The following is a 115,343-nucleotide window of genomic DNA, read 5'->3' on the forward strand; positions in this document are numbered from 1 at the left end:
TAATTGTCGGAGTCAATGCGCAAAAAAAGGTTGCTGTGCTCTCGGACGAGCCCCTGTTCGTCCATTTCGATCCCGCGAGGCATCGCCCGGTGTCGCCTGTAGGCCGCCAGATCGACATTCCACAACCGCAGCACACCCGACGAGATAGGCACTGAACGCAGTCGCTGGATGAAGGGGGAGGCCCTGACCACCTTGTAGGTACCGATCGCTACCTTTACGCCTGCGGTCGCAGCAGACATTACAATCAGGTTCTCGATGGTATCAAAGAGATAATCCGTGGCCCGCTCCTGGTCCCCCGCTGCCCAGCTGGAAATACCTTCGTAAATATTGTCAAGCAACTGGATACCGGCCACGGCAAACATGACTTCACCAACAACAGGCACAAATGAGGCGAAGAACAGTGCCGTATTGAACGCAATGGTTTTGTAGGTATCGAGCCTGGCCAACCGGGTCTTTTCGTCCTCGTCATCCGTCGGGATCACCAGCAATCGTGCATCTGCGCGGATGCGTTCGGCCTGCATCTGGAACATTGCCCGAAACAGATCATTCTTATGCTCTTTACCCAGATCAAGCTCTTCGAGCGGGAGATAGATAGAGTCCTTGGGCAGGATCGGAGGTGTCACCGACAACAAGCGCTTATCCAGAGCAGCGAGAAACTCGGGGCGATCCTTGAGCTTGATGAACCCCATGAAAAAACCGAGAAATTCGGTTGTTCTCAGGCGACGACTTAGATCTACCTCAAATCGGTTAAACGACAGATACTCTTTCAAAGGGTGCAGCGAATCACCCGGCAGGTAAATCACACATCGGTCGTCGTTTTCGCTGACGGGCGCTATGGATATCGGACCATGCAGTTGTACGCCCAGTATTTTCAGAGTCTTGTACGCGAGGACATTCTGGTTCGATGACTCTTCGTTCCCCACGGTATGAAGCATACGGTATACATCGGCACTGATATGTTTTTGCAGGTAGGCAAGATGCCGTTCGACCGCGAATCGATCTTTGGCATAGACCAGACCTTTATCAAGCAGGCTGCCAGTTTTATTCTTGTCACCGAACAAATCAGCCACATGGGCTTGATATTGCTTTCCCAGATCCAGATCTCGACAAAGCTTGGCAAACTCATGAGGCTCAATTGAAAGTGTCCGACTGACATGCCCCGTTATCTTTTCCGGAATATAGAGATGTGATTGTTCATGATAATTCTGGGGCAGTGTCTCGCTGACTTCAAAGTTTTCACATGCAGCGGTCAATAGATCCCGTTCAATCGGCAGCACAAGTTTGCGTCGCAGCCCAAGCAGGCTGGAAGTGGAGCGCACATGTTGAAATACCACCCCCTCCACCTGAAAAGGTTCGGCCAACCTGTCGGACATGGCCTTGGCCAGTAAAGGTTTGCAGAATTGCTCCGGCGACTTGAATGCTCGCAACGCGCTGACCGCAGCGTTCCTCGACACATAACTGGACTTCAGGCTTGCATATAAGTCATTCCGAACTTCGGCTGATGACTCAAGCATCCAGGCAGGGGTATGTTTTTTCAACAGATCAAAATGCACACCCTGTTCAGCCGGTGTCATTTCTAAAGTTATTTTTTCGTCTCGCCTAACTTCCATGTAAAACATCCATCAAACAATTTTGAATAATTAGCCTAGAGCCGGGGCCAATTAAAAAAAAGCATAAATAGTTGATGGATACGAACTATGAAACAGCAGTAACTTTAAACTTTAAACTATATATGTAACGCACATCGTTTCAATAAAAATGCAGAGGGGGCAGTTGGCATTTGCCGCCGACGCCCCCACGGAGCATTACCAGAAACGCTGCTGGGTCAGACGACTCCACCAGCTCAGCAACACGCGATCCACCGAGCCGCTGGCCGCCATGCCGATCCGCTCCTGCAGGCTTTTGCGTTCAGCGTAGTGCAGGTGATAGACCTCGGACTGTTTGGCGCGCTCGGCCAGGTATTCGTCGCTGGTCTTGAGTTCGTCGACCAGTTGCTTGTCCAGTGCCGCGATGCCGAGCCAGACTTCACCGGTGGCGACCTCGTCGATCGCCAGCTGTGGGCGATAACGGGCAACGAAGTTCTTGAACAGCTGGTGAGTAATGTCCAGGTCTTCCTGGAATTTCTCCCGGCCCTTCTCGGTGTTTTCGCCGAACACGGTCAGGGTGCGTTTGTACTCGCCGGCGGTCAGTACTTCGAAATCGATGTCATGCTTTTTCAGCAGGCGGTTGACGTTGGGCAACTGCGCCACCACACCGATGGAGCCAAGAATGGCGAACGGCGCGCTGATGATCTTCTCGCCGATGCACGCCATCATGTAGCCGCCGCTGGCTGCGACCTTGTCGATGCACACAGTCAACGGCACGCCGGCTTCACGGACGCGCGCCAGTTGCGACGAAGCCAGACCGTAGCTGTGCACCATGCCGCCGCCGCTTTCCAGACGCAGGACCACTTCGTCCTTCGGCGTGGCCAGGGTCAGCAGCGCGGTGATTTCGTGGCGCAGGCTTTCGGTGGCCGAGGCCTTGATGTCGCCATCGAAGTCCAGCACGAACACCCGAGGTTTGGCCTCGGGTTTCTTCTTCTGTTTCTTCTCGGACTTGGCCTGGCCCTTGCGCAAGGCCTTGAGCTGATCCTTGTCGAGCAGGGTCTGCTCCAGACGCTCACGCAGGCCTTTATAGAAATCGTTGAGCTTGCTGACCTGCAACTGGCCCGCAGATTTGCGCCGGCCCTTGCTGCGCAACGCAGCAAAACTGGCCAGCACCACCAGAATGGCGATGACCAGCGTTACGGTCTTGGCCAGGAAACTGGCGTATTCAGTGAAAAACTCCACAGTGACTCCTTCAAACGATGCGCGATCTTGAAACACACGCGGGAATTGGCTCCAGCATACCCATGCACCGGCCCGTCGGCCAGCCGTGAAACCTCTGGCAACAAGGCTGGAACGGGCATTTCAAACAAGCGTATGTTTTTTCATTGACAGCTCACCGTCATCCCCATAACCTCGCCTCAACCTTCAACGTACCGGGACGACGCGGACGTGGGCAGCATCTACTTGATTCGACATGGCCAGGCCTCCTTCGGTGCAGACGACTATGACGTCCTGTCGCCGACCGGTGTACGCCAGGCAGAAATTCTCGGCCGCCACCTCGCCGAACTCGGAATCAGCTTCGACCGCTGCCTGTCGGGCGACCTGCGCCGCCAGCAACACACGGCCAACAGCGCGCTGGAACAGTTCGCCGCCGTCGGTTTGCCGGTTCCGGCTCTGGAAATCGATTCGGCCTTCAACGAATTCGATGCCGACGCCGTGATCCGCGCCCTGCTCCCGGCCATGCTGCCGCAAGAGCCCGAAGCACTGGAAATCCTGCGCAACGCCGCGCAAAACCGTGGCGAATTCCAGCGCATCTTCGCCCTGATCATCGAGCGCTGGCTCGCCGGCACCTACGACACACCTGGCCTGGAAAGCTGGCTGGGTTTCGTCGAACGGGTTCAGGCCGGTCTGCACCGAATACTCGAACAAGCCGACAACACCCAGAAAATTGCGGTGTTCACCTCAGGTGGAACAATCACCGCCCTGCTCCACCTCATCACTCAAATGCCTGCCCGGCAGGCCTTTGAACTGAACTGGCAAATCGTCAACACCTCGCTCAACCAGCTGAAGTTCCGCGGTCGCGAGGTGGCTCTGGCTTCCTTCAACAGTCATGCACACCTGCAACTGCTGAAGGCCCCGGAACTCATCACGTTTCGCTGAGTCCGGATTACTGTGACCCTGCTGCAATCAACCAAAAAGGATCGAACCATGACCTCCGTAGCTGATGCCGTAAAAGCAATGCAAGCCAAGTTCAACCCAGCCGCCGCTGCCGGTCTGGATCTGGTCTTCGGTTTCAACATCACTGACGAAGACAAGCAATACGCCCTGATCGTCAAAGACGGCACCTGCGACATCCAGGAAGGCGAAAACCCGGACGCCAACTGCACGCTGGTGCTGGACAGCGAAACCCTCAAAGGTATCGTCAGCGGCGAAACCGACGGCATGCAGGCTTTCATGGGCGGCAAGCTGCGCGTTGAAGGCGACATGATGCTGTCGATGAAACTGTCCGAGCTTTTCCCGGCGTAAACGTCCGGACGCAATTCGCGAATCCCGCCTCTGGCGGGATTCGTGCTTTCAGAGGCCGATGATCTCCAACCATCAACGTGTTGAACCCGGCGCTCTTTCCAGCTCTCGCTGAATATCTCGAAACGCAGTGGCCGCTTCACTTCCTTCAGCCAGATGCTCAGCCATCGACCCAGTCAGCATTTTTTTGTCGGTGACATCCCAGTCAATCGTGATGACAAACGTGTCGCCCCCAAGAGTCACAAACAACCAATAGGAATCCACCGGTCTGTCCGGTTGGGAGAACGCGCTGTAGGCATATCGAATCTGGCGACGAAGATCCGGTGTATCGAGAACCAGCCCCTCTGTATCCACCTTCGGATAACGCTCTTCCATCGCAACCAGCACTTTGGTCAGAAACTCGTCATTCGAAATGCCCCTCAACGGATCAGGACTGTTGCGCAGCATGGTGACAGGACTCTGTGCGGAAGGCGTACCCATAAAACGCGGTCGATACATTCCCGAGCTGAACCATCGTGTCGCGTCAAAGCGCGTTTCTTCAGGGCTCCAGTCGCCGTAATACATCATTACCCTGGCGGACATTTGATCTTCCTTGCTGTAATAAAAAAATACCGTAGTGATGAACACTGCCAGCAAGATGAGCAGAAGGCAGTTCTTTCTCGATAGACGCAGCATGCTCAAGCGGGTCTGTATTCAAGAAGGTGGGCCGGCACCCCGGTGGGGGTATCCCCGGAACGGACATCACGATGTGCACCCAACGCATCCAGCGGGTAACCCACGGTTTTCTCGTGAAAACTGCGGCTGTCCTCATGTGCTACCAACTTGCGCTCCTCATCAGTAACCGTTGAAAGGGGTTTTTGCGGGGCCTTTTCATCTGGAAGCTCAGCCGTCGGGTTCTTCGCTGTCTTACGGTGTTCTGCAAGCTTTCGTTGATACTCGATATTCTTGCGGGTGTAGCTTTCCATCGCCTCCCTGTCGGAGGCCATCCGCTGACGCGTGCCGGGCACCGATTGCCGCTCCGCGTTGGTGCCATAAGTCGTGTCGTAATTGCTGCGACGCGGAAACGCCATGACGGTTGTCCGGGTTGCATTAGCCATGATTTGCGCGAGGCTGAGTTCATAATGAGGGTCTTCGCCCTCGAGCACCCAACGCTCGGCGTTGATGCCCAGCCCGGTGCGACAGGCATAAGAGTGAATCTTTGCACCGTATGCAAACGCTTCCGGCTTGAACATTTTCGCCTGGGCATCACGTAATCGGTAACTTTCACGCTTATCCAGCTCGTATCCCAGCTCGATTGCACCCACTACGCCATGGGAGAAAAAATCGAGCTGTTTGATTTCTCTGCCGCGACGTTGCCGGGTAAAGATGAAATCCACCAGGCCGGATATTGAATCCAGTTCCCGGTATTGCGCGCCATGATCGCGCTCGACTACCAGTTTCAAGGCCGCCAGCAGGTTTTGCGGATAGTCATCCTTGAAAATCAGAAAGACGCGTTGTTTCGAAAAACTTGGCGTGCCTTCGGGGTACTTCGTCAGTTGTCGGATGCCTTGATTGATGAAGCGCATTTTATTGCCCTTCTGCCCGCGCCAGTTTTCTATCGTCGACATGTAGGAAGCCCCCACCACCGTCACATAATCCTGTGCCAGCGTGCCCGTGACCTGAGTCGTCGCATGCTGATCAGTGGTCTTGGCCTGTTTCTTCTTTGGTGCAGCCACGCGTCGCCCTCCTTAATAGTCGATGCCCAGGGCATCCAGATGGAGGGCCGCTTCCTTGCCCCACTGAACAACAATGGATGTCGGATCGGCTGTAAATACCCTCTCAGCATTGCCATGGTTGTCGGTATGGCCGACCATGCGCTGTCCATCGCCGGTTTCGATGCAATAGAGCATGTCGGGAATTGCTTCGCCGGTGGTTTCGTCCACCAGCTGGAAGCGTTCACTGTGTTTTGGCACGGTGACAATCGGGCTGAAAGGCGCGGAACCGACCTGCGTGCCGACAAAAACGTCGCCGGAGCCGGTAATGATCATTCCGCCATGGGCTGTGGCGCTGCCGAGGAAGGCGATTGGCTTGCCGTTGATCAGGATGTTGCCGATGCCCTCGGTGACGGAATCACCGCAGGCGGTGGTATCACCGACTCGCAGCACAGGCATGCCATTGATGTTCACATTGGGTGAACCGCTGGTGCTGGGGTTGGTACCGTGTCCAGTGATCGGGCAGGCATTGAGATCGCTGAGGCGCGCGGCAGGTTTTGCCATCATCTACATCCTTGTATGAGCGGAGGCCGCGAAATTTACCGGATCTGCCCTGTGGGTGAAAGGCTGGCCTCCTGCCTGCCCGTCTCTGCCGTGACCGGTGTCACAAACGATGCAGCCAGCAGTTCCCGCGTATACGGGTGTCGGGCCGAATGAAACAACCCGGCCGTTTCGCCGCGTTCCACCACCTCGCCATCCTTCATCACGATCAGATCGTGGGCCAGCGCCCGCACCACCGCCAGGTCATGACTGATGAACAGATAAGTCAGACCGTGCTCCTCCTGCAATCGGCGCAACAGCGCGACGATCTGTTTCTGCACCGTGCGATCCAGCGCCGACGTCGGCTCATCGAGCAGGATCAGATCCGGCTTGAGCACCAGCGCCCGAGCGATGGCGATACGTTGCCGTTGCCCGCCGGAAAACTCGTGGGGATAGCGATGACGCGTCGCCGGATCGAGCCCGACTTCCTTCAGTACATCGATCACAGCCTGCTCGCGCGCCTGCGCATTCAAGTCGCTGTGCACCTGCAGACCTTCGGCAATGATCTGCTCCACACACAAGCGCGGACTCAGGCTCCCGAACGGGTCCTGAAACACCACTTGCAGGCGTTTGCGCAGCGGACGCAATTGCTTGCCGCTCAGTTGTTCGAGCGCCTCGCCCTTGAAGCGGATGTTGCCGTCGGCGTCGATCAGACGCAGGATCGCCTGACCCAGCGTGGATTTACCCGAGCCCGACTCACCAACAATCCCCAGCGTCTTGCCCCGCTGCAGGTTCAAATCGATGCCGTTGACCGCGTGTAGATACGTCTTGGCCCGCAGCCATCCGCCACCCAGCGGAAAACGCACATTCAGATCACGAACCTCGAGCAGATCTTCCGCTGCATCACGGCAAAGCGCCGCGCCGCCGGGTTCGGCGTTGAGCAATTCGATGCTGTAGGGATGCTGCGGCGCGCGGAACAATTGCTCGCAAGTAGCCTGTTCGACGATTTCGCCCGCGCGCATCACCGCCACCCGCTGGGCGATGGTGCGCACCAGATTCAAGTCATGGCTGATGATCAGCAGCGCCATGCCCAGGCGCTGTTGCAGTTCCTTGAGCAGCAACAGAATCCTGCGCTGGACCGTGACGTCGAGGGCCGTGGTCGGCTCATCGGCGATCAGCAACTGCGGTTCGCACGCCAGCGCCATGGCGATCATCACCCGTTGCCGCTGCCCGCCGGAGAGCTGATGCGGATACGCTTTCAGCCGCTCGCGCGGTCGTTGAATGCCGACCAGTTCCAACAGCTCCAGAATCCGTTTGCGTGCCACCGCGCCCGTCAGGCCCTTGTGCAGCGCCAGGCTTTCGCCGAGCTGGCGCTCGATGCTGTGCAACGGGTTGAGCGAGCTCATTGGCTCCTGAAAAATCATTGCGATGCGGTTGCCGCGCAGTTGCCGCAGATAGCGCTCGTGCACACCCAGCAGCTCTTCGCCGCCATAGCGGATGCTCCCGTCGATCTGCGTGATGTTCGGGTCCAGCAGTTGCAGAATGCTGTGGGCCGTCACCGACTTGCCGGAGCCGGACTCGCCGACCAGGGCCAGGCATTCCCCCGGACAAATGTCGAGGTCGATGCCGTGCACCACTTCCTGCCCTTTGAAGGCCACCCGCAGGTCGCGTATTTCGATCAGATGTTCACGCATATCAAGTCCTGGGGTCGAAGGCATCACGGCAGGCTTCGCCGATGAAAACGAGTAAAGAAAGAATCAGCGCCAGGGCGAAGAACGCCGTCAGGCCCAACCACGGTGCTTGCAGATTGTTCTTGCCCTGACCGATCAGCTCACCCAGCGAAGCACTGCCGGCGGGCATGCCGAAGCCGAGAAAATCCAGCGCCGACAACGTGGCGATCGCCCCGGTCAGAATGAACGGCAGGTACGTCAAGGTCGCACTCATGGCGTTGGGCAGAATGTGCCGCACGATCACTTGCGCATCGCCGACACCCAGCGCCCGCGCCGCTTTCACGTACTCAAGTCCGCGGCTGCGCAGAAACTCGGCGCGCACCACGTCCACCAGACTCAGCCAGGAAAACAGCGCCATGATCCCCAGCAACCACCAGAAATTCGGCTCGACGAAGCCCGATAGAATGATCAGCAGGTAAAGCACCGGCAGCCCCGACCAGACCTCCAGCAAACGCTGACCGAGCAAATCGACCCAACCGCCGTAATAGCCCTGCAAGGCACCGGCGGCGATGCCGACCAAAGCGCTCACCGCTGTCAGCCCCAGAGCAAATAACAGCGACACCCGTGTGCCGAATATCACCCGCGCCAGCACATCCCGCGCCTGATCGTCGGTGCCCAGCCAGTTTTCAGCGGTGGGCGGGCTCGGGGCCGGTTCGCTGAGGTCGTAGTTGACCGTGTCGAAACCGAACGGGATCGGCGCAAACCACATCCGTCCGCCCTGCCCCTCGATCAGTTCACGCACCTGAGCGCTGCGGTAGTCGGGCTGGAACGGCAGCTCGCCGCCGAAATCCTGCTCGGTGTAGCGCTTGAACGCCGGGAAATACCACTCGCCCTGATACGTCACCAGCAACGGTTTGTCATTGGCGACCAGTTCGCCGCCCAGGCTCAGGCCGAACAGCGCGAGAAACAGCCACAACGACCACCAGCCGCGTCGATGGGCCTTGAACCGCGCCCAACGGCGCTGTCCGATGGGAGAAAGCGTCGGCATCAGGCAGTCCTCGCGGTGAAGTCGATGCGCGGATCGACCAGCGTGTAACACAGGTCGCCCAGCAGTTTTATCAAGAGCCCGAACAGGGTGAAGATGAACAGCGAACCGAACACCACCGGGTAATCCCGCGACACTGCGGCTTCGTAGCTCAGGCGGCCGAGACCGTCGAGGGAGAAGATCACTTCGATCAGCAACGAGCCGCCGAAAAACACCGTGACCAGTGCCTGAGGCAATCCGGCCACCACCAGCAGCATCGCGTTGCGAAACACATGCCCGTACAACACCTGTCGCTCGCTCAGGCCCTTGGCCCGAGCCGTGACCACGTACAGCCGTGAGATTTCATTGAGAAAGCTGTTCTTGGTCAGGATCGTCAGCGTCGCGAAACCGCCGATCACCAGCGCACTGACCGGCAACACCAGATGCCAGAAGTAATCGGCAACCTTGCCCCACAGCGACAGCTCGGCAAAGTTGTCCGAGACCAGCCCGCGCACCGGAAACCAGTCCAGCGCCGTCCCGCCGGCGAACACCACGATCAGCAGCAACGCAAACAGAAAACCGGGCATCGCATAGCCGATGATGATCGCCGCGCTGCTCCAGACATCGAACGCCGAGCCATTGTGCACCGCCTTGCGGATACCCAGCGGAATCGACACCAGATAAGTGATCAGCGTCGCCCACAATCCCAACGACAAGGTCACCGGCAGCTTCTGCCAGATCAGTTCGGTCACCGACGCCCCCCGGAAGAAACTCTTGCCGAAGTCCAGTTGCGCGTAGCTCTTGAGCATCAGCCACAAGCGCTCACCGGCACTTTTGTCGAAGCCGTACTGGCGCTCGATATCGGCCACCAGTTTCGGGTCCAGGCCACGGGTCGCGCGGGACTCGCCGCCAATGCTTTCGACATGACTGGCCCCCACCGCCGCACCGACACCAATCCCCTGCAATCGGGCGATGGCCTGCTCGACCGGGCCACCGGGCGCGGCCTGCACAATCACGAAGTTCACCAGCAGAATCGCCAGCAAGGTCGGCACGATCAGCAGCAGACGCCGCAGGCTATAACCCCACATGGGCGTACTCCTTGTGCTGTTGCTGCATCTGCGTCGAGGTCAGCGCGGTCGGGCTGATTTCCCACCAGGTGTCGAGTCCGGCGTCGTACAACGGCGCAATCGCCGGGCGACCGAAACGGTTCCACCACACCGTGGAAATCCCCGGCGGGTAGTAGTTGGGAATCCAGTAGTAGCCCCACTGCAACACCCGATCCAGAGCATGGGCGTGGCGCAGAAGGCTCTCGCGATTGTCGGCCTGCACCACACCTTCTAGCAGCGCATCCACCGCCGGATCGCGCAGCACCATGTAGTTGTTCGAGCCAGGATCGTCGGCACCCTCGGAGCCGAAGTAGTTGAACAGCTCGCGCCCCGGCGCCTGACTCACCGGGTAACCGACGACGATCATGTCGTAGTCGCGGCTGCGCACGCGGTTGGTGTATTGCGCGGTGTCAACCTGACGAATATCGAAGCCGATACCGATCTGCGCCAGATTGCGCTTGAAGGGAAGCAGCAAACGCTCGAAGCCCTTCTGGCCGTTGAGAAAGGTGAATTGCAACGGCTCGCCGGCGGCATTCACCAATTGATCGCCACGGGGTTTCCAGCCAGCGGCCTCCAGCAATTTCAGCGCCTGCAACTGTTGCGCGCGGATGTTGCCGCTGCCGTCGGTGCGCGGCGCCTCGAAAACCTGACTGAAGACTTCATCGGGAATCTTGCCGCGCCACGGTTCGAGGATTTTCAGTTCTTCGGCATCCGGCAGTTCGGTGGCCGACAACGCACTGTGGGAAAAGAAGCTGCGCTGACGCAGGTACATGCTGCGCATCATCTGCCGGTTGCTCCATTCGAAATCCCAGAGCATGGCGATCGCCTGCCGCACCCGACGATCCTGAAACATCGGTTTCTGCAGATTGAACACAAAGCCTTGGGTACCTTGCGCGGCGCCGGGTGCGAGGTGTTCGCGCAGCAACTTGCCCTGCTCCAGCGCCGCGCCGGCGTAACCGATGGTGTAACTGGTGGCGGAGAACTCGCGGTTGTAATCGAAGCCGCCGGCCTTCAGTACTTGTCGCGACACGTCGGTGTCGGCAAAAAACTCCACGCTCAACTGATCGAAGTTATAGAGCCCGCGAGTGATCGGCAGATCCCTGGCCCACCAGTCCTTGATCCGCTGGAATTTCACGCTGCGTCCGGCATCCACCGCGCTGACCTTGTACGGCCCGCTGCCCGGCGGAATCTCGAAGCCTGCGCCATCGGCGAAATTGCGTGTGCGCCACCAATGCTCGGGCAGCACCGGCAACGTCGCCAGATCCAGCGGCAATGTGCGGCTCTCGTTGTTCTTGAACACGAAACGCACCTGGGTCGGCGACTCGACCTGCACCTCGGCGACATCACGAAACTGCTGGCGATACTTAAGGCTGCCCTGGGTAGTGAACAGTTCGAAGGTGTAGCGCACGTCTTCAGCGGAGATCGGCGTGCCGTCCTCGAACCGCGCCTTGGGGTTCAAGTAAAAGCGCAGCCAGCGGCGGTCCACGTCCAACTCCATGCGTTGGGCCACCAGGCCGTAGACGCTGTAGGGCTCGTCCTTGCTGCGATAGGCCAGCGGCGCATAGAGCCAGCCGTCGATGTCGGCAACGCCGGTGCCTTTGTCGATGTAGGGAATCAGGTGATCGAACGGGCCGCTCTCCAGCGAAGAGCGGCGCAAGGTTCCACCCTTGGGCGCAGCGGGATTGGCGTAGGCCAGGTGCTGGAAGTCCGGGGCGTATTTCGGGGCTTCGCCGTAGACCGTGAGGGCGTGTTGGGGCGCTGCGAACAGCGCCGGGCTCAGCAACAGACCGACACTGAACAGAATGACTCTGGAAAACATGGGCAGATCCTTTCACCACGTGCCTGCCTGACTGTGATGTGCAACAGGCCGGGCCTTTTTATAGGGCGGGGTTTAGAACGATGTGTTACTAAAACCTGCCCCGACCGATCTTTCTCAGAACTTGTAATTGACCCGCGTGTACAGCGTGCGGCCAAACGGGTCGCCGTATTTCGGGTCGTAGCCGCTCTGGAACGTGTAGGTCTGGTTGCTGAACGGCGGCTCGCGGTCGAACAGGTTTTTCACCCCGAGCGTCACCGCCAGGGTCTTGCGCCAGGTGTAGGTGCCGGCCACGTCCCAGACGTTGTACGAACCGACGTAATCGTGAGTCTCGCGATCCGAGTCGTGGTAACCACTGGTGTAGCGGTTGGTCAGGCTTGCGCCGAGCGGGCCGTAGTTCCAGCTGCCGGTCAGGCTGTGACGCCAACGGGCCACGGCGCCGGCCGAGGCAAAGTCGCCGCCGCGAAAATCGCCGAGCTTGTCGATGTAGTCACCCTTGAGCTGCTGCTGATAGTCATAACGGGTCACGTAAGTGCCTTGCAGACCGATGCCGAAATCACCGTACGGCGTGCTCGGCAGGCGATAGTCGAAACTCACGTCGACGCCGTTGGTCTTGATCTTGCCGAGGTTGGCCAGCCCGGTGACGATGTGGTCGATGGAACCGTCGGGCTTGCGGATCAGGCGCTCCGGGTACAGCTCCGGATTCTCGAACACCGCCGATTCGGGGAACTCAGCGATCTGGTTGGCGATGTCGATCCACCAGAAATCCAGGCCGGTGGTCAGGCGATCGAACGGCTGGTAAACGAAACCGAGGGTGACGTTGCGCGCGGTCTCCGGGCTCAGGTCGGTGTTGCCGCCGGAGGTGCGATTGAACTGCTGGGCGCAGTCGCGGTTGGCAATGCCGCCGTTGCTCGGGTTGCCTCCAGCGCACAGGCGCGGGTCGTTGTAGTTGGCGTTGGTGAAGGAGGTAAACGTCGGGTTGTACAACTCGTACAGCGATGGCGCACGGAAACCTTCGCTGTAGGCGCCGCGCACCACCAGTTCCTTGAACGGCTGGAAGCGGAACGAGTATTTCGGGTTAGTGGTGCTGCCGAAGTCGCTGTACTTGTCGTGGCGCACGGCGGCGGACAGTTCCAGGCTGTCGAGCACCGGCACGTTGACCTCGGCGTACTGCGCCGAGACGCTGCGATCCCCTTGTACGCTGCCGTTGGGATCAACACCCAGGCTCTGCACGTCGCCGGCAAACGCAGCGAAATCCTGATGAAAATCTTCCTTGCGATACTCGCCGCCCAGCGCCAGTGCCGAAGGCCCTGCACCGAACCAGTCGCCGATCTCGCGGCTGACACGCCCGTCAATCGCCTTGACCCGGCCCACTGCGGTCGCGTAATCGCCTTCTACCTCGTTGGCTGCCAGTAGTACCGAACCGGCGGCGGTCTGCGGGCCGAACGGGTTGATCACACCGTTGGCGATGCCCTGGCTGACGGCGCGGTCGTTCACATAACCGCTGCGAATCGTGTTGACCACCTTGTTCTGGTTGTACGACGCGCCGAGGTTGTAATCCCACCCGACCAGGGTGCCGTCGAAGCTCAACAGCAGGCGCTGACCGGTGTTGTCGTCCTCATGCTGACGGGCACCGACGGCGGTTTCACGCCAGTTCACGTCCACCGGCTGCGTCGGGTCGAGGGCAAAACCGCTCGGTCCGGGCGTAATGCCGTTCCCCGGATAGAACGCCGTGCCAGGGTTGACCTGATTGCCCATCAAAGTGCCGGGCCCGATTTGGGTACGGTTTTCGTTGCGCGCCCAAAAGTATTCGAGGCTGACGTTGTGATCGTCCGACAGCTTGCCGGTGGCCTTGGCGAAGGCCGAGGTCTTCTCGGTTTCCGGCACCAGATCAAGGTAGTTCCACAGGCTCTGGCGGCAGATGCCGTTGCGTGACAACAGCCCCGGCGCATTGCAACCGGAACCGGCCAGCGGGTTGGTGGCATTGCTGCCCTGGCTCCAGTTGGCGGGCGATGCCGTGCCGGAGGTGTAATCCAGACCGCGCCCTGGCTGGTAGTTATAGGTGTAGCCACGATTATCGGCGGCCAGGCGATTCTGCTTGTCGTAACTCACCACGCCGAAAACGTTGAAGCGATCGTCCTGTAAATCGCCAAAACCCCAACTGCCGCTGAAATTGCGACTTTCGCCGCCGCCAGAATGGGTCGGTGTGTCGTAGTTCGTGCTGATCTGACCTTCGGTGAGGCTGGTCTTGGTGATGAAGTTGATCACCCCGCCGATGGCATCGGTGCCGTACAGCGCCGAAGCACCGTCGCGCAGCACTTCCACCCGGTCGATGGCGGCGAACGGGATAGTGTTGAGGTCGACGCCAGAGCCATTGATCGCATTGGTCGCGTTGTTGCTCAGACGCCGACCGTTGAGCAGCACCAGGGTTTTGTTCGGGCCAATGCCCCGCAGGTCGGCATAGGACGCCCCGCCGCTGCTCGACCCCACCGAGCGCCCGGAGCCCACCGAAGACTGGTTGGCCGAGATGCGGTTGACCAGCTCTTCAGTGGTGGTCACGCCCTGCTTCTGCAACTCCTCGACCCGCAGGATGGTGACCGGTACGGCGGTTTCGGCATCGACCCGACGGATCGCGGTGCCTGTGACTTCGACCCGTTGCAGTTGGGTGGTCGGTTCGTTTGCCGTGCTGTCGGCAGCGACGGCCGGCAACGTGTTGATCGCCAGCAGCAAGGCCAGGCTCAAAGGGGATTTAACGGGTGAAAAATGGATCATGAACAGCCATCCCTGCGTTTTGGTTTATGCAGGGATGTGCGATGGCAGACAGGGTTTTATAGGGCGCGATTTAGACCGTTGGGTGCTGAGGTTATGCAAAAAAAGGCGCGTGATTTTTCATACCAGTTCTGCGTCCTTGAGCAATCGCGTATCCAGCCCGAATCGCTCTTGCGAGACCATCCTGAATTGCCCCTCCGCCAAATCGCAGCTCACCAGCAAATTCCACGAGTGCCGGGTGGCTGCCGATGGAATCAGTACAAACGGGTGCTCGGCGAGCAACGCGTCGGCAAAATCCTGCTGGTTGGGCGAGGCCTGTGCGGGACTCATCCAGTAGGGGTTGGGCAGCTCCTCGGGTTGCACGATTTTCACAAGCGCCTCGCTGACCACCTCAAAGCACGTCAGCACATAGGGACTTCTATCAAGTGCGTTGAAACTCCCGTGAGCGGCCACCTCCAGAATGGCTGTAGATGGATCGATCGAAGCATAAACGACACGGCGGCCGGGCCGGTTCCATCGACCGCCCTGCAGTTCTGAACCGATGCCGCTGTCCCATGTGCACCGATAAACCTCAGGGTCCAAACGCCACGCATACCAGCGGTCGTCCCAAGGCAGCGGGTTCATTGATAAACCCCGTATTTAATCCGGTGCAGATAAGCAATGACCGATTGATACCCCAGTGAGCTTTCAATCAATGCAACGGGTCTGTAACCGTTTAACCATTTGGTCGCCTTGCTCATCCACTCCTCGGCGCTCGGCTGATCGTGGAACACCTCGATAGCGGACTCAAGAGCGTGCGCATACTGAAAAGCGATCATGCTCTGCTGTCGGCTCATTCGCGTCGGCTCGCCACTACTCAGCAAGCGCCGCACGGTTCTGACCGACTTTCCGGTGATGAGCTGCACAAGCTCGCTTTCCCGATAGAGCTCGGATGTTGAAATCATGTTCACAACGTCCCGCAGATCAAAACCTTCCCGCGCGTAACCAACAATGTGCATGGTGTCTCTGTCCCATATCCGGCCGTTCAGCAACACCTCAACAGGCTTCCCCTCGACCTTCTTCAGCCCCGTAAACCGGGGTGCTTTCGCTTGGGGCATCGGAACACCCTCCATAGGGCATCTGGCATGATCGTGGCGCCAGGAATCACGAGGGGAATAAGTAGAGTTTTCGTGCTCGAGATGTGGGATTCGCATAATCCATCCAATGTCAGGGGCCCGAGTCTCCAGGCCGGTCAGTGACTTCATGTCACGACCGATGCTATAGGCCCTGCTTCCGACGGCCAACCTTAAAAAGTCGTCGGAAATATCCCCGTTTTCGCCCAAAGTCCGGCAACTTCCGTAGGACGCTACCGGGCATTATTCCGCCTTCAACTCCCGAAGTGATAACTCACATCCAGCCACCACTGGCGCCCGTACGGGTCGTAGTTGCCGGTCGGGTAATACGGCCATCCCGCCGAGTCGTCATGCTTGACCTGATTGAGCACATTGTTCACGGTCAGCCCGACACTCGCCCGGTCGTTGAGCTTGTACCGTGCACTGGCGTTGAACACCGTCCACGGCGACAGACGCCCGTCGCCCGCGCCGTTGGTGACCGAGCCGTAACGAATCCCCATCAGCGTCGCCGTAGCTTTCTGGTAATCCCAGGTCAGGCTGGCGTTGACCTTGCTGCGCCAGTCGTAGTTGGTGCGCGAGGTGCGCCAGTCCTGGGTCGGGGCTTCGTCCGATTCCTTGTAGTAGTGCGAGAGCACCAGGGTGTAACCCAGCGCCGAACTGAACGCGCCGTACTGCCCGGCGCCCCAGCGGATGTTGCTCTTGAAGTCCAGGCCGCTGACCCGCTCGCTGGCGGCGTTGATCGCGTTCACCCGCACCCGCTGCAACTGATTGGGATCGACGGCGGCGTTGCCGGGATTGCGATCGACGCGCGCCAGGGTCGACTGGCAGTTGGCCGAGTTGATGTCCTGGGTGCCATTGCGGCATTCGTTCTCTTGCTGCAGCAGGCGGTTTTCGTCGACGGTGGTCAGCAGGTCATCGATCTCCACCCGCCAGAAATCGGTGGAGAAATCGAAATTGCGCGACGGCGACCAGACGAAACCGTAGGTCCAGGATTTGCCGCGTTCGGATTCCAGATTCGCCGTGCCGCTCTGGGTGTAATCGACCCGCCCGCGATCACAGGCGCCCTCCACGCCCTGGCTGCAACCGTAATAGTCGATCTGCGCCGGGTAGTAACCGTTGCTGTCAGACTGATAGATGTAGTTCAGGTCCGGGGCGCGGAAACTGGTGCCGTAGCTGCCGCGCACCAAAAGGCTGTTCACCGGCCGCCATTCCAGGCCGAGGTTGTAGGTTTTCTGTTGTTCGGTGCGGCCGCTGAATTTGTATTGGTCCCAGCGCCCTGCGGCTGTCGCCAGCACCGTGTCGGTGACCGGAATGCTGAACTCGCCGCCGGCCGCGTAACGCTTGCGCGAGCCGCCGGAGCTTTGCGCCGGGGTCACGCCGTAGAAACTGCCGTCATTAAGGCTGTCATCCGGATCGATGCGATATTCCTGCTTGCCCGCCTCGAGCACGCCGGCAAATCCCACCGGACCGGCGGGCAGGTCAAACAACTCGCCGTTGACCGACGCGTTGTAACTGGTGGAAACCGACTTGCTGCTCTGCGTCAGGTTGCCGCGAAACTGCTCCCACTCCTGGGTTGTCAGTGGCCGGTCGAGGCGCGAGGCATCCGGCGCGAACACCGGGTAACCGTCACGGGTGCCCAGCTGCGGGCCGAGGTAGAAATCCTGGATCGACGACAGCGGCGTGTAACGGGTGGTGCGCACGCTTTTGTACTCGGACCGGTTGGCCGCCAGTTCATAGTTCCACCCGGTGTCGGCGATCTTGTCCGAGAGGCCCAGGGTGCCGGTCCAGGAGGTGTCGCGCCACTTGCTGTTGTTGCTGGTGCGCCCACCGATTTCCTCTTCGCCGAAGCGTCGATACCAACGCTCCAGATTGCCGCTGTTCTGGTTGATGAAATCCGGCGAGGTGAAGCTCGGGCCGCGTGTGTTGTTCTGGATGTGATCGAGGCCGTACATCAGATCGGCGAAAACCTGCCCGCTGTCGCTGAAATGCCAGGTGCCACGGGTGTAGCCGTCGTAGTTTTCCTTCTGGGTTTGCACCGTCCAGTAATCGTTGTAAATCTGGTCGGTGCGGCAGCGCCCGCCGCTGTTGAACAGCTTGTTGTCGAACGTGCCCTGATACGCGCCACAGCCGGGTCCCAGATAGCGGTTGTTGGTCAGGTCGCGACGGTAGCCGACATCCGCCAGCGGCCCGCTCTGCATGAAGCCGCGATCATCGGCCCAGATCGGATCGCGATTGGTCAGTTCGAGCCCGAATAGCCCGTCGAAGTCGCCCCAGCTGCCGCCGCCGCTGATCTGCAAGCGCTGGTTGTCACCGCCGCCGCGCTCGCTGGTGCCGCCCTTGAGATTGACGTCGACGCCATTCATTTTGTCTTTGAGGATGATGTTTACCACCCCGGCAATCGCGTCCGAACCATAGATCGCCGAAGCGCCGCTGCTGAGCACTTCGATGCGCTCGATGATCGCCGACGGAATGTTCGCCAGGTTGGTGAAGTTGACCTTGCCGTCGTACGGCGTCGGGTAATCGGCGACCCGCCGGCCGTTGATCAGCACCAGCGTGTGGTTGGGACCGAGGCCGCGCAGGTTGAGGGCGCTGGCCGCCGGTTGCCAGGTGTTGCCGTAGTCTTCGCCCTGGGTCATGCCGGTGTTTTGCGTCTGCGTGGCGAGGGCGTCGTAGACGTTCTTGTAGCCGCGCGCTTCCATTTCTTCGTGGGTGATGACGTTGACCGGCGTCGCTCCATCGCTCTGCGCGCGGGCGATCCGCGAGCCGGTGACGGTGACTTTTTCCATGCGGTAATCGGCGCTGCTGGCGGGTGCCACGGCAGTGGCCTTGACCGGCGCGGCACTCGGCGTATCGGCCGGGCGAATGCTCAGGCCCTGCGCCCCCTGTTCGACTTGCAGACCACTGCCGAGCAAAGCCTTCTCCACCGCCTGGCGGCCACCCAATGCGCCGCGCACCGCACTGCTGCGCTTGCCCTGAACCAGATTCTGACTGAAGGAAATCGGCACGCCGGTCTGGCGCGAGATGTCCAGCAGCACCTCGTCGAGGGCCCCGGCGGCAATGTCGAAGGTAAAGACTTGAGTGGCGGCGTCTTGCGCCAGAACGGCGGCCGGGACCATACCCGTCGCCAGCACGATGGCCAGTGTCAGGCGGGACAATTGTTGTTGTTTGAATGAAAACATGAGGGGCTTCCCTGTTGAAGGCGTCTGCAGGGAATGAGCAGCGGGCCGGCGCTTTTTATAGGGGGACGGATAGACCGGGAAGTTATGGATTTATAACCGTGCTTCAATGCTCACCCAGTACGGGTTGTGCCAGGTGACACGGATCGGCAGCGAACGCTCCAGCAGTTGCAGGGTGCGGTCGCTGTCGTCCAGCGGATAGAGACCGCTGAGGCGCAAACCGGCGACCTCCGGGCTCAAGTGCAGGATGCCGCGACGGTAGCTGCGCAGGCTGTCGATGACTTCGCTCAAGGGGCGATCGCGCACTTCAAGCCGCCCTTGCACCCAGGCACTTTCCTGCCCTTTGCTGGGTTCCAGGGCGAGGATCTCCTGAGCGTTGAACAGCAGACTTTCACCCGCCTCCACCACCTGCCGCGCGCCGCTGGCGGTGACCGCTTCGACCTGTGAATGCAGCATCACCAGCCGCGTTGAATCCTCACCGCGCTGCACCAGGAATTTGGTCCCGAGCGCGCGCATCCGCCCATGCTCGGTTTCGACCACAAACGGCCGGGACAGATTTTTTGCGACATCGATCAGCAGCTCACCGCTGCGCAAGTCCAGCAGGCGCTCGAGATTGTTGAAGCGCGGCACCACGCGGCTGCGGGCATTCAACGTAAGGGCGCTGCCATCCTCCAGCGTGAATTCCCGACGCTCGCCGGTACCGGTCGACAACTCGCCGGCCTCCGGCAGCCAGTCATAGTGTCGCCCGAGCAGACCCGCCAGCACCGCGATCCCGAGCACACTCAAACTGCCGCTGAGGAATCGACGCCGACTGGACGGCGCATTCAGGCTGTGCAGGACACTTTCACGCGGCAAGCCGCGCAGGTTTGCATGGCGCAGCAGGCTCAACCCGCCACCCATTTGCTCGATGATTTGCTGATGCCGTGGATCCGCCGTGCGCCAGGCGTCGAAGGCCGCGCGCTCCTGCAAGCTGACGTGCCCAGATTGCAGCAGCGCCATCCATTGCGCCGCTTCGTCGATCAGCATGTCGTCCGGCCTCATGCCTGCATCGCCTGATAGCAACGTTTGAACGCCTCGACCATGTATTGCTGCACACGGCTGGTGGACACACCGAGGCGCTCGCCGATTTCGCTGTAGGTCAGGCCATCGACTTGGTGATAGAGAAACGCAGCCTTGGCCTTGGCCGACAGGCCGTTGAGCAAGCGATCCACCGCCAGCAGCGTTTCGATCACCAATTCCCGTTCCTCGGGCGACGGGTGCACCGGTTCCGGCGCCAAGGCAAGGCTTTGCAGATAAGCGCGCTCCAGATCCTGCCGGCGCCAGCCTTCATAGACCAGCCGCCGCGCAATCGTGGTCAACAGCGCGCGGGGTTCGCGAATCGCCAGCGGATCGGGCAGTGCCAAAACCCGAAGAAAAGTTTCCGAAGCGATGTCCTGTGCGCTGTGCGGGCAGCCGAGGGTACGGCTGACCGCTGCGCACAACCATCGGTAGTCCTTTTGGAACATTTGCCCGATGACCTGGTAATGCGGGTTGTGACTCCCCATGCCTTACTCCCTGAAAACGGGCTCCACCCGCTGCGAAAATCCATGGATACGCCGGGATCTTCCGGCGGTGATCAGGGGTGCGACTGTGCAATAGCGCCCGATACATTTGAAGTAATAAAAAATCAGGATCAGCAAACCTTTGAGAATAAGGCACGTCGTCGCCGCAGCAACATTGGCTGACACAACGTTGATCTCGATCAGTGGCGCCCCCCACGCCAGTCTCTAACCTTGCGCCTCCATCGATAGCCACGGACGGCTCACCGGGAGCCTGCGGCTGACCTTTCAAGGACGAGAAATCATGCGATCACTCAACATCATTCTTCTGTCGTCGGCGTTCAACGGCCTGACCCAGCGTGCCTGGCTGGAACTGCGTCAGGCCGGGCACTCACCCAGCGTGGTGCTGTTCACCGACGAAACCGCCGTGTGCGAGCAGATCGAAAACAGCGGCGCCAACCTGGTGATCTGCCCGTTTCTCAAGGATCGCGTTCCCCATGCGCTGTGGAGCAATCCGCAGCGTCCGGTGGTGATCATCCACCCGGGCATCGTCGGCGATCGCGGCGCCAGCGCACTGGATTGGGCGATCATGCGCGAGCTGCCGTCCTGGGGCGTAACCGCCCTGCAAGCGGTGGAAGAAATGGACGCCGGACCGGTCTGGGCCACCTGCGAATTCAACCTGCCGACAGGCTTGCGCAAATCCGAGCTGTACAACGGGCGAGTCAGCGACGCGGCGATCCGTTGCATCCGCGAAGTGGTGGAGAAATTCATCGACGGCTTCGAGCCGGTAGCGCTGGATTACAACGATCCGAAAGTACGCGGGCGTTTGCAGCCGAACATGAAACAGGACGACCGCACCTTCAGCTGGCACGACTGCTCGCGCTTCATCAAGCGCTGCATCGACGCGGCGGACGGCCAGCCCGGCGTACTTGCCAGCCTCGCTGGCGGGCAGTATTACGTGTACGACGCGCACCTCGATCAGCGCACCGGCATGCCCGGCGAGATTCTCGCGGTACACGACGACGCGGTACTGGTGGCGACCGGTGATCACAGCCTGTGGATCGGCTCGTTGCGACGCAAACCGCAACCGGGCGAGGAAACCTTCAAGCGTCCGGCGCGGCATGTGCTGGCCGGTCAGTTGTCTGGCGTGCCGGTGCTGGACTGGTCGATTGCCAACTCGCCGTTCACTGACGAGATGTATCAGCCGATTCGTTATCGCGAGTCCGGTCAGGTCGGCGAGCTGACGCTGGAGTTCTACAACGGCGCCATGAGCACCGAGCAATGCCGGCGTATGGTCGAGGCCCTGCGCTGGGCCAAATCCCGCGCCACTCAGGTGCTGTTGATCAAGGGTGGACGCGGCAGTTTTTCCAATGGCGTGCATCTGAACGTGATCCAGGCCGCCGAGGATCCGGGCGCCGAAGCCTGGGCCAATATCCAGGCCATCGATGATGTGTGCGAAGAATTGCTCAGCGCACGGCAACTGGTGGTCAGCGGGGTCACCGGCAATGCCGGTGCCGGCGGTGTGATGCTCGCCCTGGCGGCTGACATCGTGTTCGCCCGCGCCGATATCGTGCTCAATCCGCACTATAAGAGCATGGGCCTGTATGGCTCGGAATACTGGACCTACAGCCTGCCCCGCGCCGTCGGCCCGGCCATGGCCGAACAACTGACCCAGGCCTGTCTGCCGGTCAGCGCTGCGCAGGCGCTGCAACTGGGCATGGTTCAGGAAATCGGCCCGCGCTGCCCGGACGAGTTCTCGCTGTGGCTGCTGCAACGGGCCAACAGTGTGCTGAGCGATCCGACTTATGCGCCGGTGCGCGAACGCAAGCTGCGGGTCGATCATGTGTTGATTCGTCAGCGCCGCGAGGCGGAGCTGCGGGAGATGCAGGAAGACATGCTGTACAACCGCAATCAGTTTGCCGAGAAGTGCCGCAACTTCGTCTACAAGCGCAAGACTTGCTGCACGCCGGCGCGGTTGGTGGAAGATTGGGCGCGGGTGCGTGAAGTCGAAGTGGCTGACTGAACAATGACGCGGTCCCGGGGCTGCCCGTACAATGCGCGCACCTCAACCACCGGCCCGCCCATGGACATCGACCTCGCCCGCACCTTTCTGGAAATCGTCCGCCACGGCAGCCTCGCCGCGGCGGCGGAGAAACTGTTCGTCACGCAAACGGCAATCACCGCCCGGGTCCAGAAACTGGAAAGCCAGTTGGGCAGCACGCTGTTCGTGCGCAACCGTGCCGGTGCGCGGCTGACCGCCAACGGCGAGGCCTTCGTGGTCTACGCCAATCAGCTGGTGCAGACCTGGGAAGCCGCACGCCGGGACCTGCCTTTGCCCGAGGGCTATCACAACGTGCTGCACATCGGCGGCGAGGTCAGCCTGTGCAACCCGTTAATGCTCAGTTGGGCCGCCGAATTGCGCGAGAAAATCCCCGGTCACGCCCTGCGCATGGAGATCCGCGATGGTGAAAACCTGCTGCGTCAGCTCGAACTGGGGGTGCTCGATGCGGCGCTGGTCTATCAGCCGGAATACTGGCCAGGGCTGCAGGTCGAGCAGGTGCTGGAAGAAAAACTGATTCTGGTGACCACGCCCGGCCGCCCTGCCCCTTACGTGTACATCGACTGGGGTCCGGATTTCCGCCGCCAGCACGACGCCGCCCTGCCGGAAAAAGCCAAGGCTGCCCTGAGCTTCAACCTCGGCCCGCTGGCCCTGCAATACATTCTGGAGAACGGCGGCAGCGGCTATTTCCGGACCCGGGTCGTGCGTACTTATCTGGAAAGCGGCGCGCTGGAGCCGGTGACCAAAGCCCCGGAATTCGGCTACCCGACCTACCTCGTGTACTCCCGCGACCGCGACTCGGCGATCCTGCAACAGGCGTTCGATCTGTTGCGCGAAGTGATCAGGGCCGATGACGACTGGTCGCAGCGCTGGAACCCGTTGAGCTGACGGCCGCTATGCACCGGAGCATGGCACTTGTGACCTGAAGTTTGGCGCTGCACAAACGGCGGGATCGGCTACGCTGCCGGGATAACGACAATATCCGCAGGTGAGCGCAGTGAGGCAGACCACCGAGGCATTTCGCAGCCGCTACCGGGCGGCGATCCATCCCCGCTACAACCCGTGGTTGCACGGCGCGTTCGTGCTGCTGTTCGGCGTGCTGGCCATCGGCGCGTTCTGGAGCAGCGTGCACCAGGTGCGGCCGCTGGAATGGCTGACCGTGCCGCTGACCCTGCTGTTCTTCAATTTCGGCGTGTACATGGTGCACCGCCACCTCGGCCACCACAAAAAGAGCTTCGCGCGGATGTTCTACGCCCGGCATGCCGGCGATCATCACAGTTTCTTCACCCCCGGCCACATGACCTACGACGGCGCCCGCGACTGGCGGGTGATCCTGTTCCCGGCCTGGCTGATCGTGCTGCACACGCTGGCGATCACCCTGCCCCTGTGGTGGCTGTTCGCGCAGGTCAACAGCAACGTCGCCGGGCTGTTCGGCGGCTGCATGGTGTTCGGTTACCTGACCTATGAAGTGTTTCATGCCTGCGAGCATCTGCCGCCGCAGAACCCGCTGACCCGCCTGCCGTGGATCCGCCAGATGCGCCGTCTGCACGAATTGCATCACCGTCGCGAGCACATGCAGGAGCGTAATTTCAATATCGTTTTTCCGCTGATGGACTACCTGTTCGGCACCCTCTACCGGGAGCCGGAAATCGCCCCTTTGACCGATTCGAGAACGCCCATGACCCGCATGCGGCACACAGTCGATATCGCCGGCGATCCGATCGCCGTCCTCGCCTACGCCGCCACCGTCAGTCGCTGGCCGGAGTGGCACCCGTCTTCGCTGAAGATCGACGGCCCGAGCGGTGCGTTGCATGCCGGCGCACGATTCGACGAGGACATCCATGCCGGCGGTCGCGAGGGGCATTTGCGCTGGGAGGTCACCGAGTACCTGCCCGGCCGACGCTGGTGCGCCCGGGCCCAGGGTGATCAGGGGCTGTCGTTGCGGCTGACCTATGAATGCTCGGCGCACAACGCTGCCACGCGGTTCGTGCGCACCCTCGATTACCGGTTCGAAGGGATCGGCCTGCGCATCGCCAACCATCTGCTGCTCAAGCGGCGCATCGAGCGCGAATCGGCAACGTCGATGCTGGCCCTGCGTGACATGGCCACCCGGCATCTCGCACTCGCGGGAGCCCACGTGTGAGATGGCGTTATCTGGTGTTGCTGCTGGTTGTCGGGGTTCTGGGCTTTTTGCTGTTGATGCCGACCAGGGTCGAGCCCGTGGCCTGGACGCCGCAACCGGCGCCCTCGCTGACCGAAGGCCAGTACGCTGGCAATCAGCGGCTCAAGAGCGCGGCGCAGGTCGGTCCAAGTGACATCGAAGGCCCGGAAGCGCTGCTGCTGGAAAACGACTTTCTGATCACCGGACTGCACGACGGACGCCTGCTGCGCACCAGTCTCGATGGCCAGCAGCGCAAGGTGCTGGCCGATACGGGAGGCCGGCCGCTGGGGCTGGCACGGCATCCCAACGGTTTGCTGGTGATCGCCGACGGGGTCAAGGGTTTGCTGTCCCTTGATGCACAGGGGCAACTGGTGGCGCTGACCACCGAAGCCAATGGCCTGCCGTTCGGGTTTACCGATGACGTGGCCATCGACAAGTCCGGGCATTACGCCTACTTCAGCGATGCCTCCAGTCGCTGGGGTTACGGCCACGATGGCGAAGCGATCATCGAGCATGGCGGCGACGGGCGCCTGCTGCGTTACGACTTCCAGACCGGAAAAACCAGCGTATTGCTGGACAAGCTGGAGTTCGCCAACGGCGTGACCCTCGGCCCGGAAGACGCCTATGTGCTGGTCAATGAAACCGGCGCCTACCGCATCAGCCGCTACTGGCTGACCGGGCCGCAGGCCGGCACCCATGACCTGTTCATCGACAATCTGCCGGGGCTGCCGGACAACCTCGCCTTCAATGGCCGGGACCGTTTCTGGGTGGCGTTGTACACGCCTCGAAATCCGTTGCTCGACCGTACCGCCGCCCACCCTTTCGTGCGCAAGATGCTGGTGCGGGCGATGACCGTGCTGCCCAAGCCGGTGGAAAAGCGCGGGTTCGTGCTGGGGCTGGATCTGGACGGCAAGGTTATCGCCAATCTGCAGGATGCCAGCGCCGGCAATTACTCGCCGATCACCACAGTGCGCGAGTATGGCGACTGGCTGTATTTCGGCTCGCTGAAGGCGACGCACATGGCGCGAATGCCATTGGACGCCGCCTTGAAGTGAGGCCCTGGACTTTGTATTGGGTCGACTGGCGATAGCGGATAGTCAGTTACTGGATCTATCGAAGGTTTCCGGGTCTTCGTCCTCCGGCACTTCCTCGCTTTCGCGTTCCTCTTCAGGATTACGGACGGTGTGCGCCGGACTGTTCGGCTCGGGATGGGTGGGAACCGGGTCGAATGCGCCCTGTTCTTCACTGGGGAATTTTGGATCGTTCATAAGGCACCTCGTTGAGAGTCGCAATGTGAAGACTCTGAACATTCGAGGTGCCGGTCGGGGCTGTCGTTCCAGTCAATTCACCACCGCAGGCCGGTGGTGCGACTGACGGTCAGGATCGAGCCTGCAACTGCTCGACGATCTTGTCCTTGACCTGCAGGCGTTTCTCTTTGAGTTTCTTCAATGTGTCGTCACTGGGCGCATCCGAAGTCGCCGTCTCGGCCTTGACGACTTCGGCGTCCGCCTGGGAATACTTGTTGATCAGTGCATCCAGATGTGGATCCGCGGTGCGTCGTTGCTGGATCTCTTCCTTTGTAAGTTTCAAGTCCTGTAACAGATCATGGGTCACCGGCATGGAACACCTCCGTCAGTTGATCGGCAGCCAACGCGACCGATTGCGCTGGCCAGGTATCAGAATGGCCTCGGTTGGCCACTTCTGTCGACCACCTGTCAGACCAGCGGTGTCCGTTCGTCGCCCTTTCGCAAATGCGATAAAACCTTTGGTCGGCGAACTCCCTCCATTGAATAACGCTCACAAAAACCTGCGTGGAGAAACACCAATGGACGGATTCAAACTGCGTCATCTCTTTCTGGCCGTTGCATTGAGCACCGGCATGGGCTCGGCTTTCGCCGCTACCGACAACGATTTTGTCGACAACGCAGCGGCCGGCGGCATCGCCGAAATCGAAACCAGTCGCCTGGCGCTGGAAAAAAGCCAATCCGCCGACATCAAAGCGTTTGCCAACATGATGATCACCGACCACGGCAAGGCCAACGATGAACTGGCGACGATTGCCAAGGCCAACGACATCGAGGTGCCGGACACCACGACCCTGGTCAAACAGGCCAAGGAAAAAATACTCGAAGTCCGTGATGAGTCGTTCGACGCCGCCTATGCCAATAATCAGGTGAAGGCTCACGAAGAAACCATTGAGCTGTTCAAGAAACAAGCCAATACCGTGACCGACGACAAAGTCAAAGGCGCCACCGAACTCAAAGCCTTTGCGCAGAAAATGCTGCCGGCACTGGAGAAACACCTGGCCCACGCTAAAGAGCTGCAGGCCAAACACCCCAGCAAGTAACCGCCAGGTACACAAAGAGGCCGCCTCCATTGGACGCGGCCTCTTTGCGTTGGGGCTTTGTTGCAGGCAAAAGATCAGCATTCCTGGCCGCGCCGACTAGAGTTACCGGTGCATTACTTGCGGCAGATCAAAAATATCCTCGGGGGAACGAACAACTATTTCGAACGGCCAAGGTCATTCACTTCGCGCCGGTCATTTTCCGAAGAACCGGCCCCCAATTCGCAATGGAGCAACAGGCACATGGCAGCACTGCAGAACAGCACACTCGATGCGATGAAAAACAAACAGGTACAACTGCTGGGCGAATGGACTAAAGGACTGGTCGACAGCGGTGCCACCCGCAATCTCAAAGAACACGACTTGCAGCAGCAAACCAGTGAATTCCTGCAACTGGTGGTCAGCGGCCTGGAAAACGACAGCGGCACCAACATCGCCGCGCCGGGCTGGGAAGGCATGCGCCAGTTCCTCGAAAAACTCTCCCATAGCCGCGCCCAGCTCGGTCAGGATTCCCAGCAGACCGCCAGCTTCATTTTCTCGCTCAAGGGCCCGCTGTTCGCCCTGCTGCAAAACCATTATCAGGACCAGCCCGCCCTGCTCGCCGAACAGCTTTGGGAAATTTCCGAATTGTTCGATGCTTTCGGCCTGTACACCATTCGCACGTTCCAGAAGTCCCGTGAAGCGGTGATCAAGCGCCAGCAGGAAGAACTGCTGGAGTTGTCGACCCCGGTGGTCAAATTGTGGGATGGCGTGCTTGCACTGCCGATGATCGGCACCCTCGATTCACAGCGCACCCAAGTGGTAATGGAATCGCTGCTGCAACGCATCGTCGACACCGGTTCGGAAATCGCCATCATCGACATCACCGGTGTGCCGACCGTCGACACGCTGGTCGCCCAACACCTGCTCAAGACTGTGACCGCGATCCGCCTGATGGGCGCCGATTGCATCATCAGCGGCGTGCGACCGCAGATTGCCCAGACCATCGTGCACCTGGGCCTCGACCTGCAAGGCGTGGTCACCAAAGCCAATCTGGCCGACGCACTGAAGCTGGCCCTGACCCGTCTGGGCATCACCCTCACCAAGACGGTCTGAACAATGGAACGTATCCCGATTCTTCAGATGGGTGACTTCCTGCTGGTGACCATCCAGGTCGACATGCACGACCAGCTCGCCCTCACCTTGCAGGACGACCTGTCCGAGCGCATCAGCAAGACCTCCGCGCGCGGGGTGCTGATCGACATCTCGGCGCTGGACATGGTCGATTCGTTCATCGGCCGGATGATCGGCACCATTTCCGGCCTGTCGAAAATCATGGACGCTGAAACCATGCTCGTCGGCATGCAGCCGGCGGTCGCCATTACCCTGGTCGAGCTCGGTCTGTACCTGCCGGGCGTCAGCACCGCGCTGAACGTCGAGCGCGGCATGAAACTGCTGCAGGAACGAGTACGCCAGCAATGACCGTGCGCAGCAGCGGTACCCAACCGATCAACATCGAGCAGGATGTGGTGCTGGCGCGGCAAACGGCGCGCAAGCTGGCCACCGAGTGCGGCATGCGCCTGATCGACCTGACCAAACTGGTGACCGCCGTCAGTGAACTGGCGCGCAACACCATGGTGTATGGCGGTGGCGGAGACATGGACTGGCAGATCCTCGACGACAACCACAAGGTCGGCCTGCGCCTGACCTTTCGCGATGAAGGCCCGGGCATTCCCGACATCAAACTGGCGATGACCGACGGCTGGACCTCCGGCAGCGGTCTGGGCCTGGGCCTGACCGGGGCCAAGCGTCTCGTGGACGAATTTGAACTGGACACCGAGCCCGGCAAAGGCACTCGCATAACGATCACCCGATGGACATGAACATCAGCGGGACATTGACCCAGGTGTTGGTGATCGAGGACAGCAGCCAGATCGGCCATGCCCGGCGTACGGCCCAGCGTCTGGCCGAGCAACACGGTTTTGGCGAAAGCGACGCAGGCCGTGTGGCGCTGGTGGCCACGGAGCTGGCGAGCAATGTGCTCAAGCACGCCGGGCGCGGGGAATTGCACCTGCGCCTGTTGCCCCGTCACGGTGACGACGGTATCGAGATGATTGCGGTCGACCGTGCCCAGGGGTTTGATCTGGATGCGTGCATGACCGATGGCTTTTCCACCGGCGGTACTCAGGGCATCGGTCTGGGCGCCGTGGCACGCCAGGCGGATGTCTTCGACGTATATGCCGACCATCGCGGCGCCGTGCTGCTGGCTCGTTTATACCCGCGCAGCGACCGGCAGTTGGATATGCCGTATGGTGTCAGTCAACACTCGCTGCACAACGATCCCGCCTGCGGCGACGTCTGGCATCTGGCGATTCACGGCAGTGACATCAGTGCCCTGATCGTCGATGGTCTGGGCCATGGCGAAGACGCCGAGCGTGCGGCCCGAGCAGGAGAGAAAGCCTTTGCCATGAGCCCGTTCGGTGCGCCAACGGTCCTGATGGAAGACATGCACCGGGAAATGATCGGGAGCCGGGGTGGCGCAGTGGCATTCGCGCAGTTTCATGCCGGGCGTGCCAGTCTGTCGTTCACCGGTGTCGGTAACATCGGTGCCAGCCTGATCGCCTCCGACAAGTCGCGCGGACTGGCCTCGCATCCAGGGATAGTCGGCGGCCAATACCGAAAAGCCCAGCCCTTTGACTATGCTCACGTGAACGGACATCTATTGATCATGTACAGCGATGGCTTGCAGTCCCGTTGGAACCTTCAAGACTACCCCGGTCTGGTGCATCGCCATCCCGCCGTGATAGCCACCGTCCTGCACCGCGATTTCTGTCGCGGGCGCGACGATGTAACGGTGCTGGTCGTTGCCCTGGAGGCCGCCCATGGCTGAGTCCCCGACACTGAGCAATGCCGAACAGGCTGCGTTGATCGCCCAGTTGCAGAGCGAAACCGCTGCGTTGCGCGAAGAGCTCGACGAAACCAATCAGGGCGTGCTGGCCCTGTACGCCGAACTCGACACCCAGGCCGAACAACTGCGTCAGGCGTCCGATCTGAAAAGCCGCTTTCTGTCGTACATGAGCCACGAGTTCCGCACACCGCTGGGCTCGATCCTGAGCATCAACAGCCTGCTGGCCGACGAACTCGACGGCCCGCTGAGCCCCGAGCAGCACAAACAGGTGGCCTTCGTCAGCAGCGCCGCCCGGGAACTCAGTGACATGGTCGACGACCTGCTCGATCTGGCGAAGATCGAGGCCGGACGCATCAGTATTTCTCCGGCGTGGTTCGACATGTTCGACCTGTTCGCGGCGTTGCGCGGAATGTTCCGGCCGATTGTCGACGCCACTGCCGTAGACCTGATTTTCGAAGAGCCAGTGGGCCTGCCGCGTCTCTATACCGACGACAAGAAGCTCGCGCAGATTCTGCGCAACTTCATTTCCAACTCGCTGAAATTCACCACCCGTGGTGAAGTAAGGATCTCGGCACGCCTTGAGGGTGAGGACAAGGTACGGTTCGCCGTCAGCGACACCGGTATCGGTATCGCTTCGGAGCTGCACGGCACCTTGTTTGAAGACTTTTCTCAGGTCGACTCGCCGCTGCAAAAACGCCTGCGCGGCACCGGGCTCGGCTTGTCCCTGTGCAAACGCTTCGCCGAACTGCTCGGTGGCGAGGTCGGCGTCCAGAGTACCCCGAGCGTGGGTTCGTGCTTTTTCGTGATCATCCCGTTGGCGATCGCCCAGGAGAGCGTCGATGAAACATGACATCCGTCTGTTGATTGTCGACGACAACGTCGCCACCCGTTACGCCTTGCGCCGGCGGCTGGAACGCCACGGCTATGAGGTGTTAGAGGCCGGCACCGGTGGCGATGGCTTGGCATTGATCGCCAGTGAAAAGCTCGACGCGTTGATTCTCGACGTCAACCTGCCGGACATGAGCGGCTTCGATATTGTCCGCGAACTGCGCGCCGACGCCCGCACCGCCCTGCTCCCGGTGATCCACGTGTCGGCCGCGTCGATCCAGACCGGCGACATCATCACCGGCCTTGATGCCGGAGCCGATGCCTATTTGATTCACCCAGTCGATCCCGACGTGCTGCTGGCAACATTGCGCACCCTGCTTCGGGTGCGCGACACGGAGAACGCGTTGCGCGAAAGCGAGGCGCGTTTCCGCGAGATCTTCGTCAACATCTCCGCGCCCATCGCGGTGCTGGATGCCGACCTGAAAGTCCACGAGTGCAACCACGCTTTCTCCCAACTGATCCAGGACAACCGCGACCCGCAGACCCTCAGCGAATGCTTTGCCGAGGATCAGAGCGCGATCCTCGACGAACTGCGCCTGCGACTGGTGGACGGCGAGCGCTGGAAGGGCACGCTGAACATGCGCGTGCAGGGTGAGGTTCGCGAGACCGAATGGCAGATTTCGCCCTACCGGACTCCGAAGCTGAGCCTGGTGTTCGTCGAAGACGTCACCGAACACCGTCACCGCGAACGTTCGCACCTGGCGCGACTGGACGACACCACCACGCAACTGGCCAAGGAAGTCGCCGACCGGGTGCGTGCCGAATCGCAACTGCTGCAAGTACAGAAAATGGATGCGCTGGGCAAACTCACCGGCGGCATTGCCCACGACTTCAACAACCTCCTGACCGGGATCATCACCAGCCTTGAGCTGATCCAGAAACGGGTCGCCGATGCCCGCCCGGACAAGGTGCAGTTTTACGCCGAAGCAGCTCTGAACTCGGCGATGAGTGCGGCCTCGCTCACCCATCGCCTGCTGGCTTTTGCCCGCCAGCAACCGCTCGACACCCGTCCGGTGGACATCAACAAGCACGTCCGCTCGCTGGAAGAATTGCTGGTGCGCACCATCGGCGAACGCATCGCCCTCAAACTGGAAATGACCACCAAACCTGCCATCGCGCTGGTCGATCCGATCCAGCTCGAAAGCGCAGTGCTCAACCTGGTGATCAACGCCCGGGACGCATTGCCACGGGGCGGCAATATCTGGGTCAGCACTTACGCGGCGTATTCCCACGGCGACCCGAACCTCGCCGATGGTTCCTATGTGGCGCTATCGGTGCGCGATGACGGTACCGGCATCGAGCACAGCGTCATCGATAAGGTGTTCGAGCCGTTTTTCACCACCAAACCGCTGGGCCAGGGCACCGGGTTGGGGCTGTCGACGATCTACGGTTTCGCTCGTCAATCCGGTGGCGATGCGCACATCCGCAGCGTCGCGCGACGCGGCACCGAAGTGACGATCATGCTGCCGGCCACCAGTGATCCGACCGCTGTCGATGTGGCCCCGGTGACCATCGATCCGCAAGGCTCGGGCGAGCATGTGTTGATCGTCGAAGACATGCCGGCGGTGCGCCTGTTCGTCACCGAAGTGCTGGAAGACGCCGGCTACCGATGCACCCAGGCGGCCGATATCGAAACCGCGCTGGAGCGCTTGCGGAACGACCCGTCGATCGACCTGCTGCTGACCGACGTGGGCCTGCCACGCATGACCGGCCGTGAACTGGCGGACGTTGCCCGGGGCTGGCGTGAAGCGCTGCCGATCCTGTTCATGACCGGTTACGCGGAAACCGCGATCAACCGCCAGGTGTTCCTCGGGGCCGGCATGGAGATGCTGGTCAAGCCGTTCCAGATCCGCGAGTTGCTGGACAAGGTACGCCGCACCCTCGACGGCGCCTGATACACCGCCATCGCCAGCAGGCTGGCTCCCACATGGAAAACCAGCAATCTGTGGGAGCCAGCCTGCTGGCGATGACGATATTCGACACGCTATGGCTAGCGGCTGAGGGCACGAGAAAGAAACGGCGCAGTCCGGCTCTTCTTGCTCGCCGCCACTTTCTGCGGCGTTCCGGCCACGACGATCTTGCCGCCCTGATCCCCCGCACCCGGACCGATGTCGATCACCCAGTCGCTCTGCGCCACCACGCGCATTTCATGCTCGACCACGATCACCGTGTGCCCCGCCGTGACCAGCGTATCCAGTTGCTCCAACAAGCGGTCAACGTCGCGCGGGTGCAACCCGGTGGTCGGTTCATCCAGCACATACAATGTCGCCCCACGCTGGTTGCGTTGCAGCTCGGTGGCCAGTTTGATGCGCTGGGCTTCGCCGCCGGACAACTCGGTCGCCGGTTGCCCGAGGCGCAGATAACCGAGACCGATGTCGCGCAGTACCTCCAGCGAACGGCGGATCGCCGGTTGCTCGGCAAACACCGTCACCGCTTCGTCCACCGTCAGCTTCAGCACCTGCGCGATGCTCAAGCCCTGCCAGAGGATGGCCAGGGTTTCGGGGTTGTAACGCGCACCGTGACAGGTCGGGCACGGCGCATAAACGCTGGGCATGAACAGTAATTCGACACTGACAAACCCCTCGCCTTCGCAGGTCGGGCAGCGACCCTTGGCGACGTTGAAGGAAAACTGCCCGGCGTCGTATCCCGCCGCTTTCGCCTCATCGGTCGCGGCAAACAGCTTGCGCACGTTGTCGAACAGCCCGGTGTAGGTCGCCAGATTCGAACGCGGCGTGCGGCCGATGGGTTTCTGATCGACCTGCACCAGACGCTTGATCGACTCCAACCCGGCGCTGACCTGGCCGGTGCTGGCAGACGGGGTATCGTCTTCCAGATTGAGCTCTTCCGGCTCGGCGTCACTGACGCTGCGCCCGAGCTGCGCGCCGACCAGTTCCAGCAGCGCCTGGCTGACCAGACTGGATTTGCCCGAACCGGAAACACCGGTGACCGAAGTGAAACAACCCAGGGGAAATTCGGCGCTGAGGTTATTCAGGTTGTTGCGTGTGACGCCGTCGAGTTTCAGCCAGCCCGACGGTTTGCGCGCGGCGCGGTTCGGCCGTTGCTGTTCGGCGAACAGATAGGCGCGGGTCTGCGATTCCTCGATCGCGGCCAGCCCCGGCGGCGGGCCGCTGTAGAGAATCTGCCCGCCCTTTTCACCGGCCGCCGGGCCGACGTCGATCAGCCAGTCGGCGCGGCGCATCGTGTCCAGATCGTGCTCGACCACAAACACGCTGTTGCCGTCGGCCTTCAGACGCTGCAAGGCCTCGAACAGCGCCTCGCCGTCAGCCGGGTGCAGGCCGGCGGAGGGTTCGTCGAGCACGTAGATCACGCCGAACAATTGCGACCCCAATTGAGTGGCCAGTCGCAGGCGTTGCAATTCGCCGGACGACAGGGTCGGCGTGCTGCGCTCCAGCGCCAGATATCCGAGCCCGAGATCGGTCAGGGTGCTGACCCGCTCCAGCAAGTCCTCGGCAATGCGCTGCGCGGCCAGGCGTTTTTCCAGCGAGAGGTTCGGCGTATGGCGCACGTCCGGCGCGTTGGCGTGGCCGCTGGCGCCCTGGGCCACGCGTTGCTGCCGGGCTTCGCGGGTCTGGCTGTGGGTCAGGGTTTCACCGCTTTCATCGGCGTGTTCCAGCCAGCTCGCGTCCGCCACCGGTTTCAAGACTTCGGCGACTTGCAGCAGCGGCATCCGCGACAACTCGCCGATGTCATGCCCGGCAAACGTCACCGACAGCGCCTCGCGCTTGAGGCGCTTGCCATCGCACAGCGGGCAAAGGCTGCCGATCATGAACTGCGACACGCGCTTCTTCATCAGCGCACTTTGCGAATGGGTAAACGTGTGCAGGATGTAGCGCCGGGCGCCGGTGAACGTGCCTTGATAGCTCGGTTCCATGTTGCGCTTGAGGGCGACGCGGGTCTCTTCCGGCGTCAGCCCGGCGTACACCGGAACGGTCGGTGTTTCCTCGGTGAAGAGGATCCAGTCACGCTGTTTTTTCGGCAGCTTGCGCCACGGGATATCGACATCGATGCCCATGGTCACCAGGATGTCGCGCAGGTTCTGCCCCTGCCAGGCCAGCGGCCAGGACGCCACGGCACGCTGGCGGATGGTCAGATTCGGATCCGGCACCATCAACGCCTCGGTGACCTCGTAAACCCGGCCCAGTCCATGGCATTGCGGGCACGCGCCTTGCGGCGTATTCGGTGAGAAGTCCTCGGCGTAGAGCATCGGCTGCCCCGGCGGATAGCTGCCGGCGCGCGAGTACAGCATTCGGATCAGGCTCGAGAGCGTGGTGACGCTGCCCACCGACGAGCGCGTGCTCGGCGTGCCGCGCTGTTGCTGCAGGGCCACGGCCGGGGGCAGACCTTCGATGGAATCGACGTCCGGTACGCCGACCTGATCGATCAGCCGCCGCGCATAGGGCGCCACCGATTCGAAATAGCGCCGCTGGGCTTCGGCATACAGCGTCGAAAACGCCAGCGACGACTTGCCCGAACCCGACACCCCGGTGAACACCACCAGTGCATCGCGAGGAATGTCGACGTCCACGTTCTTCAGATTGTGTTCACGGGCGCCGCGCACGCGAACCATGCCGGCGGCAGAACTGGAATTGCGTCTGGAAGTCATCGGCCAGCCTTGGTCAGGGGATTTGGAGCTCAGGTGCTGAGCACGGAACGGATCATCTGCAGCAATGCTTCGGGGCCATAGGGCTTGCCGAGCAAATGGGTGTCGGGGCTGAGCTGGTGGTTGCGCGAGATGATGTCGCGGGTGTGGCCCGAGGTGAACAGCACGGCCACCGGCGGCATTTGCACCTTGGCCCACGCCGCCAGATCGGAGCTTTTGATAAGACCGGGCATGACCACGTCGGTGAAGATCAGGTCGACCCGAGCGCCTTCCATCAACATCTGCATGGCCGCGTCGCCGTTGCCGGCGATCAGCACGCGGTAGCCTTCTTCGCGCAACAGTTCGACCGCCGAGGTGCGCACCGCTTCGTTGTCCTCGACCACCAGGATCGTCTCGTGACCACCCGCCTGCTGATGATTGACGCTCGGCGAGTCATCGAGCACGGGGCGCAGGCTGCGTGGAAAGTACAACTGCACCCGCGTGCCTTCGCCAATCCGACTGTCGATCTCCACATGCCCGCCGCTCTGCTTGACGAAGCCGAACACCATGCTCAAGCCCAGGCCAGTGCCCTGGCCGTCGGCCTTGGTGGTGAAGAACGGTTCGAACACCTGCTCGAGCATGTGCGGGGCAATGCCCACGCCGCTGTCACTGACCGAGACCCGGACGAAATCCCCCGGCACGATGCCCTTGCCCGAACAGAACGCCCGATCCAGTGAGAGGTTGGAGGCGCCAAGCACAATCGTGCCCTCGCCCTTCATGGCGTCCCGGGCATTGATTGCCAGATTGAGAATGGCGTTTTCCAGTTGATTGCGGTCAACGTTGATGTGCCACGGCTCAACAGGCAGTTGCACGTCGATCTGAATGGTTTCGCCCAGCGCCCGTTGCAGCAACTCGCCCACGCCTTCGAAAATCTGGCGTGGGTTGCAAACCGCCGGCGACAGCGGCTGACGCCGGGCAAACGCGAGCAGTTGCGAGGACAGCTTGGCGCCGCGCTCCACCGCCGCCAGCGAGGCGCTGACCCGACGCTGGACATTGGCATTGTCCGGTTCATGGCGAGCCAGCAGATGCAGGTTGCCGGCGATCACTTGCAGCAGGTTGTTGAAGTCATGGGCCACGCCGCCCGTAAGGCCGCCGATGGCTTCGAGCTTCTGCGACTGACGCAATTGCTCTTCGGCGGCGAGGCGCGCCTCGACTTCATCCGCTACCCGCTGTTCGAGGTTGCGGGTGAACTTGAGCAGCGATTCCTCGGCGGTCTTGCGCTCGTGAATATCGATCAGCACACCGGGGAAACGGAACGGCCGGCCCTGCTCGTCGAATTCGCAAGCGCCGCTGGCGAGCACCCACAGACAACTGCCATCGGCACGCACCACCCGGTATTCGGCGTTGTACGGCTCGCCGGTACGCACCGCATTCTCGACGCATTCCTGCACCCAACTGCGGTCGTCGGGATGAATGTGCGTCTCGGCGATATGCTGCGGCAGGTTGCTCAGGTCTTGATCAGGTGGGTAGGAAAATGTCCGGGCGAATCGCTCATCGGCCGACAGCACGTTGTTTCTCACGTCCCAGACAAACGAGCCGAGCAATGCCCCGGCATTGAGTGCCAGTCGCACCCGCTCGTTATCGGCGCGATAAGCGTCTTCGGCGGCCTGACGCAAGCGTTCGGACAGCACCAGTTCAGTGGTTTCCACCACCATCGCCATCACACCCGAAGGCACGCCGGCATCGTTGGCCACCGGGCTGTAATACAAATCGAGCCAGACATCCTCGGGCACACCGTCGCGCAGCAACACCAAGACCTTGTTGCGGTATTCCAGGGTGCCGCCGGCCAGACAGGTGTCGACCACATGCCGGTTGAAATCGGCCACCTCCGGCCAGCCCAGTTCCACCGGCGATCCGAGCAGGTACGGATGCCGGCCGCCGGCGAATCGCGAATAGGCGTCGTTGTAGATCATGTAACCGGCATGGCCCCAGAGCATGACCATCGGCAGCGGCGAGGCCAGCATCAGCTGGACCGTGCTGCACAGGCTGGCCGGCCAGGTTTCGAGGGGGCCCAGATCAGTCCTGCTCCAGTCAAACGCACGAATGCGCCCGGCCATCTCGCCTTGCCAGCCGTCACACCCATGGCTATCGGATAAAAACTGCATCAGCTGCTTCAACGCCTTGTAGTGGGTCCGGTTCTATCGCCGCGCGTTCAAACGCCACGCCCGTCTGTTTCGAGCGTGTCGGGCAGCGATGGTTTCATTAGAGGTATAGCCGATTTCACCTGCACTCGACGCTCACACTCCGATCAGGTGTTTGAGCGGATGGTAGCCGGTCTTCATTTTCGCAGCGACGTCGAGGATCGCCTTCTGGATGCCGTCCAGGTGCATGCAGGTCAGCTCGATCGCCGCGCTCTGATTGCCGGCCTCGATGTACTCGATCAGGCGCAGGTGCTCGTCGTCGCGGCAGGCTTCGTGGCTGTCGTCATCCAGCGCGGCGGCGTACAGCGAGGCGCGGGAAATCAGCTTCTGGAACCAGTCGAGCAGTACCGGGTTGTTCAGGCTGCGGGCCAGTTTGATGTGGAATTCGCCGAGCAGGTGAATCAGTCGCTCGTGGTCGCCGGCTTCGTGGGCTTCGTCTTCCAGCAGCAAATGATCACGCAGGTCCTGCATCGCCGCAGAGTCCTTGCGCCGACACAGTTCGGTGACGATGCCGATCTCGATCAGACGCCGGGTTTCGAACAGGGAACGGATTTCCTCATCGCTGGGCAGCGACACCGACGCACCTTTATTGGGCTCGGTGGTGACCAGTCCGTCGGCCTCCAGTTGCTTGAGCGCGGCGCGAACCGACGTGCGGCTGACATTGAACAATTCCGCCAGCGACGCCTCGCCCAGCTTCATCCCCGGACGCAGCGAACGCTTGCTGATCGCCTCGTAAACCCCTTGGTAGACGCGGTCGACCGTGGTTTCCGTTTTTTTCTCGGTCATTTGAAAGCTCCTTCAACGCTGGCGACGCTGCCCGACGAACGACTCAGTCAGGGAAATGGGGGTTGCGCCAGCAGATTAATCCGGGTATTTCTAAATTGCATTCAGATATTGCATACAATAATTAGAGGATTGCACCATTATGGGTCAACCAATAGCCATTGAAGTGCGTAACGTATCCAAGCGGTATTCTGATGACCCTGGCCTGGCGCCAGCCCTCGACAACGTATCGGTGAACATCGCCGACAACGAGTTTTTCACCCTCCTCGGCCCCTCGGGCTGCGGCAAGACCACCCTGCTGCGCACCATCGCCGGTTTCGAACACGTCAGCGACGGCGAAATCCGTCTGGCGGGCGAAACGGTCAATCACCTGCCGCCGTTCAAGCGTCGGGTCAACACGGTGTTCCAGAGTTACGCGCTGTTTCCGCACATGAGTGTCGCGCAGAATATCGCCTTCGGCCTCGAGATGCAGGGTCTTGATCACAAGACGATTCCCGGACGGGTCGACGAGATGCTCGCGCTGGTGCAGATGGAGCATCTGGCCGGGCGCAAACCGGCGGAATTATCCGGCGGCCAGCAACAACGCGTGGCTCTGGCCCGGGCCCTGGCGCCGAAGCCGAAAGTGCTGTTGCTCGACGAGCCGCTGTCGGCGCTGGACCTGAAGCTGCGCAAGGAAATGCAGGTCGAACTCAAGCGCGTGCAGCAGGAAGCCGGCATCACTTTCATCTTCGTCACCCACGACCAGGAAGAAGCCCTGACCCTGTCCGACCGGATCGCGGTGATGTCCGCCGGCAAGATCCTGCAGATCGGCACCCCGACCGACATCTATGAACGTCCGCAGCACCGCTTCGTCGCCCAGTTCATCGGCGACATCAATTTCCTCCCCGGCGAACTCAAGCGCGGCGAACACAACGAAAACATCTTCGTGCCCAACGGCATGCCGGTGGAAATCCCCTGCCCGCCCCAAGGCGTCAACGGCAGCAGTGTGCAACTGGCGTTTCGTCCCGAGCGCTCGCAACTGGTCGCGGCGGATCAACCGCATCATCTGCGCGGGGTGATCGAGGCGGTGCTGTATGTCGGCACCGCGACGCTGTACCAGTGCCGTTTGAACAACGACATCAAAGTCATGCTGCGGGAAAACAACGAAGGCCTGAACCGTGGTCGTGCAGTCGGCGAGCCCGTGGCGGTGCACCTGCCGCCCCAGGCCTGTCTGTTGATGGAGGCCTGAGATGAGCGTCAGCAGCACTTCGCCCTCTCTCAACCGCGCGCTGTTGCTCAGCCCGGTGGTGTTGACCCTGCTCGCGCTGATCGCCATTCCGCTGGGCATCATGGGCTACATCAGCCTGCTGCCGCGCAACACCTACGGCGGCGTCGACTGGCAGGCCCAATGGCAACTGCAAAGTTACGTGCAGCTGTTTTTCCAGGAAGGTTTTGACGGCGAACTGGAGCTGAACTGGGTCTACGCCCAGGCGCTGCTGCGCTCGGTGTTCCAGGCCGGTGGCACCACGGTGTTGTGCTTTCTGTTCGGGTTTCCGGTGGCATTGTGGATGTCGAGCCTGACCCCGCGCCGGCGCAACCTGATGGTGTTGCTCATCACCATTCCGTTCTGGACCAACCTGCTGATCCGCAACTACGCGTGGCTGATCATCCTGCGCGAACAGGGCTGGGTCGCCCAGAGCCTCAACGCGCTGTTCCCGAGTGCCGGCGGCATCACCCTGCTGTACAACGACTTCGCGGTCAGTGTGGGTCTGGTCTACAGCTTCTTGCCGTTCATGATCCTGCCGATCTACTCGACCCTGGAAAAACTCGACTGGCGTCTGGTGGAAGCCGCCTATGACCTGGGCGCCAACCGCTGGCATGCGTTGCGCCGGATCATCCTGCCGCTGTCGATGCCCGGCGTGATTGCCGGCGCGTTGCTGGTGTTTGTGCCGAGCCTCGGCGCCTTCATCACCCCGGCCATTCTCGGCGGCGGCAAGACCCTGATGATCGGCAACCTGATCCAGCAGCAATTCGGCACCGCGCGCAACTGGCCGCTGGGCAGTTCGCTGTCGTTCCTGCTGCTGGGGATTCTGCTGTTGTCCCTGGTGCTCTACGCCCTGTACAGCCGCAGCGCGGCGAAAACCCTGAACCGGGGAGCGAAAGCATGATCTCTCTGCACCTGAAAAAACTCCCCGCAACCCGCGAAATCAGCCTGCTGATCCTCGCCTATCTGTACGTGCCGATCCTGGTGTTGATCGCCTACAGCTTCAACGCCAACCGCTCGGCGACGGTGTGGACCGAGTTCTCGTTCGCCTGGTACGGACGGATCCTGGCCAACCCGTCGATCCAGACGGCGGCGCTGAATTCGATCATCGTCGCGACCATCGCCACAGTCTGCGCCACGACCATTGCACTGCTCGCAGCACTTGCGACTTACCGGCCGTTCTACGGGCAGAAAATGGTCGAAGGCGGGATCAACCTGCCGCTGATCCTGCCGGAGATCGTCACCGCCGTGGCCACCCTGCTGCTGTTCATGGCCCTGGGGATCAAGCTCGGGCTGATGACGGTGATCGTCGCGCACATCGGCTTCTGCATTCCGTTCGCCTACCTGCCGATCCGCGCGCGGCTCAACGACCTGGACAAGAGCCTGCTGGAGGCCGCCAACGACCTGTATGCCAATCCGTGGCAGGTGTTTCGCCGCGTGACCTTGCCGCTGCTGTGGCCGGCGGTGTTGTCCGGCTCGGTGCTGGCGTTCGTGGTCAGCCTCGACGATTTCATCATGACCTTCTTCGTCGCCGGGCCCGGTTCGACCACGTTGCCGGTGTACATCTTCTCGGCGATCAAGGCTGGCGTAACACCTGAAATCAACGCGATTTCAACCCTGATGCTGGTGATTTCCATCGTGCTGGTGGTGCTGGCCTTCTGGCTCGGCCAACGCGGCAAACAACAATAAACCTGGAGCGTGCTCATGAAAGTGAAAAACATGCGTCTGGCAGTATCCGGTCTGGCCCTGAGTTGTTTCACCGCGTTCGGCGCCCACGCCGCCGAGCCCAAACAGTTGTTCTTCTACAACTGGACCGATTACTACCCGGTGGACCTGCTGGCCAAGTTCGAAAAGGAGACCGGGATCAAGGTCACCATGGACGGCTACGACAGCAACGAAACCCTGCTCGCCAAGTTGCAGGCCGGCGGCGCCGCGTATGACGTGATCGTGCCGTCGCAGTCGATCATGCAGACGCTGATCAAGCAGAACCTGCTGCTGGAAATCGACGCCCCGACCCTGAGCAACTTCCAGTACGTCAAAGGCCCGTTCCGCGACCCGAGCTTCGACCCGGGTCGCAAGTTTTCGGCGCCTTACCTGTGGGGCACCACCGGGTTTTCCTATGACAGCGCACGGGTGCCGGGCGGCAAGCTCGACGATTCGTGGAAAGAATTCTTCGAGCCCCGCAAGGAACTGCAAGGCCAGCTCGCCGCCCTCGACACCTCCAGCAGCGTGATCAACGCCGCCAGCCACTACCTGAACGTCGACGAGTGCACGGAAAACCCGCAGGACGCCAAGCGCATCCTCGAGCTGCTGCAAAAGCAGAAACCGTTTTTGAAGATGTACAGCTCCGACAACACCGTCGACCGCATGGCCTCGGGCGAAGTGATCATGATGCAGAACTGGAACGGCTCGACGGCCCGCGCCACGTTGCAGAAGAGCACGATTAAATACGTGTACCCGAAAGAAGGCCTGGCGATGTTCCAGGACAACTTCGCCGTACCGAAAAGCGCCCCGCATCCGGGCAACGCGAAGATCTTCATCGACTGGATGATGAAGCCCGAGAACGCGGCGGCCGTGTCCAACGCGATTGCCTATGCCAACGGGATTCAGAGCGATCAGTTGCTGGATGCGAAATGGAAGGTCATGGACGCGATCAACATGCCCGAGGAGTACGCCTCGCGGCTGCGGCCGGAGAAGGAATGCAGCAACAAGGCGCGGGAGCTGCAGGATCGGATTTGGTCGAAGCTCAAAGGCTGATCGCCTGACTTGAGACCGCGTCGCGGCCATCGCTGGCAAGCCAGCGATGAGGCCCGCCCAGACAACATAGAAACAGAGGTATGAAATGTCCCACCCCCGCTGGCTCAGAAACATCCGCCCCTACGGCGCCCCTGCCGAAGACCTGCTGATCGAAAACGGCAAGTTCAGCCAACGCCGCCCGGCCTCCAGCACCCCGCTGGCCGCCACCGACATCGACGGCCAGAACCAGCTCCTGACCGCGCCGCTGGTGGAAAGCCACGTGCACCTCGACAAGACCTTGTACGGCCAGCCCTGGCGCCCGAACAGCGCCGGCCCGACGCTCAAGGACTACATCAGCAACGAGCGCCGCGTGCTGCGCGAAGTCAAAGCGCCAATTGCCGAACGCGCCGGCGCCCTGCTGGAGAACTGCATCGCCCGGGGTTCGCTGACGATGCGTTGCCACGTCGACATCGACCCGGAATTCGGCCTGCGTCACGTTGAGGCCATGCAACAACTGCGCGAAACCTACAACGACCTGATCGACCTGCAACTGGTGGTCTTCCCGCAAACCGGCCTGATCAGCCGTCCCGGCACCGCCGAACTGATGCGCGAAGCCATCGCGCTGGGCGTGGAGAACGTCGGCGGGCTCGACCCGTGCGGCATCGATAACGACCCGATCGCGCAACTGGATTTCGTATTCAAGCTGGCCAGTGAATTCCAGCGCGGCGTCGACATCCATCTGCACGACAAAGGTGAACTGGGCCTGTGGCAGATCGCCCGGATCGCCGATTACACCGAGCGTTTCAACCTACACAACCGGGTGATGATCAGCCACGCCTATTGCCTGGGCATGCTGCCGTGGAGTCAGGTCAAACCGGTCGCCGAACGCCTTGCTGCACTGGGCATTTCGCTGATGAGTTCGGCGCCGGCCGATTGCGCCGTTCCACCCTTCCTGGCGCTGCGCGAGACCGGCGTCAACGTGTGTCTGGGCTCCGACGGCATTCGTGATGCGTGGTCACCGATGGGCAACGGCGACATGCTGGAACGGGCAATGCTGCTGGCGTTTCGTTTTGATCTGGGCAAGGACGATGAACTGGCGGCGGCGTTCGACGCGGCGACGGTCAACGGCGCGCGCGCATTGGGGATCGAGGATTACGGCTTCGCCATCGGCCGGCCGGCAGACTTTCTGCTGATGCCGGTGGAAACCCTTGGTGAAGCGGTAGTCGCGCGGCCAGTGCGTCAGGTCTATCGCGGCGGCGAACTGATCGCCAGCGGCGGTCGTTTGCTGGGCAGCCGTCTGTGAAACGGATCGGCCTGAAGGCCGGTTGCGTGGTCGGTTTCGACGGCACGCAACATGTGCTGTGGCGTGACGGTGAAGTGGTGTTTATCGGCTCGCGCATCGAGTTTGTCGGTCGCGGTTATCAAGGGCCGGTGGATCAGTGGATCGACTACGGCAATGCGCTGATCGGCCCCGGTTTTATCGACCTGGACGCCCTCGGCGATCTCGACTCCACGGTGCTGACCCTGGACAACGGCGACGAGCGCGCCATGGGCCGGATGTGGTCGGCGGAGTATCTGGCGGCCGGCCCGCACGAATCGTTCAGCCCCGAAGAAGAGGTCTTCAAATACCGCTACGCCTTCACCCAGTTGATCCGCAACGGCATCACCACGGCCATGCCGATCACCTCGATGTACTACCGCGAATGGGCGGAGACCTACGACGAGTTTGCCGCTGTCGCTGACGTGGCGGGCGAGTTGGGCCTGCGTACCTATCTCGGCCCCTGCTACATGAGCGGCATGAGTTACTGGCGCGCCGACGGCACCCTCGCCCATCACTGGGATGAGGCTCGGGGCCTGGCGGGACTGGACGCGGCCGAACGGTTTTTCAAGGATTTCGATGGCGCCCGCGCCGGGTTGATTCGCGGCGCGCTGCTGCCGGATCGCATCCAGACCTGCACGCCGAAACTGCTGCAACGCACATCCGCCTTGAGCCGCGAGCTGAACGCACCGATGCGCCTGCATTGCTGTCAGGCGCCGGGGGAAGTGGCGATGGTCGAACAGCTACGCGGCACCACGCCGCTGGGCTGGTTGCAGCAACTCGACCTGCTCACCCCGCGCAGCCTGCTGCCCCACGGCCTCTACACCTCGGGCGATGACGATCTGCAGCGGGTCATTGACGGCGGCGCGAGTCTGGTGCACTGCCCGCTGGTGTTCGCCCGTGACGGCGAGGCGCTGAATTCGTTCGGCCGCTATCGTGCCAAAGGCATCAACTTCGGCCTCGGCACCGACACCTGGCCGGCAGACCTGCTGGAGAACATGCGCCACGGTTTGAACATTGCCCGCTTGATGGAAGGCGGGCCCGCGCTGACCAGCAGCCTGGATCTGTACAACGCCGCCACCCTCGGCGGCGCCAAGGCGCTGGGCCGTGACGACCTCGGTCGCCTGGCCGCCGGCGCCAAAGCGGATATCACCGTGTTCAACCTGCGCGGTCTGCATCTGGGCCCGCTGTTCGATCCACTGAAAAACCTGCTGCTGGCCGGACGCGGCGACGACTGCCTCGCCAGTTACATCGACGGTCGCTGCGTGATGCAGGACGGTCAGGTCATCGGCGTCGACTACCCCTCTCTGCAACGCCAGGCCCAGCGCCAATACGAAAAACTGATGCGCAGCCACAGCGACCGGGCCTTTGGCCGACCGGACTGGAAAACCCTGTTTCAGCCGGCCATTCCGTTCGCCGACGACTACAGCGCCGAAGCGCCCTTGAGCGCCATCGATCCACTTCTTTAGAGAACACTGCCATGCACAGCTTCGATTTCAGCCAACTGAGCCCACGGGAAAAATACAAGATTCTGATCGGCAGCGTAGTGCCGCGCCCGATTGCTCTGGTCACCACCATTGATGCCGAAGGCCGGGTCAATGCCGCGCCGTTCAGCTTTTTCAATGCGCTGTCGGCGGATCCGCCGATTCTGGCGCTCGGCGTGGAGAACTACGGCGATCAAAGCCCGAAGGACACCACGCGCAATATCCAGATGAATCAGGAATTCACGGTCAACATCGTCAGCGATGCACTGGTGGAAGCCATGAACGTCTGCGCCGTGCCGTTCGCGCCGGGTTTCGATGAATTGACCGCTGCGGGCCTGACAGCAATCCCCGGCACCTCGGTCAAATGCCCGCGAATCGGCGAAGCACCGGTGGCGCTGGAATGCCGACGGATGATGGCGCTGAACATCGGTCAGTCCCGGGAGATCATTTTTGGCGAGGTGTTGATGGCGCATGTGCGCGACGAGTTGATCGACCCGAAAACCCTGTACATCGATCAATTGGGGCTGGATGCGATCGGGCGCATGGGTGGGCATGGTTATGCGCGGACCCGGGATTACTTCGATTTACCGACCCGCTCGTTGCAAGCGTGGACGGAAGCGCCGGGGGGTGGCGAACGGTTCTGGCCACAGCGCTGAAAGCTATTGCTCGTTCCCACGCTCCGCGTGCTGCTCGTACTGATCGTTCCCACGCTCCGCGTGGGAATGCATACCGTGACGCTCTGCGTCACAGTGGACGCGGAGCGTCCATGGCGGCATTCCCACGCGGACGGTTCGACGCCTCGACGTGGGAACGATCAACGATGCAGGGCGTGGGAACGAGCAGCAGGTTCAGTGGGTGTCAGTGGAAGTCGCGGCTCTGTACGCGGATGCCGTTGAGCAGCGGAGTCAGATCGCTCAGGCGTCCGGCAATCAGGTGACGCACCTCGCCTTCCCGCTCCCAGCGGCCATCGACCTTGAGCAATTGCGAGCCCACCAGCACCTGACGCTGACGCTCGGCCAGATCGCGCCAGACCACCACGTTGACGTTGCCGAACTCGTCTTCGAGGGTCACGAAGGTCACGCCGCTGGCGGTGCCCGGCCGCTGGCGACCGGTCACCAGCCCCGCCACGCTGACCGGCCGGCCATGCTCGACCTCCAACAACTCCCGGGAACTGCGACAGCGCCGCGCCCGCAACTCGTCGCGCAATAGCGTCAGCGGGTGCGGCCCCAGCGTGGTGCCCAGCGTTGCGTAGTCGGTGAACAGGTCTTCGCTGACACTCGGCGTCGGCAGCAGCACATCCGGCTCTTCCTGACTCGGCAACCCGGCAAACAACCCAAGCTGTTTCTGCACCCCGGCCACTTCCCAGCGTGCCCGATGACGATGACCGGCCAGACCGCGCAATGCCCCGGCATCGGCCAGCAGCGCCTGAGCGCGACTGTCGAGCCCGGCGCGTTCGCCCAGATCGGCGACATCGGCAAACGCCCCCCTCGCCCGCGCGCTTTCAATGCTGCGCGCATCCTCCTCGCGAAAGCCCTTGATCATCCGCAGGCCCATGCGGATGGCCGGTTGCTCGCCGGTGATCGGCTCCAGGCTGCAATCCCAGTCGCTGGCGCGCACGTCCACCGGGCGGATCTGCAAATGATGACGGCGCGCGTCCTGAAGAATCTGATCGGGGCTGTAGAACCCCATCGGCCAACTGTTGATCAGCGCACAGGCGAACGCCGCCGGTTCGTGGCACTTGAGCCAGCAACTGGCATAGGTCAGCAAGGCAAAACTGGCAGCGTGGGATTCAGGGAAACCGTAACTGCCGAAGCCCTTGATCTGCTCGAAGATCTGCGCGGCGAATTCCGGGCTGTAGCCGTTTTTCTTCATGCCGGCGGCCAGCCGCTCCTTGTGCGGTTCCAGTCCGCCGTGGCGTTTCCACGCGGCCATGGAACGGCGTAACTGGTCGGCCTCGCCGGGGCTGTAGTCGGCGGCAACAATGGCGATCTGCATCACCTGTTCCTGAAACAGCGGCACGCCGAGGGTGCGTTTGAGCACCACTTCCAGCTCCGGTGACGGATAGGTTTCCTCTTCCTCCTTGTTCCGGCGGCGCAGGTACGGATGGACCATCCCGCCCTGGATCGGCCCCGGCCGGACGATGGCCACCTCGATCACCAGGTCGTAGAAGGTTTGCGGGCGCAGGCGCGGCAGCATCGACATCTGCGCCCGGGACTCGATCTGGAACACGCCGATGGTGTCGGCGCGGCTGATCATGTCGTACGTGGCGCGATCCTCGGCCGGAATCGTCGCCAGACTCAGCTTCTGGTTACGATGACGGCGCAGCAGGTCGAAACAGCGGCGGATCGCGCTGAGCATGCCAAGGGCGAGGATATCCACCTTGAGCAGCCCGACGGCGTCGAGGTCGTCCTTGTCCCACTGGATGATGGTCCGGTCGGCCATGGCGGCGTTTTCCACCGGCACCAGCGTGTCCAGCGGTTGCTCGGAAATCACGAAACCACCGGGGTGCTGCGACAGGTGCCGGGGGAAGCCGATCAGTTGCCCGGTCAGGCTCAGCACGCGATGCAGCAGCGGACTTTCGGGGTCGAAACCGCCTTCGCGCAGACGCTCCACGGGCGGCGTCTCATCGCTCCAGTGGCCGCAGCAGTCGGCCAGCGCATTGATCTGGTCCGGCGGCAGCCCCAGCGCCTTGGCCACATCGCGGATCGCACCGGAAGCGTGGTAGGTGCTGACCACCGCGGTCAGCGCCGCACGACGGCGACCATAACGACGAAACACGTATTGCAGGACTTCTTCCCGGCGCTCGTGCTCGAAATCCACGTCGATGTCCGGCGGCTCGTTGCGCTCCCTCGACATGAAACGTTCGAACAGCAGCGTGGTGCGATCCGGGTCGATCTCGGTGATGCCCAAGGCAAAACACACCGCCGAGTTGGCCGCCGAACCTCGGCCCTGGCAGAGGATTTTCTGCTCACGGGCGAAGCGCACCACGTCGTGCACGGTGAGGAAGTAGCTTTCGTAGCCGAGTTCGGCGATCAGCTTCAGCTCATCGTCGATCTGCTTGAGCACCTTGGGTTGTGCGCCTTGCGGCCAGCGCCAGGCGATGCCTTGTTCGGTCAGGTGGCGCAGCCAGGAACTGGCGCTGTGTTCCTCGGGCACCAGCTCTTTGGGGTATTGATAACGCAACTCGCCCAGATCGAAGGTGCAGCGGCGGGCCAGTTTCACGGATTCGTCCAGCAAGGCCTGCGGATACAGTTCTTGCAGCACATCGAGGCTGCGTAAATGCCGCTCGCCATTGGGGTGCAGGCGCAACCCGGCTTCGGCCACCGGAACGTGATGGCGGATCGCAGTCATGGTGTCCTGCAAGGCCCGCCGGCCACGGGCGTGCATGTGCACATCACCGCTGGCCACGGCTGGAATCTGCAGTTCATCCGCCAGATTCAGCAGTGCGGCCAGCCGTTGCTGATCGTTCTGCCCGCGATGCAACTGCACCGCCAGCCACAGCCGTTCACCGAAGGTCTGTTTCAGCCAGCGGCCCTCTTCTACCTCTTCGACCGTATCCGGCACCCACAGCACCAGCAATCCCGGCAGCGGCTCGCTGAAATCTTCGCGCAGTATTTGATACTGACCTTTCTGCGTGCGCCGTCGGGCCTGGGTAATCAAGCCGCACAACGCCTGATAACCTTCGATGTTCTCGACCAACAGCACCAGTTTCGGGCCGTTCTCGATGCGCATCTCGCTGCCGATAATCAGCGGCAGCTCCACGGATTTGGCTGCCTGCCAGGCACGAACGATCCCGGCCAGTGTGCATTCATCGGTGATCGCCAGCGCCTGATAGCCGTGTTTCTTCGCGCGCTGGAACAGCTCCAATGCACTGGACGCACCACGCTGGAAGCTGAAGTTGGACAGACAGTGCAGCTCGGCATAACCCTGGCTCATGCGAACCAGCCCTGCAGCCACAACGGGCCACCCTCACCCACCGCCCGGTACGCCCAGCCTTGCTGGCCGGCGCGGTTCTGGATCAAGTAATAGTCGCGGCGCACATCGTCACCGTCCCACCAGCCGGACTCGATGCGTTCCGGGCCCATGAGAATCCGCGCCGAACCTTCGGGCACGGATTGCGGTTCGCCCAACAACCAGCCCGGACGCTGCACGCCCGGCAATGCAGGGCAACGCTGTTTGTCATCGGCGTTCTGCCACGCGCACTCCGGGCGATGATCGGCCTGAAAGCGCAGGCCCTGCACCGCCTCATCCCCCAGTCGCGCGCGCAGGCGTTCGCGCAACTGCTCCCAGGGCAAGGTCTGCTGCGGACGGTCGTCGAACAGCTCCTGAAACTGCGGCACGAAACTCGGCAGATCTTCGGCGCGCAAACGAAAGCCGCGTACCGGGGCTTCGACCTGCACCTGCTCCAGTCGACCACGGGCCAGCTCGAACAGCATCGCCGGATCGCGCTCGGCGCTGAGCAGGCCGACCTTGATCAGCGTGTCCGGCAACCCGGCGTGTTCCAGATGCAGATCGAAGCGCTGCACGCCGCTGTCGCGCCCGCACAAAAACGCCGCCAGATCGGACGTCAGGCGGCGCAATGGAAACAGCAGCGCCTGATGGGACTGCACGTCGAAATTGAGTTCGATGCGCACGTCGAAGCGATCCGGCGGCAGGTAGAACGCCAGCGCCAGCGGTCGTGCGCCGAACAGCGTGTCCAGGTGCTTGAGCATCGGCGCCTCGAAACGCCGGGCCAGGGCCTGACGCGGCAGGTTCTGCACCTGATGGAGGTTGCGCAGGCCCATGCGCGACAGCGCCGTGGCCACACTCGGCTCCAGCCCGATGCGGTCGACCGGCAGTTGCCCGAGGTGATGGCGCAGGGCTTCACCGTCGGGCACCACCAATCCGTCGTAGGCGTTGGCCAGCACCCGCGCCGCCACCGGGTTGGGCGCGGCAACGATGCGGTGCCGAAAGCCCAGCTCGGTCAGCTCCGTGCGCAACCGCGCCTCGAACTGCGCCCAGGAACCGAACAGGCCGAGGCTCGATTCGATCTCGAACACCACGGTGCGCGGGTAATGCACGCTGACCTGGGCGCTGAAACGATAGGCCCAGGCGGCGAGAAACTGCTGCCAGTGCTCGACCTCGGCCGAATCGTAATCGACGGTGGCAAACCCTTTGCTCATGGCCTGCGCAGCAGTCATCGACTGCCCCGGACGCAAGCCCAGGGCCCGCGCCGCCGGGTTGACCGCTTGCAGCACCCGGCGCTGGGCCGGGCCGCTGAGCAGCGCCAAGGGTTGCTCGGGATCGGGGCGCTGGCGCAGCACGGCGTCGAGGGCCAATTGCGGGAACAGAATGCAAACCCAGCGCATGACGACCTCAATGCCCCACGGTGAAGGCAATCGGTGCGCTGCGCGCCAGACCACCCCGGCACTTGAGCACGCGCAACTGCGCCGGCCGCGCATCGATGGCAATGCGCAGCGCGGCCGGCGACGGGTTGACCGCTTCGCTCAAGGGGCGCCACGCGAACGCCAGGGTCTGGCCGGTTTCCGCCGCCACCTGCAAACGGCGCAAGGCACGGTCATCGGCCTTGTGCGGCCAGCACAGCACCGCGCCGCAACTGCCCGAGCGCAGGCATTGTTCTGCCGCCCACAACGCATCGCGCTCGCTGGCCTGGATCACCGACAACTGCCGCAGATCGACCCCGGCATTGGCCCAGGCCTGCGGGTACGGCACAAACGGCGGCGCCACCAGCACGATGCGCTCCCCCGCCGCCGACAGTCGCGCCAACGTCGGCCACACCAGTTGCAGCTCACCGACACCGGGGCCGGCCAGCAGGATTTCGCTCAGCGCCGCTTCCGGCCAGCCACCACTGGGCAAGGCCGCATCCAGCACCGCGTGCCCGGTGGGTTGCGGGCTGGCGGCGGGTGGCGCAGGCCGACCCTTCCAGACCTGGCCGCCATTGAACAGCGTATCCAGCGCAACGACGGCCCCCATCAGCCTTGCCTCACCAGACCGCAGAACACCCCTTCGATGGCCAGATCCTGATCGGCCCGCACCACAATCGGCTGGTACGCCGGGTTGCGCGGCAACAGGCGAACTTCATCACCGATGCGCTCGAAGCGTTTGATGGTGACTTCACCGTCGAGCCGCGCCACCACGATCTGGCCGTTGAGCGCCTCGGGGTTGCGCCGCACGCCGACCAGATCGCCGTCGAGAATGCCGTCCTCGATCATCGAATCGCCCTGCACCCGCAGCATGTAGTCGGGCGTGCGGGAGAACAGCGCCGGGTCGAGCATCAGCCGATTGTGCAGGTCGGCATCGGCACCGATGGGCGCACCGGCGGCCACCCGGCCAAGCACCGGCACTTCGAGCAGTTCCGGTCGCGCCGGTTGCCCGAGCAAACGAATGCCCCGGGCCTGATGCGGATTGACCTCGATGAACCCGGCTTCGGTGAGCGCCAGCACATGCTTGCGCGCCACGCTGCGGGAGGCGAAACCAAAAGCCTCGCTGATTTCAGCGAGGCTTGGGGGCTGACCGTGTTCGGCGATGCGTTCGCGGATAAAGGTCAGGATGGCGGTACGGCGGGGAGTCAGAGTCGTCATGGAGTACATTTGTACTCTTGTGGGAATTTCCTGACAAGCACCGCCAGTCAGCTCAAACCCACTGATGATCGTTCCCACGCTCTGCGTGGGAATGCCTCTAGGGACGCTCCGCGTCCAGTGACGCGGAGCGTCACGGGCTGCATTCCCACGCGGAGCGTGGGAACGATCAGAAGCACGGAGTCAGCTCAAACCGCGTTCGGCGAGAAACCCTGCGATGTAATCAATAAAAGCCACAACCTTGGCCGTCGCCCGCCGATGACTCGGGTACACCGCCAGAATGTGCGGGCCGAAGCTGTCCGGGTCGATCTCGTAATCCGCCATGACCCGCACCAGTCGCCCGTCGGCGATGTACGGCGCGGCGCTCCACAGCGGGGTGTGCAGCAAACCGCGCCCGGCCAGGGCGCTGGCCAGCAGCAAATCGTAATTGTCACTGCGCAACAGCGGCGCCGCCGGTTGCGCCAGGCTCAGGCGCTGGCCGTCGCGTTCGGCCCACCAGAACTCGCGGCTGAGCAACGGATGCCGGTACAGCAGCCATTCATGCTGATCGAGGGTTTGCGGCGTCACCGGCAACCCTTTGCGCGCCAGGTATTCAGGGCTGCCGCACAGCGCCAGGCGATTGCTGCCGACCACTCGCGCGATCAGCCCCGGCAAGTCGTCGTGCCCCTCGCGCAACGCCAGGTCGTAGCCGCTTTCCAGCAGATTGACGAATTCGTCGCACAAATCCACTTGCAGGCTGATTTGCGGGTATTGCTGCAAAAAGCCGTCACACACCTGATCGAGAAACGCCCGCCCGTAAGCCAGCGGCGCGGTGATTTTCAGGCTGCCGCGCAGGCCGTGCTGCAACTGCTCGATTTCCTCGCTGGCCTCGTCCAGCCGTTGCAACACCTGGCGTGCGGTTTCCAGATACAGCCGGCCGATTTCGGTCAGCAGAATCCGCCGCGTGCTGCGCTCGAACAGCCGCGCGCCGAGTTCGGATTCCAGATGATTGACCGCTTTGGTCAGGGCCGACGGGGTCTTGCCCAGTTGCTCGGCAGCGCGGCTGAAACTGCCGAGTTGCGCGGTGACCACGAACATTTTCAGTGCACCCAGCTTGTCCATGCTTTTTCCATTCAGGCAAAAACGTTTTTCGTGAGGGAGGCGTTCTGTCGGGCGTTGGCAGCCACTAATCTGGCCATCAGACGCAATAACAAGGAAATGTTCAATGAAAAGATTCATCCCGCATTTCGCAAAAAATGTGCTGGTCGCCGCTATGAGTTTTGCCTCGATGGAAGCCATGGCCGCCACCGATCTGGTGCTGCTCAATGGCAAGATTTTCACCGCCGACCGCGCCCAGCCGAAGGTTCAGGCGCTGGCCGTGGAGAACGGCAAGGTGCTTAAAGTCGGCAGCGATGCGCAGATCAAGGCCTTGATCGAGCCCGGCACCCAGGTCATCGACCTGAAAGGCCAGGCGCTGATGCCCGGCCTGATCGACAGCCATTCCCACGCGATTTTCGGCGGGCTGGAAATGGTCTCGGCCAACATGGAAGACGACGTGGTCGGTCTGGATGAACTGGAAAAACGCCTGCGCGGCTGGCGTGACGACGGCAAGGCCCGGCATGGCGATGTGCTGAGCGTGGCCGGCATGAGTTCGGCGTATTGGGCCAAGGCTGAAGCGCTGGGCAAAATCTTCAACAACGGCGAATGGGCCGACGTGCCGGTGGTGTTCACCGGCAGCGATCACCACACGGCGTGGGCCAATAACGTGATGCTCAAGCGTGCGGGCATCGACGCCGCGCTGCTGAAAACCCTGCCGGACGCAGAAAAAGACACCATCGGCAAACTGGCCAGCGGTGAACCGAACGGCTTTGTGGTCGACGCCGGCTGGGATCGGGTCGCCTCGAAAATGCCGGTGCCGAGCCCGGCCGACATGCTCAAGGCCGCGCAATCGGCGGTGCGTTTCAACAACAGCCTGGGCATCACCGCGTGGATGGACCCCGCCGCCAACGCCGCGCCGGGCGAGCCGGTGTTCGCCCTCAAGCCCACCGAGAAAACCGTCGGCGTGTTGCCCGCTTATAAAGCCCTGTCGGAAAGCGGCGGCATGACTGCTCACGTCGCCGCGCTGCTGGTGGCCAATCCGAAAAGCGTCCCGGCCGATCTCGACACCCTCGAGAAAGTGCGCCGGCAGTTTCAGGGCATTCCCAACCTGACGCTGCCGGGGATCAAGATCTTTGCCGACGGCGTGATCGAATACCCGGCCCAGAGCGCGGCGATGATCGATCCCTACAGCAACTCGCACAAACAGGGCGAGTTGCTGATCGATCCGCAGCACTTCGGCGAACTGGTCAGTGCCATCGACCAGCGCGGCTGGCTGGTGCACATCCACGCCATCGGCGACCGCGCGGTGCGCGAATCGCTAAACGGTATCGCCCAGGCGCGCAAGGACCGGCAGAGCGGCGTGACGCACTCGATCACCCACCTGCAAATGGTCAACCCGAAGGAGTTCGCCCGCTTCAAGCCGTTGAACGTGATTGCCTCGATGCAGCTGCTGTGGGCCAGCGCCGACGACTACACCACCGACATGATCAAGCCTTACGTCAGCGCCCTCGCCTTTCGCTATCAATACCCGGCGCATTCGCTGCTCAAGCAAGGCGCGACGATTGCCGGCGCCAGTGACTGGCCGGTGTCCTCGCCGAACCCGTGGAACGCCATGGCCCAGGCCATCACCCGCACCGGGCCGCTGGGCGTGCTCAACGCCGACGAACGCCTGGATCGCGAAACCATGTTCTACGCCTACACCGCCAACGCCGCGCGGACCATCGGCCTGGAACAACAGATCGGCTCGCTGAGCCCCGGCAAACAGGCCGATTTCATCGTGCTCGATCGCGACGTGTTCAGCGTCGACGACAAGGCCCTGCATGACACCCAGGTGCTGCAAACCTGGTTCGCCGGCCGTCAGGTCTACGCCCCTACCCTCCAATAACAATCGCCGTACCCGCTGCCCGCCCCCGCGCCCGACGCCGGGTCCGGCGCAGCCTTGCCCGCTTCCTGCCCATAACAACCACAACAACGGGACTTCACATGAAAGCCTTGCCCCTGCTCGCCCTCACTTCCTTGAGCCTGCTGCCTTTGAGCAGCCACGCAATTGCCCTGAACGATGATTTCGCGGTGCTGGTCGATCTGACCCTGGCCAGCGATTACCGCACCCGCGGCATCTCCCAGACCCAGAACGACCCAGCCCTTCAGGCCGGTCTGACCCTGGCCCACAGCAGCGGCCTGTACCTCGGCGCATGGAGTTCGAACGTCGATTTCGGTGGCGGCCTGAAAACCCGTCAGGAAGTCGATTACTACGCCGGCTGGCTGTGGCAGGCCACCGAGGCCGTGAGCCTGGATCTGGGTTACATCAAATACGCGTATCCCAAGGAGAGCCAGTTCAACCAAAGCGAGGTGTACTCGATACTCAGCGCCTACGGCGTGAAACTCGCGGCTTATTACTCCAGTGACGCGCCGGGCATCGGCAGCAAACAGAGCTCGCTCTACAGCTACATCGGCTATGAAACCGAATTGCCGTTCGATTCCGGGCTGAAGCTGCGCTACGGCAACATGGACTTCAAGGACCCGCATATGTATTCGGCGTCCGGCCATAGCGAAGAGTCCTACCGGGAGTGGGAAGTCAAACTGACCCACAACCTGGCCGGCGTGGTGCTCGGCCTGAGCTACATCGACACCGACCTGTCGCAGAGCCAATGCCTGAGCAACTGGGGCTTCAAGGACGTGTGCACGGCGACGGTTGTCGCCAGCGTCAGCAAGTCCTTCTGACCCGCCGCAAATCTCCCGTGGGAGCCGGCCTGCTGGCGCCCACATTTTTTTGCACTTACCGTGATTTTGTTACCGGATGTTTACGGAATTTTTACCAATGCTCTTCTACAGTTACGCGCGTAACCGTATGGGTTTTCGACTGACGTAGAGGAAAGTATCGAAATGGCTTTGGGCAAAGGACTGCGTTTACCGTCCATCACTCCGACCCGCCTGGTGCTGCTGTTTTCGCTGGCACTGGTGGCGCTGTACAACCTGGCGACCTGGAAGGCGCTGGGAACGCTGATCACCCTGCAAGGCGCACAGAAACTGGCGTTTTTCGCGTCCTTCGGGCTGTTTCTCTGGGCGGCGATAACCCTGCTGCTGACCCTGGTGTCGTTTCGCTGGACGCTGAAACCGGCGCTGACCCTGGTGGCCCTGCTCTCGGCCTGCGCGGCGTATTTCATGAACGAATACGGAATCACCATCGACACGGTGATGATCCAGAACGTGTTCGAAACCAATCCCGGGGAGGCCACCGCACTGTTCAGCGGCAAACTGCTGGCTTACGTGCTGTTGCTCGGTGTGTTGCCGGCCATGCTGATCTGGCGCTGGCCGGTGGTGTATCGGCCGTTCTTTCGGGGCTTGCTGAACAAGGTGCTGGTGATCGTCGCCTGTGTGCTGGTGATCGGCGCTTCGGTGGGCGCGTTCTATTCGACCTACGCACCAATCTTTCGCGAGGAAGACAAGCTCACCCACTTCATCAACCCGACCAACTACATCTACGCGATCAGCAAATACACCAAGCAGCGGCTGGGGATCAAAAAGCATTTTGTGGTGCAGGCCATCGGCGAAGACGCAGTCATGAGCGCCAAGGCAGCCGGTCGCGAGAAGAAATCGCTGATGGTGTTCGTGGTCGGTGAAACTGCCCGGGCCGACCATTTCTCGCTCAACGGTTATGAGCGCGAGACCAATCCCGAGCTGAGCAAACTCGACATCATCAACTTCACCAACGTGCATTCCTGCGGCACTTCGACGGCGGTGTCGGTGCCGTGCATGTTCTCGATGTTCCCGCGCGAGGACTACAGCGACAAGAAAGGCAAAACCTACGAAGGCCTGCTCGACATCCTGCAACGGGCCGGCGTGCAGGTGCTGTGGCTGGACAACAACAGCGACTGCAAAGGCACCTGCCTGCGCGTGCCGAACCGCGACATCGCGAAGAATCAGCCGGGGCCGTTCTGCGACGGCAACAACTGCCTCGACGAAGCGCTGCTGGCCGACCTGCAAGGCTACATCGATAGCCTCAAGGGCAACGCGATCATTGTCCTGCACGCCGACGGCAGTCACGGCCCGGAATACTACGAGCGCTATCCCAAGGACATGGAGCGCTTCAAACCGATCTGCCACACCAATCAACTGGGTAGTTGCAGCCGTGACGAGCTGGTTAACGTCTACGACAACACGATCCTCTATACCGACCATTTCCTGGCCAAGGTGATCGAGCTGCTCAAGCGCAATCAGGACCACCTCGATACGTCGATGCTGTACGTCTCCGACCATGGCGAATCCCTGGGCGAAAACGGCCTGTACCTGCACGCTGCGCCTTATGCGCTGGCGCCGGAAGCGCAGACCCATGTGCCGATGGTGATGTGGTTCGGCAACAACACCCTGGCGCAACTGGGCATCGACCGTGGCTGCCTGCAAGGCAAAAGCAGCCAGCCGGATCTGAGCCATGACAACCTGTTCCATTCGGTGCTCGGGTTGTTCGAAGTCAGGACGTCGCTGTATCAGCCGGGGCTGGATATTTTCCATGGCTGTCGGCCGGCGATGACGGCGGGACAGTGATCCCCTCCAGCTGCGCCAGATAGGCCCACGGGTAAATCCCGCGCTGGTGGCCGTCGCTGAACACCAGCTGCAGGCCATAGCCCTGAGCGTTCAATTCGATGACCCGCACACGCGGGTCAACCATGGGCGGCGAGCCCCGCAGGCGAAACGCCCGGCATTGCGAGCACGGGCATTGGCGGCGCAGTTCGGCATGCTCAAGCAGTTGCTCGCGGCCATCCGGCCAGCTCAGCAGCAACCGGTGCTCACGTTGGGAGTTGCCGACCGACAGCGGATTCATTGCAGCTGACTCAAGGCAATCCGCACGGCTTTGCGCACTTCCGGGTCGCCGTCGTCCTGCGCGGCCTGCAATGCCGCCACCGCTCCGCGATCATTCAGTTCGCCGAGGGCCAGCGCGGCTTCCTTGCGCAGGTTGCTGATGCGATGGCCGAGGGTGTCGATCAGGGCGTCGAGGGCTGCGACGTACTTGAGGCGCCCGAGGCTGCGGGTCGCGCGCAGGCGCACTTGCCAGTAGTCGTCGGCCAAGGCTTCGATCAGCGCCGGCCCGGCATCGGTATGGCCGACCTTGCCGAGGGTGGTCGCGGCTTCTTCGCGCACTTGCCAGGCCTGGTCCTGCAAGGCCTGACGCAACGCAGGCAGCACGTCAGCGTCACTTGCCAGGCCCAAGGCGCCGGTGGCGGCGCGGCGCACTTCGGTGTCCGGGTCATCACTCGCCAAGCGGGACAGTGCCGGCAATGCGTCGAGTTGCTTGAGCCAGCCGAGCACGCCGACGGCTTCGCGGCGGACACTGGCGTCGGCATCGTTCAGAGCCTGAGTCGCGGCCGGCGCAGCGCCGGGGAAACGCAACTCACGCAAGGCCCGGAACGCGGCAATCCGCACGCCGGTTTCGGCATGGGCGGTCCACGGCAGAATCACCCTGCCCGCCGCTTCGGTCTTGAGCAGACTCAGGCTCTGCGCCGCTGCGGCTTGCACGGCCGGGGACGGATCCGTCAGCGCCTGGCACAGCGCTTCAACCACCGGCTCGTCTTCCCAGGCTTCCAAGAGACGCGCCGCTTCGGCACGCACTTCTTCGGCGGGGTCTTCGGCCAGACGCTCGACCAGCCAGAGCAGACCGTCCGGCTCTTCGAGGTCGGCCAGGTCGATCAGGGCAATCCGCCGCACCCCGGCATCATCGGCGGTGAGGCGTGGTTGCAGGGCGAGAATGTCGTCGTTATCGGTCACAGCAAAAAATGAGGTCACAGGGCAAATCTCGGCAAGGCGTTTTCGGGAGGCAGGCCGAGCGGATTGAGGCGCGGCAGCGGTCGGTCGTTGTCGTGGCGCAGCAGGTCGAGGCAGTGGCGCTTGAGGCGCGAGAACTCGTGGCTGGTGACCAGTTCGGTGGTGCGTGGCCGGGGGAAATCCAGGCGCAGGTCTTCGATGATTCTCCCTGGCCGTGCGCTCATCACCAGCAAGCGGTCGGCAAGGAACAGCGCTTCGTCGATGTCATGGGTGACGAACACCACGGTGGTGCGAATCCGCGTCCAGATGTCCAGCAACAGTTCCTGCATGTTCAGCCGGGTCAGCGCGTCCAGTGCGCCGAAGGGTTCGTCCATCAGCAACAGCCGTGGCCGGTTGACCAGCACCCGGGCGATCTCCACCCGTTGCTGCATGCCGCCGGACAGTTGATCCGGCCAGCGTTCGGCGAAACCTTCGAGGCCGACCAGTTTGAGGATTTCATCGGCGGCGCGATGGCGCTCGACTTTGCCGATGCCGCGCATCTTCAGGCCGAAGGCAACGTTGTCGCGCACCGTGCGCCACGGGAACAGCGTGTGATGCTGGAACACCATGCCGCGCTGTGGCGACGGGCCGGACACGTCGGTGCCGTCGACTTTCAACTGTCCGCCATGGGGCTGCAGATGCCCGGCCAGCGCGCCGAGCAAGGTCGATTTGCCGCAACCGGACGGGCCGAGAATACACACGAACTGGCCCGGTTCGATCTGGCAGTCCAGCCCCTGCACCGCTTCAAACGCTTGCCGGCCTTCGCCGAGCACGATGGACAGCTGACGGATATCGATCCGCCCTTCCGGGGTTTGCATCACGCTCATCAGGCTTTTCCTCGTGGTCGATGCCAGGGCGTGAATAGCCCGCCCAGGCGTTTGATCAGCAGGCTGCTGCCCATGCCCAACACGCCGATCAGCAACATGCCGACCACGATGTCCGCATAGTTCTGGATGGTGTAGGACTCCCAGGTGTAGTAACCGATGCCGAACTGGCCGGAGATCATTTCGGCGGTCACCAGGCAGAACCACGACGTGCCCATGCCGATCGCAAGGCCGGTGATGATGCTCGGTGCGGCACCCGGCAGGATCACTTCCAGCAGGATCGCCCGACGCCCGGCCCCGAGGCTTTTGGCCGAGGCTATCAGGCGTGGATCGACACCTTCGACGCCGTGCACGGTGTTGAGCAGGATCGGGAACAGCGCGCCGGTGAAGGTGATGAAGACCATCGACAGTTCCGACGACGGGAACATCAGGATCGCCAGTGGAATCCAGGCCACGGCAGGGATCGGGCGCAACACTTCCAGTGGCGGCAGCAGCAGGTCTTCGGCCCACTTTGAGCGGCCGATGGCCAGGCCCAGGGCGATGCCGATCACCAGCGCCGCGAGGTAACCGGCGAAGACCCGGCCGAGGCTGGCGCTCAGGTGCTGGATGAGCTTGCCGGAGTCGCCGAGGCCGAGGGCGGCTTCGATCACGGCCAGCGGGGTCGGGACGTTGGCGAAGGTGACGAGGCCGAGGTTCCAGTGGTGGCTGGCGGCTAGTTGCCAGAAGAGCAGGCAGAGGAGCAATGAGGCGGCTCGGGGGATCCAGCGTGAAAACATATATCACCTCTGATCGTTCCCACGCTCCGCGTGGGAATGCATCCCGCGACGCTCCGCGTCACAGTGGACGCAGAGCGTCCATGGCGGCATTCCCACGCAGAGCGTGGGAACGATCTACGTTTGAGTTAACGACTGGCCACTGCCTGAGTCGTGGCATCGGTGAAGTCGAGGACTTTCCCGCCCTGCGCCGATGCAAATTGCTGCGCCTGGCCTTTGAGCAGGAACGCGCTGAGGCGCCCCTTCGCATCGCTGGCAAACCACGCCTGCTCCGCCAGCAACTTGATCCCGCTGTCACTCGCCTGGGCATACACCGCACGGATGTTCTTGCCTTCCGACTTCAGACCGGCCAACGCAGTGAACGCCTCTTCAGCCGAGGCATAGCGCCGGACCTTGTCCTCACCGCGCACCCAGATTTCCGCGACATGGCTGAAATCGCTGATAGCTTTTCCAGTCGCCGCATCGACCGACTTCAAGGGCGTCTGCGCGTAGTTGGCCAGTTGCGCGGTGTAATCCAGATTCGAGGCCTTGAACGCCGCGCGGATGTACTGATCGTCGATAAAGGTGTTCAGGTCGAGCCCGCGATCGGCCTTCTTCAGCAGCTTCAGCGTGTCGATGGCAGTGCCCACGGCCTGGCGGTATTCCGGTTTCCAGCTCAGGTCGCGGGTCTGCACGCCGAGCGGGCCGTGGAACAGATAATTGACCTCGGCATCAACGCCGGTGACCTTGGCGATCAGCTCGCTGTATTTCTCCGGTTCGGCGGCCAACAGTTGATTGGCCTCGATGCTGGCGCGCAGGTAGGCGACGACGATTTCCGGGTATTTTTTGGCGTAGGCCTGATCCACCAGCGCACCGTGGAAGGTCGGTGCATTGGCTTGGGCACCGTCGTAGATCTTGCGAGCAAAGCCACGGCTCGGGAACAGCTCGGCGAACGGTACGAAGTCGGCGTGGGCGTCGATCTTGCCGGCCTGCAACGCGGAACCTGCGACCTCCGGCGGTTGGGCGATGATGTTCACGTCCTTCAGCGGGTCCCAACCCTGCTCCGCCACCGCGCGCAGCAGCATGCCGTGGGCGGTGGAGGCGAACGGTACGGAAATGGTCTTGCCCTTGAGCTCACTCAGCGACTGCACGCCCGACGCGCTCGGCACCACGATGCCGTTGCCGCTGCCCTTGATGCTGCCCGACAACACGCTGATGAACAGGCTGTGTTTGCCGGCGGTTTCAAACGCCACGCCGTTGAACGCACCGGGGAAATCGGCCATGGCGCCGAAGTCGAGTTTGCCGGCGACCATCTCGTTGGTCAGCGGCGCGCCGCTGGTGAAGTTCTTCCACTGCACGTCGTACCTGGCATCCTTGTAGGCGCCGTCGTGAGGCAGGTATTTGTCGAGCAGGCCCAGCTCGCGAATCAACAGGCCGCCGGCGGCGCAGTTGATGGTGGTGTCCTGGGTGCCGATGGCAATGCGGATGGTTTCGGCCGAGGCCGACAGGGTGAACGAAGCCAGTACCAGACCGGCGATTGCTGCACGCAACATGGTTGAATCCCCTCGAATCATTTATAGGATGTTCGTCTCCGCCGCGATCAGGGCGCGGTGGGAAACGAGGGGTGTGTTGAATCAGGCGTCCGGTGTTGCCGGATAGCGTTTTTAGCGAAGCAGATACGGGATTTCGACTTTGACGGCGCCGGTCGGGCAGTCCTTTTCGCAAGGCATGCAGTACCAGCACTCATCGAAGGCCATGTAGGCCTTTTGCGTGACCGGGTTGATCGCCAGCAGGTCCATCGGGCAGACGTCGACGCACACGGTGCAGCCCTTTTCGGCGATGCATTTGTCCTCGTCCACGGTGACGGGGGCGTTGGAGCGGAAGAAGATTTCCTGGGCTTGATAGGCCATGGTTCGGACTCTCTCTAGTGATGCATCAAGCGGCGAAAGCGCCGACCCGCAAACGGTCGTAGGCCTGCATTTCCTCGGCATCGAGCGGGATGATGTAAGGCTCGACGGCTTTCTTGAAACTGGTCATGCGCCCGTCTTCGCCCTTCTTCAGGTGGCAGTGGCAGAACCATTCGCGGTCGTCTCGTTGCGGGTGATCGACGCGGTAGTGGTACAGGCCCCAGCGGCTTTCGGCGCGGAACAGCGAGGCGCGCGCAGCCATTTCGGCGCAGTCGCGGATCACGCTGGTTTCCATGGCGCGCATCAGTTCATGGGCATTGTTGGCCTTCATCTCGTTGAGATCGCGTTCAATGTCGCTGAAGCGTTGCAGGCCGATTTCCATTTTTTTGGTCACTTTCGGCGGTTGCAGGTAGTCGTTGACGAAGCGCCGCAGCTTGTACTCGACCTGTGCCGGCGGCAGACCGTGTTCGCGATCCAGCGGTGCGTAGACCCTGGCCTTTTCCTTCTCGATCTGCTCGGCATCCAGTGCGGAGAACTCGCGCCCGGCAACAAATTCCGCCGCGTTGTTACCCGCGAACCAGCCGTAGGTGAACGCGCCGAGCATGTAGTTGTGCGGCACGGCAGCCATGTCGCCGGCCGAGTACAAACCTTTCACCGAGGTTTCGGCGCGCTCGTTGACCCACACGCCGGACGCCGAGTGGCCGCTGCAAAAACCGATTTCCGAGATGTGCATCTCGACCATCTGCGTGCGGTAATCGGTGCCGCGATTGGCGTGGAACTGGCCGCGACTCGGGCGCTCGTTGCTGTGGAGGATTTCCTCGATGTTCTGGACGGTTTCCTCGGCCAGGTGATCAAGCTTGAGGAACACCGGGCCGTTGCCGCTCTCCAGTTCCTGGTGGAACTCCCACATCATTTGCCCGCTCCAGTAGTCGCACTCGATGAAGCGTTCGCCCTTGTTGTTGGCGGTGTAGCCGCCGAGCGGGCCAGTGACGTAGGCGCAGGCCGGGCCGTTGTAATCCTTGATCAGCGGGTTGATCTGGAAGCACTCGAGGTTCGCCAGTTCGGCCCCGGCGTGATACGCCATCGCGTAACCGTCGCCAGCGTTGGTCGGGTTTTCGTAGGTGCCCATCAGGTAACCCGAGGACGGCAGACCGAGTCGGCCGGCCGCGCCGCAAGCGAGGATGACAGCCTTGGCCTTGATCACATGGAAGTCGGCGGTGCGGCAGTCGAACCCCATCACGCCGTTGACGGCGCCCTCCTCGTCAGTCAGCAGACGGGTGCAGACCAGGCGGTTGGTGATGCTCACTCGCGCCCGCTTCAACTGGCGATACAGGACTTTTTTGATGTCGTGCCCTTCCGGCATCGGCAGCACGTAGGCGCCCATGTGATGGACCTTCTTCACCGCGTAATCGCCGGTTTCGTCCTTCTCGAACTTCACGCCCCAGCGGTCGAGTTGTTCGATGGTTTCAAAACTGTGCGTCGCGTAGGCGTACACCGCCGCCTGATTGACGATGCCGTCGTTGGCAATGGTGATTTCCTTGGTGTACTGCTCGGGCGTCGAGTGGCCGGGGATGATCGCGTTGTTCAGGCCGTCCATACCCATGCTGATCGCGCCGCTGCGTTTGACGTTGGCCTTGTCGACCAGCAGCACGCGCAGCTCCTTGTTCTTTTCCTTGGCCTTGATCGCGGCCATCGGGCCAGCGGTGCCGCCGCCGATCACGACGATGTCGTATTCCTGTTCGAGGGTATTGCGGGTCATGGTCACGCCCCTTTTTGCCGGTCGATCCGCAGGCGGTACTGGAACGCATCGCCACGGTAGTAAAGGTGTTCGAAGTCCAGCGGCTGACCGTTGGCGTCGTGGGTCAGACGCTCGATGCGCATGATCGGCGAGCCGGCCTCGACGTTCAGCGCCTGGGTCAGGTCGCTGTCGGCCAGCACCGCGTCGATGGCCAGATCGGCATGGCCGAGGGCGATGCCGCAGTCGTTCTCGAGGATCAGGAAGATGTCGCGGGTGACCAGATCGGCCTTCTCCAGACGCTCGCCGACCGCTTTGGGCAGGTAGGTGATTTCCAGCGAAATCGGCTCGCGATTGATCAGACGTACGCGTTTGATCTGCGCAACAGTTTCGCCTTCGGCGACCTGCAAACGCTCGGCGACCAGTTTGTCGGCGGCGATGAATTTGAAGCTGCGCAGGCGGTTGATCACCTCGTAGCCACGGCCGGTCATGGACTCGGCGAGGCCTTGCAGGGTGCTGACGTTTTGAAAGGTCTTGGGTTTGGCGACGAAGGTGCCTTTGCCGTGGATCTTGAAGATCAGCCCTTCCTTCTGCAGATCGCCCAAGGCCTGGCGCACGGTGATGCGGCTGACCTTGAACAGTGCGCCGAGCTCGCTTTCGGACGGCATCTGGCTGTCTTGCGGGTATTCGCCGTCGAGAATCCGGGCGCGCAGCACGTCGCGCAGTTGGGTGTGCAGAGGAACGCTGCTTAAGGAGAGAACGTTATCGGTCATCACGGGATCACTTGTTATAACGAGTAATGACGTGATCTTAGAGACGTTATGACAAGCTTGAGAAATATTGTTTGGGCATAACCTTAGATGCGCCTTCAGTGGCGCTTGAGGATCTGATCCATGACCCAATCGGTCTTCAGGGCCTCTGCGGCGACAGCCGGGTGCCGGGACTCACCGCGAATCTGCGCGTTCATGCCCAGCACGTGGTGCCACTGGATGTGTTCGTGATGGGGGATTTCCAGGCTGATGCCCTCTTCGGCATGCAGCTCGACCGGATGCTCATCGAACACCGAAAACCCGATCCGCCCTTGGCTGCCGATGATCTCGACCCGATCCTCGCGCCGGTCCGCAACAAAGCTCCAGCAGCCCATGCCCAACGCACCCGAGGCGAATCGCCAACTGGCGCTGACCGCATCTTCCGCCGCATACAACCCAGCCTGGCGTGCGGTGAAGCCGGCGACTTCAACGATGTCGCCAAGCAGGTACTGGAACAGGTCAAAACCATGGCTGGCCAGATCCGCGAAGTACCCGCCACCGGCCACCGCCGGATCGGTGCGCCAGTTTGCGCTACCGTCCAGATCCTTGGGCGATGGCGCCTTGGTCAGCGTCCAGCTCAAATGCCGCACCTCACCGATGCGCCCCTGTTCCAGCCATTGCCGAACCTGCTGGAAGCGCGGCAATGAACGGCGGTAATAGGAGACGAACAGGTGCAAGCCGGCGTCGGCAAACACCTGCTGCATTTCGCGACTTTGCCCGGCATTGAGCGCCATGGGTTTTTCCACGCAGCAATGCTTGCCGGCGGCGGCGACTTTCAGGCTGTAGGCGTGGTGACTGTCGGGTGGCGTGGCGATGTACACCGCGTCCACCTCGGGGTCGTTGATCAGGGCATCGACGTCGGTGTACGTCCGGGCGATGCCGTGGCGCGCGGCGTAATCGGTCACCGCTTCGAGGCGTCGCCCCATGACGGCCACCAACGCCGAGCCGGGGGCCTTGTAGAAGGCCGGCCCGCTCTTGCGTTCAGCGACGCTGCCGCAACCGATCATGCCCCAACGCACCACGTGCATGCTTGCGCCTCAGCCGATGCGCAGTGCGCGCAGGTCGAGGTGGCCGTTTTGCAGCGGCGGGCACCAGTAGTAGCCGCCGGTGATCGGCCGGCTGATGCGGTACAGACCGTCGGTGACACCGTCTTCCAGACCGCTCATGCGGCGCAGTTGCGCTTCGAAGGCATCAAGGGAGAAACCGAACGCGAGGAACATCAGGCCGGCGCGATCGCCTTCGATCCACGGCATCGAACGACGCACGACGAAGGCTTCCGGGGCGAAGCTTTCCTGGGCGGTGCGTTTGACGTGAGCGGACACCGGGGCGTCGTCGATCTCTTCGTTGTCGCTCAGGCGACGGCCCATGATGTTGTCCTTGTCTTCAGCGGACAGCGCATGGAAACCCTTGAGGTCGTGCTGCCACTGCTGGATCGCAGCGAAGCTGCCACCGACCAGACCGTCAGCGCCTTCACTTTGCAGTGCGGCGGCGATGGCGGCTTCGTCATGGGGGTTTTCGGTACCGTCTTCATAACCGGTGAGGTCATGGCCGTCCTTGTGGCGGAAAGCTTCCTGCATCTGCACCAGACGCAGCGCCGGGGCCAGGGCGGCCTCAAGCGCAGTGCTGCGGTTGAGCAGCTCGCCACGGTCGACGCCGTGCAGCCAGACCCACAGGGCGTGCTGGGTCGACGGGTTTTCCACGCCAACGCCGGTCAGCGCCGGGAAGCTGCGCAAGCCGTCGATGTGCACATTCAGGGCCTTGGCCAGGGATTCACCGAAACCGACCACCGCCGACTTGCCATCCACCAGGTTCAGCAGGTTGTCGATCGCCTGCGGCAGCGCTTCAACCGACTCGAGAGCGAAAAACAGGTGACGTGCTTGCGGCGGAACAGGGGTGGCGAGAATGCCCGGCTGGTAGTAACTCATGTCGACTCCTTGGAAAGAGCGCGGAGTTTAACTGTAGGCGGAGGGTTTGTGGGGGATTGAAATGGGTTGGATAACGTCAAAAGCGCCCTCACCCCAGCCCTCTCCCGGAGGGAGAGGGAGCCGATCCGGGAATATTTAAGATGGATTGCGACCTGAAAAAACACCTGGGAATCCATAATCGACACAAACCTTTCAGGTCGATGTATAACGCCAGACACCTCGGTCGGCCCCCTCTCCCTCCGGGAGAGGGCTGGGGTGAGGGGTATCGGTCTCAAGTCAAATCACAGAACTCTCCATGCGCCACGCACTCGGACTCTTCCCCGTCCAACGCTTGAACGCCCGGCGAAAACTGCGCACGTCGCTGTAGCCGACCTCCTCGGTAATCCGCTCGATCGGCATATCAGGATTGGCCAGCAAACTCATGGTTCGCGCCTGCCGCACCTGCTCCAGCAGCGCCTCGAACGTCAACGAATGTTCAGTCAGCCGCCGACGCAAAGTCCGGCTGCTCATGTTCAAGTCACCGGCAATCTTTTCAATGTGACTGCCCCGGCTCAGATCCCGCGCAATCGCCCGCTCCACGGCCTGGATCAGATCAAGTTTCTGATGAACCTGCGCCGCTTCCAGCTCCAGCAGTTTGACCGCCTGACGCAGCGCCAGCGAATGATGATTGGGCAAATTCACATCCAGCCATTGCACGTCGATCAACATCCGATTGTGCAGGCAACCGAAGCGCACCTCCGGCCCCAGCAGACGGCGGTATTCATCAACGTAATCCGGCGCGGCGTGCATGAACTCCACGGCAATCGGCTTGAACGTCTCGCCCACCAGCGCCCGGCCATAGACCAGCAGGCTGGCGAAAAACTCTTCAACGGCAAACACCTGCACCTCGGCAAACGGCAGCCGGCACTCAACGTCGACGTAGACCTGATCGCCCACCACATCGACGCTGGAAACGACGATCCCGCCGGAGGTGTGCTGATGCCGAACGCCAATGTCGAACGCATCGCGCAAGGTCTTGCACAGCGACAGTACGTGCCCCAGCAGCCCCAGCGTACCGAGCACGTTCTGCGCGCCCACCCACAGGCCCAGCCCCTGATTGGGCAAAGCTTTAAGCCCCCGCTGGATCATGGCCACGGCCTGTCGGTAGGAAATCCGCTGCGCCGGATCCTGCAGGTCTTCGAAATCAAAACCCAGGCCACGGCACAGGCTCTGCGGCTCGATGCCCTTGTTGGCGGCGACTTCGGCCAGGGTTTGCAGGAGAAACGGCGACACCAGCGCCAGTTCGAAGGTCGGGTCTTGGACTTTTACGTTCATGGGGGCTGACATTCCGGATCACGCTGAATTGTTATTTTTGTTACCGGTTATGTCGAAGGAAGTTAGCACAGGGTTGACGAAGTGTCCGCAGAAGCCCCCATCCGTGTCCGCCAATACCCTGCCCTGTCGTGCGCCAAGGGCTTATTTCTATCGTAGCCGGGCACCCTGCGTGCCGGCGTTGCGCCCAAAACACAATAATAATGAGGACGGACATGACCCCGAACCGCGCGACATTCCCTGTGCGACTGGCGCTGAGCCTGCTCGGCTGCGCCGCGACCCTGCCGGTGCTGGCCACCGAAGCCGGCGTCGACAACATCGGCCCCGGCACCGACGGTTTTTTCATGCTGCCGCTGGAGGTCGACAGCCTTCCGGAGAACATGGTCGCCTTCAACCTCTACTACAACCACTACAAGGCTCGGAAGCTCAACATCAGCTCGTTCGGCGGCAAAGTGCCGAATGTCGAGATCGAATCCACCGCCGTCATCCCGCGTCTCGATTATCTGAGCCCGGTGCGGATTTTCGGCGGACGCCTGGCCGGTTACATCGCCCAGCCGTGGCTCAAGCAGGAAGTCTCGGTGTTCGGCCTGAGCGACACCCGCGAAGGCATGGGCGATACCACCATCGCACCGATCATCCTGTGGGACATGGGCAAGGACCTGACCCTCGGCGCCGCCGTGGAAATCACCGTGCCCACCGGCGAATACAGCGTCGATCGGCTGGCCAACACCAGCAACAATTTCTACACCTACAAGCCGCTGTTTTCCTTCACCTGGTTGCCGACCGAGCGCACCGAGGTGTCGATGAAGACCACCTACAGCTTCAACGAGAAGAACAAGGACACCGACTACAAGTCCGGGCAGATCTTCCACTTCGATTACTCGGCCAGCTACAAGATCACCGACGACCTGATGCTCGGCATCAATGGCTATTTCCTCAAGCAGACCACCGACGACAAACAGTTCGGCCACACCGTGCAGTTCGCCGGCGAAGACGTGAACGACGGCGTACGCGGCAAGGTCTTCGCCATCGGCCCGGCGCTGCACTTCACCTTCCTCAAGTACGCCAGCGCCGAGATCCGCTGGGCCAAAGAATTCGACGTGGAGAACCGGCCAGAGGGGGAAATGTTGTGGGCGAAGGTGAGTATTCCGTATGCTTTTTAAATAAAAGAACCGAAAAAAAAAGGGCGGCCAAACGGCCGCCCGAAGCGTACTACACGAGAGTCCTTTACAACGTCAGCTGTCCCCGCTCCTCTTCGGTCAGCTGCTGTTTCGCCTGTTCATCCAGCGCCCCGGCGCCCAGCACCTGCACCGGGCTGTTGGGGTTGTAACCCGGTGTCGGCGCACGGCTGGCACCATCGCGGGTCGGGGCCAGTTGTTCGTTGCCGAAGCTGAGCACCTGCACGGTGAACACCGAGGCCTGATTCTGGCGCGAGGCGGCTTGTTGTTGACGGGCGACGTCTTCCGCCGCCTGGGTGGCCGACGAAGCAGCGGAACTGGCCGAAGTGATTGCGCCGGTGTTGACCGCCGACACCACCGGCACGCCGGTCGCCTTGCCCTGCACTGAAATGTTGGCGGCGTTGACCACCGTCAGCGCGGCGATGTTGACGTTGCCCGAGACGCGAATCCCCGCCTCGCCCGCATCGATCGTGCCCAGCGGCGCGATCAGGTCGATGTCCCCCGGCGCCACTTCGGCAATCGGGTTGAGTGTGGCGATACCGGCGCCGGTGCTCGGCACCGATGGCGACAGGGTCACGTTGCCCCAGGTGTCGTACACACGTTTCGGCGGGGTGTAGACCACGGTGGTTTTCGAGCCGCGACCGGCGTTGATGTCGCCCTCGGCAGACCAGCCAAGGATCGAGCCGCCAAACGTGGTCATGATCCGGCTCTGCCCCAGCAAAATACTGCCTTGGGAATAAAGCTGAATGTTGCCCGAACCCTGGGTGATGATCCCTGCCGTGGACGGCGGCGCGGCACCCTCGATGCCGAACACCTGACCACCGCCCGGCGTGAGCATCTGGATATCGCCACCGAACAATGTCTTGACCCCGGCACCACCGTAGAGGGTGATGTCGCCGTCGTAACGGATCGGATTGCCGGCCACATCAGTGGTCGGGAACAGCGAAGCAATAGCGTTGCGACCACGCAGGTAACTGCCTTTGCGCGGGCCGTCGACATCGTTGTATTCAAGACCACCGGCTCGCAGTTCGGCGAAGTACACCTGCCGGGCGAAGATCGCCTGCTCGGTACTCGGCAGTGCGGCGAAGAACGCTTGCGCCTGCTCTGCGTTGCCACTGAAGCCGTAGCCGAGGGTCAGCCAGCTCTGCAGCTCGTCGAGGTAGGTCTTGACCACTTTGCCCGGTTGCCCGTTGAGGGATGCGTTCGGGTCCGCGAGGTACTGCGGGTTCAGGTACCGGGCGATGAACCGCGAATAATCCGGCCCCTGCGCGCCCACACCGGCCTGCAACACCACACTGGCGCCCGACCGCTGATCACCGGCCACCAATGAGCCAAGGCTGGTGATGCTGGCGCGGTCTTCCATCAGGATATTGCGCCCGGCATTGATATCCAGGACGCCGGGGCCCGCGATGTCGAAGCTGCTGTAGAGGATGTCCCGCCCTGCCGATACCCGCGACACGTCCCTTGGGTCGTCATGCACGAACAGGTTGCCGGTCGAGGTGATGCTTTCTGTCGGTGTTATGCCCATCTCGGCACCAGGCACGGTCGTTGGGCTGCCCAGGAAAGTACCGGACGCCACGATATCGCGCCCGGCCAGCATCCAGACAGGGCCTGCGGCTTCGTACCAGGTACGTTTCGACAGGCTGAACGTCAGCGTTTCACCGCTGCGAACGCCCACCAGATCGCCGGTCAAGGCGTAGAACCGCGCCGGTGTCTGGACGTCGCTCAAGCCCGAGTAGCTGTTGGCGCCGAAAGCGAATAACGGATAGCGCAGATTCTTGTCCGGCAAAACCCCGTCGCTGTTGCGATTGCTCATGATCGGCGTGGCCGACGTGTTGTTGCCGTACCCGTTGAAGGCCGGCGCGAACGGTGTGGCGATGGACAGCGGACTTGCGCCCGACTGATTGATCGCATAGCCACCCGCGTAAATCGAGTCCTGCGCCAGCAACTCCAGTTGCCCGGTGCTGGAGGGTGCCAGCAGCAGCGAATACCCGGTTGCCGGCACCGTTCCACTGCCCTGGCTGTAGACCGCTGAAGGCCCGGCATAAATCGAACCTTGCGCCGCCACCGCCCGCAGGATCGACGGGTACACGAAGCGTCCGTCGGTAGGCGACGTATTGCGGCCGGTGACAGGGCCCTGACCGGTGACTTCACCCAGTTGGGTGCTCGGTGTCAGGTTGCCTCCCGCCGAAAACAGGTCGATGGCGGTGTGATCGGTCCACAACGAGAAGCCCGTCAAGCCGCCCCCCTCATGGACGACACCGTCGTCCGTGGTGAACGGCGTGGAGTTCTGCAGCCGCACCCGACCCGGGTCCGCCGCCCCGCCCAACACCAGATCGCCGCGCGTGCTGAGGCTCATCCCCGAATCCCCCGGAATCAGCACCAGCCCACCGGAGGCGCTGCCCATCGTGGACGTGAACGGGTCGAACGGGCGCACTTCACGAGGATCCTGGGTCGAGGCTGCGGCGCCATATTGCAGATTGATCCCGCCCAGCGCGCCGCCGGCCAGTCGCGCGGCACCGCGCAGGTTGATCAATGCACCTTGCAGGTCGTGTTGTGCGACACCGATGCCGTTCTCTCCGGCCCGGGCCTGCAATGACGGGTTCACCGATCCGCCAATGCGGATGTCCATGTCGCCGCCACCGGTCAATTGCAGGCTGCGATCGCTGCCCACGCGCCCGGTGCTGCCGACCGCCACGACCAGCCCCTGCCCGCGTGGATAAAGGTTGGTCTTGTTAGCGTCGCCCATCGCCTTGAGCATGCCGGCATCGCCCCCGGCGCGCAGGCTGATATTGCCGCCGCCCAAGGTGCCGAAACCGGTGAAACCGACCAGGTACGGGCCGGTATCAACACTCTGATCCGGCAACGGTTGCGTCGCATAGCTGCCGAAGTTGATCCACCACGCGGTCGGCACATCACTGTTGCCGGTGCCCTGACGCCAGAGCCAGTTGCCCACGGCCACACTCGGAACCTGCTCACGGGTGTCCATGTTTTGCGACAAGCCGCGACGCCCCAGTACATCGCCCGATATCGAGCCGCCGGCATTGATGGTCAGGTTGCCGCCCATTTGCGGGTACCAGGCCTGATACAGGCTGTCACTGCCACTGACCCATTTTTCGTAGTCGCCGCCGGCACTGCCCAGCACCGAGCCGTTGTCCGACAGTTTTCCGCGAGGCTGATTGAAGCGCGGGTCGATGTCTTGCGACTGAGTGCCGGCGGTATACACGCCGTACGGCGAATCCATGCTCAGATCGCCGGCGGCGAGCACGTCCAGATCGCCGGTGCCGGTCCGCAGCACGCTGAACATCTGTGTGTGGGTCTTTACGGTGGTACCCGGTTTGTTCTCCACGCACAGTTCCGGGAATGCACCACACCAGGCGAGTACATCATCGTCGGTCATCGGCGAGCCAGGCGGCATGCCCATCCAGTTGTCCGGCGCCCAGACCCAGCGCGGGGCCGGCACACAGGAGTTCGGCGCCCAGTCGCACCACATCATTTGATCCTCGGGGACGGGGTCGCCCGGCGTGAAGCCGCCCAGGTTGCCCTCGCCCCAGACCAGGGTCGGTGGTTTTTCTGTCACGGTCAGACCGTAATGGGTGTCGGCCAGGCGCAGATGGCCATCGCTGGACACCGGCTTGATCGCCCGGCTGTCCGCGGCGCTCAGATCGGCCCCCGCCACCACGCGCATCGACCACGACGCGCTGTCGGCCGGCAACATGCTGGCGACCGCCCAATTGCGCCCCTGGGTCGTGCCGGTCAATGGCCGCAATTCGATGAACGCCGTACCGTCCGCCAGTACGACATTGGTCATCGACGGAATCAGCGAGCCGCGCAACAGGGCCAATGAACCGCTCAGGCGCACACCCTTGATCCCGTTGTCGCCGGCCTCGACGCTGCCCGGCAGCGGCACGCCTTTGGGCCAGCGCAGGGCTTGCAACGCTGTTGCGTCATTCAAGCGGATACCCGCTCCCAACCGGCTGCCCGCGGGCAAAGTCACGCTGTCGATGAGCAGCGTGCCGGCGGCATACAGCACGTTGCCCGAAGCATCGCGAACCGAGCCGGCAAGCACCGTGCCGGCGCCGAAGGTGTAAGGCGCCGCCAGCGTCGCCTCGGTCGGCAACAGTGTGCCGCTGGCCAGCGTCGTCGCTTGCAACGGGAGGTCGTAGTTCAACGTGGCGCCGACCGGGAACACCGTACCGTCCGCGAGCGTAACGCCCGCCCCCGGCACGATCAGATCGCCGCCGAACGGCTGAATCCCCGGCAGCAATTTCCAGCCGGCATCGTCCACGGTCTCCGGCGGCGGTGCGAAACCGTCGTTGAGGCTGCCGTGGATATCGAGGTTACCGCCCGCACGGATCACCAGGCTACCCGCCTCGCCCGAGCCGTATACCGAAGTCTTCTGCGTGTGCGGATTCAGGCTGGCGTAGCGGTAACCGGACAGGTCCACATCACCCTGCACCACCAGATCACCGTCGGCGGTTTTACTGGCGATCTCGACCCCAGGCCGTAGATGGAAGGCGTCGGCATAAGTGGCGTTGTTCAGGCCGGCCAGTTTGTTGTTCAGCAAGTTGCCGTTGGCCAGCGCCGCGTTGATGAACGCCGTGCTGTCGCCGTGGATGCGATCGAGGTACGCCTGATCGATTACCTGATATGGGCGTCCACTGGCCGCCGGGTCCGTGCCGTCGCTGGCATCGGTATAGCGGCGCGTGGCGTTGAGGCCAATCGAGCGGGCTCCCTGAATACTCAGCGCACCGCCGGCATCGATGGCAATGTCACCCGTCCCCAGACGCGGCGCGTTCAGCTCCAGCGTACCGCGCAGCAATCCGTCGGACTGCCCCGGCAGAGTACCGAGAACGGCCTCGGTGCCATGGCGCAAATCGATGCGCGCACCGGCGCCGAGGGTCAGCACGCCTTGTCCGGAGTTGAGTTCGACCATCGCCCGGTTCGGTGCGTCGATGATCTTGCCGTAGCTGTCGACCCGCAGCACACGACCATGGGCGTCAAGCACCGCATTGCCTGCCAGGGTCAGGCCGTTTTGCGCCGACAGGCGAATACTGCCGACCCGCTCGCCGCTGGCATCGATCAGACCCGCCACCGTCAGCCTGCCGTTGTCCACCGACACATTGACCTCACCCGCCTTGAGCCCGTCGCCGATCAGCAGATCGCCTTGCTTGAGCTGCAAGCTGCGGCTGCCGAAAACCTGCCCCGCATTCAAGCGCTGATTGAGAGCCGCGAATTGCTGGCTCGCATCGCCATTCAGGTGCTGCGCGCGGATATCCACGCCACCGGCCTTGTAAGGCACCAGCGTGCCGCCGGCATCGTAATAGCCGCTGCTCGCACCGAGGATATCGCCTTGCAGATCGACCATGCCGGCATCGGCGGCCAGGGCCACGGCACTCAGGTTACCGGCCTGATTGTTCTGCGCCGACAGATCGATTCGCGAACCCGCCGCCTGACGAATGTTGCCGTCGCGGCTGTACAGCGCCACATCGCCGCCCCAGCTGTACTTGTTCACATCGTTGAACGGCAAGGTGCGACCCGCCATGTCCAGATACGCGCCACTGGCGAGGGTCAGATCGTCCTCGGACTTGACCACCAGTTTGCCGCTGGCCAGGGCGATGCGACTGTCCAGCAGGACATTGCGCGCATCGAGGGTCAATTCGGCTCCCAGCGCATTGGCGACAGCCGCTGTACCGGCACCCGTCAGGGTCAGATTGTTTCCGGCCTTGAGCAGGTTGACCGAGCCCGACTCCCCCGTCAGCAACGGCGTACGCAGCGTGAGATTGCCGCCGCTGTAGACATAACCGTTGACCGGATCAAAAACACCCTGCGTCTGGTACACCGCCAGGCTGCCCTTGTGGTTGGCGGTGATGCGATCACTGGCAGAGAGGTTGACGTCTGCAAAACCCAATACCAGACGTTTGTTCTGGTCCAGACCGCTGGCCTGCGGATTGGGGCCGTAGCCGAACTCGATCCGTTGCGCCTGAATATCGAACGTGCCCTGGCCAGTGCCGGCGCCGCCCGTGATCACCGACCCCGGATCCTGAGTCGCACCGTTCCAGATCAGATTGGCGGTGCGAATGGACGCCACGTCGCCGCTTTCGCCCAGGCCGTAAATGGCCGGAGTGCTGAGTATCAGGTTTTGCAGTTTGCTGATGCCCGTCTGCGGGTCCAGCGTATCGAGGCTGACACTGCCGTAAAAATTGAACGCATCGCGGCTGGTCAGGCTCAGGGTTTCCAGCGCCGGTGCGCCGAACTGTGTATCGCCCCGCAACAGGCGGTTCAAGACATTCTGGTTCAGCGTCAGACCGGTCGGCACCCGGTTGCCGGCGGCGCTCAAGGCCTCGGCACTGCCGGCATTGACCGAGCCCACGGCCAGCGTCAGATGACGGGTGCCGAAGCGTACCGCTTCGTCGAGTTCGAATTGCTTGTCAGTGGCGGCGGTTATGCTGCCGTTGGAATAGAGCAGCGTCGGGTTGTTGCACGTTGTCGTCGGGCAACTGCCAATGAGAATGTTACCCGCGCCGGATGTCCTGACCGACACTTCTGGCGCCAGCACATTGGTCCAGCCGTTCGACACCACCAGCAACCCCGCCGCACCCGGTTTGTAGATGAAGCCGGTGCTGGAATCATAAGGTGCATTGCCACGCCCCAACGTGTTGATGCCCGAGCCGGCTTCGAGGCTGATGCCGCCATCGGTCCGGGTGGTGCGCAGCAGCACTTCGGGTGCCGACAACACGGCACCTTCACGCAGGGTAATCGTTGAGGTATCGCCGCTGAACGCGATGATGTTGCCCGACGTGTTGTAATCGATCGTCGGTTGCGCGCCGAGGGTCAAGCGGCCGGCATTGAGCGCGTTGAGGCTGCCGGCATACAGCGACACACCTGCAAAACCTTCAGTGCTCGAATGTCCCGCGCCGAGAATTTCGAAGTTGGGCGCGCCGTGCAACACGGCCGTCCCGACGACGCCTCCCGTGGCGGGCTGGAACAGCGCCTGACCGTTGAAATCCAGCGCGTTACCCGGTGCGGCGCCCTGGGACAGATTCAGTCTCAGGGATTTGCCGTCCATGGGCGCCAATGCCCGTGGCACGCCCCGGCGCGTCGCATCGCTCTGGATGAACTGACTGAAAGAGGTCTCGTTGTACTGCGAGTAACGGCGCAGCACGGCGGCGGATGTCAGGATAACCTGGCTCGCCAGGCTGTCACGCAGGCCGGTATTGGCAATCGACATCCGCCCCGAACCCGTCCACGAACCATTGCGCAGCGGCAGTGCAGCGTTGGTTGCACCCGCTGCCGCCTGGCCATTGACCTCGACCCGGAAGGCACCCGGCAACAGCGCAAAGGTCGAGGGCAGCAACGTATAGGTGCCCGCCGCCAGCCCCGGCACGCCCGCCCCGAGGGTGATCTGCTGGCCGATGCGCGGATCGACCGCCCCCGCCTCGGCGAGCATCGGCGCATAAGCACTCTGATTCCCCGGCACGATGGCATACACCGGGTTGCTGGCCAGGCCCGGCAGGCTGAAGGTGCCATCACTGGCATTGCGCACCAGCGGGTTGTAGCGGGCATCGGTGGAACCGCCACGCCCGGATACGAAACCGGCACCGCGCAAATCACCGCCACCCGACAGGTCGATCAACGCACCGCCTTGCACATCGACGTACTTCGAGGTGAGCGTCACGCCAGCGGTTTCGGCGGTGATCCCTCGAAGCAGCACGGACTTGCCGTTGTAGCGATAGTCGATGCCGTCGGTGGTACCGCCATAAGGCATGACCAGCCCGGCGGCGCTGGCCGAAGTGATGCTGCCTGGCAACAGCTGCAATGTCTGGGTGTTGAGGACCAGGTTGTCACCCAGATTGATCATGCCCAGCGGCGCACGGATCACCCCGCCCTGCTCGATATGGGCAGCGGCCAGCGTCAGGTTGCCGAAGACCGAGTAAGGCAACGCGGCAGGCGCGGCCCCGGAACTGCTGATTCGCAGTGTCCGCTCAGGATTGGCGTCACGCTGGACACTCTGATAACCCACCCGCACCTCGGCGGTGACATCACTGGCGGGGTAGATCTGCGCGGCACGCAGGTTCAGGTCGCCCGGCGTCCAGAGTTCGGTTTTCTCGACGTTGCCGGTGGGCGCCAGAAAGCGCAGATCGCCTCGGCTGTCGAGCGTGACCTGTTCAAAACCCCGCCGCCCGACTTCCAGCGCCGGGCCGCCGAGCTGCACGATTGCCCCGGCCGTGCCGAACGACAGACTGTTGCCCAGATCCAGCAGATCTGCCGTGGCGGTGAAGTGTGCCGGCGCCACTTCGGTGGTCGGATTGTTCATCACCCGTGGCCGGATATCCCCGGGAGCCTCGGAATACTTGCCCGTACCCGACAGACGCACGTAAGGCGCAGACAGATTGATCCGTGCATTGCTTTGCGAACTGTCGGCCAGCGACAAGGCCCCGGCATACAGGCTCAGGCTTTGATTCATGTGCAGATCGACGTTGCCGTCGAACGACAGCAGACCGTTGCTCAGCACGCTCAGGTTGTCGAACCCGCCGGACATCAACTGATCGGCGCCCAGACGGGCACGTCCGTATTGCAACGCAGGGGCGGCTTCACCCGCTTGCAGACTGCCCGGCAACAGCGACGGGCCGGCGTCCTGGCCGATGACGATTTCGCGCGGCACGCGAACAGCGTTGCTCGCATCGCTGCGCAGATAACTCGGCGTCTCCAGGGCAATGTCCAATCGCCCACCCGCCGCCCCGGCACCACCGGCCGCCGCACGCAGGCCGCCTTCGATGAACAGGCCGTTGTAGGAACTCAGCGAAATTCGTCCACCATCCGTGGCAACCAGCGTCGGTCCCTGCCCGGCGATATCCAACATCGCCTGTGCGCCGGAAGCCTCCAGTCGCGCACCGCTTCGCACAATCACATAAGCATCGGCCGACGTGGCCGTGGCTTTCTTCGCATCGGTTTCACCACCGATGATGATCGAGCCGCCCTTGCCGACCTGGCCATACACCCTTCCCAGCGCATCGATGCCGGTGGCCACGCGACCGGCCACATCCAGCACCGCGTGCTCGCCGATCCAGATGGAACGGTTGTGGATTTGCTTGTCCGCCGTCTGCGAGGAATCGGCGACATTGATCGAACCGAACTGCTGCTGGCGGATATCGATTGTGCCGCCCCAGGCATTCAACTGGCCATCGACCGTGAGCTGACCGGCGCTGCGCAGATTGATGCGCTGCCCCGGATCGACACTGATCCGCGAGCCCTGGCCAAGAGTCAGGGAGTTGCGGGTCGGATCGACCAGAGCTATCTCGCTGGAACCGGCCTGCAAAGCCAGGCTGGCGCCGACACGCTGGGTCAGTTGCGCCTTGAGCGGGTTTTCCTGATAAAGCGTCGGCGTCCACAACTCCAGCGCCTGCCCTGGCGCGATGCCACTGACCTGATTCGCGGCCGTGTCACCAAAACGGTAGACCGGCATCAACACTTCAACGCGGGTGTTGTCCGCCACGTCGAGGCGATTGAGGCCGATAAGGCTGTAGTCAGAGAAGCCTTTGTCGAACAGATCCGGTTGCAGATGCAATGTGTTGTTGACGAGGGGTTTATCGGACTGGCCGATGAGGATGTCGCCCGCCTGTATCAGCAGTCGGCCACCGCCGGAAACACCGTAACCGCGCAGTTGGCCGTCCAGGGTCAGGTGGCTGTCACCCGGCGCGGACAAGGCGCTGGACTCCAGCGTCACATCACCACCCTTGCCACCGCGAGTCTTGCCGTTGGCCAGAATCGCTCCGCCGGAAGACACGTCCAGCAGACTGCCCGCACCGATTTCGATGTCGCCGCTACTGCGTATCGACACCACGCCACCGTCCAGATACGCCAGGCTCGCGGCATCATCCGGGTTGGTGCGCAGGTTGCTCCACAGACCGCGCGTGTCCAGTTGTGCCCCTTCAGCCACGCTCACGCGGGTGGCCTTGCCGGTCGGTGCGACGAGCCGGGTGTCGGTGAGGCGATCGGTGTTGAGCTGATTGAGCACATTGCCCAGATGCAGGCTGCCGCCACGCGCGGTCAGGTTTGCGCTGACCTGCACGTCCGGCCCGTAAAGGGTGATGTCGCCGCCATTGTCGACGGTGACGGCACCTTGCACGTCGATCCGTTCTTTGGCCGCCACTTTCAGTGCGCCCAGTTGCCAGTCGCTGAGTTGCCCGGCATCGAGAAACAGCTTGCCGTCGCGCGCATCGGATACGGCGCCGGTCAGATCCCGATCATTGCCTTCAGCCGGCCGCTCGCCGCCGATCTGCACCTGATCGAACAACGGATTGAGCCCATAGAGCAAACCACCGGACGCCGCCACGTACGCCGGGTCGTAACTGCCGACAATCAACTGCCCGCGCCGCGCCAGCGCCGTCTGACTCTGTGCATAGCCATCGAGTACCGCACGCGGTGCCTGGGTCTGGCGTTCGCCCTGATAAACCTCGCCAAGCATTTGTCCTTCGAGCACAGCGTTGCGGGTGCCGATCACCAGTTGCCCGGCATCGCGACCCACGGTGTAACCCGATTCCCGACGACTGGACGGCGCAATCAACGGGTTGTAGTAATAACTCGTCTGGCCCCAGCGCTCACTGCTGTCTTCATAGCCCTTGTACAGTCCGGTGTAGAGCAGATCCCCAGGCGCTTTGGAGACTTCATACAGGCGCCCGTCGGCCCCACGCAGCCAGCTCTGGCGAATCTCGCCGCTTTGTACATCCAGCGTGCCGCCGGACAGATTGATCAGCGAGCCCTTCTCGGTCACCACGTCATTGCCGGCGAAACTCACCATGCCGCCCTGAGCCATCCACTCGCCGATGCTGTGGCCCTGGGTGCCGAGATAGCCGCCGACCTCCAGCAGACCGCCCGCCGTGTACCAGCGATCCGTGGCGTAACCGTTGGTGCCGGCCGGCACGTAGACCAGTTCGCGCACATCGACCCAGATGTCATTGCTGTTGAGCGCACCTTTATCGCGATTGACCGAAGCATCGCGCTGCTCGTTGCCCTGGACGTTGATCTTGATGCTGTTGGATTCCATCGCGACTTTCACGCCGATGGCACCGGAGACATCGATCAATGCGCCGTCTCGCACCAGACTGCGACGCTGCGCCGCCACTGCAACCTGGCCGCCCGTGGCCAGGGTGATCGAACCGTTCTGGAACTCGACGCTGCCACCGCTCTGGATATCAATGCGCGACTGATCGCTGCGAATCCGGTTGTTCGGTGTAACGCCGGTCAGCGCCGCCTGATGCTGACTGTCGAGGGCCGTCAGGTCACTGCTGTCAAGCAGGATCGCCGTCGCGCTGCCCTGCCCCAGCGTCACGCTGCCCTGAGCGTCGGTCGCCGGGTTGAGCAAATGGATCGTGCCGCGAGTGGCGACCGAGGTGCTGGCCAGCAACACGCCGTTTTGTACGACCTCGTGGCCGGTCAGGGTGATGTCGCCGGTCGCGGCCTGAATCAGGCCGTTGTTGCTGACCTTGCCGGCAGCACTGCCGGTCTTGAAGCCCGGCGTGACTTCGTTGCCGAACGTCGTGGAGAAGGCGTTGCCTTCAGTGCCCGAGCCTTTGCGAATGTAAAAGCGATCGCCTGCACCGAGCACGGTCTGGCCCTTGGCGGTGTTGATACTGCCGTCGTTCTGCACTTCGCTGCCGAGCAGCAAGGCATAGCCGCCGGCATCGGTGGATTTGGCCGGCCGCGCCGTTTCGATGGACGCACCGCGCTCCACCAGCACTTTGCCGGCCGCCTCGGTGAACGTCGGCTGACTGCCGGTGCTGTCGAAATACAGGCCGCGATCGCGGAACTGAATATCAGTAATGTTGGCTGCCGCCGCGACCAGGTTGCGCACGTTGACCTGGCTGGTGCCGCTGAAGACGATGCCGTTGCGGTTGATCAGCATCACCGTGCCGTTGCCCTTGATCTGGCCCTGAATCTGGCTGGCCCGCGCATTCGGATCGTTGACCCGGTTGAGCACCGCCCAGTTCGACTGTTGGGCGAAGTCGACCGTGGTGTTGCGTCCGACGTTGAAGGTCTCCCAGTTGAGGATCGCCTTGTCGGCGGTCTGCTCGATCTTCACCGTGGTCTTGCCGTCGGCCTGAGTCTGCTGCGGGCCTTTGGCGTTCTGCCAACCCTGCGTGAGGCTGTTGTCGACCTTCATGCCGCCCTCGCCCAGACCGTCAGGCACAAACTGCACCGTGCCCAGTGCCGCCGCACGACCGGCCGCCTGCGCTGCCTGTTGGGCGGCAATAGCGGCCACCGTGTTGTTCAGCGTTTGAATCGAACGCTGCAACTGCTGGTTGGCCTTTTGCTGCTGCGCCAGCGGCGGCGTCATCCCCGGCAATCCGCCGACGCTCGGGCGCGCTGCGGCGGCCTGTTGCGCCGCGCCCTTGGCGGCAAACCATCCCGAGCTGAAGGTGGTCGCCGCCTCGGCACTGCCCGCCACCAGGCACAAGGCAATCGCCTGCGCCAGGGGCTTGAGCAACCACAGCGCCGGATCGGCGACCATGCGCTGCTGAGGCTGAACACGGGTACTGCGACGGGATGGGCGAGCGAGCATCACTACGAGATCCTTTTTGTTTGCCACACGAGGCCGCAGGTCGGCTTGCCCCTGCTGTTACGACATAGGCGGTTGGCGGGGGCCGCGACTGAACAGATGTCACACAAACTTCATGAATGAGGAGTAGATCGGCCAAAAAAAATGGCAGCAGCCCGAAGGCTGCTGCCATTTCATTGCCGTGAAACGAGGCTTACAAAGGACGACCGACAGCGTTGCAGACGCTGGCGTTGTTGATGTCCAGGTTGTTGCCCGAGGTGTTGGTGACGAAGTTGGCAGTCACAGCCGCTTTCCAGTTGGTTGGAACCGGAGTGAAGCTGTGAGCGATGGTGGCAGCGTTGTTGCCCGGGTTGCTGTAGTGAGTGGTCAGGAAGGCTTTGACATCAGCGGCCACGGCTGCGTCCTTGTAGCACTGGCCGAAGATGAAGTTGGTGTAAGCCACGATCGGGTAACCGCTGGCTGGGTTAGGAACGACCGGTACCCACTGCGAAGGGTTCGAAGGGGTGGTTGGCAGAGCAGCCGAACCCAGTGCCAGCGAAACGTTGGCGGTGGTTGGCTGTACGCCGTTGACGCGAGCAACCACTGCGTTGCTGGCGGCGTTCACACCGTCCGGACCGACGTAACCGATGGAGCCGTCAACAGCGTTGACCTGAGTGGCCACGTCAGCAGTACCGGCAACGCCTACCCAGTTCGAAGGCAGGGTCGAACCGGCTGGCAGACGAGCGCTGGTGAATGTGGAGTTGGTGGCGAACTTGGTCGGGCAGATCGAGTTCAGGTGACGAGTCAGGATTTCCGAAGTGCCGCTGGAAACGTTGCGATAAACAACGCGGATCGGCGTGGTGTCGGAAGTGCCCAGCAGCTCGCCCCAGGTGGCTTTGGCGCCGGAGAAGGCATCGCACAGCTGAGCGCTGGTCAGGTTCAGAGCGGTCTGACCGGATTTTTTGTAAGGGATGGCAACCGAAGTGGCCACCGAAGGCAGCTGGATCAGCGGGCCGTACGAAGCGCCGAAGTTGGCGTTGTAGGTGCTGATTTCCGAAGCGCTGAGGATCGAGTCGCTACCGGCGAAGTGAACCGAACCGGTGGTGCTGAACAGTGCCGAGTTGTTGGTCAGGAAAGCGGTCTTGCCGGTGCCGCTACCGGTACCCACGTAGCTGAAGTTGGTTGGCAGGATGCTGTTGCTAGAGCCTTTGTACAGAGCGGCAGGCAGAGTCGCGCCACCACCGGTAACGTTGGCGGCCATGGCCTGGGCGGAAGCCAGGGCAGCGACGGTCAGGGAAGCTGCGATCAGAGTGCGCTTGAACATGAAGAATCTCCTTTTCAACGTTGGTTGTGAACACAGGTTTTCAGGGGTCTTGCATGACACTGGGAAGACTCACCGCCGACCTTCGCAAGCGGGGTCCGGGGTTAAGTCGCACTGAGAAATTCGCAGTTTCCGGTGACAGATAAAGGAAAAAACCTCGGGAGGTGCGAGGTGGTTTGCGAGGGATTTTCTCGGGTGTTCCGGGGGTTGTTCGGAGTGTCTGCGGCAAGCTTTTCGAGGGAATCGGCCACAGCCCTTGAAGGGCCGTTGCAGATGACAGAAAGGAGAACCCGAGGATGCTGTTTTTGGCGCTCGGGTGAGATCAGACGCCGGTAAAAAAAGTTGAAAAAACTACTGCACCAACTGATTGATCTCAATGATCGGCAACAACACCGCCATCACGATCACCAACACCACCCCGCCCATCACCACGATCATCAGCGGCTCAAGCAACGCGGTCATACCCATCGCTCGGCGCTCGATATCGCGGGACAAGGTTTGTGCAGCACGTTCGAGCATCGGCGGCAACGCACCGGTTTTCTCGCCGCTGGCGATCAGGTGAATCAGCACAGGCGGGAACACGTTCTCCACTTTCAGCGCTGCCGCCAGGTTGACGCCCTCCCGGACCTTGGCGGTGGCCTCATTGACGCTCAGGCTCAGACGATCATTCGACAAGGTCTGCCGTGCCGCCTCCAACGCGCGCAACAAAGGCACCCCGGCGCCGCCGAGAATCGCCAGCGTGGAGGCGAACCGGGCGGTGTTCAGCCCCAGCACAAAGCGCCCGATCAGCGGCAGCTTCAGCACCCGATGATGCCAACTCAAACGCGCCGCGGGGTTGCGCAAATACAGACGCCAGCTCCAGAACGCACCCGCCATGACGCCTGCGCACAACCAGCCCCACGCCCGGATGAAATCACTGGCATTGAGCATCGCCAAAGTCAGCCCCGGCAGATCCTGCCGCGCCTGGGAAAACGCGCTGACCACCTGCGGTACCACGTAGCTGAGCAGGAAAATCACGATGCCGATCGACACCAGCCCGACCACACCCGGATAGATGAACGCGGTGAGAATCTTGCCGCGCAGGTTGTTGCGTTCCTCGATGTAATCCGCCAGCCGCTCCATCACCTGCGCCAGATCACCGGACTCCTCGCCCGCCGCAATCAGCGCCCGGTAAATCTCCGGAAAATCCCGTGGCCGCGCCGCCAGCGCTTCGGCCAGGCGCATGCCGCTGCGCACATCGGCGCGTACGGCGCTGAGGGTGTGGGCGATGTGCTTTTTCTCGGCCTGCTCGACCGTGGCGCTCAACGCAGCTTCAAGCGGCAGGCTGGCGCCGAGCAGACTCGACAGTTGCCGCGTGGCCCACGCCAGATCGTTATCCGAGAGCCTGGCGCTGAACAATCCACCGCCGCCGTGCTGTGAGACGTTGCTCTCCTTCTCCACCGACAACGCCGTCAGGCCACGACCGCGCAACACGCCAAACGCCGCGCCCTGACTCTCCGCCTCCAGATGCCCGGATTCGATCTTGCCGCTGGCATCGGCGGCTTCAAAACGATAGCGATTCATCAGGCGTCCCGTGTCACACGAAGGATTTCTTCCGGCGCCGTGGCACCGCTGCGAATCCAGCGCTCGCCGTCCTCGCGCAGGCTGAACATCCCGGCCTTGCTCGCGGCCGCACGCAACGCCTGCTCCCCTGCCCCTTGGTGAATCAGGGTGCGGATGTCGTCGTCGATGCAGAACAATTCGTGAATGCCGGTTCGGCCGCTATAACCGGTGTGATTGCACGCCGCACAGCCCACGGGGCGCCAGGTGCCGGGCGTGGCCGGGTCTTCCTGTTTGCACTGATTGCACAGGCGCCGCACCAACCGCTGGGCCAACACGCCGAGCATCGACGAGGCCAGCAGAAACGGTTCGACGCCCATGTCGATCAAGCGGTTGACCGCCGACACCGCGTCGTTGGTGTGCAGGGTCGCGAGCACCAGGTGACCGGTCAGCGAAGCCTGCACCGCAATCTGCGCGGTTTCGAGGTCGCGGATCTCGCCGATCATGATGATGTCCGGGTCCTGCCGCAGAATCGCCCGCAATGCCAATGCAAAAGTCATGTCGATCTTCGCGTTGACCTGAATCTGGCTGATGCCCGGCAGGTCGTATTCCACCGGGTCTTCCACGGTGAGGATGTTGCTGGTGCTCGCATCAAGCCGTGCCAGCGCCGCATAAAGACTGGTGGTTTTGCCGCTACCGGTCGGGCCGGTAACCAGCACGATGCCGTGGGGCTGGCGGATCAGGTGATCGAGTTTGGCCAGCACCTGCGCATCCATGCCCAAGGTTTCCAGATGCAGGCGCCCGGCCTGCTTGTCCAGCAGACGCATCACCACTCGCTCGCCATGACCGGTGGGCACGGTGGAGACGCGAATATCAATCGGCCGCCCCGCTACGCGCAACGCAATGCGGCCGTCCTGCGGCAGGCGTTTTTCAGCGATATCGAGCTGCGCCATGATCTTGATCCGCGACACCAGCGCACCGTGCAACGCCTTGCGCGGCGACACCACGTCGCGCAGCGTGCCGTCGACCCGGTAGCGCACCACCGAATGGGTTTCGAACGGTTCGATGTGAATGTCACTGGCCTCATCCCGCGCCGCCTGCGTGAGCAAGGCGTTGATCATGCGGATCACCGGCGCGCCGTCCTGGGTGTCGAGCAGGTCGGTGATTTCCGGCATGTCCTGCATCAGGCGGTCGAGGTCGACTTCGTTTTCCGCCGCACCGACCACCGCCGCCGCACTGCCGGTGTCGGCATAGGCCGTGGCGAGCAAGCCGTCGAGTTCGTCGTCGCGCACCCGCTCCAGCCTGGCCGCGCCGAACTGCCGGCGCACTTCGCTGATCGACCAACCTGGCGTCGACGGGCACACCGTCAGCACGCCGTCACGCAGCAGAATCCGCTGCGCCTTGGCCCAGGCGTAAGGCAATGCGCTCATTGCAGCGGCACCGCTTTGATCGTCGCGCGCGGGCCGGACACCGGTGCCGGTACGCCTTGGGCGGTGGCCGGCAATTGCGGCGCCTGCATGTCCGGCATCGCCCAGCTGCGCTCCGGTTGCAGACCGCCTTGGGCGCGGCGCATGAAGTCGTAGCGGTTCAGCGTGATGCTGCGCCCCGCCGCGCTGTCGCGGATGATGTACGGGCGCAGGAACACCATCAAATTGGTCTTGGTGATCGAGCGGCGTTCGTTGCGAAACAGCGCGCCCAACCCCGGAATGTTCGACAACCATGGCACCGCGTCATTGCTCTGGCTGTAGCCGTCCTGCAGCAGACCGCCAAGCACCATGATCTGCCCGTCATCGAGCAGGATGCTGGTGTCGAGCGCGCGTTTGCTGGTGACGATCCCCGCCGAGTTGGCCGCCGCCGAGGCGCGCTCGTCGATGCTGCTGACTTCCTGATAGATGTCGAGCTTGACCGTGCCGCCCTCGGAAATCTGCGGCCGCACGTTGAGCTTCAAACCGACCTCTTCACGGGTCACGGTCTGGAACGGGTTGTTGCTGGTGCCCCCGCCGCCGGTGACGTAGCTGCCGCTGACAAACGGGATAGTCTGGCCGACGAAAATGCTCGCCGCTTCGTTGTCCAGGGTCAGCAGGTTCGGCGTCGACAACACATTGGTGCCGCCCTTGCTCTTCAGCGCCCGGGCCAGCACTTTCAGGTCGAGGATCTTGCCGATGCCGGGAATATCGACGGTGCCGTTGACGTAGCCGAGGTTCAGGCCTTGCGGCAGCACATCGAGGCTGGTCTTGCCGTTGACGTTGATCCCCGAACCGCCAAGGTTGGCGCCGCCGATCACGCCTTTGCCGCCGAGGTTGCCGGTCTGCCATTGCACGCCGAATTCGCTGGCATCGTCCTCGCCGACTTCGACGATCAGGCTTTCGATCACCACTTGCGCACGGCGCTGGTCGAGCAGATCGATGACTTCGCGCAGGTTGCGGTACAGCGGTTCCGGCGCGGAAATCAGCAAGGTGTTGGTGGTCGCATCCGCCTGAATGGTCACACCGCCAGCGCTGAAGGCAACGTTCTGTTCGCTGCTTTGCGCATTGCCGCTGCCGCTGGTGGCGCTGCTGCCCTGAGCGTAACTGCCGCCGGTGCTGCCGCTGTTGGTGGTCGACGTGCTGCCGTTGGTTTGCGTACCGCTCTGGCCGTTCTGCCCACCACCCGAGTTGGTGGAGCTGCCCATGGTGCTGAGCACCGAACGCGCATTGTCGCTGGTGCCGCTGTCGCTCTCGCCGGTCAACAAACCGCGCAAGGCCTGGGCCAGTTTGCCGGCCTGGGCGTTGCGCAGATAAACCACATGCAGATTGCTCGGATTGCTCTGGGCGTTGTCGAGTTTGTAGATCAGGTTGCGCGCCAGCTCCGTGCGCTCGGGGCTGCCGGCGCGGATGATGATGGTGTTGGAACGCGGGTCGCCGATCACCGCGATTTTCTGCGTTGGATCGTTGCCCGGTGCGTCGAGCAGGTCGGCGACCATTGGCGCGATGTCGGCGGCGATGCCGTTCTGGATCTGCACCACGTCGGTGTCGATGGCGCTCGGCGTGTCGATGCCCTGAATCAGTTGTGCGACCCGCGTGAGGTTCTCGGCGTAGTCGGTGACGACGATGGTGTTGTTGCCAGGATAGGCGTTGATCGGGTTGTTCGGCGACACGATCGGGCGCAGCACCGGGATCAGGTTCACCGCGTTCTCGTATTGCAGGCGGAACGTGCGAGTGAGCATGCCGTTGCCGGCCGGTTTGTCGGCGCTGTAAATCGGTCCGCCGAGCAACTTGGCGTCGGCCTCCGGCACCACCTGCGCCACGCCGCCGACGTCCACCACGCTGAAACCCTGCATGCGCAGCGCCGCCAACAACATGTCGTAAGCCTGATGCGCCGGCACCTGACCTTCGGAGACCAGCGTCAGGTTGCCCTTGACCCGTGGATCCACCAGAAACTGCTGGCCGGTGGAACGCGACAACGCCCGCACCACCGCTTGAATATCCGCGTCGACAAAATTCAGCGTCACCGGTTGATCGCCCAGCGGATTGGCCGGCAACGTCGTGCCCCGCGCCGAACCGCCGCTGCGGGCGCGTTCGGTGATGTTGTGCAATTGCTTCGGCGCCGGTTTGACCTGAGCCTGCGCCCGCTCGCGGTCGAGCACCGCGTCGCCACTGCGCTGGGTGTTGGCCAGCGGCCGGCCGAGTTCGCTGTCCACCAGCAGCGGCGGTTGATTCGGTGGTGTGGTGTTGCTGCACGCGCTCAATGCCATCAGCAGCATCGGCAACGCCATGCGTTTGGATCCTGACCCCTTCATGAAGCTTCCTTAGCGCCCAGCGCCTGATCCATGCGTACGGTGCCCGACAGAGTGCCGGCCGTGTCATCGGTCGCCGCGTCGTCTGCGCGTTGCAGACGGGCCTCGACCACTTGCAGTGAAAAATTCCGGGGTTGGCTCAGCAGCCAGTCGAGCACGGCGTCGGCCGGTGCCGCGTCAAAGGTCAACTGCCAGCCGGCGGACGCGGCCGCCAATTGGTAATGGCCGCCCAGTCCGCAGGCTTGCAAGGTCTGTTGCAGCGACTGCTCAAGGTTCTGCCCGTCCGGGCGCACGCTGACGTCGCGCAACAGCACTTCCAGCGCTTCGGCCTGGGCGCGCAATTTCGGGGTTTCGACTTGCGAGGCGGCGATCTTCTTCAACGGCGGCTGAACCAACGCCACCCACACAAACAGCCCCAGCAACAGCGCCGCCATGCCACCCACCATGCGTTTTTCCCGCAGCGCCAAGGGCTGCCAACGGGCCTGCAACTGAGCATTGAAGCGCTGCCAACCGGCGCGGTATTTCGCAAGCGATGGGCTATTCATCTTCGGCTCCGCTGCTATCGTCGTTGTCGGTGGCAGCGGTCGCCTCGCCGGCCGGGCGCAGGACCCAGCCGTCGTCATTCGGGCTGATGCTGATGCCGGCCTGGGCCAGCGTGCCTTGCCAATCCTTGTCGTTGCCCGAACGCCGGGCCTCGGGCAGCAGACTCAGTTGCAACGCGCCGTCGACGAACTCCAGACGCTGCACCGTGCCCGCCATGGACGGCATGCCACTGCCGGCCTGCGACACCAGCCGCGTGAAATCCTGCCCCGGCGCATCCGTCGCACCTTGCTGGCGAGCGGCGATTTGCTGACGGGCCTGTTGCAGTGGATTGAGGATCACCGGCAACTCGGGAAACGCCTGCTTTACCCGCTGGGCCATCTGCGCCTTGAGCTGCTGGCCCTGCCCGGCCTCGCGCGCGGCGTACAGGTTCAAACCGATCACCCACACCGCCAGCGCCAGCGCACAGCAACCGAGCGCCCTGCCCCAACCTCGATGTTCGGTGCCCGGTTGCTGGAGGCCACCGTGCAGGCCCCAGTTCGGCAACGGGCCGGAGCAACGTTGCGTGTCGGCCAATGTCGATTGCACCGCTTCAGGCGCGCCGTCACCGATCCAGTGCGCCGGCAGACCGGTTTCCAGCAGCCACGCTTCGTCGATCATCGGCTGCACCTGCGCCGCATTCGGGCCGTGGCGCAGCAACAGATGCTCGTCGTGCAGACAGCCGACGCCGCCGGCCATCACCGGCAAACTGTAGGCCGCCGGGTACAGACCTTTGAGGTTCAAACCGAATTGCCCGAGGTGCTGCAAATCCTTGCGTGCTACCCAGGCAATCTGCACCTGGCCGCTTTCATTACGAGCGCTGTGAGCGATGTGCATCTCGGCGCTGTCGCCGAGCATCAAGGCCTGCGCCGCACATTGCACCGCCGCAGCGGTTTTGTTTGCCGGTAGCGGCGGAAGATCGATGCTCGCCAACAGGCTGTCCGACGGGTGCAGAAAACACACCAGCGGTTGCTTCGGCAGTGCGCCGAGCCGCACGCGCTCCTGCCGTGTGACCTGCCCCTGACGATCCAGCCACACACAATCCACTTCACTGTCGAGACTCAGCTCCGCCAGCGGCGGCAAACTCACGCGCAACTGGCTCATACGCCCACCCGCGACCAGATCACTTGCGGCAAACGATCCTGACTGCGATGCAGCAACGCATCGAGGCTGACCCGCCGCTGATCACGCCGCGCCTGCCCGCGCAGCCGAAACCAGTCGCTGGTGATGCCGACCTTGACGCTGGTGATCTCCAATTGCGGCAGTCGCAGGCGATTGACGAAATCCCCACGATTGATGAACCAACGCCCGGCGTCACGCTCATTGATCAACGCCTGCGCCCGCTCCAGCGACAGCCCCGGCACATAAGCCGCCAACACCGGCGCCGTGGCCGTGTTGCCGTTGACCCAGGTGGTCGCCGGAATCACCGTCAGGTACGGCGCCATTTTCGCCAACAGCGCATCGTTGACCCCGTCGACACTGCGCAAATCATCAAGCGTGCGCAGCATCGGCAAGGTCGGCGATTGCGGTTTGCGCGACGCGGACGGCGACGTGGCGCGCCCGCTGTCGAAGGTGTTTTTCGCCACAGGCTTGTCCACCACTTGGGCATTCAACAGGTGCGGATACGAGCCGATCACCCGCTGACTGATGCGCCGGCTCAAGCCGCTGCTGACACCGATCAACTCGCACAAACGCTCGAACGCCTGCACCTGGGCGTCATCGATCCGCTCGTTGGCCACCAGATTGCGCAGGTTGAACTTGCCCTGCTCGTCCTCCAGCCGCCCTTCGAAACCCTCGGTGTTCAACCGCTGCGCCCAGGGTTGATCGAGTCGGGTCAACGGATCGCGCTGCCGTGCGTCCCACAACAATTGCCGGCTAATCTCCAACCCGCCGTGCAACAGCCAACGGCCCTGCACGCGCAGTTGTTCGGCTTCCAGCGCCCGGGTCGAAACGCTCTGGCGGGTCAGCATGCCGGCAGCGATCACCGCGACCACCGCCGCAATCAGCAGCGCACTGATGATCGCCATCCCCTGCTGGTTCGATTGGCTGTTCATGACCGGCCTTACAACTGCCAGGAACCGATGTCGGCATTCACGCCGTCGCCGTCAGGCTGGCCGTCGGCGCCGAGGGAAAAGATGTCGATCTCGCCGTTGGCACCGGGATTGAGGTACTGATAAGGCCGACCCCACGGGTCATTCGGCAGGCGCTCCAGGTACGAGCGCCAGTTGGTGTTCTTCGCATCAGCCGGCCGCTCAACCAGCACTTTCAGGCCCTGACTCTGGCTCGGGTAAGTGCCGTGATCGAGGCGATACAGCTTCAGCGCCTGCATCAACCCGCCAATGTCCTGCTTCGCCGCCGTGGCCCGCGCCTGATCCGGCCGGTCGAGCACCTTGGGCACCACCATCGCCGCCAGAATCCCGAGAATCACCACGACCACCATGATCTCGATCAGCGTAAAACCCTGCTGCCCACGGGGCATCCGGCTCGGTTGACTGGGCTGTTTGAACTGCGCGATATCCATCTCGTCATTCCCTGGCTTGATTCGATTCGACGCGCAGTGTTGCAAGAAGATATGTCAGGGATGTTGAAAATCCTCGGGTGTTTTCGTCGTCAAGCCGTCAAGCACGGGCGTTAGCGTCAAGGGCTGCCCGACCGCCCGAGACCCCGATGCGCACCCCCTCCCCGCAAGCCGGATTCACCCTGATTGAAGTACTCGTCGCGCTGGCGATCATCGCCGTCGCCATGTCCGCCGCCGTGCGCGTGGCGGGGTTGATGACGCAGAGCAGCGGGGTTTTGCGGGATCGCTCGATTGCGATGATTGCGGCGCAGAGTCGGATGGCGGAGTTGCGGTTGGAGGGGCGATTGCCGATGGGGGTTAAGGCGATGGAGTGTGATCAGGGGCGGTTGTTGTTGCGGTGTGAGCAGGTGATTGGGGGGGGCGAGAATGGGCGGTTGTTGAAGGTTGGTGTGCAAGTCTTTGACCGCAGCCGGGAAGCGCCGCCGCTGGCGAGGCTTGAAACACTGCTCAGCCGCCCGGATACCCCATAGTTCTGGCCTGCTCAAAACGCCAAACCCGAGGGGGGGACAGATCGGGATCCCTGAGGACTTCGCGCCTCAAATCTCCCGATCTTCACTCGCAACCATTGAATCTGTTTTCTACTGTTGAACCACTGAAAATGTTCTGGGAACCGACACAGATCCGTCAACCCGAGCCGTGATGCTGTGCCTGCCCAAGGCCAGCCCACCTAACTCCATTAACCATTGGCCTGTTGGTCCAGCAAGGACATTACCTTTCAAGATTGTTCCATCGAACACTCCGACGTTCGTCCCTGATACCGAGAGACCTGCGACTCTCACAGTGGTATCAGGGGTTGCTCCGCCATTAGGTACTTCACCCTTGGAATCGCTGATAGAAACGATCATGGGTATGGGGGCATTGGACTTGGATGTAGACATGTCAGTAACTCCGTTTCGTGGGTTTGGTTTGACGGAGTGATTCAATCGTGGGCAGCAGGAAGCGTCACCTGTCAGATCTGACAGGTATTCGGATGTTTACGACCAACGGTCATTTCTCTTGCATTCTCTTTTCACCCTGCTCAATCACTGGCTGCCCCCTCTACCGCACGAACGGACGCTGTGCCGATAGCCTGTTTAACCGATTTTTTCAGTGCCGTTTAAAGACACTCAGCGTTACTTCCTCAAGGCTACAACGCCTTGCGTCATTGCCTACGACTACGCCAGAATCCGCCGGCTTGTGCGTCTGGGGTGCGGGTCTTATCGTTTCCGGGTCACTGAAAAACAGTGATCGGGTTTGGTAGCCCGCACATGAGAGTTGCACAGCATCACCATTCGCGGCGTCGTTTCGTCTCAGCTTTATGGTGGTCATGCACAGGGCACCTTCGGGTGCGCCGGGTTCCTCATGTGCCGGTCTACCAACCTGAGCATGGCCGCCACCTTCGTTTGGTAGCGAATTTGGATGGCCTCCCTTTTTGAAGCATGAGGAGTTACATCTATGTTCAAACCGACACCCAATCCCCCCGAAACCGATCCGGTTTCACCCTACAAATTCCCCGACTCCCGAACCCTGAACGAAGCCGCCGAACGCGCCCTCGACCACTACCTCACCCCACAACAACGCATCATGGGCAGCCATCACAAACACGATCCCATGTACATGGCCAACCCCGCGTACAACACTGAATCCCTCCTGGCCAACGCCAGCGAATCCCTGGGATCGGCCAGCGAAATGCTCAACAACTTTGCTGCCACGCTAGAGCCTGCGCATCGCAAGACTGCGATCGGGATTGCGCAGTTGGTGATGTTGAGTGAGTTGGCGGTGAATCAGGCGCTGGATCATGTTGAGGTGAAGGCGTGATCGGCTGAGCGCCGTAGCCCAGCAGCCGGAAAGAAAATGGCCGAGGTTGTCAGGTGTGACTGACGACCTCGGCCAAATGAGCATTTCTATTTTTTGCGGCACATCTCGACGTCATCCTGAGTCTTCAGGTCTGTGTCGATCCCCAAGCGATACCTACAGTAATCAATAATCCACCCTCGCTCCTCTGCTGTCAGGCGCTCTACTTTCCTGATCTCTCCATCGTTCGCGTGGATGTTGTAGAACTTCATCTGAAACGTCGGGTGCTTCTTGATGAAGACAATGGTCTCGATGTCTCCGTCCTCAAGGGCTTCGTAGTAGCCGACGTAAAGCATGGACACTAGGGCGAGGATCGCCGCGATTAAAAGCTTTTTCATTCTTGTAGTGCCTTCGTCCGTAGCCCCTCCGAGCGTTAAAACGAAGGTGAACCCAGGTTATTTTAGAATTCCCGATTTCCCCACAGCAGCAAGAACCGTCATCGCAGAAAGCAGCACAATTGCGCTCCATTGCATCAATACAAGTTTCTGCCTGAGTGGCGCCGGAAAGTTGCTTACGTCCTCTACGCTCAGAGTGCCACGGCGAGTGTAGAAATTTGCAAATGTGACGAGTCCGGATGCACCTCCGACCAAAAGCAGCCTTCCCCAAGCTCCGCCGTGTTTCAGTGCAGCCAACTTGACTCCAGCAGAGCTGTTCTTGAGGTTCTCAAGGATCAAATCCATTTTGGTGTTACCGATATACAGGGCAACACCGATCCAAACGATCAGCAGAGCAATGACCACAACACACATACCGCCGACAATGAGTTCTGCAGTATTCATTTCGTAACCTCGTAAATCATTTCACCTGCCAGTTCACCAGTGGCACCTCCTACGGCACCGCCAGCATATGAGCCTGCTGCTACGACTATTACGCCGCAAGCCAGAGTCCCTAGGCCACCAGTAGGCACTCCAAGCCCTACACAAATCGCACCTACAACTGGGGCTGTCAAAACTGCCCCTGTTGCCGCGCCGCCGGCCACCCCTCCAATGAAGCTACCGCCCTCCGTGTATTTAATCTTTTCACAGGCATCTTTGTTGCCTGCCGCGCAGACTTCTTGAACCTTCATGTAAGACGCCCCGCCACCTACGGCTGTACCCACCCAGCCACCATATTTCACAACCTTGGCGGCTCTGGCGACACCTTCTGCGTGAGTGGCGTAACCGGGAATCTGTCCCGGAGCACCGGCCAGAGTCCAGTGATGCACTAGGCTTTTGCTTGAGATGCCGAGAGCTGATTTAAGACTTGGATGATCAGGAAAACCGATGCCCTTTCTGGTTAACCCGGTGAGCTGTCTATCAAGCTTGGCAAACAGTCGTGCACGCTCGTTGAAAAACTCCGAACTACGCAAGTGACCGTCACGCTGAAAACTTTTCTGATGCAGCGTTTCGATTTCCTTTAGCGACGTTTTCACGTCTTCAAGGTTCTTGGCGAAGATCGACTCCCCAACACCGATTGATGTAGAGCCTTGCGAAAGAACGGACTCTATCTGGCTCCGATAGCGGACCATGAAGCTCGCTTCCTCGTCGGACATGGGCTTGAGTGCCGCATCCACTTTCTGAGCTGCTTCCATGAGCAACGCTTCTTCACGTGTGCACTGGGGATTATTCGGATCGCTCAATACGATGAGTTGCCCAGGCTTGGCGTAGCCAGTGACGTGAGGGTTGAGGCGCGAGAATTTCTCAAGCGTTGCACCGTCCGGCTTATCGAACAACGCAGCTTCCAATGCAGAGCGCGGCATGACCTGCTGCACGATGTAGAAACCAGGTTCAGCTATTGGCTTTGCAGCCGCCGGTTTCTCTGCCGGAGCCTCTGGGTATTCTGCCCAGTGCTTGGCGTGCAGGTCGGTCGGTTCTACGCCACGGTAGACCTTTTTTCTTGGCGGGTTAGGTTGCGCGGGCCTCGGTACGTTTCCAATTTCACTCATGAATCATCCTTGTTCACTTCGGGAATCCCGGCTTGGGTTTCTGACAGTCCGACGCTATCGAAAAGCCCAAGTGCCGGCTGTAAGACAAAACCTAAAAAGCTGTGCCCAAACGGCTGATTCCTGTCATTCGCGGGGTGCGCAGGATAACTGGTGAGGGAGGATCGTTGTATGGCAGCAGATGGCCATCCACGATGATTGCGGCCCGAGTATTCTGCGTTTAGCTGCCATTACACCTAAAAACGACAGCTACTTTCGGCCCAAAAAGGATGTACGCAAGCGGCCGCTAGCAGCCAGAAGCAGAAACTGATGCCGCCTACCACTCACCCAAAGCGGACGCTTGGCGAGATTCGTTTTTAGACAAAAATAGTTAGTCCAACCACTGGTTGATTCGCCTCATCATCGATTACGTACTATTCGCTTTAGGGGCGCTCCGAAGCCTAAATGGAAAATTTTCGTTGGCGGTGAAGGGTTTACAGACCGCACTTTTCAATAAGAAAAGCTTGAAGAGCCGCTATCGCATGAATAACAATCCGGCTTAGCTGTGAAAGTCGGGCTGAGCAGATGTTCATACGAGGGATTAAAGATGGCGACACCAAAGGAAGTTAGAATAGATTTTTCTCAAACTACAAAGCTCGAAATTTTTAAGAGAGTAAACGGCCGTTGCTCTGTCCCCCGATGTGCCAATGTTACGATTGGCCCTTTTTTAGAATTTGATGGCGCAGTAAACATGGGGATTGCTTGCCATATTTATAGTGCTGCTGAGGATGGGCCGCGCGGCCGGGGCGAACAGACGGATGCATTCATTAGTAGCGAAAAAAATGGTATTTGGTGTTGCTCTTCTCACGCATCTTTAATTGATAAGAAAAAAGGAAATGAGTTTCCCGCCGCTGTATTATTTGCATGGAAAGCGTTGGCAGAGGCCCGAATAAGGAAACTACTTGATGACTCCCCTTCTCCACTTGGCTGGGTGGATACGATAGAGTTTTCAGAGTACGCCGATCTAATTACCCCCCCTAGTATCACGCTATCAAGAAATACGTTGATTTTTGGGCCAAACTGTTGCGGAAAGACATCTCTAATGGAAGCAGCGGCATCCGTTAGTGATTCAAAGTATGCTGAGACGTTCGATGGCACCTATAGAAATGGCACTCACCTTAGATACAAAGTGCAAATTAGGTACTCTACTGTCGACACGTTCAATAAGACTTTAGATTTGGAAATGTGCAATGGTAGCCTTATTCGAAAAGAAGGTCGCACACCTTATCTGCTCCCCCCCGGAGACTTGGAAGTCATTTTATGCTCTGAACGGGAGACGCGGCGCAAGCCGCATGAAGATGATGTTGATTTTTTGATGCGCTATCTGAGTATAGATAAAACTGCTTTATTTTACTTGGCCGAGATGGGCGGCGGAGAATTGTTACCTGGAGATATGAAATTCGAGCAAGCCGTAGACATTGAGTACAATGATAAAGATGAAACGGTATCAAAAAATAAATACAAGTCAGATGGCGAACCCTACGTAAATCTATTGTTTCGGCGACACGACAGTCAGCGCTGGGTAACTCTAACTCGCTTAGCGACAAGCGAGTATGGCAAGCTGCTAGTGAGTTTCGCCGTAACTAAAGCGCGTGAAACATGTAAGCAAAAGCTTACACTACTCTTGGTGGACGGCCTAATCTACAACTTCGACAAATATAACTTTGAACAAATTTTAAACGTATTGGCGAAAAGTGATTTTCAATCAGCATTGATACTACCTCCATATCAGGAAGAAAATATCCTGGAGAAGAGCGAAGGCAATATTAAATTGAAGAGTCTGGACTATCTTAAACAGTGGCAACTTAAACTTCTTAAGCGTTCAGAATACTTCACCTAATTAGAACCGATACCGAACCCTAATTATACAAGATGTCCGATGCTCTCTTCAGCTCATGCGCGAGGGCATCACGGACGAGGTAAATTTGTGCAATCATACAAAGACACAACAAATATGGCTGAGGGAGTGGGGTGAGGTCCGACTACATGCTTTCAGGACGGATCAAAAGGCATTATGGATCCCCTTTTGGAGTTTAGCCAAATCTATAAAACCGCCCCATCCCAAACTATCACATCAAAAAACTGCAGGTGAAACCTATGCACACTCCCGACGTACAACCGACAAATAATAAAACCTGAAAACTTTAATTTCAGGGACTCCTCTATAGACGACGGATAGACATGGCCTTCTACAGGAACGTCTTCGACTATCGGCCAAGCACACCAAATAAATCCAATGTAAGCTCAACATTCCAACAGGATAACGCCATAACCACATAAATAACGAACACAACAACGCAGGTAATCCAAAAATTCACTTTAACCGAAAACAAAGAATTATCAACAATTCGCTGAAGCTCCTCTGCCGACATATGCGATCTAACGATACCCTTCCAGTCTTTAAATAACTTTGTAGAAATAAGACTTACAGATATCGCTCCCCAAAATCTTAAAATCACAGCCACAACTAAATAAATTGAAAAAGACTTGAACAAAACTATTGCCTCCGGACTCTTCAGCGCGTCTTCAGCAATAAATCTACGAGATACGACTCCAGCAGTGAGCACAAATGCTAGAGCCAATACATCTGTAAGCAAGCTCCCCGTAAATTGATGACTTGCTGAAACATATTTATCCACCACGCCAGACAGGTCCTTTTGTATATCAGACAGTTCTTTCGTGTAATCTTTTTTTCTATCCAAAACTACATATTTATATCTAGATCTTGCCTCCGCAAACGCAGCGAATACAAGGCGAACCGCGCCAATCAGAGCCTGATCATCCTTTAAATCAAGTGTCAGCCTATCAACTACAAGTAAAGTTCTAGTTTCTTCATCACTTTCTGCATAGCACCATTCAACACAAGCAATAACCGCATCAATATCCCGCTTCGAAAATTCCTGTAATTCGTTATCACAGACACTTAACTCAAGCTTTCTACGCCCCTTTAAGACAACTTTATCCCAACCATAAAACTCTTGAACCAAGGAGATCATGGCATAAACAACACAAGCCTTGTTGAAGTAGATTGCAATGGCATTATCAACAGCTCCCCAATTAAACAAAAAACGCTCAGGGGAAACCATAACGGCGTTTCCGGTAACAAAATGCACTGATTTTAGAAGCCTTTCCAGATTAGGAAGCTTCGTTGACATCATCCACTCGACAGGCAAAACCTGATCATATTTACTTGTAGGGACTATGGCAATTCTAGGTCCACCAAATGAATCTTCGAGACCACATAAAAATATTTTAAGTGGTCTTTCAGACTGAAGGCTCTGGTGCAGTTCACCACCTAGCAAACCAGAAACTTCCGGAAGCCAACTTTCTAAGAAATAGACCTTATCAAAAAACAACAAACCATCTATATCGACATTGATCGCTAAGGAATCTCGAAGTAAAGCAGCCTTATCAGTTACAGACACAACCCAATCGAGCATACGCTGGTCAGAAAAATCCACCTCATCCCAAGCCTCATCTTGCCCATCGACTTGTAAGCGTATGCTTGTTATAGCATGCTCACAAATCAACTGAGACAACTCATTTAATATCGCCCGAGAAGTGGAACTAAGAATACCAGAGTAATTAGCTCCGAACGAATTCTCATTATGAGAGATATCAGCCTCCCGCTGTAACCGAACTATAAATCCAGATAGCACCCCCAGATCAACAGGCATAACTACTCCCGCTCTTCCACGGTAGTAGCTCTGATGGTAATAATGAATGAGCCATCAGCCTGCTTTACCTTATCCAGAATATTTGGATTTCGTTCTCCTTGCCAAATCACTTTGACGCCTGCATCAGTAATCCACTCACCTTTCCTATCCTTATTAGGAATAGAACCCGGCTTGGGTGAGAACGACACTCCTCCAAGCCCGAGCTCATCCATATACGAATCAAAGCTGCTTTTCATACGAGTAACTTGTGCTGGATCGGCATGAATACAGACGCGATCTTTAATCTCATTATAGGCAAGTTCACCATCTGCAAAGGCGTCAAGCAAACCGATTACTGAATGCCTAACGTCTGAAGGAGTTCTACCGCCCAAGTCCCCGTCATATGCTCTTGCCCATCGATGGCAGGCAACTACCATTTGTTTAGTCAAGGTTGAGTCATTTACCCTAAGACGGACACCAAGGAAGCGCTTGAAATAATCAGTAATAGCGTCCTCAGTATCCAACACCGCACCTGTTTTTTTCCGCTCCACTGCCAGTACATCCCAAGCGAAATCATCTCCAAGCTGAATCAGAGCCTTCTTTTGAACAGCAGCAGCCTGCTCAGAAAGTGCTTCTATAATTTCTTCCAACCTAACTCTCGTATTCTGCACTGTATCTCTCTGCTGACGCAGCACAGTGCTATAATCCAGTTTTATTAAAGCAACTAGAGACTGCCTTGAAGCTCCAGAAATAATTGTCACTCTTGCTACGATTAGGACTCCATCAGCTGTTTGCCCCGCTGAATGCTGCCCCAAAAATAACCTAGCTATTTCCTTAGACTGCTCGACAAACTGAGCATCAGGCTCTTCAACAATTGCATTACATGCCGCCACTAAGTGAGAGTTTTCTTTATCAACGAAGGTGTATTGAGTACCCTGCCCTGTTTCCGAAATTATTTTCTTGAAGAATGCTCTTTGTGTATCACTTGAAAGAAGAACCTCATCCAAACATTCAGGCTCGTCCTCACCAGACTTCAGGATATGGTAAATGAAGTTCTCAACTACGAGTTCATTTCGCTGGATTTCAGTCAATACACTGACACGATTTCTCACTATTAAAATTCCCTTTCAAGAGCATTCATCAAAAAATTGATGACACATTGCCTTCACGATAATCAATGAAACATAACGTGTCCACGCCGTATGCGATTTTTCAAGCATCCTTGCCCCAAAACAAAACTGTACAAAAAAACAGTACTCAGAGCGGGAGTTTGCCATAATCAGTCAGCCTAGCTGCGCCGAAGCGACGACTGGCACGTGAGGGCTTCTAGAGAGGGACCTTGGAAAATGAGACAAGGGAGCCATCTCAGCCTCATCAACAAATTCCGAAAATGGCCGTAGCTATTCTGTCCCGAATGTCTCCTTCTGGCCGGTAGCGGTCGCTTGCAAACGTCCGCTTGAATCCACAGCAGAAAGCGGACATTTACGACACGCTTCCTTCGGTTGCTCAAAAGCAATCAAGTCCATCTCCGGCGATCCAGTACCCACCACCCGACTGAAAGGCCAAAATTACTCGCCCAAAAAAATCACGGCCTAACCAACCTAGCCATCTCCACCCCCTCCCCCAACTTCTCCACCTCCAACCGCACCCTCTCCCCACCCTGCTCAATCACCACCCCATCCCCCTCCACCGCAACCAACCTCACCCCAGGACTCACCCGCTCCCCCTGCAAAAAACTCCTCGGCGGCCCATCGTTCAAACTCAAAATCGCCACCGCCCCCCGACTCCCCGCCATCACACCACTGACCTTGATCTCCACCGGCGCCGTGCGATTGGAAAACCATTGCAGCGCCGGGTTATCGCTGCGCGCCGCAAGCAGTTGCGGGGTGGCCGCCGGGGTGTGGGATTCGGCGATGGTCAGGAGCAGGGATGACCAGGTGGCGATGCCGACCAGGGCGGCCAGCAGTGCGGTGGCCTGGATGATTTGGGGGGGTGAAAAGCGTGCGGTGAATCTCATGGGCTGAATCTCCTTTTAGTCCCGGTGACCAGACTACGCGGCAATTCTCACGGTTTTATTTCACACGCCTTACATGTTGGCCGTGCAGGATGGTTTTTTGGGACGGGCTGAACGCAAAGGAGTGCGCATTCGATGAACCGGTGCAGGCAGCAGGGTTTTACGCTGATCGAGTTGATGGTGGTGCTGGTGATCATCGGGATCGCCAGTGCGGCGATCAGTCTGAGTATCAAGCCCGATCCGTTGCAGTTGCTGCGCAAGGACGCCGAGCGCGTGGCGCAGTTGCTGCAGATTGCCCAGGCCGAGGCCCGCGCCGATGGCCGGCCGATTACGTGGTTGAGCGATGGCAAGGGGTTTCGGTTCAGTCGGCGCAGTGACAGTGGCAAGGGCTTTGATCATTTCGATCGGGACCCGCAGTTGCGGCCGCGTCCCTGGCAGAGTCCGAAGCTGGAGGTGCGGGTGGAGCCGAAGCAGAAAGTGGTGCTGAACGCGGAGTGGATCAATCCGCCGCTGCAGTTGACGCTGTCTGACGGGCTCAATCGGTTGAGTGTGCTGCGCGATGCTTCGGGCCGGATTAGCGTGCAATGAACAGACAACAAGGTTTTACGCTGATCGAGGTGATGGTCGCGATTCTGTTGATGGCGGTGGTCAGTCTGATTGCCTGGAAGGGGCTGGACAGTGTCACCCGCGCCGACAGCCATTTGCAGGCCAGTGGTGAGCAGAGTGACAGCCTGTTGCGGGCGTTGAATCAGATGCAGCGGGATGTGGAGATGCGCGCGGGGACCGAGTTGACGGAGCCGAAGAAAGTCGGCACCGAGGATGAGCCCGCGACCGCCCCGCCTGCCGTTACGGTGCGCAGCAGTGACAGCAAGGGGTTTCGGCTGGACATTATTCGGAGCGCGGCGGATCAGCCGGGGGCGTTGCAGCGGGTGCGCTGGTGGCTCAAGGGGGACACGTTGTATCGCGCGGTGGCGCCGGCGCGCAGTCGGTATCCGTTGCCGGCGCCTACGGCTGGGGTGGCGGTGTTGGGTGAGGTGAGTGATTTGCAGGTGCGGGTTTGGGAGGCGGACAAGGGGTGGCGGCAGTTGAGTGGGAACCGGCGGGAGGATCCGTTGGGGTTGGAGGTGCGGTTGACCCGGCAGACACCGCAAGGGCCGGAGAAGTACCGGCAGGTCATGGGGCCCTTGCAGTGATCAGCTGAGAACGACTACGCCGCCCGGTAGTTCGGTGCATTTGACGCCGTAGGCATCGCGGATCAGTGCGCCGACGCCGGCCAGTTGATCGAGGGAGAAACGCGCCTGCACGCGGCGCTGGCCGAGTTCGCGGTTGAGCAGCAGCAACATGCCTGGGCGGTAGCGGTTGATCTCGTCGATCATCTGGCTGAGGGTCGCGCCGTTGAACACCAGCACCTGCTGACGCCAGTTCATCACCGCCGCCGTGTCGACACTTTGCACGGTGCCGACCTGTTGCGCGTCATAGGTCAGTTGCTGGCCCGGTTCCAGGCGCAGGCTGCGGCCTTTAACTTCCACATCCACCGCGCCATCGAGGCACGTCACGCACACCTGTTGATCAAGGTTGCGCAGGTTGAACCGCGCCCTGCTCGCCCGCAGCCAACCGCCACCGGCCTGCATCGCCAGGGGCAGCCGCGCGGTCTGCACTTCGACTTCGCCGCTGAGCAGTTCAAAGCCCTGCACGCCCTCATCCACCGAACGCTGGTTGATGCGGGTCTGGGTGTTCAGTTCCAGGCTCAAACCATCCACCGGTTCGACCCGGCGTTGCTGGCCGACTTCGGTGATGTAATCGGCGCCAAGCCCGGAGAACCCGCCCGGGATCGTGCCGCGCACCAGCAGGAACGCTGCCGATGCGGCAATGGCGCCGCCGAGAAAGGCCCGTCGTCCAAACCGGCGTGGTGCCTGCGTCGCTTCTGCCGCCGGTTGCAGCAGGTGCCACAAGGCCTTGCTCTCTTCGAAGGCGCGGGCGTGTTCGGGGCTTTGCGCGCACCACTGGCGCAGCGCTCGGGCGTCGGCGACCGTGGCGCGGCCGGAGGTCAGCAGGATCAGCCAGTCGCGGGCTTCGCTTTGCAGACGCTCGGCAGGCGTGGGCTCGGCAGGTGTCAGACGGAAGATGTTCAAACGCGCAGGTACTCGACGGGTTGATCGGGAGCTTCATTCACTAGACGGTTTTCCGGCCCCGCGACCGAACCGCTGAAACACTTTTCTTTCCAGTTTGGCCGCGCAGTGTCCGAGGGCAGCCTTGATTTCCTTCTCGACCATGCGCGTGGAAATGCCGAAACGCTGGGAGATTTCCAGGTGCGGCGCTTCTTCCAGCCGTGCGGCGATGAAGATCCGGCGGCGCCGGGCCGGCAGTTCGTAGAGGGCGCTGAGCAGGGACTGGATTTCCTTCTGGCCGCCGACCACGCGCATCGGGTCCAGCGCTTCGTCGCTGACTTGCAGCAGTTCTTCGACTTCACTGCCGGTGAGCAGCCGCGCATCGGCCTGGCGGCGGTCGGCGGCGATGTTCAGGGCCATGCGATAGAGGTAGGCGTTGGGGCGCAGCAGGTTAGGCGGCGTTTCCATGCGGTCGACCCGCAGGTAGGTTTCGTGCAGCACGTCGTTGGCCAGGTCCTCCGAGCCGAGACGGCGTCGCAGGCGCACCCGAATGTCCTCGTAGGACGTCAGGAACAGCTGGACCATCGAACTTTGTCCGGCGTCTTTCATCCCCCGGAAACTCCTTCCCATTGTGTGCATTCCATGCGCTTTCCTGACGATTCGGGTAACAACAGCAACGTGACTGGCTGGCGCAATGCGCCGGGTGTGGGCCGGTCGATTTTGAGCGTGTGAAAACTGTCTACCAGCGCTGCATCGCGCCGAACATCGCCGGTGGTGGTGACCAACCGGTTGTGCTGCACCACGCCGTCGCGGCCGATCCACAGCTGCAACACCGCGCGAAAACTGCCGGGCCGGGTCAGCGGCGAGCGGCACAGGTTGCGTTCAATCGCAGCCTGCACCGCCGTGGCGTAACTGCGGTTGACCGCTGCGCTGGCGGGGGTCGGTTTCTCCGCCGGCATTGGCACTTCCTCGACTTGCGCAACCTGCAAGGTGAACGCGTCGTCGCGGCTGTACTTGGCCATCAAGCCGCTGCCGCCGAGCATCCGGCGCAACGCTTCGGCGGCGGTGAATTCACCGTCCACCGCCAATGAGCGTCGACCGCGACTCAACTGGCTGTCGACCAGCACCGCCATGCCGGTGGCGCGGCTGAACTGTTCGAGGGCGTGGGCCAGTTCCTGGGCCGGGATGTGCAAGGTCATGCGCATCGTCGCCGGCACCGGGTCGGCGCTGGCGCGGCTCAGAAACAAGCCAAGCAGCAGCCCCAGACAGAGCTGGCGCATGAGCGCTGAGCGCACAACATCCTCCCTGGCACGGCCTCGCTGCACGGCTGATGTATCCCTGAAAACCGTCATCCTGAGGGCTGTTTATGAATCTGGTGTGACGGCCACTGCAAAAAAACCATCACGGGATCGGCGCCGCCGTTGCACTAGACTCTTGAGCCAGAGCGGCCCCTTCGGGCCGGCCAGGAGGCAGGCATGAAATCAGTCTGGAAAGTTGCCCTCGGCGGGTTGCTGCTGACGGTGTTTAGCGCTGCACATGCGGAGCAGCCGCTGGGCTGTGTCGAGGTGACGGTGGGTGGCTACAAGGCGCCGAATTACGACTGCCTGAGCCAGCAGATGGGCAACAACCCCGACGGCGCGGCGGCTGCGCAGAAGAATCTGGAAGCGATGAATGTGCCGATCGACAAACGCCCGCCCAATCAGGTGGGGCTGGCGACGCCGGCGGCCACCAGTACGCGGATGGGCAACACGTTTGGTACGTCGGTGAAACCGCAGCGCCCACCGAACTAGCTTTCACTTGATCGTTCCCACGCTCCTGCGTGGGAATGCAGCCCGTGACGCTCTGCGTCACTGGACGCGGAGCGTCCCCAGAGGCATTCCCACGCAGAGCATGGGAACGATCACCGTGTGGGGCGTGGGAATCGATCAGAATCACTGCGGCCGCAGAACTGATCGTTCCCACGCTCCTGCGTGGGAATGCAGCCCGTGACGCTCTGCGTCACTGGACGCGGAGCGTCCCCAGAGGCATTCCCACGCGGAGCGTGGGAACGATCACCGTGTGGGGCGTGGGAAACGATCAGAATCACAGCGGCCGCAGAACTGATCGTTCCCACGCTCCCGCGTGGGAATGCAGTCCGTGACGCTCCGCGTCACTGGACGCGGAGCGTCCCCAGAGGCATTCCCACGCGGAGCATGGGAACGATCACTGTGTGGGGCGTGGGAAACGATCAGAATCAGAGCGGCCGCAGAACTGATCGTTCCCACGCTCCTGCGTGGGAATGCAGCCCGTGACGCTCTGCGTCACTGGACGCGGAGCGTCCCCAGAGGCATTCCCACGCGGAGCATGGGAACGATCACCGTGTGGGGCGTGGGAGCGTGGGAACGATCGAGGTCTGGAGTTCAGTCGCTGGGAATCTGGCGGAAGCTCACCGCCAGGCGATTCCAGCTGTTGATGGTGCTGACGGCCATGGTCAGGTCCACCAGTTCGGTCTCGTTGAACTGTTCCCGCGCCTGCTGGTAAACATCGTCAGGCACCCGGCTGTCCGCCAGCAGCGTCACCGCCTCGGTCCAGGCCAGCGCCGCCCGCTCGCGCAGGCTGAAGAAGCCGCTGTCGCGCCAGACCGCGATGGCGTACAGCCGTCGATCCGTCTCCCCAGCCCGCCGCGCTTCCACCGAATGCATGTCGGTGCAGAATGCGCAGCCGTTGAGTTGCGAGGCGCGGATCTTGATCAGGTGCAGCAGCGGCGGTTCGATGCTCAGGTTGCTGGTCAGCGCTTCCAGGCCAATCATCGCTTTCATCGCTTTGGGCGATGCGCTGTAGTAATCCAGACGCGGGGACATGGGCGGGCCTCGGGCAGCAGAAGAGTGATTTCACGGTAAGCGCTGGTTGGGCAACGTTACAGCCCCAATTCCACGAAAAAATGGCAGACCACTGATTCAAGTAAAACAACATTCCTGTGGGAGCTGGCTTGCCAGCGATGGGGCAATCACATTCAACATAGATGTCAGCAGGTATACCGCCATCGCTGGCAAGCCAGCTCCCACAGGGCCCTATGCCAATTTGCGGGATTTGCACTACGCAACTTCTGTCGATACTGCATTCGGGAGTAATCTGGCCGGCACACTCAATCGCCCGGAGCGCCCCGTCGGTATGGAACTGCATGTCGTGATCAATGGCCGCAAGGATCTGGCCGGTCAGTTGTACCAGCAACTGCGCGGCGCCATTGAATCCGGGCGTCTGGCCGCCGGCACCCAGTTACCGCCCAGCCGTTTGCTCGCCGAGCAATTGGGGATCTCGCGCAAGACCATTTCCGACACCTACGCGCAGCTCACTTACGAGAATTTCCTCACCGGCGTGATCGGCAAAGGCACTTACGTCAACGCGCGCCCGGCGACCATCGAGCGCAAGCAAAATCACAGTGACCTGGCGAGCGCCGAAGTGATCGAGAGCTGGCGCAATCTGCCGGTGTTCCTGCGCCACCCGACGCTCGAGGGCTCGCTGCGCTACGACTTCATCGGCGGCGCCACCAGCAAGGGCCAGTTTCCCCAGGATGACTGGCGCCGCTGCGTCTCTCACGCGCTGCGGCAGATGGCCAATTCCAAAGGTTTTTACAGCGTGCCGGAAGGCCTGCCGGCGCTGCGCAATGCGATTGCTCGGCACATCGCGTTTTCCCGTGGCGTGAACTGTCAGGACGAAGACATCGTGGTGTGCAACGGCGCGCAGCAGGCGCTGGATCTGATCACCCGCGTGTTGATTCGCCCCGGCAGTCTGGTGGCGATGGAAGATCCCGGCTACCCGCCGGCGCGGCTGCTGTTCGGCACTCACGGGGCGACGGTGGTCGGTGTGCCGGTGGATGCCGAGGGCATTCAGGTCGAGCGGATTCCCGAGGGCACGCGGCTGATTTACGTGACGCCGTCGCACCAATTCCCGTTGGGCATGCCGATGAGTCAGGCGCGGCGCGAAGCCCTGCTCGAACGGGCTTATGAACTCGGCGCGATCATCATCGAGGACGACTATGACAGCGAGTTCCGCTACGAGGGCCGCCCGACCGATTCGCTGCACAAGCTCGATCAGCGCGGCATCGTCGCCTACGTCGGCACCTTCTCGAAAACCCTGCTGCCAGAGCTGCGATTGGGCTACGCGATCCTGCCGCCGGCGATTCTCGAAGCGGTGATCCGCGCCAAGCAGCTCACCGACCTGCACGCCTCCACCCTGCCGCAATGGGCGCTGGCCAAGTTCATCGCCGAAGGCTGTCTGCTCAAGCACATCCGCCGCTGCCACACCATTTATGCCCAGCGCCGCGAGCGGATTCTGGCGCGCATGGCCACCGACCTGTCGCCATGGCTGGAAGCCGTACCGCCCAGCGCGGGGTTTCACATGGCAGTGTTCTGCAAGGTGCCGATCGACTTGCCGCTGGTGATCGAACTGGCGAAAAAGGTCGAAGTCGGGCTGTATGCCATTGATGGCTTCTATTACCAGCAGCCGGCCAGAAGCGGGATGTACTTCGGTTTCGGCGCCATCGAGACGCTGGACATCGACATCGCCCTCGACCGCCTGCGCGACATTCTGCAACAGGTCGTGGGTTAGATTGGCCTAAACGATTAACCGCCGATTGGTTATTGGTGATCCGGGGGTGCAGGCCTATCCTGCACAAGCGTTATCCCTCAATGAGCAGGATTCGTCCGGCCTGATTCAGGAGTGTGAGCAATGTCCAACGAAGTGATCAACACCGTACAGGTGCAGGCTGCCGCCGGCCGATCGGAGGAGCTGGGCAAGCAGTTGCAGAAGATCGTCGAAACCCTGCGCCAGACGCCGGGCTGCGATTCCTACATGGTCGACCGCTGCCCCGAGGACAGCCACCGCTGGACGGTCAGCGCCCGCTGGCAGTCGGAAGCGGCGATGCAGGCGCATTTCAATCGCCCGGAAGCCCAGGGCTTCATCGACCTGATCGACAGTCGTCTGGCCAATAGCGTGGATTTCAACTCTTTTCCAATCGTTTGACTTACTGACGCCATCGCTGGCAAGCCAGCTCCCACAAGGTTTGTATCGTTCACAAATCATATGAACGACACAAAAACCTGTGGGAGCTGGCTTGCCAGCGATGGCGTATTTGAATGCGCTGAAATTCCCCAGATTTGTCACCCGAACTTCCCGAATATTGGCCGTTTGAATACCCCGGCCCGCGGACTACTGTGATCACCGACTCCCCCACTTCATCAGGTGATCACCATGAAAATCCTGCGCTTGCTTGCCGCCCCGCTCGCCGCTCTGGCCCTCACCATCAGCGCTTCGGCACTGGCCCACGGCACCGATTCGCCGTCCGAGAAAATTTCGGTGCTGCAGGATCAGATGCTGAAAAACGTCCCCGGCAAAAAAGCCATGATGATCGAAGTCGATTACAAACCCGGCCAGTCCTCGATCGCCCACAAACACGACGGCACCGCCATGGCGTACGTGCTCGAAGGCGAGATCGTTTCCCAGGTCAAGGGTGAACAACCGATCACCTACAAGAAGGGCCAATACTGGTACGAGCCGGCCGGTTCCGAGCATTTGATCTCGAAAAATGCCAGCAAGAGCAAGCCGGCCAAGTTGCTGGTGTTCATGGTGCTCTCGCCTGATGACAAAGTTCTGATTCCGCTGAAAAACGACTGAGACAGCACGAAAATTCAGAAGGGCCAATTGAACAGGGCCCTTCTTGCTTTCCGCTGCTACTCATTGGAATAAGGTTGATGGCGAATTCGAAGATAGCCATTGCGCCACCTTTAAATTAACGACCTTGTCTACTGTCAAGTCTTACAGTAGACAGCAATAGTGAAAAGCTAAATGATCCTCAGGAAGTTCCAAATCAATGAGGATCTGAAAATGTCCGGCAACCGCTCTCCCGCACATCTGGATGAAACTTTCGGCGAGAGGGGGAAAGTGACCATTCACATACCCGGCCCCAATAGCGGGCTATCGAGAATTCAGGGATTGGTCACTGACTCAAAAGACCGAACACTGTTGGTCAGCAGCACTGCTGATAACTTTGTATTGGGTCGCATTGCAGCCGATGGCACCACCGATGAAAGCTACGCAAATCATGGATTTGTACTGGACAAATTTGCCAACGAAGGAAAATCATCAGGATTAAGTATCAGGCTGCTGGAAGATGAAAGCATATTGCTTCATGGCTCACATCAGAACGACGGCCAGGCGATGGCCGCCCTTGCCTGCTTCAACAACCACGGAAATTACAAAACTGAGTTTGGCAAGAGTGGGAAGATCGTTATCCCGCTCCCCGTCTCTCCTGCGACGTCATCCCTGCCCGCACCATCATCGGAAGGTGGACACTCTTCAAGTGCGCCTATCGTATTTCCTGACGGAAAAATACTGTTCATCCACAACAACTACCTCATTCAAATTTTAAGCTCTGGTCAACCCGACAATGATTTCAACAATGGCAAGCCCTACATTGATATCAGGCACCCGGATTACCCAGCAAACATTTACAAAATTATTAAAGTTTCCGACAACCTGATCGGCGTAGCAGGCAACGCAAACGTCGACAACAGATGGGTGGGGTTAGTGGCCATGTATACGGCAGCCGGAGAACAAGTACGTAACTTTGCAGACAATGGATATCTGCTGCTCAAGCACTTAAACTTCCCAAACAATATTGTTTCCATTGCAAAGTCAAACTCGGGAACACTGCTCATTGCCGGTCAAAAAATGGGTTTCCCCAATAAAGGTTACATTACGAGCGTCACTCACTCGGGAGACATTGCGCAAGACTTCAATGAAGGTAAACCTGTTCTCACTCCTAACGACGAAAGCAGAAGTCTCTCTTGGCACGATAGCTTGATCGACCAACAGGGCAGGATTATCGCTACCGGTAATTCGATGGAATCGGGGACAGCGCCATCCTACCTTCCACTTGCCCGAATCCTGCAGAATGGCAAACCTGATTTGAGCTTTAACAAGGAGGGGTTGTTTACGCTGGATGACGTCCAGCTTTCGGAGGCAATTGCAATCGACAGTCAGGAACGGCTTCTGGTAGGCGCCATCATCAAGGTAAACTCGGAACTGAAACCGGTATTGATGCGAATTCTGGCTTAAGTCATCAAACGATGAACGCCCCTATTACTGAGCATTAACAATTCAATAGAAAAACTCGTTCATTCATAAGTAAAAAGCTCAAATCAGGATTTGAGCTTTTTTTATTTCCCGTCGCAATTAGAAAACCAAGAACACGCCAAACAAGACTATTGCCCTGCCAAACTTCACCTGGATCCCCATTTAATATAATTTTTGTCGGGGTAACATGAATCAGTGGCCGACAGCACGGCTGCCCAGGATTTTCTACTCAAGTTGTCTCACGGGAGAAACACCATGAAACCTGTGTTCGCCAGCATCTTGACCATTTCACTGCTGACACTGACTGCCTGCTCGATCCCCACCGCGCCCAAAGCGGTATCGTCACTCGACACCCTGCTGCCTCACCCGGTTGGCCGCAGCAGCATGACCACTGTGAAGGCCGGCCCGGCCGTGTCACTTGGTGTGATTTACAGCCCAAGCACCCAGACCAACCGCGACTACCTGCGCAACTACCAGGCCAACGCCGGCACCGGTTTCGGCCAGAGCCTGCTGGTGCAGCCGATCCACGACGCCTACGTCGCCACCTCGCAACCGGACATGGCGGTGGATTGGGTGAAAGCCTCGCTGCAACGCCAGTTCGGTTCGGTCACGGTGTATCCGGACATGCAAAGCCTGCGCGCGGCCAACCCGGATGTGGTGGCGATCGTCGACACTCACAGCCAGTTGATTACTTCACGCAGTTCGGACGTCAAGGCGGATGTGAGTGCTGATTTTTATGACGGGAAGTTCAACTATATCGGCACGGCCAAAGGGACGGATGCCAGAGCGCTGAGTCCGTTATGGGCGGATTACAAGCGTTCGGAAGATATCGTGGCGGATATTAATGAACAGCAGAACGTGCAAGTTCGGGCGCTGCAGAAGTTTGACCAGTCGCTCGGTAATTTATTGACCAGATCGGCAGGTAATGTGTCGATGCTTGAGCGTAAACAAGTACTTAAATTGCAGTGACTCTAATACCGCTATCGCGAGCAGGCTCGCTCCCACAGGGAAATGCGTTCCAAGTGTGGGAGCGAGCTAGCTCCGGGCGGCGTTCCGACGAAAGGGCCGGAACAAACAACACGAATCCAACAGACATAAAAAAGCCCCGGCATCTCACAATGCAGGGGCTTTTTCATTCAACGGTTACTCAAGCAAGCTCAAGCTCCGCCGTCGCCGCAGCAGGCACGACCGCCTGACCGCTCAGCGCCACGTCGTTCAGCTCACGGTTGGCCACCGCGTACATGGCGTAGTCGGTGCCGCTGGCGGCACGGATTTCCACCAGCATGGCGCGCCAGCGCTGGATCATCGCGTCGTGTTGCGCCATCCACAGCGCCAGACGCTCTTCCACGTCCAGGTTACCGCCGCCCGCTTGCAGAACGGCGATGGTGATCGCGCGTTGCTGCCAGTCGACGTCGTCGCGGAACGCTTCACGGGCCAGGGCCTGCCAGTTGTTTTCAACCGGCAAGGCGCTGATCTGCGAAATGTACCAGGTGATGTCCAGCGCGCTGCCCACGGCGAAGTACGCCTTGGCCACTTCGGCTGGATCCTGACCGGTGACGTCGGCGGCTTCGATGATCGGCAGCAGCGTGTAGAGGTGGGTAGTACCCGCCACCATACGCGCCAGCAGTTCCGGTACACCGGCGGCGACGTACGCCTGATAGCGCGCCTGCCAGTTTTCGCGGATTTCGCCGCTCAACAGTTCGTCCAGCTTCAGGCCCAGCTCTTTGAGGTGCGGACCGAAATGCGCGACGTCACGGGCAGCGTTCTGCTCGTTGCGACGGGCACGCAGGAACCAGCGCGTAGCGCGACGGCCCAGACGCATCAGCTCGTCCATCAGCTCCAGTTGCACGTCAGCGGAGACCTGATAGTCCAGGGCTTCGATCTGACGGAACCAGTGCGGGAGGTGGAAGATGTCGCGCACGATCACGTAAGCGCCGGCCACGTTCGCCGGAGTCATGCCGGTGGACTCTTTGAGTCGCTGAACGAAGGTGATGCCCATGTGGTTGACCAGATCGTTGGCGATCTGGGTGCTGACGATCTCGCGCTTCAGGCGGTGACGACGCATGGCTTCGGAGAACTTGCTGACCAGGGTCGGCGGGAACGCCGTTTCCATGTCGCGGGTCAGGTAATCGTCGTCCGGCACCAGGGAGCCCAGCAGCTGCTCCTTGAGGTCGATCTTGCTGTACGAGATCAGCACCGACAGCTCAGGACGGGTCAGACCATGGCCTTCAGCAACGCGTTCGGCCAGTTGCTCTTCGGTCGGCAGGAACTCGATGGCGCGATCCAGCTTGCCACGGCCTTCCAGGTCGCTCATCAGACGCTTGTACTCAGCGATGCGCGCATACGCACGACGCGCCGCCAGGGACAGGGCCTGTGTCTGCTTGTAGTTGTTGCCCAGCACCAGACCACCGACTTCGTCGGTCATGCTCGCCAGCAACTGGTTGCGTTGCTTGTCGGTCATGTCGCCGGCCTGAACCACTTCGTTCAGCAGGATCTTGATGTTCACTTCGTGGTCGGAGCAGTCCACGCCACCGGCGTTGTCGATGAAGTCGGTGTTGGAACCGCCGCCATTGAGACCGAATTCCACACGACCCAGTTGGGTCATGCCGAGGTTACCGCCCTCGCCCACCACTTTGCAGCGCAGCTCGTTGCCGTTCACACGCAGCGCATCGTTGGCCTTGTCGCCCACATCGGCGTGGCTCTCGGTGCTGGCTTTCACGTAAGTACCGATACCGCCGTTCCACAGCAGATCCACCGGTGCCTTGAGCAAGGCATTCAGCAGTTCGGTCGGGGTCAGCTTGTCGGCCTGGATGTCGAAGCGCTCTTTCATCTGTGGCGAGATGGCGATGCTCTTCGCGCTGCGCGAGAAGATGCCGCCGCCTTCGGACATGATGCTGGTGTCGTAGTCGGACCAGGCCGAACGCGGCAGATCGAACATGCGCTGACGCTCGGCGAAGCTGGTGGCCGGATCCGGATTCGGATCGATAAAGATGTGCATGTGGTTGAACGCGGCAACCAGTTGCAGCTTGTCGGACATCAACAGGCCGTTACCGAACACGTCACCGGCCATGTCACCCACGCCGACCACCGTGATGCTGTCTTCCTGGACATTGATGCCGCGCTCGCGGAAGTGGCGCTGTACGCCAACCCACGCGCCCTTGGCGGTGATGCCCATTTTCTTGTGGTCGTAACCGGCCGAACCACCGGACGCGAACGCGTCACCCAGCCAGAAGCCGTAGTCGATGGCGATGCCGTTGGCGATGTCGGAGAAGGTTGCAGTGCCCTTGTCCGCCGCGACCACCAGGTACGGGTCATCGTCGTCATGACGCACGACGTTGGCCGGCGGTACCAGTTTGCCGTCCTTCAGGTTGTCGGTGATGTCCAACAGACCCGAGATGAAGATGCGGTAGCAGGCGATGCCCTCGGCCGCGATCTCGTCACGGCTGCCGCCCAGTGGCAGGCGACGCGGCAGGAAGCCGCCCTTCGCACCCACCGGCACGATGACCGAGTTCTTCACTTGCTGGGCTTTCACCAGGCCGAGGACTTCGGTACGGAAGTCTTCTTCACGGTCGGACCAGCGCAGACCACCGCGAGCAACGTTGCCGAAGCGCAGGTGCACGCCTTCGACGCGTGGCGAGTAAACGAAGATTTCGAACTTCGGCACCGGTTTCGGCAGCTCAGGGATCAAGTGCGGGTTGAACTTGAAGCTGAAGTACGACTTGTTCTGGCCGTTGGCGTCGGTCTGGTAGAAGTTGGTGCGCAGGGTCGCTTTGATCAGGTCCAGGTAACGACGCAGGATGCGGTCTTCGTTGAGGACCTGAACGTCGTCCAGCGCGGTCAGGATCGCCTGTTCCAGACGTTGTTGCTTGTCGTCCAGATCATCGCTGCCGAGCTTGCGGGCCAGGTAGAAACGGGTCTTGAACAACCGGGTCAGTTCGCGAGCGATGTCGGTGTGGTTGTTCAGGGTGCTGGCGATGTAACCGAGGTCGAAGCCCAGGCGGATCTGCTTCAGGTAACGAGCATAAGCACGCAGCAGGGCCACGTCGCGCCATGGCAGGCCGGCGGTCAGCACCAGACGGTTGAACGCATCGTTCTCGGCATCGCCACGGACGATGTGGACGAACGCGTCCTGCAGGGTGTCGTTGAGTTGCTGGATGTCCAGGTCCAGGCCTTCGGCGGCGGTGAACGCGAAGTCGTGAATCCAGAACTCGCGGCCGTTGGTGTGACGCAGACGGTACGGGAATTCACCGAGCACGCGCAGGCCGAGGTTTTCCAGGATCGGCAGTACGTCGGACAGGGCCAGCGGGGTATCGGCGTGATACAGCTTGCAGTGCAGCTCGCGCGGGCCGGAGGCCAGCGGCTGGTAGAAGCTCATGGCCAGCGGCTTCTTCTCGCTCAGATTGAGCAAGTGCTGCATGTCGACCACGGCCGAATGCGCAGCGAAACGCTCGCGGTAGCCGGCCGGGAAGCCTTTCGGGAAGTCGGCCAGCACGTTGGTGCCGTTGGCTTCGCCGAAGGTTTCGACGGTCAGGGCGGCGTAGTCGTCCTGCCAGCTGCGGCAGGCCTGGATCACTTCGTTTTCCAGTTGCAGCGGGTCGATGTCGATGCGGTTTTTCGGGTCGACGCGCAGGATCAGTTGCACGCGGGCCAGCACGGACTCGGAGAAGAACGTCCAGAACTCGCAGTCGGAAGCTTTCAGGCGCTCCATCAGCACTTGCTGGATCTTCTGGCGAACTTCGGTGGAGTAGATGTCACGCGGCACGTAGGCCAGGCAGTAGCAGAAACGACCGTACGGGTCTTTGCGCAGGAACACGCGGATCTTGTTGCGTTCCTGGATCTGCACGATCGACATCACGGTGCTGAACAGTTCGTCGACCGGAGTCTGGAACAGGTCGTCACGCGGCAGCACTTCCAGCACCTGTGCCAGTTCCTTGCCCAGGTGAGCCTTGGACTGGAAGCCGGAACGGCGCTCGATTTCCTCGACCTTGCGGCGGATGAAAGGAATCACACGTACGCTCTCGCCATACACCGACGAGGTGTACAGGCCCATGAAGCGGTGTTCCTTGATCACTTTGCCGTCGGCATCGATTTCGCGAATCGACACGTAGTCCGGGTAGGCCGGACGGTGCACGCGGCTCGGATGCGCGGCCTTGGCGAACGACAGCAGTGTCGCTTCGCGCAG

At 61.1% G+C, this 115,343-nt stretch carries 90 protein-coding genes and 1 pseudogene (2 of these 91 running past the window's edge); 35 read left to right on the forward strand and 56 right to left on the reverse strand.

Annotated features, from left to right (window positions below):
* Positions 1 to 1,610, reverse strand: partial view of an NEL-type E3 ubiquitin ligase domain-containing protein gene (locus tag ACM6JM_RS10850; protein ID WP_414881841.1) — the start only. The gene continues 3,244 nt to the left of window position 1, outside the view; only the first 1,610 of its 4,854 coding nucleotides appear in the window; the start codon lies at positions 1,608 to 1,610; its stop codon lies off the left edge, out of view.
* 195 nt (positions 1,611 to 1,805) lie between these two features.
* On the reverse strand, positions 1,806 to 2,828 hold the full coding sequence (sohB, locus tag ACM6JM_RS10855) for a protease SohB (RefSeq protein WP_074690330.1): 1,023 nt from the start codon (positions 2,826 to 2,828) through the stop codon (positions 1,806 to 1,808).
* 207 nt (positions 2,829 to 3,035) lie between these two features.
* Between sohB and ACM6JM_RS10860 the strand changes: the two genes are divergently transcribed.
* Positions 3,036 to 3,746, forward strand: a complete 711-nt coding sequence (locus ACM6JM_RS10860) for a histidine phosphatase family protein (RefSeq protein ID WP_085668223.1) — start codon at positions 3,036 to 3,038, stop codon at positions 3,744 to 3,746.
* A gap of 48 nt (positions 3,747 to 3,794) precedes the next feature.
* Positions 3,795 to 4,112, forward strand: coding sequence for an SCP2 sterol-binding domain-containing protein (locus ACM6JM_RS10865; RefSeq protein ID WP_007959502.1), 318 nt, complete (start codon positions 3,795 to 3,797; stop codon positions 4,110 to 4,112).
* Between the two features lie 72 nt (positions 4,113 to 4,184).
* Here ACM6JM_RS10865 and ACM6JM_RS10870 read toward each other — a convergent pair whose 3' ends face one another.
* The 13 genes from ACM6JM_RS10870 to ACM6JM_RS10930 all read right to left on the reverse strand — a co-directional run bounded on the left by ACM6JM_RS10870 (position 4,185) and on the right by ACM6JM_RS10930 (position 20,557).
* On the reverse strand, positions 4,185 to 4,784 hold the full coding sequence (locus ACM6JM_RS10870) for a hypothetical protein (protein WP_039768838.1): 600 nt from the start codon (positions 4,782 to 4,784) through the stop codon (positions 4,185 to 4,187).
* A 2-nt stretch (positions 4,785 to 4,786) separates the two neighbouring features.
* Entirely contained in the window at positions 4,787 to 5,824 is a 1,038-nt protein-coding gene (locus ACM6JM_RS10875) for a hypothetical protein (protein ID WP_039768839.1), read from the reverse strand.
* A 12-nt stretch (positions 5,825 to 5,836) separates the two neighbouring features.
* A complete protein-coding gene (locus tag ACM6JM_RS10880; protein WP_085668224.1) occupies positions 5,837 to 6,364 on the reverse strand; it encodes a PAAR domain-containing protein in 528 nt (175 codons plus the stop codon).
* Positions 6,365 to 6,399: 35 nt separating this feature from the next.
* Positions 6,400 to 8,034 carry an ABC transporter ATP-binding protein gene (locus tag ACM6JM_RS10885; protein ID WP_414881842.1) on the reverse strand — a complete coding sequence of 545 codons (1,635 nt, stop codon included), beginning with the start codon at positions 8,032 to 8,034 and terminating at the stop codon, positions 6,400 to 6,402.
* Between the two features lies 1 nt (position 8,035).
* Positions 8,036 to 9,058: an ABC transporter permease gene (locus ACM6JM_RS10890; RefSeq protein WP_414881843.1), complete on the reverse strand. Its 1,023-nt coding sequence runs from the start codon at positions 9,056 to 9,058 to the stop codon at positions 8,036 to 8,038.
* Positions 9,058 to 10,122, reverse strand: a complete 1,065-nt coding sequence (locus ACM6JM_RS10895; protein WP_414881844.1) for a microcin C ABC transporter permease YejB — start codon at positions 10,120 to 10,122, stop codon at positions 9,058 to 9,060. The genes ACM6JM_RS10890 and ACM6JM_RS10895 overlap by 1 nt, the downstream gene beginning before the upstream one ends.
* Positions 10,109 to 11,959 (reverse strand): extracellular solute-binding protein, encoded by a 1,851-nt coding sequence (locus ACM6JM_RS10900; RefSeq protein ID WP_414881845.1) that lies wholly within the window; start codon positions 11,957 to 11,959, stop codon positions 10,109 to 10,111. Before ACM6JM_RS10900 ends, ACM6JM_RS10895 begins: the two co-directional genes overlap by 14 nt.
* Before the next feature lie 114 nt (positions 11,960 to 12,073).
* Positions 12,074 to 14,728 (reverse strand): TonB-dependent receptor, encoded by a 2,655-nt coding sequence (locus ACM6JM_RS10905; protein WP_414881846.1) that lies wholly within the window; start codon positions 14,726 to 14,728, stop codon positions 12,074 to 12,076.
* A gap of 117 nt (positions 14,729 to 14,845) precedes the next feature.
* Positions 14,846 to 15,349, reverse strand: coding sequence for an RES family NAD+ phosphorylase (locus ACM6JM_RS10910; RefSeq protein ID WP_039768845.1), 504 nt, complete (start codon positions 15,347 to 15,349; stop codon positions 14,846 to 14,848).
* Positions 15,346 to 15,822, reverse strand: a complete 477-nt coding sequence (locus ACM6JM_RS10915) for an antitoxin Xre/MbcA/ParS toxin-binding domain-containing protein (protein WP_170844922.1) — start codon at positions 15,820 to 15,822, stop codon at positions 15,346 to 15,348. The genes ACM6JM_RS10910 and ACM6JM_RS10915 overlap by 4 nt, the downstream gene beginning before the upstream one ends.
* Positions 15,823 to 16,091: 269 nt before the next feature.
* Complete coding sequence (locus ACM6JM_RS10920; protein WP_414881847.1) at positions 16,092 to 19,016, reverse strand: TonB-dependent receptor domain-containing protein; 2,925 nt, start codon at positions 19,014 to 19,016, stop codon at positions 16,092 to 16,094.
* 90 nt (positions 19,017 to 19,106) lie between these two features.
* Positions 19,107 to 20,054, reverse strand: coding sequence for a FecR domain-containing protein (locus tag ACM6JM_RS10925; protein ID WP_134333657.1), 948 nt, complete (start codon positions 20,052 to 20,054; stop codon positions 19,107 to 19,109).
* A complete protein-coding gene (locus tag ACM6JM_RS10930; protein ID WP_103386656.1) occupies positions 20,051 to 20,557 on the reverse strand; it encodes a sigma-70 family RNA polymerase sigma factor in 507 nt (168 codons plus the stop codon). The genes ACM6JM_RS10925 and ACM6JM_RS10930 overlap by 4 nt, the downstream gene beginning before the upstream one ends.
* A gap of 298 nt (positions 20,558 to 20,855) precedes the next feature.
* On the opposite strand from ACM6JM_RS10930, the gene ACM6JM_RS10935 reads away from it, so the two are divergent.
* From ACM6JM_RS10935 to ACM6JM_RS10950, 4 genes are all read left to right on the forward strand, one after another.
* Positions 20,856 to 22,574, forward strand: a complete 1,719-nt coding sequence (locus ACM6JM_RS10935) for a hydrogenase maturation protein (protein WP_414881848.1) — start codon at positions 20,856 to 20,858, stop codon at positions 22,572 to 22,574.
* A 60-nt stretch (positions 22,575 to 22,634) separates the two neighbouring features.
* Positions 22,635 to 23,498, forward strand: a complete 864-nt coding sequence (locus ACM6JM_RS10940) for a LysR family transcriptional regulator (protein ID WP_039768849.1) — start codon at positions 22,635 to 22,637, stop codon at positions 23,496 to 23,498.
* 109 nt (positions 23,499 to 23,607) lie between these two features.
* Complete coding sequence (locus ACM6JM_RS10945; RefSeq protein ID WP_414881849.1) at positions 23,608 to 24,753, forward strand: sterol desaturase family protein; 1,146 nt, start codon at positions 23,608 to 23,610, stop codon at positions 24,751 to 24,753.
* Positions 24,754 to 24,809: 56 nt separating this feature from the next.
* Positions 24,810 to 25,826 carry an SMP-30/gluconolactonase/LRE family protein gene (locus tag ACM6JM_RS10950; protein WP_414881915.1) on the forward strand — a complete coding sequence of 339 codons (1,017 nt, stop codon included), beginning with the start codon at positions 24,810 to 24,812 and terminating at the stop codon, positions 25,824 to 25,826.
* A gap of 42 nt (positions 25,827 to 25,868) precedes the next feature.
* Here ACM6JM_RS10950 and ACM6JM_RS10955 read toward each other — a convergent pair whose 3' ends face one another.
* Together ACM6JM_RS10955 and ACM6JM_RS10960 are read right to left on the reverse strand one after the other, a co-directional pair.
* A complete protein-coding gene (locus ACM6JM_RS10955) occupies positions 25,869 to 26,039 on the reverse strand; it encodes a hypothetical protein (RefSeq protein ID WP_166742314.1) in 171 nt (56 codons plus the stop codon).
* A gap of 109 nt (positions 26,040 to 26,148) precedes the next feature.
* Complete coding sequence (locus ACM6JM_RS10960; RefSeq protein ID WP_039768852.1) at positions 26,149 to 26,391, reverse strand: YdcH family protein; 243 nt, start codon at positions 26,389 to 26,391, stop codon at positions 26,149 to 26,151.
* A 205-nt stretch (positions 26,392 to 26,596) separates the two neighbouring features.
* Here ACM6JM_RS10960 and ACM6JM_RS10965 point away from each other — a divergent pair, with 205 nt between their 5' ends.
* The 7 genes from ACM6JM_RS10965 to ACM6JM_RS10995 all read left to right on the forward strand — a co-directional run bounded on the left by ACM6JM_RS10965 (position 26,597) and on the right by ACM6JM_RS10995 (position 32,785).
* Positions 26,597 to 27,118, forward strand: a complete 522-nt coding sequence (locus ACM6JM_RS10965) for a DUF4142 domain-containing protein (protein WP_039768854.1) — start codon at positions 26,597 to 26,599, stop codon at positions 27,116 to 27,118.
* A gap of 240 nt (positions 27,119 to 27,358) precedes the next feature.
* A complete protein-coding gene (locus tag ACM6JM_RS10970; RefSeq protein ID WP_074690304.1) occupies positions 27,359 to 28,210 on the forward strand; it encodes an STAS domain-containing protein in 852 nt (283 codons plus the stop codon).
* 3 nt (positions 28,211 to 28,213) lie between these two features.
* Positions 28,214 to 28,576: an STAS domain-containing protein gene (locus tag ACM6JM_RS10975; protein WP_011334518.1), complete on the forward strand. Its 363-nt coding sequence runs from the start codon at positions 28,214 to 28,216 to the stop codon at positions 28,574 to 28,576.
* A complete protein-coding gene (locus tag ACM6JM_RS10980; protein WP_011334519.1) occupies positions 28,573 to 28,977 on the forward strand; it encodes an anti-sigma regulatory factor in 405 nt (134 codons plus the stop codon). The genes ACM6JM_RS10975 and ACM6JM_RS10980 overlap by 4 nt, the downstream gene beginning before the upstream one ends.
* On the forward strand, positions 28,974 to 29,984 hold the full coding sequence (locus ACM6JM_RS10985; RefSeq protein ID WP_414881916.1) for an ATP-binding protein: 1,011 nt from the start codon (positions 28,974 to 28,976) through the stop codon (positions 29,982 to 29,984). Before ACM6JM_RS10980 ends, ACM6JM_RS10985 begins: the two co-directional genes overlap by 4 nt.
* Complete coding sequence (locus tag ACM6JM_RS10990) at positions 29,977 to 30,852, forward strand: sensor histidine kinase (protein ID WP_039768858.1); 876 nt, start codon at positions 29,977 to 29,979, stop codon at positions 30,850 to 30,852. Before ACM6JM_RS10985 ends, ACM6JM_RS10990 begins: the two co-directional genes overlap by 8 nt.
* Complete coding sequence (locus ACM6JM_RS10995; RefSeq protein ID WP_414881850.1) at positions 30,842 to 32,785, forward strand: response regulator; 1,944 nt, start codon at positions 30,842 to 30,844, stop codon at positions 32,783 to 32,785. The genes ACM6JM_RS10990 and ACM6JM_RS10995 overlap by 11 nt, the downstream gene beginning before the upstream one ends.
* 95 nt (positions 32,786 to 32,880) lie before the next feature.
* Here the strand turns inward: ACM6JM_RS10995 and ACM6JM_RS11000 are convergent, their stop codons facing one another.
* The 3 genes from ACM6JM_RS11000 to ACM6JM_RS11010 form a co-directional block, all read right to left on the reverse strand.
* A complete protein-coding gene (locus ACM6JM_RS11000; protein WP_414881851.1) occupies positions 32,881 to 35,514 on the reverse strand; it encodes an excinuclease ABC subunit A in 2,634 nt (877 codons plus the stop codon).
* Between the two features lie 29 nt (positions 35,515 to 35,543).
* Positions 35,544 to 37,655 (reverse strand): PAS domain-containing sensor histidine kinase, encoded by a 2,112-nt coding sequence (locus ACM6JM_RS11005; RefSeq protein WP_103386664.1) that lies wholly within the window; start codon positions 37,653 to 37,655, stop codon positions 35,544 to 35,546.
* A 132-nt stretch (positions 37,656 to 37,787) separates the two neighbouring features.
* Entirely contained in the window at positions 37,788 to 38,477 is a 690-nt protein-coding gene (locus tag ACM6JM_RS11010) for a GntR family transcriptional regulator (protein ID WP_039768861.1), read from the reverse strand.
* A 139-nt stretch (positions 38,478 to 38,616) separates the two neighbouring features.
* Between ACM6JM_RS11010 and ACM6JM_RS11015 the strand changes: the two genes are divergently transcribed.
* The 7 genes from ACM6JM_RS11015 (at position 38,617) to ACM6JM_RS11045 (ending at position 45,911) form a co-directional block, all read left to right on the forward strand.
* Entirely contained in the window at positions 38,617 to 39,702 is a 1,086-nt protein-coding gene (locus tag ACM6JM_RS11015; protein ID WP_414881852.1) for an ABC transporter ATP-binding protein, read from the forward strand.
* A gap of 1 nt (position 39,703) precedes the next feature.
* Positions 39,704 to 40,621 carry an ABC transporter permease gene (locus tag ACM6JM_RS11020; protein WP_007959454.1) on the forward strand — a complete coding sequence of 306 codons (918 nt, stop codon included), beginning with the start codon at positions 39,704 to 39,706 and terminating at the stop codon, positions 40,619 to 40,621.
* Positions 40,618 to 41,406, forward strand: coding sequence for an ABC transporter permease (locus ACM6JM_RS11025; RefSeq protein WP_007959453.1), 789 nt, complete (start codon positions 40,618 to 40,620; stop codon positions 41,404 to 41,406). Before ACM6JM_RS11020 ends, ACM6JM_RS11025 begins: the two co-directional genes overlap by 4 nt.
* Positions 41,407 to 41,421: 15 nt before the next feature.
* Positions 41,422 to 42,474 carry an extracellular solute-binding protein gene (locus tag ACM6JM_RS11030; protein WP_103386667.1) on the forward strand — a complete coding sequence of 351 codons (1,053 nt, stop codon included), beginning with the start codon at positions 41,422 to 41,424 and terminating at the stop codon, positions 42,472 to 42,474.
* An 85-nt stretch (positions 42,475 to 42,559) separates the two neighbouring features.
* Positions 42,560 to 43,756 (forward strand): amidohydrolase family protein, encoded by a 1,197-nt coding sequence (locus tag ACM6JM_RS11035; protein WP_103386668.1) that lies wholly within the window; start codon positions 42,560 to 42,562, stop codon positions 43,754 to 43,756.
* Complete coding sequence (locus ACM6JM_RS11040; RefSeq protein WP_414881853.1) at positions 43,753 to 45,240, forward strand: amidohydrolase family protein; 1,488 nt, start codon at positions 43,753 to 43,755, stop codon at positions 45,238 to 45,240. Before ACM6JM_RS11035 ends, ACM6JM_RS11040 begins: the two co-directional genes overlap by 4 nt.
* A gap of 11 nt (positions 45,241 to 45,251) precedes the next feature.
* Positions 45,252 to 45,911 carry a flavin reductase family protein gene (locus ACM6JM_RS11045; protein WP_011334531.1) on the forward strand — a complete coding sequence of 220 codons (660 nt, stop codon included), beginning with the start codon at positions 45,252 to 45,254 and terminating at the stop codon, positions 45,909 to 45,911.
* A gap of 202 nt (positions 45,912 to 46,113) precedes the next feature.
* Here the strand turns inward: ACM6JM_RS11045 and ACM6JM_RS11050 are convergent, their stop codons facing one another.
* The 5 genes from ACM6JM_RS11050 to ACM6JM_RS11070 form a co-directional block, all read right to left on the reverse strand.
* Complete coding sequence (locus ACM6JM_RS11050; RefSeq protein WP_414881854.1) at positions 46,114 to 49,191, reverse strand: error-prone DNA polymerase; 3,078 nt, start codon at positions 49,189 to 49,191, stop codon at positions 46,114 to 46,116.
* Positions 49,188 to 50,603 carry a Y-family DNA polymerase gene (locus ACM6JM_RS11055; RefSeq protein ID WP_039768872.1) on the reverse strand — a complete coding sequence of 472 codons (1,416 nt, stop codon included), beginning with the start codon at positions 50,601 to 50,603 and terminating at the stop codon, positions 49,188 to 49,190. The genes ACM6JM_RS11050 and ACM6JM_RS11055 overlap by 4 nt, the downstream gene beginning before the upstream one ends.
* A gap of 7 nt (positions 50,604 to 50,610) precedes the next feature.
* Positions 50,611 to 51,228 (reverse strand): translesion DNA synthesis-associated protein ImuA, encoded by a 618-nt coding sequence (gene imuA, locus ACM6JM_RS11060; protein WP_103386672.1) that lies wholly within the window; start codon positions 51,226 to 51,228, stop codon positions 50,611 to 50,613.
* Positions 51,228 to 51,845 carry a transcriptional repressor LexA gene (lexA, locus tag ACM6JM_RS11065; protein ID WP_039768874.1) on the reverse strand — a complete coding sequence of 206 codons (618 nt, stop codon included), beginning with the start codon at positions 51,843 to 51,845 and terminating at the stop codon, positions 51,228 to 51,230. The genes imuA and lexA overlap by 1 nt, the downstream gene beginning before the upstream one ends.
* A 171-nt stretch (positions 51,846 to 52,016) precedes the next feature.
* A complete protein-coding gene (locus ACM6JM_RS11070) occupies positions 52,017 to 52,934 on the reverse strand; it encodes a LysR family transcriptional regulator (protein ID WP_085745456.1) in 918 nt (305 codons plus the stop codon).
* 103 nt (positions 52,935 to 53,037) lie between these two features.
* Here ACM6JM_RS11070 and ACM6JM_RS11075 point away from each other — a divergent pair, with 103 nt between their 5' ends.
* From ACM6JM_RS11075 to ACM6JM_RS11085, 3 genes are all read left to right on the forward strand, one after another.
* Complete coding sequence (locus ACM6JM_RS11075; RefSeq protein WP_414881855.1) at positions 53,038 to 54,795, forward strand: amidohydrolase; 1,758 nt, start codon at positions 53,038 to 53,040, stop codon at positions 54,793 to 54,795.
* A 98-nt stretch (positions 54,796 to 54,893) separates the two neighbouring features.
* Positions 54,894 to 55,631, forward strand: a complete 738-nt coding sequence (locus ACM6JM_RS11080; protein WP_414881856.1) for a TorF family putative porin — start codon at positions 54,894 to 54,896, stop codon at positions 55,629 to 55,631.
* A 162-nt stretch (positions 55,632 to 55,793) separates the two neighbouring features.
* The gene (locus ACM6JM_RS11085) at positions 55,794 to 57,452 is read left to right on the forward strand and encodes a phosphoethanolamine transferase (RefSeq protein WP_414881857.1); all 1,659 of its coding nucleotides are present in this window, start codon (positions 55,794 to 55,796) and stop codon (positions 57,450 to 57,452) included.
* Positions 57,453 to 57,459: 7 nt separating this feature from the next.
* Here the strand turns inward: ACM6JM_RS11085 and ACM6JM_RS11090 are convergent.
* The 11 genes and pseudogenes from ACM6JM_RS11090 to ACM6JM_RS11140 all read right to left on the reverse strand — a co-directional run.
* Positions 57,460 to 57,729 (reverse strand): annotated as a pseudogene (locus ACM6JM_RS11090) (DUF971 domain-containing protein); the annotation flags it as partial.
* Entirely contained in the window at positions 57,726 to 58,688 is a 963-nt protein-coding gene (locus tag ACM6JM_RS11095; protein WP_414881858.1) for a HEAT repeat domain-containing protein, read from the reverse strand. The pseudogene ACM6JM_RS11090 and the gene ACM6JM_RS11095, both read right to left, overlap by 4 nt.
* Positions 58,685 to 59,533: an ABC transporter ATP-binding protein gene (locus ACM6JM_RS11100; RefSeq protein ID WP_210710852.1), complete on the reverse strand. Its 849-nt coding sequence runs from the start codon at positions 59,531 to 59,533 to the stop codon at positions 58,685 to 58,687. The genes ACM6JM_RS11095 and ACM6JM_RS11100 overlap by 4 nt, the downstream gene beginning before the upstream one ends.
* Positions 59,533 to 60,306: an ABC transporter permease gene (locus tag ACM6JM_RS11105; protein WP_039768884.1), complete on the reverse strand. Its 774-nt coding sequence runs from the start codon at positions 60,304 to 60,306 to the stop codon at positions 59,533 to 59,535. The genes ACM6JM_RS11100 and ACM6JM_RS11105 overlap by 1 nt, the downstream gene beginning before the upstream one ends.
* A 125-nt stretch (positions 60,307 to 60,431) precedes the next feature.
* Complete coding sequence (locus ACM6JM_RS11110) at positions 60,432 to 61,835, reverse strand: ABC transporter substrate-binding protein (RefSeq protein ID WP_103386679.1); 1,404 nt, start codon at positions 61,833 to 61,835, stop codon at positions 60,432 to 60,434.
* Between the two features lie 111 nt (positions 61,836 to 61,946).
* Entirely contained in the window at positions 61,947 to 62,192 is a 246-nt protein-coding gene (locus ACM6JM_RS11115; RefSeq protein ID WP_414881859.1) for a ferredoxin family protein, read from the reverse strand.
* 25 nt (positions 62,193 to 62,217) lie between these two features.
* Positions 62,218 to 63,948: a fumarate reductase/succinate dehydrogenase flavoprotein subunit gene (locus ACM6JM_RS11120; protein ID WP_414881860.1), complete on the reverse strand. Its 1,731-nt coding sequence runs from the start codon at positions 63,946 to 63,948 to the stop codon at positions 62,218 to 62,220.
* 2 nt (positions 63,949 to 63,950) lie between these two features.
* A complete protein-coding gene (locus tag ACM6JM_RS11125) occupies positions 63,951 to 64,697 on the reverse strand; it encodes a GntR family transcriptional regulator (RefSeq protein ID WP_064597137.1) in 747 nt (248 codons plus the stop codon).
* A gap of 95 nt (positions 64,698 to 64,792) precedes the next feature.
* On the reverse strand, positions 64,793 to 65,761 hold the full coding sequence (locus tag ACM6JM_RS11130) for a Gfo/Idh/MocA family protein (RefSeq protein WP_414881861.1): 969 nt from the start codon (positions 65,759 to 65,761) through the stop codon (positions 64,793 to 64,795).
* A gap of 9 nt (positions 65,762 to 65,770) precedes the next feature.
* The gene (locus ACM6JM_RS11135; protein WP_085668241.1) at positions 65,771 to 66,658 is read right to left on the reverse strand and encodes a Dyp-type peroxidase; all 888 of its coding nucleotides are present in this window, start codon (positions 66,656 to 66,658) and stop codon (positions 65,771 to 65,773) included.
* Between the two features lie 276 nt (positions 66,659 to 66,934).
* Positions 66,935 to 67,972, reverse strand: a complete 1,038-nt coding sequence (locus ACM6JM_RS11140; protein ID WP_414881862.1) for an AraC family transcriptional regulator — start codon at positions 67,970 to 67,972, stop codon at positions 66,935 to 66,937.
* A gap of 212 nt (positions 67,973 to 68,184) precedes the next feature.
* On the opposite strand from ACM6JM_RS11140, the gene ACM6JM_RS11145 reads away from it, so the two are divergent.
* Positions 68,185 to 69,132, forward strand: a complete 948-nt coding sequence (locus ACM6JM_RS11145; RefSeq protein ID WP_414881863.1) for a transporter — start codon at positions 68,185 to 68,187, stop codon at positions 69,130 to 69,132.
* A 64-nt stretch (positions 69,133 to 69,196) separates the two neighbouring features.
* Here the strand turns inward: ACM6JM_RS11145 and ACM6JM_RS11150 are convergent, their stop codons facing one another.
* The 9 genes from ACM6JM_RS11150 to gspG form a co-directional block, all read right to left on the reverse strand.
* Positions 69,197 to 81,709: a filamentous haemagglutinin family protein gene (locus ACM6JM_RS11150; RefSeq protein ID WP_414881864.1), complete on the reverse strand. Its 12,513-nt coding sequence runs from the start codon at positions 81,707 to 81,709 to the stop codon at positions 69,197 to 69,199.
* Between the two features lie 190 nt (positions 81,710 to 81,899).
* Complete coding sequence (locus ACM6JM_RS11155; protein ID WP_039768903.1) at positions 81,900 to 83,009, reverse strand: substrate-binding domain-containing protein; 1,110 nt, start codon at positions 83,007 to 83,009, stop codon at positions 81,900 to 81,902.
* A gap of 348 nt (positions 83,010 to 83,357) precedes the next feature.
* The gene (gspF, locus tag ACM6JM_RS11160; protein ID WP_085654186.1) at positions 83,358 to 84,569 is read right to left on the reverse strand and encodes a type II secretion system inner membrane protein GspF; all 1,212 of its coding nucleotides are present in this window, start codon (positions 84,567 to 84,569) and stop codon (positions 83,358 to 83,360) included.
* Positions 84,569 to 85,975, reverse strand: a complete 1,407-nt coding sequence (gspE, locus tag ACM6JM_RS11165; RefSeq protein ID WP_011334556.1) for a type II secretion system ATPase GspE — start codon at positions 85,973 to 85,975, stop codon at positions 84,569 to 84,571. The genes gspF and gspE overlap by 1 nt, the downstream gene beginning before the upstream one ends.
* Entirely contained in the window at positions 85,972 to 88,323 is a 2,352-nt protein-coding gene (gene gspD, locus ACM6JM_RS11170; protein ID WP_414881865.1) for a type II secretion system secretin GspD, read from the reverse strand. The genes gspE and gspD overlap by 4 nt, the downstream gene beginning before the upstream one ends.
* Positions 88,320 to 88,865, reverse strand: coding sequence for a type II secretion system protein GspM (gene gspM / locus ACM6JM_RS11175; RefSeq protein ID WP_414881866.1), 546 nt, complete (start codon positions 88,863 to 88,865; stop codon positions 88,320 to 88,322). Before gspM ends, gspD begins: the two co-directional genes overlap by 4 nt.
* Entirely contained in the window at positions 88,858 to 90,003 is a 1,146-nt protein-coding gene (gene gspL / locus ACM6JM_RS11180; protein ID WP_414881867.1) for a type II secretion system protein GspL, read from the reverse strand. The genes gspM and gspL overlap by 8 nt, the downstream gene beginning before the upstream one ends.
* The gene (gspK, locus tag ACM6JM_RS11185; protein WP_414881868.1) at positions 90,000 to 90,953 is read right to left on the reverse strand and encodes a type II secretion system minor pseudopilin GspK; all 954 of its coding nucleotides are present in this window, start codon (positions 90,951 to 90,953) and stop codon (positions 90,000 to 90,002) included. Before gspK ends, gspL begins: the two co-directional genes overlap by 4 nt.
* Before the next feature lie 8 nt (positions 90,954 to 90,961).
* Complete coding sequence (gene gspG, locus ACM6JM_RS11190; RefSeq protein ID WP_414881869.1) at positions 90,962 to 91,420, reverse strand: type II secretion system major pseudopilin GspG; 459 nt, start codon at positions 91,418 to 91,420, stop codon at positions 90,962 to 90,964.
* A gap of 146 nt (positions 91,421 to 91,566) precedes the next feature.
* Between gspG and gspI the strand changes: the two genes are divergently transcribed.
* Both gspI and ACM6JM_RS11200 read left to right on the forward strand, forming a co-directional pair.
* Positions 91,567 to 91,947: a type II secretion system minor pseudopilin GspI gene (gene gspI / locus ACM6JM_RS11195; protein ID WP_163975539.1), complete on the forward strand. Its 381-nt coding sequence runs from the start codon at positions 91,567 to 91,569 to the stop codon at positions 91,945 to 91,947.
* A gap of 964 nt (positions 91,948 to 92,911) precedes the next feature.
* Positions 92,912 to 93,274 carry a DUF6124 family protein gene (locus ACM6JM_RS11200; RefSeq protein ID WP_011334564.1) on the forward strand — a complete coding sequence of 121 codons (363 nt, stop codon included), beginning with the start codon at positions 92,912 to 92,914 and terminating at the stop codon, positions 93,272 to 93,274.
* Positions 93,275 to 93,360: 86 nt separating this feature from the next.
* On the opposite strand, the gene ACM6JM_RS11205 is transcribed toward ACM6JM_RS11200, so the two are convergent.
* Genes ACM6JM_RS11205 through ACM6JM_RS11215 form a run of 3 tightly spaced genes read right to left on the reverse strand, consistent with a single transcriptional unit; the run spans position 93,361 to position 95,234 of the window.
* The gene (locus tag ACM6JM_RS11205) at positions 93,361 to 93,648 is read right to left on the reverse strand and encodes a hypothetical protein (protein ID WP_414881870.1); all 288 of its coding nucleotides are present in this window, start codon (positions 93,646 to 93,648) and stop codon (positions 93,361 to 93,363) included.
* Between the two features lie 57 nt (positions 93,649 to 93,705).
* The gene (locus tag ACM6JM_RS11210; RefSeq protein WP_414881871.1) at positions 93,706 to 94,089 is read right to left on the reverse strand and encodes a hypothetical protein; all 384 of its coding nucleotides are present in this window, start codon (positions 94,087 to 94,089) and stop codon (positions 93,706 to 93,708) included.
* Positions 94,086 to 95,234 carry a hypothetical protein gene (locus tag ACM6JM_RS11215; RefSeq protein WP_414881872.1) on the reverse strand — a complete coding sequence of 383 codons (1,149 nt, stop codon included), beginning with the start codon at positions 95,232 to 95,234 and terminating at the stop codon, positions 94,086 to 94,088. The genes ACM6JM_RS11210 and ACM6JM_RS11215 overlap by 4 nt, the downstream gene beginning before the upstream one ends.
* A gap of 583 nt (positions 95,235 to 95,817) precedes the next feature.
* Between ACM6JM_RS11215 and ACM6JM_RS11220 the strand changes: the two genes are divergently transcribed.
* Positions 95,818 to 97,110: a hypothetical protein gene (locus ACM6JM_RS11220; protein ID WP_414881873.1), complete on the forward strand. Its 1,293-nt coding sequence runs from the start codon at positions 95,818 to 95,820 to the stop codon at positions 97,108 to 97,110.
* A gap of 367 nt (positions 97,111 to 97,477) precedes the next feature.
* Here ACM6JM_RS11220 and ACM6JM_RS11225 read toward each other — a convergent pair whose 3' ends face one another.
* The 3 genes from ACM6JM_RS11225 to ACM6JM_RS11235 form a co-directional block, all read right to left on the reverse strand.
* Positions 97,478 to 98,947, reverse strand: a complete 1,470-nt coding sequence (locus ACM6JM_RS11225; protein ID WP_414881874.1) for a hypothetical protein — start codon at positions 98,945 to 98,947, stop codon at positions 97,478 to 97,480.
* 2 nt (positions 98,948 to 98,949) lie between these two features.
* Complete coding sequence (locus tag ACM6JM_RS11230; RefSeq protein WP_414881875.1) at positions 98,950 to 100,038, reverse strand: nucleoid-associated protein; 1,089 nt, start codon at positions 100,036 to 100,038, stop codon at positions 98,950 to 98,952.
* 473 nt (positions 100,039 to 100,511) lie between these two features.
* A complete protein-coding gene (locus ACM6JM_RS11235; protein ID WP_414881876.1) occupies positions 100,512 to 100,943 on the reverse strand; it encodes a type II secretion system protein N in 432 nt (143 codons plus the stop codon).
* A 132-nt stretch (positions 100,944 to 101,075) separates the two neighbouring features.
* Between ACM6JM_RS11235 and gspH the strand changes: the two genes are divergently transcribed.
* Both gspH and ACM6JM_RS11245 read left to right on the forward strand, forming a co-directional pair.
* Positions 101,076 to 101,528 (forward strand): type II secretion system minor pseudopilin GspH, encoded by a 453-nt coding sequence (gspH, locus tag ACM6JM_RS11240; RefSeq protein WP_074690232.1) that lies wholly within the window; start codon positions 101,076 to 101,078, stop codon positions 101,526 to 101,528.
* Entirely contained in the window at positions 101,525 to 102,133 is a 609-nt protein-coding gene (locus ACM6JM_RS11245; protein WP_414881877.1) for a prepilin-type N-terminal cleavage/methylation domain-containing protein, read from the forward strand. Before gspH ends, ACM6JM_RS11245 begins: the two co-directional genes overlap by 4 nt.
* Here the strand turns inward: ACM6JM_RS11245 and ACM6JM_RS11250 are convergent, their stop codons facing one another.
* From ACM6JM_RS11250 to ACM6JM_RS11260, 3 genes are read right to left on the reverse strand one after another with little or no spacing between them, the layout of a single operon-like run.
* Positions 102,134 to 103,072, reverse strand: a complete 939-nt coding sequence (locus ACM6JM_RS11250) for a FecR family protein (RefSeq protein WP_414881878.1) — start codon at positions 103,070 to 103,072, stop codon at positions 102,134 to 102,136. It lies immediately after the preceding gene.
* A 33-nt stretch (positions 103,073 to 103,105) separates the two neighbouring features.
* On the reverse strand, positions 103,106 to 103,657 hold the full coding sequence (locus ACM6JM_RS11255) for an RNA polymerase sigma factor (RefSeq protein ID WP_414881879.1): 552 nt from the start codon (positions 103,655 to 103,657) through the stop codon (positions 103,106 to 103,108).
* Positions 103,654 to 104,328 carry an STN domain-containing protein gene (locus tag ACM6JM_RS11260; protein ID WP_240867074.1) on the reverse strand — a complete coding sequence of 225 codons (675 nt, stop codon included), beginning with the start codon at positions 104,326 to 104,328 and terminating at the stop codon, positions 103,654 to 103,656. Before ACM6JM_RS11260 ends, ACM6JM_RS11255 begins: the two co-directional genes overlap by 4 nt.
* Positions 104,329 to 104,523: 195 nt before the next feature.
* Between ACM6JM_RS11260 and ACM6JM_RS11265 the strand changes: the two genes are divergently transcribed.
* Positions 104,524 to 104,838, forward strand: coding sequence for a hypothetical protein (locus tag ACM6JM_RS11265; RefSeq protein WP_414881880.1), 315 nt, complete (start codon positions 104,524 to 104,526; stop codon positions 104,836 to 104,838).
* Between the two features lie 609 nt (positions 104,839 to 105,447).
* Here the strand turns inward: ACM6JM_RS11265 and ACM6JM_RS11270 are convergent.
* On the reverse strand, positions 105,448 to 105,888 hold the full coding sequence (locus tag ACM6JM_RS11270; RefSeq protein WP_039773270.1) for a carboxymuconolactone decarboxylase family protein: 441 nt from the start codon (positions 105,886 to 105,888) through the stop codon (positions 105,448 to 105,450).
* A 310-nt stretch (positions 105,889 to 106,198) separates the two neighbouring features.
* Between ACM6JM_RS11270 and ACM6JM_RS11275 the strand changes: the two genes are divergently transcribed.
* The 5 genes from ACM6JM_RS11275 (at position 106,199) to ACM6JM_RS11295 (ending at position 111,130) form a co-directional block, all read left to right on the forward strand.
* A complete protein-coding gene (locus ACM6JM_RS11275; RefSeq protein WP_414881881.1) occupies positions 106,199 to 107,635 on the forward strand; it encodes a PLP-dependent aminotransferase family protein in 1,437 nt (478 codons plus the stop codon).
* Between the two features lie 120 nt (positions 107,636 to 107,755).
* A complete protein-coding gene (locus ACM6JM_RS11280) occupies positions 107,756 to 108,049 on the forward strand; it encodes a putative quinol monooxygenase (RefSeq protein WP_039773274.1) in 294 nt (97 codons plus the stop codon).
* A gap of 228 nt (positions 108,050 to 108,277) precedes the next feature.
* On the forward strand, positions 108,278 to 108,700 hold the full coding sequence (locus ACM6JM_RS11285) for a cupin domain-containing protein (RefSeq protein WP_039773276.1): 423 nt from the start codon (positions 108,278 to 108,280) through the stop codon (positions 108,698 to 108,700).
* Between the two features lie 210 nt (positions 108,701 to 108,910).
* Positions 108,911 to 110,143 carry a hypothetical protein gene (locus ACM6JM_RS11290; RefSeq protein WP_134333943.1) on the forward strand — a complete coding sequence of 411 codons (1,233 nt, stop codon included), beginning with the start codon at positions 108,911 to 108,913 and terminating at the stop codon, positions 110,141 to 110,143.
* Positions 110,144 to 110,416: 273 nt separating this feature from the next.
* Positions 110,417 to 111,130, forward strand: coding sequence for a hypothetical protein (locus tag ACM6JM_RS11295; protein ID WP_039773280.1), 714 nt, complete (start codon positions 110,417 to 110,419; stop codon positions 111,128 to 111,130).
* 178 nt (positions 111,131 to 111,308) lie between these two features.
* Here the strand turns inward: ACM6JM_RS11295 and ACM6JM_RS11300 are convergent, their stop codons facing one another.
* Positions 111,309 to 115,343: the 3' portion of an NAD-glutamate dehydrogenase gene (locus ACM6JM_RS11300; protein WP_074688547.1), read on the reverse strand. The gene runs 852 nt beyond the window's last position; only the last 4,035 of its 4,887 coding nucleotides appear in the window; its start codon lies off the right edge, out of view; it ends in the stop codon at positions 111,309 to 111,311.

The organism is Pseudomonas sp. IT-P2 (assembly GCF_949767575.1).
GTDB lineage: Bacteria > Pseudomonadota > Gammaproteobacteria > Pseudomonadales > Pseudomonadaceae > Aquipseudomonas > Aquipseudomonas pharyngis.

What these genes read in the sequence shown, in the direction of transcription:
- ACM6JM_RS11050 (WP_414881854.1), bottom strand. Translation starts at nt 49,191, where the DNA reads ATGAGCCAGGGTTATGCCGAGCTGCACTGTCTGTCCAACTTCAGCTTC.
- ACM6JM_RS10885 (WP_414881842.1), bottom strand. Translation starts at nt 8,034, where the DNA reads ATGCGTGAACATCTGATCGAAATACGCGACCTGCGGGTGGCCTTCAAA.
- ACM6JM_RS10955 (WP_166742314.1), bottom strand. Translation starts at nt 26,039, where the DNA reads ATGAACGATCCAAAATTCCCCAGTGAAGAACAGGGCGCATTCGACCCG.
- gspH (WP_074690232.1), top strand. Translation starts at nt 101,076, where the DNA reads ATGAACCGGTGCAGGCAGCAGGGTTTTACGCTGATCGAGTTGATGGTG.
- ACM6JM_RS10935 (WP_414881848.1), top strand. Translation starts at nt 20,856, where the DNA reads ATGCGATCACTCAACATCATTCTTCTGTCGTCGGCGTTCAACGGCCTG.
- ACM6JM_RS11055 (WP_039768872.1), bottom strand. Translation starts at nt 50,603, where the DNA reads ATGCGCTGGGTTTGCATTCTGTTCCCGCAATTGGCCCTCGACGCCGTG.
- ACM6JM_RS10960 (WP_039768852.1), bottom strand. Translation starts at nt 26,391, where the DNA reads ATGCCGGTGACCCATGATCTGTTACAGGACTTGAAACTTACAAAGGAA.
- ACM6JM_RS11125 (WP_064597137.1), bottom strand. Translation starts at nt 64,697, where the DNA reads ATGACCGATAACGTTCTCTCCTTAAGCAGCGTTCCTCTGCACACCCAA.
- ACM6JM_RS11030 (WP_103386667.1), top strand. Translation starts at nt 41,422, where the DNA reads ATGAAAGTGAAAAACATGCGTCTGGCAGTATCCGGTCTGGCCCTGAGT.
- ACM6JM_RS11245 (WP_414881877.1), top strand. Translation starts at nt 101,525, where the DNA reads ATGAACAGACAACAAGGTTTTACGCTGATCGAGGTGATGGTCGCGATT.
- ACM6JM_RS11010 (WP_039768861.1), bottom strand. Translation starts at nt 38,477, where the DNA reads ATGACCGAGAAAAAAACGGAAACCACGGTCGACCGCGTCTACCAAGGG.
- ACM6JM_RS11110 (WP_103386679.1), bottom strand. Translation starts at nt 61,835, where the DNA reads ATGTTGCGTGCAGCAATCGCCGGTCTGGTACTGGCTTCGTTCACCCTG.
- ACM6JM_RS10995 (WP_414881850.1), top strand. Translation starts at nt 30,842, where the DNA reads ATGAAACATGACATCCGTCTGTTGATTGTCGACGACAACGTCGCCACC.
- ACM6JM_RS10990 (WP_039768858.1), top strand. Translation starts at nt 29,977, where the DNA reads ATGGCTGAGTCCCCGACACTGAGCAATGCCGAACAGGCTGCGTTGATC.
- gspK (WP_414881868.1), bottom strand. Translation starts at nt 90,953, where the DNA reads ATGAACAGCCAATCGAACCAGCAGGGGATGGCGATCATCAGTGCGCTG.
- ACM6JM_RS11215 (WP_414881872.1), bottom strand. Translation starts at nt 95,234, where the DNA reads ATGAGTGAAATTGGAAACGTACCGAGGCCCGCGCAACCTAACCCGCCA.
- gspF (WP_085654186.1), bottom strand. Translation starts at nt 84,569, where the DNA reads ATGAATCGCTATCGTTTTGAAGCCGCCGATGCCAGCGGCAAGATCGAA.
- ACM6JM_RS10965 (WP_039768854.1), top strand. Translation starts at nt 26,597, where the DNA reads ATGGACGGATTCAAACTGCGTCATCTCTTTCTGGCCGTTGCATTGAGC.
- ACM6JM_RS11075 (WP_414881855.1), top strand. Translation starts at nt 53,038, where the DNA reads ATGAAAAGATTCATCCCGCATTTCGCAAAAAATGTGCTGGTCGCCGCT.
- ACM6JM_RS11275 (WP_414881881.1), top strand. Translation starts at nt 106,199, where the DNA reads ATGGAACTGCATGTCGTGATCAATGGCCGCAAGGATCTGGCCGGTCAG.
- ACM6JM_RS10980 (WP_011334519.1), top strand. Translation starts at nt 28,573, where the DNA reads ATGACCGTGCGCAGCAGCGGTACCCAACCGATCAACATCGAGCAGGAT.
- ACM6JM_RS11200 (WP_011334564.1), top strand. Translation starts at nt 92,912, where the DNA reads ATGTTCAAACCGACACCCAATCCCCCCGAAACCGATCCGGTTTCACCC.
- ACM6JM_RS11100 (WP_210710852.1), bottom strand. Translation starts at nt 59,533, where the DNA reads ATGAGCGTGATGCAAACCCCGGAAGGGCGGATCGATATCCGTCAGCTG.
- gspI (WP_163975539.1), top strand. Translation starts at nt 91,567, where the DNA reads ATGCGCACCCCCTCCCCGCAAGCCGGATTCACCCTGATTGAAGTACTC.
- ACM6JM_RS11005 (WP_103386664.1), bottom strand. Translation starts at nt 37,655, where the DNA reads ATGCAGTTTTTATCCGATAGCCATGGGTGTGACGGCTGGCAAGGCGAG.
- ACM6JM_RS10865 (WP_007959502.1), top strand. Translation starts at nt 3,795, where the DNA reads ATGACCTCCGTAGCTGATGCCGTAAAAGCAATGCAAGCCAAGTTCAAC.
- ACM6JM_RS11120 (WP_414881860.1), bottom strand. Translation starts at nt 63,948, where the DNA reads ATGACCCGCAATACCCTCGAACAGGAATACGACATCGTCGTGATCGGC.
- ACM6JM_RS11020 (WP_007959454.1), top strand. Translation starts at nt 39,704, where the DNA reads ATGAGCGTCAGCAGCACTTCGCCCTCTCTCAACCGCGCGCTGTTGCTC.
- ACM6JM_RS11285 (WP_039773276.1), top strand. Translation starts at nt 108,278, where the DNA reads ATGAAAATCCTGCGCTTGCTTGCCGCCCCGCTCGCCGCTCTGGCCCTC.
- ACM6JM_RS10940 (WP_039768849.1), top strand. Translation starts at nt 22,635, where the DNA reads ATGGACATCGACCTCGCCCGCACCTTTCTGGAAATCGTCCGCCACGGC.
- gspL (WP_414881867.1), bottom strand. Translation starts at nt 90,003, where the DNA reads ATGAGCCAGTTGCGCGTGAGTTTGCCGCCGCTGGCGGAGCTGAGTCTC.
- ACM6JM_RS10895 (WP_414881844.1), bottom strand. Translation starts at nt 10,122, where the DNA reads ATGTGGGGTTATAGCCTGCGGCGTCTGCTGCTGATCGTGCCGACCTTG.
- ACM6JM_RS11015 (WP_414881852.1), top strand. Translation starts at nt 38,617, where the DNA reads ATGGGTCAACCAATAGCCATTGAAGTGCGTAACGTATCCAAGCGGTAT.
- ACM6JM_RS11135 (WP_085668241.1), bottom strand. Translation starts at nt 66,658, where the DNA reads ATGAGTTACTACCAGCCGGGCATTCTCGCCACCCCTGTTCCGCCGCAA.
- ACM6JM_RS10915 (WP_170844922.1), bottom strand. Translation starts at nt 15,822, where the DNA reads ATGCCCCAAGCGAAAGCACCCCGGTTTACGGGGCTGAAGAAGGTCGAG.
- ACM6JM_RS10890 (WP_414881843.1), bottom strand. Translation starts at nt 9,058, where the DNA reads ATGCCGACGCTTTCTCCCATCGGACAGCGCCGTTGGGCGCGGTTCAAG.
- ACM6JM_RS10970 (WP_074690304.1), top strand. Translation starts at nt 27,359, where the DNA reads ATGGCAGCACTGCAGAACAGCACACTCGATGCGATGAAAAACAAACAG.
- ACM6JM_RS11210 (WP_414881871.1), bottom strand. Translation starts at nt 94,089, where the DNA reads ATGAATACTGCAGAACTCATTGTCGGCGGTATGTGTGTTGTGGTCATT.
- ACM6JM_RS11265 (WP_414881880.1), top strand. Translation starts at nt 104,524, where the DNA reads ATGAAATCAGTCTGGAAAGTTGCCCTCGGCGGGTTGCTGCTGACGGTG.
- gspD (WP_414881865.1), bottom strand. Translation starts at nt 88,323, where the DNA reads ATGAAGGGGTCAGGATCCAAACGCATGGCGTTGCCGATGCTGCTGATG.
- ACM6JM_RS11155 (WP_039768903.1), bottom strand. Translation starts at nt 83,009, where the DNA reads ATGTTCAAGCGCACTCTGATCGCAGCTTCCCTGACCGTCGCTGCCCTG.
- ACM6JM_RS10975 (WP_011334518.1), top strand. Translation starts at nt 28,214, where the DNA reads ATGGAACGTATCCCGATTCTTCAGATGGGTGACTTCCTGCTGGTGACC.
- ACM6JM_RS11255 (WP_414881879.1), bottom strand. Translation starts at nt 103,657, where the DNA reads ATGAAAGACGCCGGACAAAGTTCGATGGTCCAGCTGTTCCTGACGTCC.
- ACM6JM_RS11235 (WP_414881876.1), bottom strand. Translation starts at nt 100,943, where the DNA reads ATGAGATTCACCGCACGCTTTTCACCCCCCCAAATCATCCAGGCCACC.
- ACM6JM_RS11295 (WP_039773280.1), top strand. Translation starts at nt 110,417, where the DNA reads ATGAAACCTGTGTTCGCCAGCATCTTGACCATTTCACTGCTGACACTG.
- ACM6JM_RS11145 (WP_414881863.1), top strand. Translation starts at nt 68,185, where the DNA reads ATGACCCCGAACCGCGCGACATTCCCTGTGCGACTGGCGCTGAGCCTG.
- ACM6JM_RS11115 (WP_414881859.1), bottom strand. Translation starts at nt 62,192, where the DNA reads ATGGCCTATCAAGCCCAGGAAATCTTCTTCCGCTCCAACGCCCCCGTC.
- ACM6JM_RS11220 (WP_414881873.1), top strand. Translation starts at nt 95,818, where the DNA reads ATGGCGACACCAAAGGAAGTTAGAATAGATTTTTCTCAAACTACAAAG.
- gspE (WP_011334556.1), bottom strand. Translation starts at nt 85,975, where the DNA reads ATGAGCGCATTGCCTTACGCCTGGGCCAAGGCGCAGCGGATTCTGCTG.
- ACM6JM_RS11205 (WP_414881870.1), bottom strand. Translation starts at nt 93,648, where the DNA reads ATGAAAAAGCTTTTAATCGCGGCGATCCTCGCCCTAGTGTCCATGCTT.
- ACM6JM_RS11270 (WP_039773270.1), bottom strand. Translation starts at nt 105,888, where the DNA reads ATGTCCCCGCGTCTGGATTACTACAGCGCATCGCCCAAAGCGATGAAA.
- ACM6JM_RS11045 (WP_011334531.1), top strand. Translation starts at nt 45,252, where the DNA reads ATGCACAGCTTCGATTTCAGCCAACTGAGCCCACGGGAAAAATACAAG.
- ACM6JM_RS11130 (WP_414881861.1), bottom strand. Translation starts at nt 65,761, where the DNA reads ATGCACGTGGTGCGTTGGGGCATGATCGGTTGCGGCAGCGTCGCTGAA.
- ACM6JM_RS11080 (WP_414881856.1), top strand. Translation starts at nt 54,894, where the DNA reads ATGAAAGCCTTGCCCCTGCTCGCCCTCACTTCCTTGAGCCTGCTGCCT.
- ACM6JM_RS10870 (WP_039768838.1), bottom strand. Translation starts at nt 4,784, where the DNA reads ATGCTGCGTCTATCGAGAAAGAACTGCCTTCTGCTCATCTTGCTGGCA.
- ACM6JM_RS11140 (WP_414881862.1), bottom strand. Translation starts at nt 67,972, where the DNA reads ATGAACGTAAAAGTCCAAGACCCGACCTTCGAACTGGCGCTGGTGTCG.
- ACM6JM_RS10910 (WP_039768845.1), bottom strand. Translation starts at nt 15,349, where the DNA reads ATGAACCCGCTGCCTTGGGACGACCGCTGGTATGCGTGGCGTTTGGAC.
- ACM6JM_RS10920 (WP_414881847.1), bottom strand. Translation starts at nt 19,016, where the DNA reads ATGTTTTCATTCAAACAACAACAATTGTCCCGCCTGACACTGGCCATC.
- ACM6JM_RS11000 (WP_414881851.1), bottom strand. Translation starts at nt 35,514, where the DNA reads ATGACTTCCAGACGCAATTCCAGTTCTGCCGCCGGCATGGTTCGCGTG.
- lexA (WP_039768874.1), bottom strand. Translation starts at nt 51,845, where the DNA reads ATGTACTCCATGACGACTCTGACTCCCCGCCGTACCGCCATCCTGACC.
- ACM6JM_RS10905 (WP_414881846.1), bottom strand. Translation starts at nt 14,728, where the DNA reads ATGATCCATTTTTCACCCGTTAAATCCCCTTTGAGCCTGGCCTTGCTG.
- ACM6JM_RS10880 (WP_085668224.1), bottom strand. Translation starts at nt 6,364, where the DNA reads ATGGCAAAACCTGCCGCGCGCCTCAGCGATCTCAATGCCTGCCCGATC.
- ACM6JM_RS11025 (WP_007959453.1), top strand. Translation starts at nt 40,618, where the DNA reads ATGATCTCTCTGCACCTGAAAAAACTCCCCGCAACCCGCGAAATCAGC.
- ACM6JM_RS11070 (WP_085745456.1), bottom strand. Translation starts at nt 52,934, where the DNA reads ATGGACAAGCTGGGTGCACTGAAAATGTTCGTGGTCACCGCGCAACTC.
- ACM6JM_RS10930 (WP_103386656.1), bottom strand. Translation starts at nt 20,557, where the DNA reads ATGGGGAGTCACAACCCGCATTACCAGGTCATCGGGCAAATGTTCCAA.
- ACM6JM_RS11085 (WP_414881857.1), top strand. Translation starts at nt 55,794, where the DNA reads ATGGCTTTGGGCAAAGGACTGCGTTTACCGTCCATCACTCCGACCCGC.
- ACM6JM_RS11260 (WP_240867074.1), bottom strand. Translation starts at nt 104,328, where the DNA reads ATGCGCCAGCTCTGTCTGGGGCTGCTGCTTGGCTTGTTTCTGAGCCGC.
- imuA (WP_103386672.1), bottom strand. Translation starts at nt 51,228, where the DNA reads ATGGGGGCCGTCGTTGCGCTGGATACGCTGTTCAATGGCGGCCAGGTC.
- gspG (WP_414881869.1), bottom strand. Translation starts at nt 91,420, where the DNA reads ATGGATATCGCGCAGTTCAAACAGCCCAGTCAACCGAGCCGGATGCCC.
- ACM6JM_RS11035 (WP_103386668.1), top strand. Translation starts at nt 42,560, where the DNA reads ATGTCCCACCCCCGCTGGCTCAGAAACATCCGCCCCTACGGCGCCCCT.
- ACM6JM_RS11290 (WP_134333943.1), top strand. Translation starts at nt 108,911, where the DNA reads ATGTCCGGCAACCGCTCTCCCGCACATCTGGATGAAACTTTCGGCGAG.
- ACM6JM_RS11225 (WP_414881874.1), bottom strand. Translation starts at nt 98,947, where the DNA reads ATGCCTGTTGATCTGGGGGTGCTATCTGGATTTATAGTTCGGTTACAG.
- ACM6JM_RS11150 (WP_414881864.1), bottom strand. Translation starts at nt 81,709, where the DNA reads ATGCTCGCTCGCCCATCCCGTCGCAGTACCCGTGTTCAGCCTCAGCAG.
- ACM6JM_RS11105 (WP_039768884.1), bottom strand. Translation starts at nt 60,306, where the DNA reads ATGTTTTCACGCTGGATCCCCCGAGCCGCCTCATTGCTCCTCTGCCTG.
- ACM6JM_RS10900 (WP_414881845.1), bottom strand. Translation starts at nt 11,959, where the DNA reads ATGTTTTCCAGAGTCATTCTGTTCAGTGTCGGTCTGTTGCTGAGCCCG.
- ACM6JM_RS10985 (WP_414881916.1), top strand. Translation starts at nt 28,974, where the DNA reads ATGAACATCAGCGGGACATTGACCCAGGTGTTGGTGATCGAGGACAGC.
- gspM (WP_414881866.1), bottom strand. Translation starts at nt 88,865, where the DNA reads ATGAATAGCCCATCGCTTGCGAAATACCGCGCCGGTTGGCAGCGCTTC.
- ACM6JM_RS10925 (WP_134333657.1), bottom strand. Translation starts at nt 20,054, where the DNA reads ATGAGGCCGGACGACATGCTGATCGACGAAGCGGCGCAATGGATGGCG.
- ACM6JM_RS10950 (WP_414881915.1), top strand. Translation starts at nt 24,810, where the DNA reads ATGCCGACCAGGGTCGAGCCCGTGGCCTGGACGCCGCAACCGGCGCCC.
- ACM6JM_RS11280 (WP_039773274.1), top strand. Translation starts at nt 107,756, where the DNA reads ATGTCCAACGAAGTGATCAACACCGTACAGGTGCAGGCTGCCGCCGGC.